Source organism: Candidatus Krumholzibacteriia bacterium, assembly GCA_035649275.1.
Taxonomy (GTDB): domain Bacteria; phylum Krumholzibacteriota; class Krumholzibacteriia.
In genome coordinates this window covers 173,015-274,208 of the sequence record DASRJW010000101.1, presented here as the reverse complement: position 1 = coordinate 274,208, position 101,194 = coordinate 173,015, and the positions used below count along the sequence as shown (strand labels likewise).

The following is a 101,194-nucleotide window of genomic DNA, read 5'->3' as shown; positions in this document are numbered from 1 at the left end:
CCAACCCCGGCGCCCCCGGGCCTAGGCTCGGGAGTATGCGAGCCCATCGGCGGCGTTCCCGGTTCGTTCCCAACTTGTCCCAGGAATCCCGTTGAAACGCGCTGAAACCGGCTCCCCGAACGAAGCTACGTCGAGCGAGCTACCTGCTTGCGTCATCCTCGTTTCCGATTGATTTGACATAGGTTCGGTGGTCGGGGCAGTTCGAGTCATTTTGGCCTTGGACGCTTTAGAAGTCCGCTGCTCTATCCACCTGAGCTACAGCCGCGCCTAAGGACAGGTGGCTACGGCTGTGGAGATTACCGGAGGATAGATGTTACGTCCACGGTAGGGCTGCTAGCTCGAAAGACAGTCCCCTGGCCAGTCCGCCTCGCGAGACGCCCGTTCATCCCTTGCCTCCTTCTATCGCGGCCCGCGCGAACCGCGCGCTTCGCGAACACCGGGTCGAGTCTAGATCTGCACCTGATACGTGTAGATTGCGTGATATCGCCCGCCACGGGCTCGTCATGCGTCCCGCGCTCGACGATACGCCCATGCTCGAGGACGAGAATCTGATCGGCGCGCCGGAGCGTGCTCAGACGGTGGGCGATCACGATCGTCGTCCGGCCGGCCATGAGGCGCCCGAAACTTGCTTGATGTACGCCTCACTTTCGGTGTCGAGGTTCGAAGTGGCTTCATCGAGAATGAGGATACGCAGGTCGGCAAGCAGCGCCCGAGCGATCGACACCCGTTTGAGCTAGCCACCCGAGAGCTTCACGCCGCGCTCACCAATCAGCGTATCCAATCCGTTCTCTAAGCGATCAGTGAATTCCTTGACGTGCGCCGCCGTGACCGCGTCCAGGAGCCTGTCTTTGCTTGCATCGGGGCGTGCGAAGAGGATGTTCTCTGCGATCGTCCCCTCGAATAAGAATTCGTCCTGCAGCACGACGCCCAGATGGTTGCGATAGCTGTCCAGCTTGATCGTGCTCAGGTCGTGTCCATCGATTCGCACGATTCCCTGCGTCGGCATGCGAACCGACGCCACCGCGGTCGTCCTTCCCACAGGTTTCTCATTAAGCCGTTATCAAATATGACGTTATATCGCGCTACGATCCTGGTGGACGAGCTTGACAACAAAAGTTGTCAGTGCTCTAATCGGCGCATGCTCGATCTCGAAGTCATCGAGAACCCGGCCGCTGCGGTGGTGGCACTCGACCCGGTGCGGGCCCGGCTACTAGCCGAGCTCGCCGAACCCGGCTCGGCGGCCTCGCTCGCCCCGCGAGTGGGGCTCGCGCGCCAGAAGGTGAACTATCACCTGCGGGCGCTCGAGGCCCAGGGGCTCATCCGACCGGTCGAGGAGCGGCGGTGGGGAGGCTTGGTCGAGCGACGCCTGCTGGCGACCGCCAGGTCCTACGTCGTGTCACCGGCCGCTCTCGGGGAAGCCGCGAGCGACCCCGCCCGCGCTTCGGATAGGCTTTCGGCCCGCTACCTGATCGCACTCGCCGCCAGGGTGGTGCGCGAGGTCGGCGAGCTCGTTAGACGCTCGCAGGAGAAAGGCAAGCATCTCGCCACGCTTTCGATAGACTCCGAGGTCCGTTTTCGCTCCCCGGCGGAGCGCGCGGAGTTCACGAGCGAACTCACCAGGGCCATCACCCAGCTCGTCGCTCGCTACCACGATGAGTCCGTGCCTGGCGGCAGGGCGCATCGCCTGGTGGTCGTCGCCCATCCACTGCCCGGCAAGACCCGAAAGGACACATCATGCCCGTGAAGAAGCATCCATCCGGAAAGCGTTCCATCGGAGTCGAGACCGAAGTCCCCGGGACTCCGGAGGAGGTCTGGCAGGCCATCGCGACCGGACCCGGAGTCACGTCCTGGTTCGCCCCCTGCCGGATCGAAGGCCGAGAAGGTGGTGCCATCGTTCTCGATTTCGGACCGGGCATGGAATCGAAAGCCACCGTCACCGCCTGGGATCCTCCCCGTCGGTTCGCCGCCGAGAATCCCGGCGGCATGGGTCCCGGCTCGCCGACGATGACAACCGAGTGGACGATCGAGGCGCTATCGGGAGGAGTTTGTCGGGTCCGCGTCGTCCACAGCTGGTTCGCGAGCACGGACGATTGGGACAGTCAGTTCGAGGGCGTCGAGCAAGGCTGGCCCGCGTTCTTCCGCATTCTCAAGCTCTATCTCGTCCACTTCCGAGGTCGATCCTGCTCGCAAATCCAGCTCATGCCCTTCAGCCAGGAGCCCAAGGACAAGGCATGGGCCGCGCTCATGGAGCCGCTGGGTCTCGTGGGTGTTGCGGTCGGGCAGTCGGTCAAGTCGGCTGCCAGCGCGCCCAGCGTGTCTGGCGTGGTCGAGCGGATCGGCGAGAGCGACGACCCGGAAGAGTTGCTGTTGCGGCTCGAGCAGCCGGCGCCTGGCATCGCCCATCTCTTCGCGATGCCCATGGGAGGCCAAACCTGCCTGTCGGTTCGCTTCTACCTGTACGGCGAGCAGGCGCAGGCCGTCGTCGCGCGCGAGGAGCCGGTGTGGCAGGCGTGGCTCCAGCGACTCTTCCCGTCTGCACCCACAGCGACCGAGACGGAAGCGACGAAACCCTGAAGTCCTTTTTCGAAGACCCCCGGCCCCGCGACAGCCCGTGGGCCGGGGGTGGTTCGACCGTGCGCATTCTGGCTCCGGCACACGGTCTTCACCCGAGGTGCTCTGACCAGGCCTCCAACCTGACCAGAGACCCATCCCCTGTTCAGATTTCAATAAGGCGTGACCCCAACGCTTTCCCTGTTGAGCGAATAGATCCGCCAAGATACACTGACGCCGTTCGGAAACTAATACCCGGCGCACGCGGCCTCGGTCGATAAGTGCCGTGTCGAAGGAGGTAGAGTACCGTGAGGTACTGCCTCCGACCCCTCCGATCGTTCATCGCCCTCTTCACCGCCGTAGGCGCCAGCGCCCGCACGTGGTGCCTGAACCTTGTTAGGCGGCGCACGCTCCCTCGATTGAGACACCGATCGATCCACGGGTTGCAGAGCTGCCAATGCTGTCATGTCGCAATCGTCACCTGGTCCCTCGAACTCCCGCCGGCGCCCCAACGCGGCTCATGGCTCTCTATCCGAACCCGGCAAGCGGGCGCGTGGTGATCCCGTTTTCGAGCGGTTACGGCGAGAGGGTGCGGCGCACCGTGTACGACGTGGCCGGGCGCGAGGTGGCCCGCGTCTTCGAAGGCTGGCTGCGACCCGGAACAGGGCAGTGGATCTGGTCGGTCGAGGATGAGCGAAGCAGAATCAAGCTGGCGGCCGGGGTGTATGTGGTTCGGCTCAGGACCGAGCACGGGGTGCAGGCGCGCAAGTTGGTGCTCGTGGAGTGACGTTGGCACGAGGACGATTTCGTAGCCAGACCTTGATGCGCTCGCACAGGAGGTCCTCGCGGGTGACGCCGGGCAGCAGGGTCGCCAGGACGTCGGGGTACCGGGCGAGCACCTGGTCGCCCAATGTGGAGTAGCTCTGTCTCCATTCGAGAACTTCGCAGCCCATCTGGTCGATCACCTGTCGCCATTCCGCTACGGTGAAGCGGTTCAGAGTATCCAGACGCTTGTAGCGCCTTGCAGCGACGCGCTCGCCCTCATGGGTCGCGACAAAACGATCATACTCAGACAGCGTCAGCCTCGCGTGCGCCCAGGGAATATCGACGATGCCGCGCTTGTGACAGCCGCGAACCCAGTAATAGGGATCGATACTCAGATGAATCAGGCCGCCGCCTTTGACCACGCGCACCATCTCTTGCAAAGCCGGCTCGATGGGTCTGATGTGCTCCGTCGCCGAACGGGACATCAAAACATCGAACGTCCCCGTCGCGAAACCAAGGGAGGTGGCGTTCATCCGCGCAAATTGCGTTGTGCCTGGTGGCAATGCACCTGAGGCCTGGCCCATTGTAGCTGCGAGCCTTCGCGCTTGCTCCCCTCTCCCGTTGGGTGTGAACAGGGGTAGTTCGAGGTCGATGCCCACGAGAATTCTCGCCGGCTGCTCGCCGAGCACCAGAACGTTGCTTCCATCACCGCAAGCGACATCGAGTAACGCCACACCGTCCAACGGCACGGACCAGTGGCGGAAGGACTCGAGTAGCCGCTCGGCGCGACTGCGCTTCTTGGTCGCAGCAGCCGCGTATTCAGCTTCGGTCCAAGTCGCGCGCGGGGTCGTGGGCTGACGGTAGTCGAGCAGGAACTGGCGGAAGCCCCCAACTACGCGTAACCGGCTGTCGTCATCCCGGATGAATTCTCTCACGGTGGACTCCCGAGGCGGACTCCCGGAGCACGAGCGCGGCCACTGGCCTCACGGCCCACCTTGAGGCCAGGGCTCTTTCGAGGGCGACAAGGTTTCCGACGCCCGAAGCAGAACGAATCTCGCGAACACAACCATGAACAGGAGGACGCTGAAGATCATCACGATGACGATCCAACGGTCTTTGAAGCTGAGCGGGCTCAGCGACAATGGCCTGAGCGGCGTGACTGTAGCGAAGGCTCGCTTCCGCCGTAGTCGGAGCTCCATGGACTCGTAAGAAAGCATCGATCGGGCCAGAGGTGTCGGCTCTTAAACGGTGCATCCACCGTCTCGCACTGTCTCACCGCAAGGCCGGCGCGACGCTTCGAGACACTTCGAGACAGGGATCCACGCTGGAGCGCCTCCTTGCTGGCGCTGCAAGCCCCTGCCCTAGAGCAAGTTGATACCGGGATGCGGGAATGGCGCCGGCTGTGCGAGCAGCTTCCCTTTGGATGCCTCCGCCCTAGGAGGCAGGCATGCGGAGAACCGCATGGTCCCGGGCGGGCTGGGCTCTCCCAAGGAGTGAGTCGCGATGCCTGGTGTGCTCGTCGTCGAAGATGAACCGGTCGTGCAGCTGCATTTGGCTCGGCTCGTGGTCGATCTGGGTTACGAACTGTGCGGCACGGCTGCGGACGGTGCGGAAGCACTAGCCTGCGCTGCGGTGAGCCTGCCTGACCTCGTGCTCATGGACGTCCGCCTCCCAGGCGGCCTGGACGGTATCGCGACCGCAGGCGAACTGACGGCGCGCCACGGAGCGGCCATTGTCTTCGTGACCGCTCACGCCGACGACGAGACGGTGGCGCGCATCGAGGCCGCCGGTGCTTCGGCCTATGTCATGAAGCCATTCCTGGCCCCCGAGATCCGCGTCGCCCTCTCGACCGCACTGCGTCGGGGCGGGAACGGCAGCGGCGGGAGCAGCAGCGAGTCTGGGCGACGGTTGCAGCCTGATGCCACGCGAGAGCCGCAGCGCGAGGCCACGCGAGCGTTGCAGCGCGAGACCGGCAGGAGGCGGCAGCGAACTTCCTTGGACGGCAGGCGAGTCCTGCTGTACTCGCACGACACGTTCGGGCTGGGGCATCTGCGGCGCTCGCTGAACCTGGCCCGGGCGATGTTGCGCCAAGACCCGCACCTCTCGCTCCTCCTCGCCACCGGCTCGCCGGTGGTGCATGGGTTCGCCGTACCGCCGGGGATGGACTACGTCAAGCTGCCATCGGTACGGAAGATCGCACCATCACGCTACGCCTCACGCTCCCTCGAGCTGCCCGGGGGCGAGATCACGGCATTGCGCCGTGAGATCCTGCTGCGCACCGCCAAGGACTTCGAGCCCGATCTCCTGGTAGTCGACCACGCGCCGACCGGCATGGGCAACGAGATGCTGCCGGCGCTCGAGCAGCTGGAGAGGCGCGACTGCATCCGCGTGCTGGGAATGCGCGACGTCATCGACGATCCGGTGAGCGTTCGCGGCGTCTGGGCACGCGAGGGCACGCAAGCGGTGCTCGCGCGACTCTATGACCAGGTGTTGGTGTACGGCATGCAGGGGGTCTTCGACCCCGTCACGGCCTACGGCTTCGAGCCGGAGGTGGCGGCCAAGACGCGCTTCGTGGGGTTTGTCACGGGCTCCGAGGCCACGGACGGCGAGCGCGAGGCGTCCTTCCTCGAGACCCTGCCGCGACCGCTCGTGGTGGTGACCATCGGCGGCGGCGACGGGGCCAACGAGCTCGTGCACTGCTGGCTCGACATGCTCTCCCGCTTCCGCTCGCGCATCGACTTCTGGAGCGTGGTGCTCACCGGCCCGCTCGTCCCCCCACCGCTTGCCCGGCAGTTCGCCGCCGCCACGCGGCAGCTGCCCGTCACCCTCAGGGACTTCGTGGCGTCCACGCGACCGTACACGAGCCGTTCGGATCTCGTCGTCTGCACCGCCGGCTACAACACGATGACCGAGGTGCTGGCCGTGGCAGCTCGGGCCCTCGTCGTTCCTCGCGTCCTCTATCGCAACGAGCAACTACTACGCGCCGAGCGCCTCGCCGAGCTGGGGCTCGTCGAGCTGCTGCGCCCCGAGCACCTGGATCCCGCCCGGTTGCTGGCCAGCGTCGAGGCCCAGCTCGCCAGCAGCCGCACCCCGCTGCGCGAGGCCCGCACCGCGCGGCTGCTGCGTTTCGATGGCGCCGACCGGGCCGCAGACCATTGTCGAGAGCTCCTCGGCGCTGCCTGCGCCACAACGAGAGGTGGAGCATGATGGAGAGCAGCGCCTGCCTCAAGGTCGCCTACGTCCTCAAGCGCTTCCCGCGCTTCTCGGAGACGTTCATCCTCACCGAGATTCTGGAGCTCGAGCGGCGTGGCGTGGAGGTGGTGGTCTACTCCTGGCTGAAGCCCGGCGAGGGGCGCTTCCACGCCCAGACCTCGCAGCTGCAGGCGAAGGTGCACTATCTCGATGAGCTCGATCCGTACCTCTGGCACGAGTGGCTGACGGCGCAGTGGCCCGTGCTCGGACCACGGGTCGAGCGCTTCTGGGAGATCCTGCGCGATTCCCTCGAGCGCGGCGACTCGGGGCGGCTGCCGGAGATCCTCTGGGGCGCCTGGCTGGGGGCGGAGGTGCTGCGGGAAGGCGTGCAGCACATCCACTCGCACTTCGGCACCATGTCGAGCACCGTGGCGTGGTTCGCGTCGCGGGTCTCCGGCGTGCCGTTCAGCTTCACCGCGCACGCCAAGGACATCTTCGCCTACTCCATGTCCGACCATCGCCTGCGCGAGAAGCTCGCCGCCGCCAGCCGGGTCATCACCGTGACGCGTTTCAACCGGCGTCACCTCCTGCAGCAAGGATCTGGTCTCGATCCTGCCGCCGTGCGCGTCATCTACAACGGCATCGATCTCGACTCCTTCGCCCTGGATCCCGGGCGCGTGCGGCAGTCGAACCTGATCCTGTCGGTGGGACGCCTCATTCCGAAGAAGGGCTTCGACGACCTGCTCGACGCCTGCGCCCTCCTGAAACAGCGGGGAGTCGACTTCCACTGCCTGGTCGTCGGCGAGGGGCCCGACGAACCCACCCTGCTGCAGAAGCGGTTCTTCCTCGGGCTCGAGCGCGAGGTGGAGTTCTGCGGCGCCAAGCCGCAGCACGAGGTGGCGAAACTGATGCAGAGGGCGACGCTCCTCGCCCTCGCCTGCAAGGACGGACCTGAAAACGATCGCGATGCGTTGCCGACCGTGTTGCTCGAGGCGCTCGCTTGCAGCCTGCCGGTGGTGTCGACGGACTTCTCGGGCATCCCGGAAATCGTCGATTCAGGCGTCGACGGCTTGCTCGTGCCGCCCGGGGACGCGGACGCGCTCGCCGATGGGATCGAACGGCTGCTGGCCTCGCCCGAGCTCCGGCTGCGCTTCGCCAAGGCGGGGCGCGACAAGGCGGAGCGCCGATTCGACGTGCGCCACAACGCCGGCGAGCTGCTCGATGTGTTCCTGGACTGCGCCCGGCGTCGGCCCGCGGCGCTGCGGACGAACGAGCGCGGTCGGCGCGTGCTCGTCCTCTGCGCCGACCGCGGCTTGCCCTTCGGCGGCACGAAGGGCGGCTCGGTGCACCTGCAGGAGTTCTCAGAGGCGCTACAGGCGGCAGGTTGGTCGCCCACGCTCGTGGTCGCGGGTCGCGACACGGGGAGTACTCATGTGCCTGAGTATCCGGTCTTGACGCTGCCACGCAGGTCGGGCAATGGCAACGGGGGGACCGAATCCCGCGAAGCACAGGGATTCCACATCCAAGCCGTACAGCGGCTTCTCGGCGACTTGCATCGGACCCGGGGGTTCGACTTCGTCTACGAACGCTACTCGCTCTTCAGCACGGGCGGCCGGATGCTGGCGCAGAAACTCGGCATTCCCCATGTCCTCGAAGTGAACGCGCCCCTCATCGACGAGGCGACGGAGTTCCGCCAACTGGAGGACATCGAGCTGGCGCGGGACGTCGAGCGCTATCTCTTTTCCACCACCGATCACGTGATCGTGGTGTCGAGCGAGTTGCGCGACTACGTGCTCCGGGTCGCGCCGGCGGCCCCGGTGAGCGTGATCCCGAATGGCGTGCGGCTGGAGCCGTTCGAAGCCGGCGAGAGAGCCGATGCCTGGCGGGAGCGTCTGTGGGTCGCCGGCGCCGAAGAGTTCCTCGTCGGCTTCATGGGTCGCGTGCGCCCGTGGCATGGCGTGGAGCTCTTGATCGATGCGGTCGCCGGGCTGGGGCCGGAGGCAGGCGTCTCTCTCTGTGTGGTGGGCGCCGATCGGGAGGTGGGCCCGGGCCTCACGCAGCGGGCAAGGGAGCGCGGCCTGGATGGGCGCTTCCGCTGCCTCGAACCGGTGCCGCACGACGTCGCGCCGCAGGTGCTGCAAGCGATGGACGTCCTGGTGGCGCCGTACCCGCAGCTCGAGCGTTTTTACTTTTCCCCGCTCAAGGTGTTCGAATACATGGCCGCCGGCAAGCCGATCGTCGCTTCGGCGATCGGTCAGGTGCGAAGGATCCTGGTGGACGAACACACCGCGCTCCTCGTGCCGCCCGGCGACTCCCGCGCTCTCGGAGCCGCACTCCTCCGCCTGCAGGCAGATCCCGCGCTCGGGACACGGCTGGGGAGTGCGGCACATGCAGCGGCGCGGGAACACACCTGGGCGAAGCGCATGGAGAGCGTGGGCGCGATTCTCGAGTCCCTGCGCCCCGGTGCTGAAAAGCTGCGCCCAGGCGCGGAATCAGTGAAGCGCGCGGAGACCGGCGCGGGAACCGGTGCAGAGAGACCCGCGGGCACTCCCATGGAGACGTATGCCACGGATCCGCTCTAAGCTGCCACACCTCGACCTCGGCTCCTACGTGCGCATCTGGCGCGAGATGGGCAAGCACCTCTACCCGCACCGCGGCGCTCTGGCGCGGAGCGCGTTGGCGTCCTTCGGCGTCTCCCTCACCGCCTTGCTCGCGCCGTGGCCGCTCAAGATCGTCTTCGATTACGTGCTCGCGCCGCCCAAGGGCGCGCACCCCGAATGGTTCTCGCGCTGGCTCGTCGGGATCGACCCGGGCTGGATCTTGGCGGGGGCCGCGGTGTCGGTGCTGGCGTTCACGGCCATCAACGGCGCTCTCTCCTACACGGCCACCATCCTCTCTCAGGTGACGGGGCACCAGGTCGTGGCGGCGATCCGGGCCCGGCTCTTCGCGCACACCCAGCGCTTGCCGCAGTCGTGGCACGACTACCGGGAGACCGGCGACGTCATGGCGCGACTGACCGGTGACGTCCAGCTCGTGGAGGAGCTGCTGGTGGACAGCGTGGTCACCTTCGCGAGCCAGGCCTTCCTCATGCTGGGCATGCTGGGCATCATGTTCTGGCTCGATCCGCTGCTCGGGCTCGCTTCCATCTCCATCGCGCCGCTCTTCGTGATCGCCGCCTTCAGCTTCTCGGGCCGGATCAAGTCCGCGGCGCGCAAGCAGCGCACCACCTACGGGAAGATCGTCGATTCGATCCAGGAAACGCTCGTTGGAATCGCGCACGTCAAGAGCTTCGGGCAAGAGGAAGCGCGCGAGGAGGTCTTCTCGCGCTCGACGGATCGTGACGTGCGGACGAACATTCGCACCACGCGACTGGAGGCCAAGTATCAGCGCACGGTCGAGATGTTGAACGCGCTGGGCACCTGTCTCGTTCTCGGCCTCGGTGCCATGCGTGTCCGCGACGGCGTCATGACACCCGGCGACCTGCTCATCTACCTCAACTATTTGCGGCGACTCTACCGGCCGCTCCAGCGTGTGGCTCGGGCTTCGACCCGCAGCGCCAAGGCCACCGTGCGCGGGGAAAAGATCCTCGAGGTCTTCGCGCTACCGACCGAGCCGAACGATCCCGCGGAGGAAATCCCCGAGGCGATGGTGCAAGGCGAGGTGCGCTTCGAAAACGTCACCTTCTCGTATCGTGGCGACGCGTCGGTGCTGTACGACGTTTCCTGCTCCATGCCGTCCGGGAAGACGACGCTCGTCCTCGGAGCCACGGGGGCCGGGAAGTCGACGATGGCGAAGCTGCTGCTCCGCTTCTACGAGCCTGCCAGCGGACGGATCCTGCTCGACGGCAAGGGCATCAGGTCTTTCCCGATCTCCCAGCTGCGCCAGCTGGTGACGCCCCTGTCCCAGGACGCCTTCCTCTTCCGCACCACCATCGCCGAGAACATCGCCTTCGGCCGCCGCCATGCGACGCGCGAGGAGATCGAGGCGGCCGCTGCGTTCGTGGGAGCGGACGCCTTCGTCCGCCGCCTGCCGGATGGGTACGACACGCTGGTCGGCGAAGGCGGTCTGACGCTCTCGGGCGGGCAGAGGCAATGGATCACCTTCGCCCGGGCCGCGCTGCGCCAAAGTCCGGTCATGGTCTTCGACGAGCCTGCCACGGGCCTCGACGTCCACGCCGAGGCCGAGACGAAGGGCGTGTTGAAGAAGCTCGGGCGCGGACGTACGATGATCGTGATCACGCACCGCCTGGGTTTCCTGGATCTCGCCGACTGGGTGATTTTCCTCTGCGACGGCCGAGTCAGCGAAGAAGGCACGCTCGAGGAGTCGGTGGAGCGACGCGGCGAGCTCTACGACTACCTGGCCCGGGGGCGGGAACATTTGGCGGCGCTGCGCTGGCTCGAACGTGTGGTGGAGCGGGGTGTCGTCCACGAGGAGCCGGGTATCCTCCGCGAGGAGCAGGGTGTCCTCCACGAGGGAGGGGCGAGGGAGGAGCGGCCGTGATCGCGCCCTTCGAGCCTTGGCGTTTCGACGCCGCTTGCGATCCCGAGGTCCTGCGGCCCAGCCTCGAGCACGGTCTCGAGCGCAACAGCGTCGGCAAGGTGCAGCTCGTCGACCTCGAGGTGCCCCGCGTTTTTCCTCGCCCGCACGGCGGACTCACCTTGCAGCTCAGCGGGCGTGCTCAGCGTGAGGGGGCGTCAGAGCTGGTTCCGGTCGTCCTCGGTGGCCATCTTCTGGGAGCGTTCGAGGGCTGGCCCGAGTACACGACGATACATGACGACAAGGTGCTGCGCTTCGAGAAGCTCCGGCTCGTCGTGCCGCTCTTCCCTTACGACCCAAACTTATGGCGCCTGCCGCAGCTGCTGCGCGAGGACCTGGCGCTAGCGCTGCTGCGCCGCGCTGGCGTGGCAGGGCTCGACGACGCTTCGGCGCTCGTACCCCGATTGCTCGGCTACCGACTCGAGCGCCGTTGCGTCGTCCACCATCGTCCCCTGAGCGGATCGAAGCGCACAGCGGCAGCGGCCCTCGTCACCAAGGCGCTCCGTCCGAGCCGTGTGGCAGCACTCCAGAATGCCGTCCAAACTCTCATCACTGCCGGCGCCGAAGACCTCGCCCCGAAGACCCTGCTCCTCGACCCCAGGCGTGGCCTGTACGTCATGGAGGAGGCACCGGGCCGCTCTCTCCGCGAGCTCGTCTCTCAGGCCGTCCCTCCGCCGTCCGTCATGACCCCGGAGTTCGCCTCGGGATGCGAGGCTGCGGGCCGCGCCCTCGCCCGACTGCACGCCCTCCCGAAGGAAGCTTTCCCGCGGCGGTGTGTCGCCGATGCACTGCGACCGCTCGACGGGCTCGTCGAGCTCGCCCGCCAGTTGCTCCCGCAGTGGTCGGAGGAACTCGGCCGGGCGCGTGACTCCGTCTTCGCCAAAGCACCGTCGGACCTCCAGCTTCGTGATCAGTCCACGGTGCACGGCGACTTCTACGACAAGCAGGTGCTCTACCGTGCCGGGCGTGCCACCGTCCTCGACTGGGACGGACTCGCCTGTGGCGACCCGGCACGGGACCACGGCAACTTCACCGCCCATGTGGCCCTGCGCGCCGAGCAAACGCCAGAATGCGCGGCAGAGATCGAGCGGGGTGCGGTGCGCTTCGATCGCGGCTATGGCAGCAGCTCCTCCGAGTTCGCCGCCCGCGCTCGCTGGTGGGAAGCGGCGACGCTCGTCCGTCTGGTGGCGCTCTACGGCTTGCGGCGACGCTGGCAGCACCTGGTTCCAGCGCTCCTCCGACGCTCCGGGCGCTCGCTGGAATCGTTGTCTGGGGTGGCAATGCTTCTCGCGTTGATGCTCACAGGGATCCCACGCCAGGCTCGGGGACAATCTCCCGAGTACATGAAGATCCAGCCACACGTGGGTCAAGCGCTCGAGATCTCCGGGGCGTGGAGCGATGCTGGACTCTTCGTCGCGAGCGACATCCAAGTGCTGCCCGAACCACGCTCCCCTCAGCTGCGAGGTGCGCTCGAAGCCGTGGACGTGGAGAAACGCACTCTCGTCGTGTACGGCGTGCGCCTGCAGCTCACGGACGGTACCAAAGCGGACAGCACCGAAAGCGCTGGTGCCGCCCTCGCAGCCCTGCAGCCCGGGCAGCGCATCGAGGTGAGCTGCGCCGTGGACGAGCGCGGGACCTGGACCGTTCGCCGTCTGAACACCAGCACGGTCAAGGCGAGCGACAAGATCAAGGGCACGACCACCCGTGCGGCGGTAGACGGGGCCGCGCCCGACACGCTCGAGATCTCGGGGTTGCGCATCCTGCTCACGGCCAAAACCCAGGTGAAGGTACCGCAGCAACAGCAGCAAGAGGTTCGGCGCGAGCGCGACCTCTTTCCCGACCTGGCCCGGCGCGACCGTACGCACGCGACGGCGTCGCTCGCTGGGAACAGGATGCGCTTTCTCGGCGAGTATCGCGGTCACGCGCGCTCGCGCACGGATTACGACCTTTCGCGACGTTACGACTCGGATGCGAGCGAAGGCTCCTCCGAGCTGCGTCTGGGCTTCGCAGGCTACTGGTCCGAGTCGCTGTGGACCTTCGCGCAGATGCAGATCAGCCACGCCACGGCGCTGGATCCGGAAGAGCTGCTGCGCCCTCGCCTCGAAGGCAGACTCACGCAGCTCTACGCGCTGTTCCACACTCGGGGAGCGCATCGTGTCGCCCTGCAGGTCGGCCGCCAGGACTTCGACGAGCCGCGCGAGTGGATCTTCGACGAATACCTGGACGCGGCGCGACTCGTCCTCTACGGGTTCGGCCCCCTCGTGGTCGAGGCAGCATTCATCCGGCCCTACCACCCGATCAATCCCGCCTTCGCCACCTGGTCGGACGGGTTCGCGATGGCGCGCTGGTACTTCAACTCGCAGAACCACGTGGCGGTCTGGGGTCTGGCGCGGAGCGATCGCAACCCGGTCCGTGAGCGCCAGCCCGTGTGGATCGGCGCCCGCTACTTGGGGCAGTGGCGCGGCACGGTGCGACCATGGCTGGACCTAGCGTCGATGCGGGGTGAAGACAAACATCGCACCCTGCGCGCCTGGGCCTTCGATGCCGGCGCCACCTGTGTCGCCACCGGCGTCCGGGGCATGCCTGCACTCACCGTGGGCTATGCCGTGGGCTCGGGCGACGCCTCGACTGCCGACGGTGTCGACGGCAACTTCCGACAGACCGGCTACGAGGACAACTGGTCGCGCTTCGGCGGCCTCGTGTCGCAGAAGATCTATGGCACGCTGCTCGACCCCGAGCTCAGCAACCTCGAGGTCTCGACTCTCGGCGTGGCTGCACGACCGATGCGTGACGCCTCGGTCGAGCTCATCTGGCACCGCTACCGGCAGCAGGCGGCCTACGACAAGCTGCAGGGCAGCAATCTCGTCGATCCACCGGCGCGCCCGAACGGTGCCAGCGCCGATCTTGGCTGGACTGTCGAGGTCGTGGCGGCGGCACCTGCATTGTGGGGGAGGCTGCGCGCCAGCTGGACCACCGCGTTCTTCCGACCTGGCGACGCGTACAACCCGCGCCATGAAGACGCGATCCTGAACCGGCTCGATCTCACTGCTTGGTTCTGAGCCCGAGCTGCGCCGTTCGCTCGCCGGGGGCCTCGCGCTCCTTGGTGGTTCGCTCGCCAGCAGCCGCCGCCTCGAGCTGCTCCAGCCGCCGGTAGAGCGTGGCGCGGCTCATGCCGGCCAGCCGCGCCGCTTGGGCGCGGTTGCCGCCCGTCTTGGCGAGGGCGTCGAGGAGCCGCTGGTCGGTGCGCCGTTCGCGTTCGGCGCGCGTCCAGAGGCTCGCCCCTCCGGAATTCGAGCCCTGCTCCTGATGCGGCGCAAACTCCTGGATCTCCTCAGGCAAGTCCTCCGGCTCGAGCCGGAAGGTGTGACAGGCAAGCACGGCGAAGTCGATGGCGTGGCGCAACTCCCGCACGTTGCCGGGCCAGTCGTACGCCCCGAGGGACCGCTGTGCCGCCTCGCTCACCGAGTCGATGGCCTTCCCTACCACCCGGCGCGCCTGTTCGAGGAACCATTGCGCCAGAAGCGGCACGTCCTCGCGCCGCTCGCGCAGTGCCGGCAAATGCAGGCGCGCCACGCGTAGGCGGTACAAGAGGTCGGCGCGGAATCTGCCGGCGCGCACCTCCGCGCCGAGGTCGTGCTGCGAAGCCACGACGACACGCACGTTCACCGGACGCGAGCGCGTCTCGCCGAGCCGGGTGATCCGGCGTTCCTCGAGCGCGCGGAGGATCGTCCTTTGCAGGCTCGGAGACATGTCGCCGATCTCGTCGAGGAGCAGTGTGCCCCCGTCCGCGGTTTCGAAGAAACCCGGCTGATCGCGGACTGCGCCGGTGAAGGCGCCGCGCCGATGTCCGAACAGCTGGCTCGAGAGCAGCGAGTCCGTGAGTCCCCCGCAGTTGACGGCAACGAAGGGACCCTGTCGCCTCGAGCTGCAGGCGTGGAGTGCCCGTGCCGCGAGCTCTTTCCCCGTTCCCGTCTCGCCTTCCACAAGGACGGTCCAGTCGAGCCGCGCGAGCTCCTGGATCTGTTCGAAGACACGTTGGATGCCGGCGCTCTTGCCCACGAGACCCTGGAAGCCTGACGGCGATGTCGGGCGGGGGGCAGGGCGCGACGGCACAGCGTCGCGCCCGGGTGAACCCTGCCCACAGGGCAGGCTCTGTTCCTGGCGCCGCAGCTCTTCGAGGTGGCCGCGGGCGCTGGCAAGGGCTGCCCCCACGTCGGCGCTCATGACCGGCTTCACCAGATAGCCGAGCGCTCCCACCTCTTCGACCCGCCGCATCGTTTCACGGTCGGAGTACGCGGTGACGAAGATCGCCCGGAGGTCGTGGGTCTCACGCAACTCGCGCGCCAGAGCGACGCCGTCCGAGTCGTCCGCGAGCCGCAGGTCCATGAGGACGAGATCGGGCGTCTTCGCCGCCTTCGCGACACCGGCCATCGCCTCGGCGCGGCAGTCAGCGCTGCCCACGACTTCCCATCCCAGGTCGCGCACGATCTTCTCCAGATGCACGCGCATCAGGACCTCGTCTTCGACGATGAAGAGCCGCCGCGACATCATCACGCCACCGCCTTTTGCATCCTGTCGGTCCTGGGGAAGGTGACGTGCACGCGCGTGCCGGCGTCGCTCTCGATGGCCACCGAGCCTCGCAGCTGTTTCGCGAAGGTCGAGACCAACGTCATGCCCATGTGCCCGGGCTTCCCGCGCTGCGCTCCCGGCAGCATGCCGACACCGTCGTCGGCCACGGTGAGCACGCAGGCATCACCCTGACTGGCCAGCTGTAGCCGCACCTCCCCGGAGCGATCCGCTGGGAAAGCGTGCTTCAGGGCGTTGGAGAGCAGTTCGTTGGCGAGAAGACCGACGGTCATCGCCCGATCGACATCGAACCGCAGGTCCTCGAGATCCAAATGCAGGGAGATGCTCTGGCTGTGGCCGTAGCTGTCCAAGAGGTGCGACGCCAGCTGCCTCAGGTAGTCCCGAGCGTCGATATGCTCGAACTGACCCGCACCGTAGAGAGACTCGTGGACGAGCGCCATGCAGCGGATGCGGTTCTGGCTCACCTCGAGCTTTTCGGTCAGTAGGCGGTCACCGATCGAGCGCGACTGGAGGTCGAGCAGGCTGGAGACCACCTGCAGGTTGTTCTTGACCCGATGGTGAACCTCGCGCAGGAGCATCTCCTTTGCTTCGAGAGAGCGCTGCAAACTCGTTTGAATAGCCCTGAGCATGGCGACGCACTGCATCGAGATCGCGAGCCGTTCGGCCATGGAGTTCAAGGTGCGCCACAGAAGAACGGCGACCAGGAACACGAGCGCGGCGACGGTAATGCTGGTAGCGAGAACGGTATGGCTCGCTTCCACCCTTCGAGCCGTGAGCGCGACCGCGACGACCAGCGCCACGGTCGCCAGGGATCCGAGGAAGATGCACCGACGCAAGCTCAACACTGGCCTCCGCTCGGGTCGAATCTCACCGCAGCAACAGAATCTTGCGCGTCTCCGTTGTGCCCGCTGCCCGCAGGATCACGAAATAGAAGCCCGAAGGAGCCGGCGTGCCGTCCTCCTGCTGGCCTTCCCACTCGCAGGTGAAGGTGGAGACCGGGCGATCACCGTGTTCGAGGCGGCGGACGCGGCGACCGGCAACGTCGTAGACGTCGATGCTCACCGTGGACGGATCCCGCACGCGAACCCCGATCTCGATGGCGCCGGCGAAGGGGTTGGGTGCCAGCGACTGGAAGGAGGCGGAGCGTGGCCCCCTGTCCTCGGGTGCTGGCAACACGAAAGCGACCTCGGTGTCGGCGTTGACGTCGATCCCCGTCAGGGTGACGTTGGTGAACTCGGCGACACCAGTCGTCGTAGGTGGCGTCACCGTCGCATCGTAACGTCCGGGTGAGAGCGCAACGATCGCGACGCCGTCGGCCCCTGATTCCCCGTGGGGTGCGTAGACCTCGGCGCCCGCAGGCGAGGTCAGCAAGCGGAGAACCGCGCCGCCTACCGGTGCGTTCATGGTGTCCGTGACCCTGGCGGTGAGCAGAACGCCGGTTTCGAGGACGATATCCTCCAGTGCGACGTCACCCGCCACCGTCACCGGAGGCAATCGCCGGGCCACGAGACGCGCGCCACGAGGCGGCGCCAGCAACAGCTCGATCTCCCGCCGTGGCAGCGCCAGGTCGAAGGCCCCGGTCGACGCCGTGCTCGTGAACGGCGCACCGACCGCCTCCCCGCTGGGGACGGCGCGCGCCTGAACGGTGACGTCGGCGACGCCCTCCCCCGCCGTGTCGACTAAACGTCCGTTCACGTGCACCCATCCGTGCGCCGGGAGCCCGGCGGTGACCGTCATGTCTTCCGTCACCGGGATGCCGCGCAGAGTGGCGCGGTCGAGGTTTCTACCCGAAGGCGGGTCGAAGCGGAACGAGTACATGTCGGGCCGGAGCGTCAGCTCGACATGACCCTTCGCATCCGTCTTGTTCCGTGGCATGAAGAGTTTTTTCCCGGTGTTCTCCTGGATGACGTCGAGCTCGGCCCCCGCGAGCGGCGCGCCGGTGGAATCGAGGGCGACGGCGGTCACGAGGAACCCGTTCTCCAGAACGCGATCCAGCCTCGTGTCGCCTCCGATCGTGACGCTGTCCATCCGCGCCGCGACCGCTCGGCAACCCGGGGGCGAGACGAAGCGTACTTCGAAGGTGCCCGGCGGCACTGCCGTCTGGTAATCGCCGTTCGCGCCGGTCGACTTGTTCAGCAGCATCACCTTCACGCCATCCTCCCGCCTGCGCAAATCGAGATCGACGCCGCTCCAGGGCCTGCCGCCCGGATCGCTGACATGCCCGTAGAGCAGCACGCCGGGCTCCAGGGCCACGTCGAGGTTTCGGTCCCCCAGGACCGTCATGGCGTCGAGCTGCAGCCCTTGCCAGTGCGCACCGCGCGGGGGAGTGAAACGGAAGCGGTAGAGTCCGTCAGGGACGACCACAGCGTAGGCGCCGGTGGCAGGATCGGTCCTGTCGTTCGGCGTGAACACCCGTCCGCCCGACATGCGGTCCACATCCACATCCACCCCTCCGAGCGGGACGCCATCCGCCGTCCTCACCACACCTGCCACCACCGTGCCCGGATCGAGCACGACATCCAGCTCGAGCCCACGGTCGGGCCTGAGATCAATCGGCGCGAACTCCTTGCCGAGGAGCCTCGAGCCCGGCGGCGGGGCGAACGTCACCGTGTACAGCCCAGGAGGCACGCAGACGCTGTAAAAACCGAAGACATCGGTGCCGTCACCGTGTGTCGTGAGCTTGACCCCAGTGTCGTAGTCGAAGAAGTCCAGGTCTCCCTCGACCACGGGGCGCCCCGCACCGTCGCGCACGAAGCCGGAGAGGCACGACGCCAACGCGCCGGCAGCGAACCCCCCTAACCCGACGGCGAACGCAACGGCGCTCACCGCGCAGGTTCGGCAGCTCTTCCCACCTCGGAATGACATGACCCCGCGCCCCGTTCTCTGCGGGCACGGAAAGGCATGCTGGCCCTCTCCGAGCCGTGGGCCTATGAGCCAGCCCCGGGCCGGCTCGGCATATGTGCATTTTATGAGCCCCTCGGAAGGAGATGAATCGGGCAGACACCTAAATATGTAGTAAGGAAAACGCCCGACTGTCACGACGAGGCGATCTCGCTAGCATGGCGTCAGCACAGGAAGGAAGTCGCATGACCGCCTGCCGGGGGGAGTCGCTCTTGATTCGAGCCGTGGCCTGGACCTCTGCATGCCTGCTCTCTGGCTCCGCAGCAGCTCAGACGCTGGATGGAATCGAGTTTCGCGACACGGCGCAGCAGAGCGAAGTCCTGCTCAAGATGAGTGGGATGCCGACTCCGCGTGTTCTCGAGCTAGCCTCCCCTGCCCGCCTCGTCCTCGACCTCGAGGGGACGAGGAAGGCTCTCCAGGTGAGCCCTCCAGAGTTGACGGAGGGCCCCGTCGCACGGGTGCGTGTCGCGCAGTTCGCCCAGCACCCCGTTCCGATCACGCGGATCGTCGCCGATCTGCGCCGGCCGTGCCGGTACGACCTGCAGTGGGTGGAGGGCGGTCTCGTCCTGGTGCTGACGGACAAGCCAGCTGGCGTTGCAGAGGAACTGGTGGAGAACGCGGATGTCCTGCGGCGCTTCCTCGATGTGTACCAACGCGATCGAGACCCGGATGGGGCGATGGCTCTCCTGGTCGACGGGATCCGCGGGAACAAGATCCGCTTCGACGACACCGAGAATCTGAAGGCGGTTCTGGACGACGTTGCCGAGTACTATGCGTCCCACAACCAGGACGACAAGCAGTTCATGGATCTCGTCACCAGCATGCTGGATGGGGGACGTATTCGACTCATCGTCGATCAGTTCCACGACAAGGCGCTTCGCGAGGCAGTCCCCGAGAAAGGTGCGGCTCGAACCCGGAAAGGAACCGGTGTCGGAGGCTCTTCGGCCCAGTCGGCAGCGGACCGCTATTCGAGCCTGTACGTGCTTGCTGTGGAGGCTGAGCGCCGATGGAGAGCTCCCGCAGCACTCACCATCGACAACCTCGCCTCCAGAGGCCAGGAGTGGAAGCCACTGGCGTATTCCGTCACCTGCAAGAACCGCGCTGGCCGCACCGTAGCCTTGCCCGTCGATCTGATCGTTCAGGTAATTCCTCCCAATGCCGCCAGGCATGACGCCAAGGCGCGCACTCTCGTCCCCATGCGGGTTGGATCCTTCGTACTCCGCGCGAGTACCGCGGACGGGGCGCTCCAAGTGGAGAAGCAGGTAACCATCCAGCCGCAAACGATGCCGGAAGAGCCCATGGCTTCATTGATACCGAGGCGTGGGATCCTGGAAATCGACGAGCGCGCCGAATTCACGGTCACTGCAAACGACGCTCTGCAGCGAAAGGGATGGAGAGTCGAATGGGAACCTCAGGACGTCTTGAGCGGGCTGAAGAACTACGAGGATAGCTCCAAGGCGGTCATCACCATCCACGCCCGTCGAAGTGGTGTCGGCCGACTTCTGGTCACCGGTGGCGGCAAGGAACTGAGCGAGGCCCAGCTCTATGTACCGCCCACGGCACCATCCAAGATTGCGCCGGTGACTCTGACCTTCGCCACGGCCGGGGCCGTCGCTGGCGCGATGGCAGCTGCTGACGATGGAAACTCGGATGCGAAGGTCTGGCTAGCGTATGCGGCAGTGCCAACGCTGGCGCTGAGCGCCGTTATCAACTGGTGGCGGTATCGGGAGCAGGGAGAGACGCGTGAGCGGTTTCTCCGGGAGCAGCCCGCTTTCGAGGGTTCCCCACCGGTGGCTCGGGCCACGACTCCCCGCGAGCGGCCATGATGCCGGCAAGAAGGCCCACCTGCGGCGCCGGGCCGCCACATTAGCTCACTACTCAGGGTACCGCTTGCACCAACAAGACCTCCAGCCGGGTCCGGTGCGAACGGCACCGGACCCCGAGCGCACCGGCCTAGCAGAAGGCCGGTGCGACGGTGAGGATCCGGGAGGAGGCACCGGGCGACAGCAGTTCCAGGGTGGCGAGGAAGCTCTTGTGGGTCATCCCCGACCCGAGGAAGGTCCAGCGCGTCGCCTGGCGCTGCACCGAGCGGAATTCTTCGCGCTCGGCTTCTCCGAGGGTGCGTCGGGCAGCCCGCTCGAACGCGGCCAGGTCGAACTCCACCTGCTGAATGAGCCCGCCGTCGAGCATCCCGCCGATCTCCAGGTAGCCGTCGATGGCGGTCGCGACTTCCTCCGGGCTGCAGGCGGCGCCGATGGCCTCCACCATCAAGGTATCCAGCTTGGCGTGCTGCGCTTCCTCCATCCAGTGGTGCTTCAGGAGGCTCTTGAACTGCGGGTCCAGCTCTCCATCGTCGCGGATGCTGTCGACGTAGTGACGCTGCGTCATCCATTCGATCTGCAGGATGGCGAGCGCCACGGAGAGCGGGTGCTTCGACAGCACGGCCTGCGCGATCGCCTCGGGCGGACCGATGACCTCGCACTCGCTGCCGAATTCGCGCAGGAACTCCTGGCGGAAGCGCCGGAACAACTGGATGTGCTTCGCTTCCTCGGCCGCGAACTGCAGGAAGGCCCGCACCCGCGTATCGTCGGCGTGCAACATCGGCCGGACATGATCGAGGACGTAAGGCACGATGAACTCTTCGACCAGGCCGAAGATATAGAGGTAATCGTGCCCGCGAATCTGGTTCAGGATGCGCTTCTCGGCAGGTGACAGGAAGGCGAGGCCCTGGACACGCGCCAGCGACTCCGGCAAGAACGGCTTGGAGAAATCGAGGCGCTTGTCGCCGCCGATCACGTCTTCCACGCGCCAGTTGACCCGCTCGGAAGCGGCGAGCGCCGCCTCATAGGTGTAGCCCGGCCAGCCCTCGCGGCGCATGCCGCCGGCGGCTGTGGGGCTCGGGTCCAGGGTCATCGTTTCGGGTCGCATGGGGTTTCCCTTCGTGGCGGTCACTTCGTCCGACGGGTCGCTCCCGTCTCTTGAAGAAGGAAACGCTGCCACCGTGTGAGAAACCGTTGGAAGGACCGTGGAGAATGCGGGAAAATGACGGTGGAATCTCCGGAGTCTGCAGCCACGCGCCCTCGTTCCAGGCCCTCTCACCCCATCCATGGCAGGGTCGCCGTGAGGCATTAAGTTGTTGCGGATAAACCTGTTAGGCGATCTTGAAGTGCTCCGCGAGGGCCCCGGAGGAAGCGAGGGGCCGACGTGGAGCTCGTGATCGTTGAGCGTCGCTTCGATACCCCGGTCGATTTCGAGTCGATTCAATCGGTCGAAAGCGCCAGCGCCGGTTGCCTGCAAACGCACCGGGTGACCTTCGTGCAGACGCTCTTCTCGCGCGACCGCAAACGCATGCTCTGTCTGTACGAAGCGCCGGACGCCGAATCCGTCCGGGTTGCCGAACGCAAGGCCGGTGTTCCCTTCGACCACGCCTGGGCCTGCGAACGCATCCGGGAACATGGTGCGGGGCCCCCGCCGACTCGCGGGTACACGTCGTTGCCGAGAGACGCTTCACCGCGCCGATCACGCCGCAGGACGTCCGCAGGATCCAAGCGGCTCGACCTCGTGCTTGGAGGCAAACGACGCCAAGCGCCTCGAGTCCTATCTCTCCCAGGACGGGCTCACGATGATCTGTGTTTTTCTGGCCCCGGACGCGGAATCGCTGCGGCGAGCCGGGCGAATGCTCCAGATCCACGATGAGATCATCTGGTCCGCCACGCTCCACTTGCCTCTGGCTTGAGCCCTCCCAAGTTTCTCTTGCGCGCCTGCCGTACCGGGCTGGTGAAGCGGCGTGATGCCGACTGGGCCGTTTTTGTCCATGACGGCCAGCTTCATTGCGTTCCAGACGAGCCGGAGATGGCGTCAAATTGCAGGTGCCATTCCTTGCTTATTACATTGCAGGCACACCACTTGCACATTGCATGGACGACGCATGGAGTACGAAAGATCAGCGAGTTCCGTCTCGTAAAGTGGTGTCCGTTGGGTGGAGGAGGATGTGATGGATCAGGGGATGAAACGGCTCGTTCGCTCGCTTCTAGCACTCTCCACGGCTACGCTCGTTTCCTCGTGCAAGTCGAAGCAACCCGTCGAGGATGTGGCCCCGGAACCACCGGTGGCGCCGCCGGCTTGCGCGCCCGATGAAATGCTGGTCAAGTTCAAGCCGACGCTCTCTGCACAGCAGGTGGAGGCGTCGCTGGCTGGGGCGGGGTTCCAAAGCCTGGCCTATTTCCCGGCCATCGATGTCCACCTCTGCCGCATCACCTCGCCTGGCGACGCACGGGTGACGGCAGAGCGCTACACCAGCGATCCGGCGGTGGTTTATGCCGAGCCCAACTACATCTACAAGGCTTCGGCGGTGCCGAACGACCCCCGCTTCGCCGAACTCTGGGCGATGCAGAACGCCAATGACGCCGACATCGACGCGGTGGAAGCGTGGGACACGCAGAAAGGGAGTCACGACGTGGTCGTCGCCATCATCGATACGGGCGTCGACTACAACCACGAAGATCTGCACGACAACATGTGGCGGAACCCGGGCGAGACCGGGAAGGGCAAGGAAACGAACGGCAAGGACGACGACGGCAACGGCTTCATCGACGACGTCTTCGGCTGGGACTTCGCCTCGAACGACAACGATCCGATGGACGATAACGCCCACGGCTCGCACGTCGCCGGCACCATCGCCGCCAGCGGCGACAATCAAAAGGGCGTCGTCGGCGTGAACTGGCGCGCCTCCATCATGGCGCTCAAGTTCCTGGATGGCAATGGCAGCGGCGACGCGTCGGACGCCATCGGAGCCATCCTGTACGCAGCCCAGAACGGCGCCCGGGTGCAGAACAACAGCTGGGGTGGCGGCGGGTTCTCGCGGGCCTTGCAGGAGGCCATCGTGTTCGCCCGCGACCACAATGTGCTCTTTGTCGCAGCGGCAGGCAACGAGGGCAGGGACAACGACAATACGCCCAGCTACCCGTCCAACTACGAGGTCGAGAACGTGCTCGCCGTGGCCGCCTCCGATCGCGACGATCGGCTCGCGACCTTCTCGAACGTCGGGCGCAAGACCGTCGACCTGGCCGCTCCGGGCGTCGGCATCCTGAGCACGACGCCGGACAATGGCTACCAGTCCTTCGACGGCACTTCGATGGCCACCCCGCACGTGAGCGGCGTTGCCGCCTTGGTGCTGGCGCAGTATCCCGGGCTCGGGTATCGCGAGGTCATGGTGCGCCTGGCGGGCAGCGTCGAGGTGAAACCCGCGTTCGAGACCAACACCGTGAGCGGCGGGCGGCTGAACGCCCAAGGTGCGCTCTCGACCGAGCCACAGGTGGCATTCGTCAGCCGTTTGGACAATACTTCGAATGTGGACGGACCCTATCACGTGCAGGCGGAAGCCACGGACGATGGCACGATCGCTACCGCCGAGCTAGTCTACCGGGTGAATGCGGGCCCGACGACGATGGTGGGGATGACCTCGCCGGCGCCGGGCGTTTACACCGCCGACATCGCCGGCCAGGCTTTCGGGTCCGTGGTCAGCTACTTCGTCACGGTGAGCGACGATGGAGGGCAGACGCGTCAGAGCCGCACTTTCGAGTTCCAGGTCGCCGCTCCCGAGGGCGGCCAGCCGTGCGGGAACTTCGCGCTGACGCTCCCGGGATCGACATCGAACGGCCGCCAGCTGCTGCTGGGACTCGGCAACCTGGCGATCGTCATCCTCGGTATCCTGGCGCTCAGGAGAACGAGTGTCCAAGCACGTTCACGTGTGGGCAGGCAGGCCCACTGACCTGACGAGTCGCGGGTGCGGTCGTTCGCTTCGGGAGGGCCGCACCCGCGCCGCGATCCGTGTTCACCGCTTCTGGGGCTTGCTCGCCCTCGTCGTGTTCGGCATGACGCCCGGCTGCAAGCCGACGGTGCAAATGGCTTCACTGCCTCTCGAGCTGATCGTCCAGGACACCGGCATGAAGCAGGCCGGCAGCGAACCGCAAGCCCCACCATCGTACCGGCTGTTTCACGATGCTGGCGCCTTTGAGAGCTATTGGCAGAGCACCTACGGCTCCGCTCCCCCTCCGGTCGACTTCGCTCGCGAGTTCGTCCTCTGCGTTCACCAGGGCACGAAACCGACCGGCGGCTACGCCATCGCTGCCCGGGAAGTGCAATTCGACGCTGCGCAGCGTCGACTCGACTGTACCCTCGAGCTCACCGAGCCGGCGCCGGACGCCATGCTCATCCAGGCGCTGACGAGCCCTTACGCCATCTATCGCGTTTCGCTGCCCACCGGCCAGCCGTTGCCCGCGACGAAGGTGGAGATCCGTTTCCAACGCGAGCAAGCGGGCGGGAAGGTGCCGGTCCAGCTGCAGCGCATGCAGTAACTCCGGCGGGCAGGATCTGCTAGGATCCGCCCCACGGCATGCGCATCCCAACCCCCATCCGTTCCCTGGCCACAGCGCTCCTCCTCGTCACCCACCCGGCCGTGGCCCGTGCAGCGCAGCTCGTGGGGCACATCGAGCTCGCGGCGCAAGGAGAAGCCTTGCGTTCGGACGAGGTGCGGCACGCCGTCGTCTACTTCAAGCCCAGCACTCCCGTCGAGGTCCAACCGCTGCCGCGACCGAGCGAGATCAGCATGCGCCGCAAAGAGTTCGTGCCCCGCGTCGCCGCTGTCACCGTGGGCAGCACGGTGCGCTTCCCGAACTTCGATCCCATTTTGCACAACGTGTTTTCGGTCTCGGGCGCCAATGCCTTCGACCTCGGCCTCTACCCCGAAGGCGAGGGCAAGGCAGCCACCTTCCGCAGCCCAGGGCTGGTGCGCGTTTTTTGCAACGTGCACCACGACATGGTGGCGTACATCCTCGTGTTGGACACACCCTACTTCGCGTCGCCAGCCGCGGACGGGACCTTCATACTCGCCGATCTACCCGAGAAGGATGGACTGTTCGTCGTCTGGCACGAGCGCGCGGCGCCGTGGTCGCGCGAGCTCCGACCCAGTGCTTCCGACACGCTCGACGTTCGCCTCGAGGTGAGCAAGCCGCTCGTGCCCCTGCATCCTGACAAGAACGGCAAACCCTATGCAAACGCCACCACCGGCAAAGACTACCGCTGACAGCCGGACCGGGCCGTCCCTCGGGACGCGCATCTTCCTGCTCATGGCGGCGGTGATCGGCGTCTCGATCCTGCTTTCGGTGGTCGTCACCGCCATCGGGGCAGCGCGGGTTTCTCGGCGTGCCGTGTTGCGCGCTCTGAACAACAGCCAGTCGGCACTGACCGCCGTGCAGGAACAGCGCCGGCAGTACCTGCGGGGCCTGGCGCGCAGCCTGGCGCGCGATCCCTACCTGACTGCCTATGCCGCCGAGGCGGAAGGCACCGTCTACGACAGCTCGATCCTGCATCTCCTCGAAGACCGCCGGCAGGAATTCGGCTTCGGTTTCGCCATCGTGCTCGATCCCGAGGGGCGTGTTCTCGCCCGCACCGACCGCCCGGGAGCGGCGCCGGAGAACCTCGCCCAGGCGCCGCTTGTGGCCGCTGCACTGCAGCGGGGAGAGGGCGTGGGCATCTGGCAGGAAAACGGCGCGCTCTACGATGCCGTCGCCTTGCCACTGGCGAAGGAGACGACGCTGTTCGGTTTGTTCGTGATCGGCTTTCCGATCGACGACTCGCAGGCCCTCGAGATGAAGCGCCTGAGCGGCACCGATGTCGTCTATCTGGCCCTCGGGGATGCGGAAGCCGCCGTGGTGGCGAGCACTCTCGACGCGCCGAGCCAGACGCAGCTCCTGGCGGCGCTGCGCCGGAAGGGCCTGGCGGGAGGGTCGTCCCTCGCCGCCCATGGGGGAGCGCCGCTCGAGCTCGATGTCGACGGGCACGACTGGATCGCCCTCGTCCGGCCACTGCAGGCCGAGCCATCGCCGGCGGTCGCGATGGCGCTGGCGCCGCTGGACATCGAGCTGCGTGCGTTCCACCAGATCGAGCAGCTCTTGGTAGGGGCTGGAGTGGTCGCCATGCTCCTCGCGCTCGCTCTCTCGTACGGACTCTCGCGCCGCACCTTGCGCCCCGTGCGGCAGCTGGCGGTTGCCGCTGCGGCGGCGCGCCAGGGCGACTACGATCAGCAAGTCGAGGTGAGCGGCAACGACGAGGTGGCTGAGCTGGCGCAAACGTTCAATACCTTGTTGGCGGATCTGCGCGAGAAGCGCGACATGCAGAGCTATATCGAGTCGCTCTCACGCGCGATGCCCGCGCCTCTCACCGAGGCCGTTCACGGTGCGTCCGCGGAGGGCGCCACCTCCACGGAGCCGGCCCTGCCTGTGGCGGGGTCGTCCTCCCCGAAGCCAACCCAGGCAGCGCACGGCGGCGCGCCAGAGCCCGCGGCGCACGGCAGCGCGCCAGCACCCGCGGTGGCCCCGGCACTGGCGACGGGCAGCGGAGCACGGGACCAGGAGCCATCACCGCCGCCGCCACCGCCACCACCACTCGCCGGGCTACAGCCCGGTACCGTGCTGGGGGGACGCTACGAGATCTTGTCCACCCTCGGCACGGGCGGCATGGGCGTCGTTCTCAAAGCCCATGACCGGCATCTCGACGAGATCATCGCTCTCAAGGTCTTGCGCGCCGAAATCGCCCGGGACCAGGAAATGTTGGAGCGACTGAAGAGCGAGCTCAAGTTGGCGCGCAAGATCACGCATCAGAACGTGCTGCGCACCTTCGACTTCTTGGAGCTGAATGGCATCCCTTGCATCTCGATGGAGTATGTCCACGGGAGCACCCTGCGCTCGCTCCTGGCGCGCTCTGGCCGGCTGCCGTACTCTGCGGGACTGCACCTGGCACGGCAGCTCGGAGCAGGGCTCGCTGCCGCCCACGCACAGGACATCATCCACCGCGACATCAAGCCGGAGAACATCATCTTGCAATCGAACGGTAACGCCAAGCTGATGGACTTCGGTCTGGCGCGTCCCGTGGTGCGGCTGGTGCCGGGGATGACACAGGCCGGTTTCGTGGTGGGTACGCCCCATTACGTGGCCCCCGAGCAGCTGACCGGCGCCAACGTAGACCAGCGTGCCGACATCTACGCGAGCGGCGTGCTGCTCTACGAGGTGTTCACTGGCAGGCGACCGTTCCGCGGCGAAGATCCGTACGAAGTCCTGGCGCAGCAGCTGAAGGCGACTCCCACGCCGCCCCGGGTGCACTGGCCCGAAATCCCGGAAGAACTCGAACGCCTCCTGCTCCGCTGTCTCGAACGCGAGCCGGAGCGGCGCTTCTCCCATGGCGCCGACCTGCTGCGCGCGCTCGAGTCGCTGCGTGACGAGCCGAGACGGCGCCATGGGTGAGAGAAGCCGCCGCTTTGGGATCGTCCTCTGCGCTCTGGGCCCGACTTTTTCCCTCTTCAGTGCGGTGCAGGCGCAAGAGCTGCCTGGGATCGGCGGGCCCGACACGCTGCAGGCGGTCGCGAGCGACCGCTGGCACCAGTGGGGAACGCTCGGAGACCTGCGGGTGCGCGGCGATTTCGTGGACGGACTGCCTGGAGGTCGCGAAGTCCAGCGCGGCCGGTCCTTCCTGCGTTTCGGTGCCGCCGTGACGCCGCTCGCAGCGCTCGAACTCGGGACTGCAGGCGAAGCGGCCCTCGGCAGCGATCACAACTCCGAGAATCGAATCAACAACGACAACGAAACGAGCGACGACTTCAATCTCGATCTCCTCTATGGACGCTGGCGTCCGCGCCCGGAGCTCGAGATCAGCGCGGGTCGCAATGCACTCCCGTTCCTGCTCACGCCCCTCACCTGGGACGACGACCTGCGCCCCGATGGCGGCACCATCGCCGCGCGCTTGCCCAGCGGCGATTTCGATGCCTGGAGGCTCGCAGCGGGCTGGCTCGGCGTGCGCAACCTGGCCGAGAGCTGGGCACGGCTCGCGGCGGTGCAGGCTGGGTTCTCGTGGCGCGATGGTGGGCCACGCGGCGCCGACGCACGGCTGGCTTACCTGTACTGGGATCACGTCGACGCGCTCGTGGCTGACGGGCTGGCGCGCACCAACGCCACGCGCAACGCTCGCTTCGTCTCGGACTTCCGCATCCTCGACCTGCAGCTGCGCTGGCGCGCGCAGCTGGGACCGGTGCCGAGCGTCCTCCACGGCGAGTGGGTCGAGAACCTCGGCGCGGACGCGGCGTCCACGGGTGTGCGCGCCGGGCTCGTGCTCGGTGATGTGGGCGCCCATGGCCATGTCCAGGTGCAGTACTTCTATCATCGTACAGAGCAGGATGCCGTGCTCGCTGCCTTCAACGCCGATGATTGGTGGTTTCACTCGCGCCTGCGTGGGCACCGGGGCAGCGTGAGTCTCGCTCTCGGCCGCCGCACGATCCTCGGCATCTCGGGCTCGCTCGAGCGCCGCGATGATCTCGAAACCTGGACGAAGCGGCTCCTGCTCGACCTGCGTGTCGACCTCTCTTCGTGAGGCGCGCAGTGTGCGTTATACTGAGCGTATGTGGCGTCTGGTGTTCCTCTTGCTGTTGGCCTCCCTGCCCGCTCGTGTGGCATTCGGGCGCGAGACGGAGATGCTGACCTTCCGGAGCTCGCTCTTCGGCAAGTCTCTCGCTCCGACCGACGCACCGGTGGTTCTCGTGTTCAGCCTCTACGATGCTGCCTCGGGAGGCAACGTCATTGCCGGCCCCTTCGGACCGCTCTCGGTCGTGCCGAAGGAAGGCGAGCTGGAAACCACCTTCGGGCCGGTCCCTGCCGCCGCTCGCCGCGGCGGTGCGCTCTGGCTCGAGGTGATCCTGGACGGATCCCCGCTCCCGCGCCTGGAGATGGAGGGGGTCTACTACGACGGCCTCGATGAACACGGGGCGCTGACGGGCGGCCGCACCCTCCTGCCGCGACCCGCAGGCCGACCCGAGGCGCATGCACTGGTGCAAGTCACGACGATCCTCGACAATGGTCCGCCATCCAACCGGATCGATCTGGTTTTCGTGGGGGATGGGTACGTCCTGAACGAGCTCGGCAATTACGAGGTGCATTGTCAAACCGCGCTCAATACTCTGCTCGCGCAGGAACCGTTCGTGACCTACCGCAACCTGTTCAACGCCCACCGAGTCGACGTCGTCTCGAACATGTCGGGAGTGGACAACGATCCGGTGGAGGGAATCGACCGCGATACGGCTCTGGACATGGGCTTCTTTTGCTCAGGGATCGAGCGGCTGCTCTGCGTGGATGTCGCCAAAGCGAAGGATTGCGCAGCCGCGGCCCCAGAAGTGGATCAGCTCCTGGCGGTGGCGAATTCCAGCAAATATGGCGGTGCGGGATACACCGGCAGCGACGTCGCCACCTACTCGGGAGGCAACAGCGCCGCTCCCGAGATCGCCATCCACGAAATGGGGCATAGCCTGGGGGAGCTGGCCGACGAGTACGACTACGGAGACGGGACGACGTACGCAGGGCCGGAGCTCGTCGAGCGCAACGTCAGCATTCTCGATGCCGCAGCGATGGCTGCCGCGGGCACGAAGTGGGCGAGCTGGCTCGGCGATCCAGGCTTCGGGTTCGACGGTCTGGTGAGCACCTTCGAGGGCGCTTACTACACCCAGTACGGGATCTACCGACCCACGATCGCCTCCAAGATGCGCGTCTTGGGGCGCCCGTTCAACTTGCCCTCGTGTGAAGGCCTCATCCTGGACTTTTATCAGGCGATTCGGCCGATCGACGGCTCGACACCCACCGGCACAGCGCTCGTCGATCCGCCTCTCGTCTTCGTCGACCCCATCGACCCCGTGGGCCACGAGCTCGAGATTCAGTGGTTCCTCGATGGCGAGCCAATTGCCGGCGCGGCGCAGGAGAGCCTGCAGGTAGCCGCTTACCACTTCCCTCCGGGCCAGCACGCTCTTTCGGTGCGCGTGACGGATCCGACCCCGCTCGTCCGCGACGAGCCGGCGCGCGAAGCATGGATGACCGAGTCGCGCGCCTGGGACCTACAGATCTCGCCGACCAGCGCCACCGGGGAGTTCGCCGCCGGCCAGGGGCGCGTGTCCTTGCAACTCTGGAGCATACCGAACCCATTCCGTCGCGGGACGGTCCTCCATTACGAGCTCCCCGGTCAGTGCCGGGTCGAGATCACGCTGCACGATGCCGCGGGGCGAAGGGTCGCACTGCTCAGGAACGCAGTGGAGTCGGCTGGCCCCCACGCAGTCTCATTCGACGCCCGCAACCTACCTCACGGTCTCTTCTTTTTCCATCTCGATTCGGCCTGTGGCAGCGTGAGCCGGAAGGCGTTGCTCTTGCGGTGAGATTCTACGGATGGACAACGTCCTCATCGTTGTCGACGACCTCAAGGCTGTTACCGCGTTCTTTGTCGAACTTGGTCTGGAGCTGGAGGGCGAGATGACTGTCGAGGGACGGTGGGTAGACCGCGTCGTCGGGCTCGACGGTGTCCGAAACGATATCGCAATGATGCGGACCCTGGACGGCCACGGCCGGCTTGAGCTAGTCAAGTTCCACAGGCCGACGGCAATCAGCGCTGAGCGGCCCGGAGGGCATCATCGTCGCGCTGGCCGAGCAGATCGGCTGAAGCGTTCGACCTACTTCCGTTCTCGCACGCGGAGGCTTTCGTGTTGGCTACGCTTCGTGAATAGTCAGGGCCAGCAGGATGCAATACCTTCTCATTGATTGACTCCAGACAATAGGCGTGCCATTGTTTCCTTTTGGCGATTCAGCAGTGCAAATCATGGCGGCGAGCGGGTAACGCGAAACACTGCATTCGCTCCGGCACGTCCTGTGCTTCACCCGGACTCTGCCTCGACATTCTGTGCACAATCGCCTTGGAAGGAGCAGCCATGAGCTTCGGCGGTATCCGCGCGCTCATCATGATCGCGGTCCTCGTCCTCCTCATCGTCGGCATGAGTCGATTCGACCTGCCGGGATGGATCATCCCCGTGGGTCTTCTCGCCGCTGGGGCAGTCCTGAAGGCCAAGACGAAGAGCACCTCCTCCCCGAAGAGCGCCTCCTCCCAGTGAGTGGCGCTCCGGTCTCTTCGGCGCAAGCGACGTGAGAGGGCGTCGGCGTCGTGGAGTACGCGCCTTGGCGCCGGCGGCGATGACGCCCCGGCACTACGGATGCAGTGCGCCTACCGATGTCCATTCCTCAGGCCCTGACGGCGGGCTTGACCGCGGCCGTTGCCGGCCTCCCAGGTGTTGCGTCGATCGCCGTTCCGATGCCAGAATGCGCCCCCTCGGGGGCGGGGGGGATTCGTCCAGTTCCAGGCGTCCGCGAGTACCGGAACCGGGAGGCCCTCGCATCGGATCGCTGGCTCTCGAACCCACGATTGTCGCTCGTGCTCTCTGCGGTCTCGCGCTCGCGGCGTGTGTCGCAGCCGCAGCCAGCGAGCCGGCGCACGAGTGTCCCACCATCCTGCAGGTACGGGTCGATCAGATACGCAATAGCGCTCCCGTGCAGATCTCGGGTGAGACGATCGCCTCGGTCGTGGTCCTCCCAGACTTCTACGAGCGCCGTGGCTTCCGGCCGGCCTGGACCGAGGCGCAAACGCGAACGGATCTCCTCGCCGCACTGCGCGGGAGCGCCGGCGACGGTCTCGACCCGCGCGACTATCACGTTGCCGCGCTCGACAAGCTGCTGCACTCGTCGTCGAGCCCGGAGAGCGACGCCGATTTCGACATGCTGGCGACGGACGGCGTCATCCGACTCGCCTACCACCTGCGCTTCGGGAAGGTGGACCAGGCCACCGTCGAGCCGGATTGGAAGTTCCTCCCGGACCTGGAGGCGGCGATCAGCGGACCGCCCGCCTTGGTCCTGGAGCGGATGCTGGACGAGCACCGGGTCGCTGCCGTGCTCGATTCCCTGCGGCCCCAGCATCGGATGTACGGCGCCTTGCGGCGCGCGCTCCAGACGTACCGCGACATCGAGGCCGCGGGCGGCTGGAAGAGCCTGCCCGAAGGCCCGACGCTCCGGCCCGGAGAAGAGGATTCCCGCTTGCCGGCGCTACGCCAGCGCCTTGCGGTCGAAGGCGAGACGACCTCACCGCCCCTCGAGTCCACCGCCGTCTACGACTCGGTGCTCGTCACCGCGGTGCGGAATTTCCAGGAGCGGCACGGACTGAACCCCGACGGTGTCCTTGGCAAGGGCACGCTACTGGCGCTCAACGTACCGGTTGCAATCCGTATCTCCCAGCTGCGTTGCTCCCTGGAGCGCGGCCGCCTGCTCCTGCAGGATCTGCCGGCGCGATTCGTGCTCGTGAACATCCCGGGATTTCGCGTCTATTACGTCGACGAGGGTCGCACTCGGTTCGTGTCGAAGGTCATCGTCGGCAAGGCGTTCACGCAGACACCGATTTTTCGCGCGGAGATGACGTACGTCGTGTTGAACCCTTCTTGGACCATACCGCCGGGGATCATGAAGAGCGATGTCATCCCGGGCATGCGGCGGGACCCGCACTACCTGGAGCGCAAGGGATACCAGGAGGTCGGCGGGCAGATCGTGCAGCCCCCCGGGCCGAACAACCCGCTCGGGCGCCTCAAGCTCATGTTCCCGAACCCGCACTCGGTCTACCTGCACGATACGCCGCAAAGGAATCTGTTTGCCGCCGAGGGGCGCACCTTCAGCCATGGTTGCATCCGCGTCGAGGGCATCGTCGATCTCGCCGTTCTGGTGCTGGACGATTCGGTGAACTGGTCGAAGGAGAAAGTGGAAGCGGCGCTCGCGACCGGCCGCACGCAAAACGTGACGTTGAAGCGCCCCATCCCGGTGCTCCTCACCTACTGGACCGCCGTCGTGGGCCCCGGCGACGACTGGCCGCGCTTCTACGACGACGTGTACGGGCGCGACGCGGCCTTCCTCGCCGCCCTCGACCGTCCGTTCCAGTTCCAGCCCCGCGTCGTGTCGCGCGCCGCCGCCGTTTCAGGAGCGAGGTGAAAGCCCCCATGCGCGAAGCCTGGAAGCAGCGCTGCCATGTCTCCCCGGTTCTCGGCCTCCTGGTGGGGATCGTCATGGCTGGAGGCGCGTTCGCCGCCGAGACGCGGGCCGAGCGCCACACACCGCGCGGCAGTTCCCGGAGCGCCCCGGCTCGTTGGGTCGTCCCGGGACTTTCCGACCGCACGCTGGCGCTGGCGCTGCGTGCCCACACGCGCGCCCGGCTGCGGGGCGAGGTCGTGCGGCCGCTCCTCACCATCATCGATTACTCCCTGCCGTCCACCGAGAAGCGCTTGTGGGTGCTCGACCTCGAGCATCGCCAGGTGCTGTTCCACGAGCTCGTCGCCCATGGCCGGGAGAGTGGCGAGAACGAGGCGCGCGTTTTCTCGAACGACGCCGGCAGCCACCAGTCGTCCCTCGGTGTGTTCCGGACCGGTGTGGAGTACGTGGGCGAGCATGGCATCTCGCTTCGTCTCGAAGGGCTGGAGCCTGGCATCAACGACCGCGCCGAGGAACGCGCTATCGTGCTGCATGGGGCCGCCTACGTGAGCGAACAGTTCGCCGCCCGTTACGGCCGCCTCGGGCGCAGCTTCGGCTGTCCCGTGGTGCGCCCGGAGATCGCGGATAGCCTCATCCACACGATCCGCGACGGAACCCTGCTCTACGCTTCGTACCCCGACTCGAACTATGCGACCCATTCCGTCTACATGACCCCTTGAGTGACCACGGGCACGCGACGTGCTGAACCCGACCTACGGAGACAATGGATCCTGGGGGGGCGCCGCCCGCTCAGGAGTTGCCAGCGAAAGCCCACGATCGAGAAGTCTCCTCCCTGGTCGCGGATGGCCAGGGGATCAACGGATCAGGGAGGAATCATGCGCCGGTATGCGCTGCTCCTGACGTTCGCGCTCTGCTCTTTGTGGTGCCAATCTGCAGTGGCACAGGCGGACATAGGTCTGAAGGGTGCCGGGTTCGCCGTCGGCATCGTGAGCCCCGAGGACATGGACGCCACCTTCGGCGTCGGTGCCTTCCTCGACCTGGGCAGCATCGTGCCCAACCTGCACGTGGAACCACGGGTGGACTACTGGTCCAAGTCGGAGGATTTCTTCAGCGGCTCGGTGTCGGTGCGCGACATCGCGATCGGCGCTCGGGCCAAGTACTACTTCCCGATCCCCAACCCCAAGCTCCGGCCCTTCGCCGGCGGCGGCTTGGCCCTCAACCTCCTGAACGTCGAGGTCGAGACGGTCGATCCGTTCACCGGTGGCACCATGACGGGCGATGACTCGTCGAGCAAGGTCGGCCTCGACCTCGGCGGGGGCTTGGCCACGCCGCTCGGCCCGCGCACGACGTTCTTGACCGAAGTCTGGTACGGCATCGTGAGCGACTTCAGCCACATCACGCTCCGCGTCGGCCTCATGCAAGCCTTTGGTCCGTGATCAGCGCGGATCCTACACGCCGGCGGATCGGGGTTGTCCCGATCCGCCGGTGATGCAACCGGCATTGATCCTCCAGTGACGGGAAACGGCGAGACCCCGGCCGCAGCGAGGCTCCGGCCGGGGTCGCCTTGGCTGCAGGCCCTACGGCGTGGTGACATCCGTAGGTACTTCGTAGAAGCGCAACTGCACGAGCTTGAGCCCGAGGTTGTCGTACTCCCAGTAGTAACCCTGCAGCCGGTTGTCGAACAGGGGGACGCGGTCCACGATGCCGTCGCCGTCGAGGTCGACGAACACGTACAGGAGCTCGCGAGAGTAGTTCTCGAAGGTCTGCTTGCCCTTGTCCCGCACCATGACCATCGAGTAGATGCTGCACCATTCCTCCCCCGTCGTGGGGTCCGTGGCGCAGGTCGACATCGATCCCGAGCCGCCCGGCTTGCCGAGCGCGCGCGCGAACACCGAGTAATCCGTGATGCCGTTGTTGTCTGGATCCGGATTGGGCAGGGTGAAGGAGGCGGTGCCGTCCGTCCCGTTGGCGTCGATCACACCGTACTCGCCTGGGCCCAGGAGGATCCTCGTTCGCCCATCGAGGGTGATGAAGATCCGATGCCCCTCGTTCCCGCTCATGTCGGCAGTTTTCGTCTTCGGCACACCGATCAGGTTCAAGTTGTAATGGGCGCCTGGCGGGGCACCGTTGCCCGTGCCGGCCACCACGGCCTCGGCGGCCGCCCGGGCCTTCTCGAACGCCGCCATGTCGATGGGTTCCTCGGCCGGACCGTTGTTCGTCGGGCTCTGCAGGCAGCCCCACGCAGCAACGAGACCCGTCATCAGTCCGAATAGAGCAAGACTTCCCCGCCTCATCCCCGCACTCCTTCGCGAGAGACCTCATGGTCTCGTTCTTCGGTTCCGTTGATTTGTTGCGGCGGAAAGTGCATCAAACGTACCACGCAGCGACATTGCGGCGAATGGGCCTGCATGATTCGCCGAGGTTCTCCTTCAATTCGCTGCGCAGGAGTACGGATCGTTTCGTCGCGACCCATGAGGAGGCGTCGTGCACCGGTAGCGGGCCCATTCCGCAACGGTGCGCGTGGACTGCAGCGCGAAGGGATTTGCTGAGGTTGTCGTCCTGGGCGCGCCGGAGTAGAATGCTGGCAGACCCCACTTCGGGCGGCCCCGCGCCGGGCCGGAACGAAAAACGCGCGCCCAGGGGGATGGGTCATGAACCACTCTCGACGTTTGTTCTCGCTGTGCATGCTCGCGGCGCTGGCCGTTTCGCCATTGGCAGCCGAAACCACGGACAACGCGAGCTTCGAGTCGGGACCCGATCCGGGCGAGGCCATGACGGTTCCCATCGGGTCCGTCGCCGTCAGCGGCTGGGTGGTGACGCGCAACCCCATCGAATATGTCGGCACGCGCTGGAACGCCGCCGACGGGGTGCGGAGCGTCGCTCTCAACGGGTCGGCGCCGGGCGGCATCGCGCAGACGCTGTCCACGGAGCCCGGCCGGGTGTACACCGTCCACTTCTTCATGGGCGGGGACGCTTTCTCGAACCCCATTCTCAAGCACATGCGCGTCGCGGCGGCCGGCCAGACGCAGGACTACGAATTCAATGCAGAGCACGCGTGGCCCTGGGGGATGGGTTGGCTGGAGAAGACCTTCGTGTTCACCGCGGGCACCACCTCGACGACGCTCGAGTTTTACAGCCTCGACGTCGGTGACACCGGCCCGGTCCTCGACAACGTCACGCTCGAGACGCCGGTCGACGCGCCGCTCCATGGCCGGAACGAAATCAGCCTCGGGGCGCCCACCCCCAACCCGGCGCAACAGGCCTTCTCGCTCGAGCTCGCACTGCCGACGGACACGCCGATACGGCTCAGCGTCTGGGACGTACGCGGGCGTGAGGTGGGCGTGATGGCCACAGGACCCCGTCGTGCCGGGCACACCATCGAGCGGTGGGATGGCATCATCGCGGGTCGGCCTGCTCCCTCCGGGCTCTACATCGTCCGGCTGGAAGCGCCCGGCGTGACCTTGGTGCGGAAGGCCGTGCTCTCGCGCTGAACCCTACGGTGCAGCGGGTTTCTGCAGACTGGTGACCGAGACGGGGATCGGCCCTGCGCTCAGGATCTCGTGCGGCCCGTGCCACGCTTCCACCGTCAGGTTCGTCGTCCCCACTTGCTTGCCAAAAAGATGAAATGCCGTTTGCACCCCAGGATCCTGCGAGGCGCTCGCCACCGTCGTGTCGGCGACGGAAACGATCAAGAAGTTGTCCACGCAAGAGTCAGGAATGACGAAGTGGGTGCTGTCCGGGCTCAGGAAGATCACTTCGATGTCGTGGAGCAAGGCGCTGACGCGTGTCTCGAGTTGGCCCTGGACGGCGCCGTCCCAGGTGTTGGCACGGAGCGTCCCCTGCGTTTCGAGAACCAGGCCACGCGCTTCGACATGGCCGCAGAGCTCGTCGTGGTGCTCATGGTTTTGGGGTGGTAGTGGGTCATCTTCGCAAGAAAAGACCCAGAGGAAACTGGCCAGCAAGCCCAGGAGCAAGCGTCGTCGCGGCAACCCCTCCACACGAATCCGACGGCTGTTGTGCAATGTTGTACCCCCAGATCGAATCGAAATGATACCGGACCGCTGCGAGCGAGACAAGATCCCGCCGCCCGAGTGGGCGCGGATGCTCTTGACCGGCTCTTAACGTTCCGATCCCGCCGGCGGCGCCGTCGCCCCACCGCTCCGGAAAGCCTGCAAACGCTCTAGATTCTGTCGCGCGTCGGTGTAACTGGGGCGGAGGCGCAGCGCCGCCTCGAAGTGCTGCCAGGCCCCATTCAGGTCGCCTACCTGCACGAGCGCCGCCCCCAGGTTGTTGTGCGCTTCGGCGTCCTCTGGATCTTGCTCGAGGCCGATCTCGTAGTGCGCGACGGCCTCCGCGAAGCGCTGCTGCACCTGCAAGAGCAAGGCGAGACCGAGATGGGACGCTCCATCGTCCGGGCGGAGCGCCAGGGCCCGAGCGTAGGCGCTCTGCGCCTCGTCGAGGCGCCCGCCCAGGAGATAAAGGTCCGCGAGCAGGCGGTTCGCCTGCACGTTCTCCGGGTTCGCCCGCAGCGCGTCGTGCAAGAGCGTCTCCATCTCGTCGCGGCGCCCGGCATCGCGCAGCGTCTCCACCCGCCGCAGGAGCGCGCTCGCCACTATGTCCCCCAGGTTGCTCTCGCGTACCGCGGCCGCAGCAGCGAGCGTCGTGTCCGGTAGCGGCGCCGACAGAACCGCGGCCAGGGGCTCGAGACGCGAGCGCAATTGCCCCAGAATCGGTACTTCGTTCATCTGCTGGTCGCTCGCCTTCCGCGTCGCCGAGGCGAGAACCGGACGGTCGTCGTCCAGGAGCGGCGCAGCGGCCACGAGCGACGCCAGACCGCCAGGCCCGCAAAGGAAACCACCGAGAAAAACGGGCGCTTGGTTGAGCCAGTACGCGGGCCCGTCCCAGTAGCTCCAGCTCAGATCGTCGTGGATCGCGGCATCCGAGGCGAGGAGGTCGAGTCGCGCCGGGTCGATCTGGATGCGCTCGGCGTTGGCGCCCACGAGGAGGAGCTCCGAAGTGTTGTACCAGAGAAGGCTCTGCGGAAAGACGGCCAGGAAAGAGGCGACGACGCTCTTGAAGGTATCGGGCGAGAGAAAGGCGAGGGGCACGAATTGCGAGAGGAGGCCCCCGGGCTCCAGTCGGGCCCGGGCGCGCCGGTAGAAGTCGGTGGTGTAGAAGGCCGCCGCGCCAGGGCGGAAGACCTGCCCCACTTCGAGCGCGATGACGTCGTAGCGCTCTCCCGTGTGGGCGATGTAGTTGCGGCCGTCTTCGCGCAGGAGGCGCACGCGCGGGTCGTCCATCCATGTACTCGGGAAGTGCCGCCGCACGAGGTCGAAAACTGCCGGTTCGATGTCGATGCAGCTGAGCTGCTTGGGCCCATAGAGCAAGACGCGCTCCGGCGTCTGGCCCGCGCCCACGCCGACCACGAGCACGCGTTGCGGCCTCGAATGGAGCAGCATGGGGAGATGGGCGGCCATGATCTGGTGCGTCTTGCGATCCTGCCCTTGCCACCAGCGGTCCGCCTCCAGCTGCAAGGCGCGCTGCTTGCGCACCACGGCCAGGTTCGTTTCGAGCCCCTCCTTGTAATCGACGAGAACCTCGCGCGCAGAGAGGAAATCCGCGGGCAGCCGCGTCGGCAACAGGCGCGGGAGCGCCAGCCACAACCCCGTGCAGACCGCGATCGCGAGCAGGCGAACCACGAGGCGGGGGCGGCGATCGAGCACCCACCAGGCGGCGAAGCCGCTCACGAGGGCGACACCCGAGGTGAGGAACATGCTGCGCTGCAAGCCGAGGTGCGGCAGGGTCACGAAACCGACGAGGAGCGCCCCGACGATCCCGCCCAGGGTGTTCACCGCGGTCAGCGTGCCGGTGACGCGGCCCACTTGCAGGGGATCGAGCGCCACCAAGCGCACTGCGATCGGCAAGGAGGCGCCGGAGAGGATGGCGGGGACGAGGGCGAGAGCGAAGCAGGTCCAGGTTTCCGAATGCAGCACCTGCCATGCCCGCGGCGGCAGCAACATGGTCGCCAGCATCACCAGGCCGCCGAGAACCTGCAGGGCTCCGAAGAGTCTGGGGCGTCCGGTGACGCCATTGGAAAGTCTCGACGCCATACAACTGCCGAGAAAGATGCCGAGGAGAACCACGGTCAGGCTGAGAGTGTAGGTGTGTAACGTCGTGCGCACCACGAGCGCGAGGAAGCGCGTCCACAGCACCTCGTACCCCAGGGCGACGAACCCCACGGCGAAGAAGAGCCAGGGCACGACGGAGCGGCGCTGCACTTCGGTCAGCGAAATGCCGTGGCTGCTCGCCGCTGCTCTCTGTCTCGTGCCGGAAGGCTCCCGATTCCGGCCGGCGCTCGGCGACGCCAGGAATGTCGCAGGCGCGCGGGAGACCGCGGCGGTGATTCCCGCCATGAGACTGAGAAAGGCCCCGATCAGGAGGGTGCGATGCAGCCCCAGCGCTGGGATGAGCAGGAAACCGGAGGCGGCGCAGCCAGCAGCAGCACCGAGGGTGTTGAGAGCGTAGAGGAGTCCCACTCCCGCCACGATCCGAGCCTGCCCTTGCACGAACTGCCGGCAAAAAAGCGGCAGCGTGCCCCCCATCAGCACGGTAGGCGGCAGAATCACCACCGCCACCAGAAGAATCCTCGTGATCCAGGTCGAGCCCGCAGCGGCGCGATAGAAGTGGCCGTAGAGCGCCTCGGCGCCAGCGAACGTCGCACTGCTGGCGAGCACCAAAGCAGCGAGCCCGATTTCGAGCCAGCCGTACAGGCGGAGAGGGCGGGCGAGGCGCAGCGAAAGCCGGCCGAAGAGCCAGCTGCCGAGCGCGAGACCGAGAAAGAAGACCGCCACCACCGAGCTCGTGGCGAGCGTCGTCGAGCCGAAGACGAGAGATGCCCGGCGTATCCAGCACACCTCGGCGATGAGACCTGCGGCGCCGGAGAGAAAGAGGCAGGCGAGGAGGGTGGCGCGGCGCATGGCGGGACCTCGACGCTCAACCGCAAATGGGACTCTGATCGGTAGGGCTCCGGCTCGGATCGAGACCCAGGATGACACAGCACATGCCCGGTTGGGGGTCGAGCTTGGCGCTCAAGGCATCGAGGCCGAGGCCGGCGAGCAAGCCCTGCATCAACGCCAGGTTCATCCCGCAGACGAGGTCTCGGTGTTCGCTGGCGATGGCTTCGAAGGGGCAGTTGCGCAGCGCCAGATGACCCCGCGCCTCCCAGCGGGGCTCGAAGCCGCACTGACTCAGCACCTCGGTGGCTTCTTGGAACAGCCGTTCCGAGGTGACGGCCGGGCTCGCACGGGCGCGTGCTTCGACACCCAGCCGTTGGCCCCACCCATGGGCGACGTCATGCACGGCTTGGCGACCGCCCTTGGCCGGCATCCGCTCGAGAGCCTGGAGGAGCAGCTGCGCCGCGAGTTCGTAGCGGCGTTCCGGGAGGCTCAGCTCGAGCTGCTTCGCGGACAGGCGGTAAAGCTTGGCAGGCCGACCCGCACCCGGGCCGGTCCGTCCGGAAATCCGCCGGTAGGTGGTCTCCAGGAGACCTCCCTCGACCAGCTTGTCGAGATGAAATGCCACGAGGGCGCGGGAGACACCCAGGGCCTTCGCCGCCTCGTCCCGGCTCACCTCGCCGCCCCGATTGGAAACGAAGAGGTACAGGTCTCTCCGGAGCGGCTCGTCCAGAACCGCGATCCGGGCTATTTGGTCGGCCAAGGTCTTGGGGTCGAGCACCATATCCTATTCTAAAACAGGAGCCATTGACTAAATAGCCCTCCAGAGGTCGTTTTATTTGATCTGACAAGAATAAAGGTACTTGACCGGCTCTAGGGTTTTCTATAACTTATTTATATTAGTTTTAGAAACCTTCCCAGTTCCCTCGTGGAAGGCAAAGGAGAGAGAAAGGACCGCTGCCCGACGAGGCAGCCCTCGAAGCAGGAGGAATCGTAATGACTGCCGTCACTTCAGGACTCCGTGCCGACTCGCATGCGGAGGCTCAAGCACCCTCCTACCAGGCGTACAGGATCCTGCACTTCGGCTTCACGGTCGCACCGATCCTGGCCGGTCTCGACAAGTTCTTCCATTTGCTCGTCGATTGGGACAAGTACGTGCCTGCCTTCGTCAACGGGCTCACGGGAGGCCATGCCCACCAGCTCATGCTCGCCGTGGGCGTGATCGAGATCGTTGCGGGCATCGGGGTCGCGTTGAAACCGCGTCTCTTCAGCTACGTGGTGGCCGCCTGGCTGTGGGTCATCATCTTGAACCTGCTGCTCATCCCCGGCTACTTCGACATCGCGCTGCGCGACTTCGGTCTCTCGCTGGGGGCGCTCGCCCTGGGAAGGCTCAGCGCGGAGTACAGTGGACGATAGCATCCAGTGACGGGTCTGATCGTGGTCGTTCGCTCGGAGCCGCGGCCGGCGTAGCTCGACTTCGCCACCGCGGCGCCGCTGCTTGCGCCAGCCCGGGAGCGGCGCTAGGTTGAGGCATGCTCGAGCATCTCCTGGCATCGTGGGCACGCAGCTCGCTGCCCACCACCGAGATCCGGCGCACGGCGTATTTCAAGACCCAGAGGGCGTCGCGTGGCTGCTTTGCTCGTGTCGTTGTGGTGGGAGCGCTCCTGGGCCCGACCAGCGCCGCCGCCCGTAACTGGCGCATCGTCCCCGACGGCTCGGGGGACGCACCCACGATCCAGGCCGGCGTCGACTCGGCCAGCGCCGGAGACGTCGTCCTCCTGGCGCCGGGGACCTACAGCTGGACCTCCCAGGCCTCGAACCCGCCGTCGATGCTGCGCCTCGCGCCGGGAGTTTCGTTGCGAGGCGAAGCGGGCGCGGCGGTCACCATCCTCGATGCCGAATCCATGGGGCGCGTCCTCGAGTGCGTCGATGCGGGCCCGGTGGTGATCGAGGACTTGACCCTGCAGAACGGCCTCGCCTCCGAGGCCAATGGCCGCGGCGGTGCCATCGATGCTCGCGGCGCTTCCCTGCCGGCGGTGCGGCGCTGCGTTTTCCGGGCCAATGTCGCGACCGGAGGCTCGGCGCGGGGTGGCGCCATCGCCTGCGTCTGGGCCGGCATCGAGGATTGCGAGTTCGTTGAAAACGTCGCCGCACTGGAAGGCCCGACGAACGGTCACGGTGGTGCCATCGCTTGCACCGATGCAGAGATCGTGCGCTGCACCTTCCGGGGCAATCGAGTCCGAGGCTTCGAGGCCGCAAGCGGCGGCGCCGTGGAAGGGATCTCCCCCCGGATCGTCGACTGCGTCTTCGAGGACAATGAGGCCGCCAGCGCCGGCACCACCATCGGCGGCGCCGTGCGGGCCACGGGAAGCCCGCTCTTGTCACGCTGCGCCTTCCGCCGCAACGTGGTGGACGGACACTACTTCAGCGCCACGGCGGGAGCCGCCTCCATCGGTTCGGGATCGGTGACCGACTGCTTGTTCCTCGACAATGTGGCGAAGTGCGAGCGCGGCCCCGGCCGCGGTGGCGCTCTCGTGGGCGACGAACTCACCGTCCAGGGCAGCGTCTTCGTCGGCAACGCGGCGCTCCGCACCAACCCACAGGGCGCAGGTCAGGGTGGTGCGATCTTCGCTTTCTTCCGCAGCGTCATCGAACACAGCACCTTCGTCGGCAACTCGGGGGGCACGCCGGACGGCGTCGCGTGCCTCGATCTCTCGGAAGGCGGCACGCTGCGCTCGGTGCTCATCACCCACACCACGCTCGGCCAGACCTGCCGCGGTGACGCGACCTGGAGCTGCAGCCTGCTTTTCGACAACGTTTCGGGGAACACGGTCTGCGGCACGGACGCCGGCGGCAACATGAGCGCCGACCCCCTCTTCTGCACCGATCCAAGGACCGCGGGCGATGTGTCCATCCACGCCGATTCCCCCTGCGCTGCGGGCAGCGGCGCGGGAGATTGCGGCGGCATCGGCGCCGGAGTGGTGGCCTGCGCGGCCGAAGCGGTCGAAGCGCGCACCTGGAGCGACATCAAGTCGCTCTACCGCGGGCAGAGCGCACGCTAGCGCGAGAGCTCACCGCCGCATCGTGTGACAGGCACGGAGGCGGTTTGCACCTAGACACCCACCTCGACGTCTTCCCCGGTGACACGCACGCTGTAGCAGGCGACCGCTTCTTCCGCCGGTGGACCCAACACCTCACCGGTGCGGACGTCGAAGCGAGCGCCGTGCAGCGGGCACATGATTTCGTACCCCGACAACTCACCGTCGGCGAGCGGCCCGCCCCGGTGCGTACAGTTGTTGGCGAGGGCGCAGAACTGGCCGCCCACGTTGAACAAGGCAATCTGCTGGCCCTTCACCTCGACCAGGTGGGCCTGACCGGGTTCGATCTCGCTTCTCACTGCGACCTTCACGAATTCGGCCACGATCTTTCCTCCTACTCCCAGAGCACTCCCGTGCGGTCCAGAGCCTTCCCGTGGGGTCGACGAAGATTCAGACCCCGTTCTCGACGGCGACGGCGGCGACATAGCCCGCCTGCGGTGCCGTGACGTTCTGCACCAGCCAGCGGTGGTGCTGGCACGTGACACGAGCGAGAGCCGGTTCGACGCCGACCTCGAGCTGCTCCGGCGGCAGCGCCAGGCCGGTGCCGATGCCCTTCAGGCAGGCCTCTCGTCGCACCCAGCAAGAGAAGAAGGCCTGGCGTCTCGCCGCCGGCGCGAGCGCCGAGAGCGCCGCCCGCTCCCCGGGGGCGAACAGCTGCTCCGCCACCACCCTGCAGTCTACGTCATGCCGCAGCCGTTCGATGTCGAGGCCGACGGCGCCGTGGGTGGTCAAGGCGATCCCCAGCCAAGCTCCGGAACGGGAAGCGCTGAATGCAGGAGCGGCGGCGAGGTCACGGAGGAAAGGTTTCCCCTGGGGCGAATGGCCGAAGCGAAGCCGCGCCGGTTCGATCCCGAGGTGCCGGCCGAGGACCTGGCGCAAGAGGCCGCGCGCGGCGACGTAGCGGTCCCTGTTGTGGCGCCTGGCCTCGCCTGCGGCCCGCTCCTCTGGCGCCAACAGGTCGCGGCAGCGCTCGAGGTGGTGCGGCGATACGTCCAAGCGCGCCCACCAGAGCGACACCTCGACGGCGCCGACCCAAAGCTGTTCTGCCGCGGCAGCGGGTTCGGCTGCGGGCGCGACCGGCGCCCTCATGCCGCGCCCTCCATCGACACGGGCAGCGCCACCGGCTCCTGCGGGGTGCAGAGCTGCGTGGGGAAGCCGACGTACGAGTGGTGCGGCAGCAGGTGCTCGTGCTTCATCACCACGCTGTTCTCCCCCACCTCCGTCCCGGCGCCGATCTCGGCGCCATACATGAGCACGGCCCCGCTCGCGAGGGAACATCCGGCGCCGATGTGAACCGGAGCGATCTTCAGCACCCGGTCCTCGAAACTGTGCGCCTGGAACAGGCAGGCGACGGTGGCGTCGTCGTCGCAGCGCAGCATGTCCGGGTCGACCAACTGGGCAAAGCCGCTGCCGAGAACGACGCGCCTGCCGATGCGAGCTCCCATGGCCCGCAACCACCAGGTCATGCACACGGTGCCTTCGAAGAAGGAGAGAATGCCGTGCGCCCAGTCCGCCCAGGCGACGTAGAGAAGATCCCAGCGCCCACACCAGCACGACCACAACCAGTGCCGTCCCTCGCGCACGCGCCCGAGAAGCGCCCACTTGAGACCGAGCACGAGGGCCGGCGGGATGGCGAGCGCCACCAGCGTGGTGCCCGGCAAGGTGATGAGGGTGAAGACCGTGCGCGGCTGCACCTCGTAGCCGTGCACTACCCGCTTGAACCAGGCGAGGAGAAGGAGCAGCGGCAGCGCCGGTAAGAGTGACCGCGAGATCTCCCAGAACACCCGGGTGGCGTAGCGGTACCAGGCGGGATCGTGGGTCAAGCGCCGGTCGGCGGCGATCACTTCGCGCCGGGGCAACTCGAGCAGCGGGTGACCGAACCACGAGGTTCCTGGCCGGATGCGCTTCGGGTCGGCGCGGGTGCAGACGCCGAGGAGGATGTCCCCGGGCAACCGGCTCCCGGAGGGCACGACGACGTGGTTGCCGAGGAAGGTGTTGTTCCCGAGGACCGTCTCGCCGCAGGACACGGTGCCGCGGTCGAGCCGCGGCGCACCGAGGTAGATGCCATCGGCAAAGAAGGATTCGTCGCCGAGGACGACGAGCTCCGGGACGACTTCCATGATCGAGCTGATCTCGCACTTCCGGCCGACGCGCATGCCGGCGAGACGGAGCCACGCGGGCCAGAACAGCGTTCCGTTCAGCACCTTCCCGGCTGCTTCCACACTGCGGCCCTTGTAGAAAAGGCGCAGGAAGTGGAAACCCCAGCGCGAGTGCACTCCCGCCGGTGTTCGCCCCATGGCGCGGCAGGCGAGGGCGCGAAGCGGCAGGACCAGCGCCGCCCCCAGCATCACCGCCAGGGCGAGAACGACGAGAGTTCCGGGCGCCGGCGCTTGCGGGGCCCAAAGCCAGCGGACGACACCGGCGCCATCGACCTGCCAGTACAGAGCGCAGCCGAGGAGGACGGCGAAGAACGGCAACTGCACGAGCGGCCCGAGGACGAACTCCAGCAAGAGAAGCAAGGCGCCGTGCGCCGCCGGCGACCAATGGCGCTCCTGCGTGGTGAGCGCAGGCGCGGGCCGCGTCCGCGCCACACCGGCGGCCGGGATCCCGTCCCAGGTCTCCCCCGGCGGGATGCTGGAGCCCGCGGGCAGCATGGAAAGCGTGGTGAGACAGCTCTCCTCCCCCATGCTGCTGTACGCCGACAGGCAAGCGCGCGTCTCCACCGTCGCGCCGCTACCGATCGTGATCGGTCCGAGGACGAACTCCTGATCGTGGACGCTCGCGAGCTTGAGCATCGCGTCGCGCCCGAGCGTCACGTCGTCGCCGATCTCGAGCAGGTCCCAGCCACCGGCGCGCAACTCCACCCCGGTGTGGATAGTGACGTTGCGCCCGACCCGCGCTCCCAGGGCGCGCAGGCAGGCGTTCTTCAAGGTCGTTCCCTCCAAGAGCCCCCACGGAACGAGGCTCACCACGCGCTGCACGATCCAGTGCCGCACGTACAGGCTGCCGAGGTAGGGCGTGCGTCCGGCGGTGTAGCGACCGATGAGCAGCTTCTTCGTCCCCACCGCGAGGAGGAACGCCACGGGCAACCAGAGAGCGCGACCGGCGAAGAGCAGCCACGGCAGGGCTAAGCCCAAGAACGCCAGACCGGTGCGCTGGAGAAGCGCCGGGAGCAGGTGCAGCAGGAGAACGAACGCCGCGGCGGCCGCGCCCACTCCGCCCATGAGGATGCAGGTGCACTGAACCACCGAGCCGAGAGCGACCCGGCGGCCGGACCAGCGCCGGCGCGTCACCGGCGCCGTTCTTTGCCGCGCCGTGCTCCCCGGCGCCGCTTTGGCGGCGAGGGCCGCGATGGTCCGCGCTTCGTACAGATCCCGCACGGTGAGACCTGCGGTGCGCTCGTCGGCCCGCAAGGACGAGATCACCTGGGCGGCGATGAGCGAGTTGCCTCCGAGGTCGTGGAAGAAATCGTCGAACACCGAGACGTGACTGGAGAAGCGCAGGTGCTTCGCCATGGCGTCCGCCACCAGCCACTCGAGCTCGCTCCGCGGCGCCGAGCCTTCGCGCCGGCCGCGCCCCTCGTCCTCGAAGCGGATCTCCGGCAGAGCGCGGCGGTCGATCTTGCCGCTCGCCGGCATCCGCGGCAGGTCGTCCACGAACATGTAGTGCACGGGCAGCATGTACTCCGGCAGGCGGCGCGCGAGCCCGGAGCGGAGCGTCTCCACCCCCGGCGGCTTGCCGTTCCGGGAGACCACATAGGCGACGAGACGGCCGTCCTCCTGCAGCTTGCAGGCGGCCGCGGCGATGCCCTCACATTCGGACAGGTGCGATTCGATGGCGCCGAGCTCGACGCGATGACCGCGAATCTGCACCTGCGCGTCGATCCGCCCGAGGTAGAGCAGCGCCCCCGCCGCGTCCCGCTGCACTAGATCCCCGGTGCGATAGATGCGGCCGTATCGCGGGTGGTCGACGAACTTCTCCTGCGTGAGGTCCGGGCGGTGGAGGTAGCCGCGAGCCACGTTCACGCCCTCGATGCAGAGCTCCCCCGTTTCACCTGCACCCACCTCGCGCAGCTCCGCGTCCAAGATCCAGGCGCGGTTGTTCTCCACCGGCGCACCGATCGTGATCGGCAAGCCCTCCCGCACCCGCGCCTGGGTGACGACGACGGCGCACTCCGTCGGTCCGTAGCCGTTGACGAACCTCCGGCCCGGCGCCCAGCGGTTGGCCACGTCGGGTGTCAGCTCCTCGCCGCCGACGTAGATCGTGTGCAAATCCGGCAGGTCCTGCTCCGGCCGCGCCTCCGGACAAGTACGGAGAAGCGTGGGGGCCGGACAGAACATCGTCAGGCGTTCCTTCCGCAGCCAAGGCACGAGGTCCGGGCCCAAGCGGTTCACATCGTCGTCCATGAGGACGAGCGTCGCGCCCACGGCAAAGGCGAGGTAGATCTCCTCCACCGAGGAGTCGTAGGCACAAGACGAAAGTTGCCCGATACGGTCGCGCGGGTTCAGGTCGAAAAAGGCCGCATCCGCCACCATCAGGTTGACGATGCTGCGATGCTCGATCATGACGCCCTTGGGCCAGCCCGTGGTGCCCGAGGTATAGATGACGTAGCAAAGGCTGGTGGGCTGGAGCCAAGCGGGCGTGGGCGGAGCACCGGCCACCGGCGCTCCGGAACCGACTTCCGACCTCGAGGCGGCCGAGCGGCCGCGCCTCGCTGCGGCGGTGTGGCGTCCCTCGTGATCGCGGCCCGCCTCGAGAGCATCGATACAAGCCACCGCATCGATGCATCGCTCCGCCGGGGTAGCCGCGCCTTCCGCCAAGCCTTTCCAGGCTGAAGAGGTCAGCACCGCCACCGCTCGGGAGTCCTCGAGAACGAAGCGGACTCGCTCGGCGGGCAGGTCGGGCTCGATGCAGGTATAGGCGGCGCCGGCTTTGAGGACGGCGAGCTGGGCCACAAAGATGTGGTGCGACACCCGTGGCAGGAGGATGGCGACGACGCACTCCCCCCGGACGAGGGGCCGCAGTCGCGCCGCCAGGCGCTCGGCAGCGGCGTCGATGGCGGCGTAGGTATGCCTGGCGCGGCGGGGGTTCGCCGCCGAGGGCGGGATCTCGATGGCGATCTGCGCGGGGAAGCGGGCGGCGGTACGTTCGAAGATCCGATGCAGGAAAGCGGGCGGTGTCACCCGTGGCGCATCAAGAGGCGGGGCTGGATGGCCAGGCGCGGGCTGCAATCCCTGTTCTTCCCTCCCTCGGGGTCGGCATGGATTCGCCGTGCGGCGGCATGGCCGCGACGTGCACACATGTCCAAGAGCGGTAGAGCGTGCGAACCCGTGGCATCCTATGGGCTCGACCCGTATCTGGGCAAGGAAGTTCTGCGATCGAACAACATCGTGGCGATGATGCCATCCTTCTCGTAAGTGAGCGCGAGCTTCCCTCCCACGAAACCGAACTTCGTCACCCCCGGCAGCAGCGAGAGGAAGCGGCGTTCCACCGCAGCCACGGCCTCCGGGCAGGCCATCCGCGTCCCGGCAGCGGCGCCGACATGGAGATCTCCCGGCTGGTCGCCGTCGATGACCGCGGCGAAGTAGCGGTTGCAGCCGCTGCGGCCGTTGATCTTGCCGTCGCGGTAGACCAAGGTGACCTCGGGCGTCGCCGCCGCGGCCTCGTCCCACGACCACTGGCGCAGCACCCATTCCGGGCCGGCCAGAGTCTCCATCGACAGGCGGCCTGGTGGTGTCGTGGTGGGAACCTCTTGCAACCCCGTGCCGGTCCATTCCCAGGCGCGGGTGACCAGCTCTCCGGGGCAGCACATGGCATCGTCGGCACCGGCCTGCACGAGATCGAGAACGAGGCGCTTGGCTTCGACGCGCCCGGCGCGCAGTTGGACGCGGTCGCCGAGGCGAACGGTAGCGACGTTCACCGCCTCCGACCCCTGCCGCTTCACGACCGCCAGGTGGATGATGTCCCCCGAGCCGCCGCTGCTCACACCGAGGAGCACCACGGCCTCGTCCGCGCCGTCGCCATCGACATCTCCCAGCAGACGAAAGTCACGGAGGAAGTGCACCGCGGGCCGTGACCGCGCACCCCGGCGCAGCGGCTCACCCTCCCAGCTGCCGGAGCTCAAGGTCACCGGTTTGGCGATCCCTTCGAGACCGCGATAGGTGGCATTCTTGAGTTGGGCCAATGTCAAGTTCTCGGAGAAGCCGCGGATGCTCTCCGGCGCTGGCGCTGGGGCCTGCGTTTTCTCTTCGGCTTGCCCGTCCTTTTTGGAGGAGCAGCCGAGCCCGAAAGTGAGCGGCAAGAGGAACACGCCCGCCCAAAGGGACCTCTTCATGAACCGCCCCCTTTGTCTCCGGACGCGCCGACGGAGCATCGTATGGTTAGGCGCCCGCGTCCAGCCCTGTTGCACCTGGACGACCCCATCGGGCAGTAGGCAATGTCGTCCCAGGCTGCGCTATACTGGCCCGCCGGCACTGCGAGACCTGGAGCACCTCTTTCGGAGGGGGGGGACCCATGAAGGACGACCGCCGCAAGCTCGAGGAGACCCTCGCGGCCTTGAAGAAGGAACGCGACGAGCTGGCGCTCAAGATCCACCTCGGCAAGGCCGAGGCGCGCCAGGAGTGGGAAGTATTGGAAAAGAAGTTGGCCGAGCTGCACACCCGCGCCAAGCCGGTGGCCCAAGCCATGGGCGAGACCGCCGAGGGGGTCGGCGCCGGCCTCGAGCTCGCCGCCGAGGAGATCAAGAAGGGCTTCCAGAAGATCCGCTCTCTGACCGCCGGGCGCCGGCCGGCCGGAGAAGACTCCAAGCGCAAGGAGAGTTGATGCAAGCCGCTGTTCGCAAGGTTGCCCCGGCGACGACCCTTGTCTTCGCAGCCGCCCTCGCCGGCTGCTCGACCATCGAATACAATCAGGACTTCGACCCTCAGATCGACTTCTCGAAGTACAAGACCTACATGTGGATGCAGGTCGCCGACCCGGCGCAGCAGCACCCCACGGGGGTGAACGAGCTCCTGGAGAAGCGCTTCATCGCCGCCATCGACGAGAATCTGACGGCCAAAGGCTGCACGAAGACGGAGACGCCTCCGGCCGATTTCGTGGTGAACTTCGTGGCCACGACGCAGAACAAGGTGGACTTCAACTCGTACTACACGGGCTGGGGCTACTACGGCTGGTACGGTGGCACGCAGGTGGAAGCGTATTCCTACACCGAGGGCACCCTGATCATCGACATCTTCGATGCCGCCACCAAGGCGATGGCCTGGCGCGGCACCGCCACGGCGACCATCAATCCGTCGGCGAGCCCGGAGCAGCGCAACGTCCGCATCCAGGAAGCCGTGGCCGGCATCTTCCAGAAGTTCCCCCCGGGGCCGCCGGCCAAATGAGGGCGCGTTTGCTTCGCTTCCCCTGAGTTTCGAGGACCTCAATCCGAATGGAGTAAGTGGACGATGAACTCTCCCACGACTTGGACGCGACGAGCGGGCCTGGCACTGGGGGCCGTCGGGGCGCTCTGGGTCGGCCTCTCCGGCTGCTACCCAGGGGATGCCCCGGTTTCTGACGTCGTCGCAACGGTGCACGACCCGCAAACGAACTTCCGCAGCTACCAGACCTTTTTCCTGCCCAACCGGGTGGCGGACTTCGGGGATCCCAGCGATCCGGGCTACATCGAGATCGACCACTCGAACGACGCCGCCGTCCTGGGGCGCATTCGCAGCAACCTCGTGAGCCGAGGATGGACGGAACAGACCGACAGCACCCAAGCCACAGTCGTGGTCACCGTGGCGGCGCTCGTGGCTCAGAACGTGGACATCTGGGCCTACCCGCCCTACTGGGGCGGCTGGTGGGGTTGGTATCCTGGGTACCCCAGCGGGGGCTGGGGCTGGGGCTATCCCTGCTGCACCACCGTGACCACCTACACGACGGGAACGCTCTTCATCGACATGGTGGATCCGCCGCCGGTCACAGGGCCGCCACCCGACACGGTTCCGGTCATCTGGGCGGCGAGGGCGAACGGGCTGGTCAACAAGAGCAACACATCGGTGTCCCGCATCAATGCGGCCATCGACCAGGCGTTCTCGCAGTCATCGTATCTCGACATCGACTAGTCAGGAGGGCACACTTTGGTTTCCGGAAAGAGAAACAAGGGGAAACTCGTTGCAGTGCTCCTGGCGTCGGTCCTCCTGGCCTCGGCCGCCCATGCCCAGGACTACTGGTTCGGGGTCAGCTACGACACCTCGATGCCCCTCGAGGACACCAAGGAGTTCGCCGGCGACTTCAGCTGGCTCGGGCTCAGCCTCGAGGGACGCAAGATGGTGAACGACAATGCCTCCGTGGGCTTCGTCTTCGCCTGGCACGAGATGGACAAGGAGTTCACCGGCGTAGCGCCGGTCTCGCAGGGAGTGGACGTGTTCGCGGCGCAGAAGCGCTACATCAACTCCTTCCCCATGCTCGTCAACGCCCACTACTACCTCGGGCAGCCGGGCAAGCCGCGCCTGCACGTGGGGCTCGGGCTCGGGGCGTACTTGATCGAGCGCCGGGTGGAGCTGGGTGAGATCTACGTCCTCGACGAAGACACCTGGCACTTCGGCATCGCCCCCGAGGCGGGCATCGCCTGGCGCGTCGGCTGGCAGGCCGCGGGCTTGATCAGCGTCCGGTTCAACTGGGCTTCGCCGGGCGGTGACGACGAAGAGATGTATCTCAACTTCCGGGTCGGTATGGCCTGGATGTGATCCGGGGCGGTACGCGAGCCCCTCACGTTGTGTCACTGTGGCGCTTGCGCCACACAAAAGGTTTCGGAGGAACAAGCATGTTGCGTCGAGTTTGGACTCCGTTTGCCGCACTCCTCGGTGCCGCCGGCGTCGCTGCGCTCCTGCTTCCCGCGGGCGCCCTGGCACAGGAGGAGTGGCTCGAGCTGCTGCGGTCGGACATCAAGACCCAGAAGGTCGAACTCCTCACCGCGGCCATGAAGTTCACCCCGCAGGAAGCCGACATCTTCTGGCCCATCTACCGTCAGTACGAGGTCGAGCTGTCCAAGAACGGCGACGCCCGGATCGCCCTCATCAAGGACTACGCGGCGAACTACGAGACGATGACCGATGTGAAGGCGAAGGAGCTCACCGAGCAGATGTTCAAGGTCGAGGACGAGCGCACGAAGCTGCGCAAGGACTATTTCAAGAAAGTCGAGAAGGCGCTCAACGCCACCGAGGCCGCGCGCTTCATCCAGGTGGAGCGCCAGATCGGTCTGCTGCTCGACACGCAGATCGCCGCCGAGATGCCCCTGGTAGCGAAGCGCGGGAAGTAGGAGCGGCGGCGGGCGGACAGATGGGCCCGGACACATCCGCTCCCGGGCCGCACGACGAGGCCGAGGTCTCTGGAACACCGGGACCTCGGCCTTCTTCTTCCTACATGAGGAGCATGACGCCGGCGCCGACGTCGAACTGGGCGAGGCCGGTGCCGCCGACGGAGGTGTAGCAACCGCCGCTGCCGCAGCCGACGGAGCCTCCGCCGCTGAAGACGGAGAAGGGGAAGCGGCCCTGAATGCGCAGACCGAACCTCTCGTTGGCGTACACCTTGGCGCCGAAGCCGAAGATGATGGAGAACTTCCAGATGTCCTCGCCCAGGTCCTTGGAGGCATAGCGCGTCCCGCCCAAGGTGAGCACGCCGAAGGGGAAGACCTGGCCCCGCCGCTGGCCGTAGAGGCCGCCGATATGCAAGTACTCCACCGAGAGGTCTGCAGTGTTTCTGCCGGTGCCGACGAGATTGGCGGTGTCGAACTCGAGCTCGCTGTCCTGGCGGCTATAGAGGAGTTCGATCTGCGACCCTGGCTGGTAAGGCGTGTTGATGTCGAGGGCGATGCCCCAGATGCCGCTGTCGGACACATCGAGGCGCCCGAGCGTCGGGCCATAGTAGAAGTCCCGGGCGAAGGTCCAGCTGTAGCCTCCGTAGGGTGTGATCTCGAAGCGATGCACGCCCGTAGAGCCGCCGCTGCTGCGCTGCGCCGCCGCCGCGCCTGGCAGCACCGCGAGCATGGCTGCAGCCAGCACCAGTCTCGTCCAGTTCACGTGTGCCTCCTTGATGGGGAGATGCCGGTCGCCGCGATTCTGCCATGCGACGGGGGCGCGGCGCAAACGCATTCCCGCCGTGATCGGCGCCCAGAGCCGAGCTCCGTGACGCGTGCTGCGTATGCCTTTCGCGCTCGATGATATATTCGCCGCATGCACTGGGCCCTACTTTCTCTTGGCCGTCGCGCAGCCCTCCGACCCGTCACGGCCCGGCGCGTCCTCGCCGCCGCTCTCGTCGTTCCCCTGCTCGCGAGCGCCGACGTCGCGCCCGCCGCGACCGCGACCACAGTCGTTCCAGCCGCCAGCTCCGGTCTCGCTGCCACCAGCGCCCCGACGGCAGCCGCCGATTGGGAATCGTACTGGGGTTGGAAGGTAGGGTCGTTCGACATCACTGGGCTCGAGCCGAGCATGAAAGAACAGCTCGAGAAGGGCCTCGCGCTCGCCCGCACGGGTCTGCTGAAGAAGGAGCAGCAGATCTTCTTCCCGGAAAAGCTGGAGGAAGACGTGCAACGCGCGCGTCTCTTCCTGGCGCGGCGTGGCTATCCGCGCGCCACGGTCGCGCCGGAAGTACAGCCCCGGGGCAAGGGCGAAGAGCTCGCGGTCTTGCTGCGCATCGATCCCGGCCCCGCGGTGGTGGCGGCGGCAGTGAGCGCCGACAGCCTGCCGCCGGCGCTCGCCAAGGAGGCAACGAGGATCGCCATCGTCCCGGGTGACGTGCTGGTGGACTCCGAGGTCGAGACCAGCGCCCAAGCCCTCGCCTCCCGCCTGCAGGAGAGGGGCTACGCGCGCGCCCGCGTCGCCTCGCACCTGGAGTGGCTCGACTCGACGCGCGTCCACTTACACTTCGAGGCACATCCGGGGGCGGTGTCCTACTTCGGCGGCGTGCGGATCGAGGGCGCGAGCCCCGACCTCGAGGGCCTGGCGGGAAAAACCACGGGCATCGAGCGGGGCGAGCGCTATGCACCGCAGGCCCTGGACGACGCGCGGGAAAACCTGCGCACTCTGAACCTCTTTCAGCAAACCCGGGTGGAGATCGTGGACACCGCCTCCGACACGGTGGACGTCGTCGTCAGCCTCGTCGAACGCCGCCCCACGTACCTGCAAGCGTCCTTGCGTTACTGGAGCGATGACGAGATCCAGGGCATGGCGCGCTGGACGAACCGGAACCTGTTCGGCGGCGGCAAGGGCGTGTCGGCCGGCGCGTCGATCTCCCCGTTCCTGCAGAAGGCGGATGTCTCCACCTGGTGGCCCGCTCTCACCGGACCGCGCACCACGGGCATCACCACGCTGCGGGCGGAAAGGGAGAGCGAGGATAGCTACACGAGCGTCACCTCCGGCGCCCTCCTGACGCTGCGGTACAACCGCTCCTTCGCCACCCATGTCCTCCTCGGTCTGGATGTCTCCAACGTCCAGGTCACCGAGACGGTGGTGGGCGCGAGCCCCGGGCCGATCCAGGACGGGCTCCTCACCGCACTCCGCTTCGAAGCATCGCGGCGGGCCACGGACGACCCGGTGAGCGCCACCCGTGGCCACTCCGTGGGCTTCTCTTCCGAGTGGGCCCCGGATGACCTCGGCTCGGACAATTCCTATTACCTCGCGGGTGCCGGTGCGACCGTCTACATCCCGATCATGAAGCGCACGCAGGTCGCCTGCCGTGCCCTCTTCGCACTCGGTGCACCCACGGGTTCTTCCGAGGTACTGCTCCCCAACAAGCGCTACTACTCCGGCGGTGCCGCGTCGCACCGCGGCTTCGAGCGCCGCGAGCTCGGCCCGCTGGACGCGAGCGGCGCCCCCTACGGCGGCGAGGCCAAGCTCGAAAGCTCCCTCGAGCTCCGTTTCCCGCTCTTCTGGAGGTTCCGGGCGGCGGCGTTCATCGACGTCGGACAGGTGTGGCCGACGCTGGAGGAGATCGGCTACCGCAGCCTCGAAGTGGCGGTCGGCCCCGGCCTCTGGCTGCAGACGCCCATCGGACCGCTGCGGGGCGACTACGGCATCCGGATCACGGACTACAACCCGACCCAGCCCGAGCGCGTCTTCCACTTCACCATCGGACCGGCTTTCTAGCGGGAGGTAGGTACCATCGATCCGAGAGAGAGCAGAGACGCGTCGCCCCGGAAGCGTCGGCGGGTCCGTCGCGCCGCGGTCGCCGTCGGGGCGAGCACGCTCTGCGTTCTCCTCCTTCTGCTCCTCGGCTTGTTGCTCCCACCCCTCCGAGAGCGGCTGCTCTCGTTCGCTCTCGGGCGTCTGGCTTCGGGCCTCGGCGGGCAAGTGCAGGTGCGGGAAGCGCGCTGGCCCGCCCTCGGGCGGGTCGAGCTCGAAGGCGTGGAGTGGAGCGAGGCCGGAACGATGCTGCTCGCGGTGGAGAAGCTCAGGCTCGATCTCGCGCTCGGGCCGCTTCGGCACGGCGACGTGGACATCGAACAGCTGGCGGTCCTGGGATTGCGGCTCGACCTACCCGCCGTGCAGCGCCACATGAAAGAGCGACCCACCGCCCCCGGCGGAGGCGGGAAACGCAGCTTCCCGCGTCCAGGATCGGTCGCGGGTGTGCCGTCGGTCGGCATCGAGTCGTTGGAGATCGAGGCGCCATGGTTGCGTCTCCGCGCTGGCGAGCCAGGCACAGACGATGGCGCGCGCTCGCTCGTGCTCCGAGCCGCGCTCAATTTCCGCCATGGTGTGGTGCCACGGTTGCAAGTGGAATCCGCTCGTAGCATCGGAGCGCCCGAAAGCTGGAGCTTGGATTCCCTCGCTCTCGACCTCGATCTCGCGCGTGGTACGGCCTCGGGGCGCGGCCGCGGTCATGTCGGGCCGAACTGGCCGCTTCACTTCGCTCTCGACCCCGATGGTGCCGATCGTTTCGTCCTCCGCCTCTCGGAGGGCGAGAGGGAAGGGCCGCCGCAGAGGATGGGGCTCGTAGCCCGGGCGCAGGTCGAGCGCCGCGGTCTCGCCGTCGATTCGCTCGGCTTCACCGCCACGCTGCGGACACCTGGAAGCGCGGAGCTCGCCCGCATTCCCGCACTCGAGCAACGTCTCCATGGCAAACCGGATTTCGGCGGCGCTCTCTTCGAGACGCGCGGGACGCTCGCCTTCTCTCCCCGGGCACTGGTGCGCCTCGACCTCGTCTGCCTCCCAGGAGATCTCCTCACCGCCGGAAGCATGCATTTCGAAGGCGGCGGGGGAAGCTGGGAGGTCCGTTGCGATTCTCTGCAAGCCGTGGATCTGCATCTCCGCGGCAGGCTCCGCAGCGATCCCGATTCGCTCGCGGTCGCGGCACATCTCGATGTCCTGGGTCCTGGCTGGCGCGATTGGCTGACCTCGAGTCGCATCCCGGAAGTCTCGCTTCGCTCCCGCCTCGACTTCGTCCGCCGGCGGCAGGAGACTGCAGCACGGTTCCGCCTTTCTGCGAGCGGCAGCATCGCGGCGCACGCCGTCGACCGCCTGCTCCTGGAAGGGAGACTGGGCCTGCGCCCGGAAGCGGCGTCGGCGCTCCAAATCCAGGTGGCGAGCTACGGCGCCGAAGCCGGTCTCGCCGTCGAGATCCGGCGCGGCGACACGCTCCACGCCCGGCTCTCGCCTCTCGTCGTGGAGACCACCCGCGTCGCCGCGGGGAAACTGAACGCCGGCGACGAGAAGGCAGCGACGCTCGTTTACGTGCCGAAGAGCCGCAGTTTCTCCCTCGCTGGCTTCCAGATCCGTGGCGCCGCGGGGAACCTGGATCTCGAGGCGAGCTACAGCCCGCCCGGGGAGGGTTCGTTCCAGGCCCAGCTCGCCTGGCCGCACTTCCCTGTTCTCCTGGCGCGTCTCGCCCGGCTCGCTCCGGCGCGGGCAGAGTCGTTGCAAGCGCACTGGCGCGAAGAAGGACCCTATCGCCTGCAGTGCGCCGGCGAGGTCCGAGCCGGAAGCACGGCGAGCACAGGGACTTTCGCACTCCCCGGGCCGAGGGCTCTCGCCGCCCTCTGGCCGGCGCTCCGCTGCTGCGACCCGGGCGCGCTCGCCGGGACATTTCATTGGCGCACCGCTTCCGGCGGTCGCTTCGACGTGGAACTCGATGGCGGCGAGAGCGCCTGGCTCGATTCGCTGCACGTGGCCATCGGGGGGACACGCGAGAGCCTGCAGGTCCGCGCTGCCCGCTTGCAAATGCACGCCTTGCATCTCGCGGTCGACGGCGGGATGCAAGGCGAAACGCTGGCCCTGCAAGGGCGCTGGACTCTCCAGGGCAGCACGCTTCTCGAACGTTTCGTCCACCTCGAAGGGGACTCGATCCAGAAGCTGGAGATGCGCGGTCGCGCCCAACTTTCCGGCGCACGAAGCGCACCCGCGCTGGCGGCTGAGCTCGAGGGCAGCTTCGCCGGCCTGGGTCTGCAAGTACCCGCCATCCGGGCGGAGGTGCATCGGGACGAAGCGGGGATTCTCGGCCGTCTCCTTCTGCCGAGCGGTGGCAAGAGCCGCTGGATCGCACTCGACCACCTCGACGCCCGCGTTTCCTCTTCACAGCCGCAACGGTGGCGGCCGGAGCGCGTCGCCCTCCACGCCCGCGGCCCCGGTTTCGAGCTCAAGCAAGCGGCGCGGCTCGGCAGCGAAAAACTCTCTCAGGTGGAGGTCGACACGCTTGCCTTCGTCCTTGCCGGCAAGGATCTCAGAGCGCTGCACCCCTTCCGTTTCTCCCTCGCGGCAGGAAGGCTCGCGCTCCAGGACCTCGAGCTCGCCGGCGCGCTCGGCCGCTTGCAGGCGCATGGCGCGGCCGGACCCGATAGCACGCGCTTCGCTCTGCACCTCCACCTCGCCCTCCCGGACGAGCCGCCGGCTCTCTCCATTCCGCCGACGTTTTGGCCCCGCGGCATTCGCTTCAACCTGCGAGCGACCGCGCTCGATTCGCTCACGGCAACGGGCGAGATCCAGGGCTTGAAGCTGGCCGGCGGCACGGAACCTACCCTCCGCTTCCGCCTCGACTCCGCCTCCGGTCTCGCCCGAGTCGCGGTGCAGCTGGGCGACAGCACCAGCTCCAGCCTCGAGGGCCACGCCACGCTGCCGTCGCGCCTGCAGCTCTATCCGCCCCAGGCAGCGCTCCTTTCCGGTCCGGTCGCCGCGGACTTCCGTTTCGATGCTCTGCCGTTCGGCGTGCACACGAGCCGCAAGCGAGGCCTCTTCGGTCCCGAAGATCTCGGGCGTCTGGGCGGACGGATCGTTCTCGGGGGAACGACGGCGGCGCTGGCGGGCTTCGCCGCCGTCGAGGGCGGCTTCCCGCAATCAGCGAAGCTGTCGTCTTATGTGCTCACGCTTCGTGCCCGCGCCGGACAGGACGCCGCGGTGGACTCGCTCTGGAACGCGGCGCCCCCGACGCTCGACGTCGCACCCCAGGCACCAGAAGACTTCCTCGCCGGGTTCGCCCTTCGCTCCGGAAACCAGGGGCTGGTGCGGGGGAGCGCCGCCGTGCCGCTCCTTTTCTCCCTCCAACGCCCCTTCGTCCGCGCCGCTCCGGCGCGTTCCCTGATGGTGCGGGTGGACTCCGAGTCGGTGCCGCTCGCGGCCCTCAACCCCTTCCTTCCCCGTGGCGCTGCTCTCGACGGTGCGGCCAGGCTGGTGCTGGCTCTCGACGGCGAGGTGCAGAACCCGCGCCTCGAGGGCACGCTGCGCACCAACGAGGTGGAGCTCACCCTCGGGGATGGCTCGCGCCTCGTCTTCGTTACCAACGCCGAGCTCGGCGGCGAGCGTTTGCATCCCGAGCTCCGCGGCGATATCGAGGTGAAGACCGGGCTCGTGAAGGTTCCGGAAGCCGAGCGGCATCTGCACCCGAAGGAGGGAGAAGCGTTGCTCCTCGGCGCCGCCGCCACGGACACGCTCCTGCCTGCGCCCGCTCCGCCGCCCCCGGAACAGACACCTCCGGCCCTGCAGCGCCGGCTCGCTGCCACCACCCTCGACCTGCGCATCCGCGTCCCCAAGGCTTTCTTCGTGCGCGGTCGCGGACTCGACATCGAGGGAGCCGGCGAACTCCAGGTGACGCAGAAGGAAGGCGAGCCCGTCGTCGCCGGCCAGCTGCGGGGCATACGCGGGACGTATTCCATCGCGGGACGGAACCTGAATCTGGATCGCGGTAGCGTCACCTTCTCCGGGAACGCGAAACCCGATCCCGCCCTGGACATCCAGATGTCCACCAGCATTTCAGGGATCAAGATCCGCGTCCTCGTGACCGGCACGGCGGAAAAACCGCTGCTCGTCCTTTCCTCCGACCCGGAGATGAAGCAGACCGACATCATCGCTCTCCTCGCTTTGGGCAAGACCTACGACCAGCTCTCCGACGAGGAGTCGAACGTCATGCGCGAACGGGCGACGGCGATCCTGGTCTCCATGGGCGCGACGGCGCTGCAGGAGAACGTCACCAAGGAATTCGGCATCGATGTCGTGCAGTACAAGAGCAGCACGGGGGCGCCGGGTGCGACGAGCGAGGAGCAGAGCAAGGCCGGCAGCCTCGCCTTCGGCAAATACCTGAGCCCGAAGGTGCTCTTGAGCTACTCCTACTCCCTCGACCGTGCCGTGGATGACGTGGTGAGCCTGGAATACTTCCTCAAGGGGCAGCTGACCGTGGAGACCCTGTACAGCGTCAAAGGTCAGTCCGGCCTCGGCTTCGGCTGGGCGATGGAGTATTGAGCCGCGAAGTTCCCCGGCGCATCGCCTCGAGTCCGGCGGCGCCGCCGCAGGCCACCCTGTACTTTGCGGCGCCTTGCGGGGTGTTGGCGCGTCTCGTGGCCTGGCCTGGAACCTGCTGATCCCGTGCTTGGAGTCGCGAGACAAACCGCGCTCTGGCGTGGGAAGGCCGCATGCTTTCCCTCCACGCCTCGGAGCCGTCCCGTGCCGGGACGCAACGACCGGAGCCGATGCGCCATGCAAACCGAAGTGCAGATGCCGCTGGAAGCGCCGCCAGCAGCGCCGCCCTCTTCGCCCATGAAAAGAGCGCCGCATCCTTTGCGGCGCCGCTACTGGGTGGATTGGAGAACACAGCTCCCGATCACGGCCCTGGCCATGACGGCGACGCTCTTCTCCCTCGTCATGTTCAACTTCACGCTGCACGACCTTTCGGCTTCGCGGCGCGAGTCGATCGTGGAAGCGGTGCCGGAGCTGGCAGAACGCCTCCAGCACGACGACCGCGTCTTCCACAACAACATCGCGCTTTTCTCCGGGATCTTCTTCGCCTGCACCACCTTCGGCATTGTGGTCCTCACCAACCGCAGCGTCGGCCCGATCCGCCGGATCCAGAATCAGCTGCTGCTTGCCGCCCAGGGGGATGTGGAGCAGGATGTGGTGATCCGCCGCCGCGACCATTTCCGCGCCCTGGCGGAAAGCTGCAACACCCTCTTCGGCGCACTGCGCCAGCAACGCCGCCACGATGCCGTCCAGCTCGAGCACCTGGCGGAGATCGCCATGACGGCCGAGGCCCGGGCGCTCGCGGCGAGCCTGCGCGCCATGGCACAGGAGAAGCGAGCGGGAACCACCGCGTGAGCTTAAGCCCCCCGAGGGACGGGCGAAGGTGCGCGGCGAGAACGGGGAGTCCGTGCGGCCCCGGGCGCACTTCCGCCGCGGACTCGCTTCCGCTACCTTCCCGGTGTCGGCGCTTCGGGGGGCCGCGATGACGCGGAAACCGGCGGCGCTGCGGGCGGGTGGTCCCTGGAATGCAACGTCGCCTCTTTCGTCTCGCCACGCCGCTCCTGGCGGCTCCTTGGGCTTTTCTCGCCTGCGGCCAGGACGAGATCCGCGACTACAACGCCCCCAAGGAAGCACCCTCGGCGAACGCCGCACCCGTACAGGCTCCCGACGCCGGGCCCGGCGGCGCGCCCATGGTGGCTCCAGCCAACGGGACGGAAAGCGTGGTCTGGACGCTGCCGGAGGGCTGGCAGGAGAAGCCCGGCGAGGGCATGCGCTTCGCGACCCTCCTCTTGCCCGTAGGCGCCAACGAGCCGCCGTTGGAGATGCGGGTCACCCCTTTGGCTCTGGCGGCGCGTGATCCGCTGGCCAACGTCAACCGCTGGCGCGATCAGATCGGTCTGCCCCCGATCGCTCCCGAGGCGCTGGCCCAAGTGGCTCGTCCGGTGGACGTCGGCGGTAGGACCGCGCACCTCGTCGACATGACCGGCGTGGCCCACGCTGCCGAGCCGGGGCGCCAGATCCTGGCGGCCATCCTGGAAGGCGATGAGCGCGTCTGGTTCTTCCTGGTGATGGACACGCCCGAACGCGCCGGCAAGCAGGCACAAGCCTTCGCCGATTTCATCGGCACCGTGCGTGTGCGTCCTGCGGCCGTCGCCGCTGGCGGACTACCCCCGGGCCACCCGGCGGTCGCCACCGGAGAGCTCCCCTCGGACCACCCACCCACGGGCGGTGGTGCAGGCAACGAATCCGCTGGGCAAGCATCGATGCAAGCCCCTGCACCAGGCAGCGCGCCCGCGGCGGATAGTCCGGTGCAATGGACGACGCCCGCAGGCTGGACCGTCAGCGTCGCGCCCAATCCCTCGCGCCTCGCCACGTTTTCTATTGTCGAGGGCTCGAACAAGGCCGAGGTGACGATCACGCGCTTCCCGGGCGATGTCGGCGGCCTCCTGCCCAACATCAACCGCTGGCGCGGCCAGATCGGCCTCAAGCCGGTGGCGGACGCCTCGCAGCAACCCATGGAGGCGCTGGAAGTAGACGGGGCGCCGTCGCAGCTGCTGGACTTGCAAGGCGCGGGCGAGACCTCGTCACGCATGCTCGTGGTGCTGACGACGCGCGGCGGGTTCACCTACTTCGTCAAGATGACCGGCCCTGGCGCGCTCCTCGGCCGGGAGCGCCAGAACTTCGTCACTTTTGCCCGCAGCCTCCGCTTCGCGCCGGGAACTTCTTGAGGATGGGATCGCCGTGAACGCGACCGTGCGCAACGCTTTCAAGCCCCTCGCCTCGCTCAAGCTCACCGTGGTGCTTCTCGCCTGCGGCATCTTCCTCATCTTCTCCGGCACCTGGGCGCAGATCGACATGGGGATCTGGACCACACTGAAGACGTATTTCCGTGCTTTCTTCGTCTGGATCCCGTTCGCCATCTTCCTGCCCCGACACTGGAACGTGCACGGCGGCATCCCCTTCCCCGGGGGCTGGCTCATCGGTGGGCTGCTCATGCTCAACCTGATCACGGCGCACACCGTGCGCTTCCGCTACACCCGCAAGCGCCTGGGCATCCTCCTCATCCACTTCGGACTCGTGCTCCTCCTCTGCGGCGAGCTGGTGACGGGGATCTTCGCCGACGAGGCGAGGATGAGCATCGACGAGGGGCAGACGGTGAACTACGCCGAGGACACTCGCAACGTCGAGCTCGCCATCATCGATCCTTCCGGCGCGCAAACCGACCACGTGGTCGTCGTTCCCGAGTCGCGGCTGCGCCACCGGGGACGCATCCAGGACGCACGGCTACCCTTCGTGCTGCAGGTCGAGGCCTTCTACCCGAACGCGGAGCTGGTCGACGGCACCGAGCTGACCGCCGCTGGCGCCGGCCTGGGCCCGGTGGCCGATCGCGGCTTCGCCGCCAGCCTCGGGGCCCGCGCCCGGCCGCGCCCGTCGGTGAGCGGCGTCGACCAGGACGAGATCGACCTGCCGGCCGCCTACATCACCGTGCTCGCCGATGGCGAGAGCCGGGGCACCTATCTCGCAGCGCTCTACTTCTCCCTCATGCCGCGCTTCGGGCCGCAGGACGTGGTGGTGGGCGACAAGACCTATCGGATGGCGCTGCGCTACGTGCGGGACTACAAGCCCTACTCGATCTCGCTCCTCGACTTCGAACACGACCGCTACCTGGGGACGGAGACGCCGCGCAACTTCTCCAGCCGCATCCGCCTGGTCGACGCGACCCAGAACGAGGACCGGGAAGTGCTGATCTACATGAACAACCCGCTGCGTTATCGCGGCGAGACCTTCTACCAGGCGAGCTTCAAGCAAGGCGACACCGGCACCGTGCTGCAAGTAGTGCGCAACCCCGGCTGGCTCTTGCCCTATATCGCCTGTACCCTGGGGGCGTTGGGGATGATCGTGCACTTCGGCATGCACCTGAAGCGCTTCCTCCGGAGGACGAGAACGGCATGAAAGTCCCGGCCGCAGCGCGCGCTCTGCCCTGGGTGGGCGTCCTCCTCGCCCTCCTCTACGTCGCTTCCGCCTTCCGCCCGCCGCGGGACGGCGTCATGCCTCTTTCCCGTGCTGCCGGCATGCCCGTCGTGGACCTGGGCCGCACCAAGCCGCTCGACACCTTCGCCCGCTCGACGCTCCTCATCGTCTCCGGCCGCCAGAGCTTCTATCTCGCCGGTACCGACGGCACCTCGGAGCGCAAGGAAGCCAAGGGCCACGAGCGGCGGCCGGCGCTCGCCTGGCTGCTCGACGTCATGGCGCGGCCGGAGCAAGCCCGAGGCTATCGCGTCGTTCGCGTCGATCATCCGGATCTCAAGGCTCTCCTGGGAGCGGAGCGGGAGCGCAAGTACTTCTCGGTCGATGAAATCGTGCAGCACCGGGAAGCATTGGAAGCGCAGATCCAGCGTGCCACCCAGCTGCCCGCCGGAAGTCGCGATCACTATCAGAGAGCGGTCGTCGACCTGGCCCAGAAGCTGACACTGGTTTTCAACGTCGAGGACTGGGCGAACCTCTTGCTCGTGCCGCCCCTCGATCCGGCCGCGCCGGACGCCTGGGGCTCCATCGCTTCCGCCGAGCACCAGGCCCAGGAGCACGGCAACACCTCGCCCGCCACCGCGGCGTGGACGGGCACGCTCCAGGCTTGGCGGAGCCAGGATACCGCGGCCTTCGCCGCCGCGCCCGCTGCCTACATGGAGTGGCTGCGCTCCGCGCCTACCGTGCATGGGAGCCGGATGCGCACCGAGCTCCTCTTCAATCGCTCCGCCCCGTTCCTGCACGCCTTGGGTCTGTACGTCATCGTCTTCATCCTGGCGTCGCTCAGCTGGCTCCGCCTCTCGCGGTCGCTGGCGACGACGGCGCTCTGGGTGCTCGGCGTCGGGCTCGCCATGCATACCTTCGGTCTCGTCGTGCGCACCTATGTTCAAGGGCGCCCGCCGGTCACGAATCTGTACTCGTCGGCCATCTTCGTCGGCTGGGGCGGCGCGGTGCTCGGACTCTTCCTGGAGCGCTTCTACCGCAACGGCGTCGGCGCCGCCACCGCGGCGGGCATGGGCTTCCTCACCCTCCTCGTGGCGCACAACCTTTCTCTCGATGGCGATACCATGACGATGATGCAGGCGGTGCTCGACACCAACTTCTGGCTGGCGACGCACGTGGTGGTCATCACCCTCGGCTACGCCTCGACTTTCCTGGCCGGCTTCCTCGGCATCCTCTACATCCTCCGCGGTGTCTTCACCCGCTCGCTCACCGCGCAGGAGCAGGTGAACCTGCCGCGGATGATCTACGGCATCCTCTGTTTCGCCACCCTCTTCAGCTTCGTCGGCACCATCCTGGGTGGCATCTGGGCCGATCAGTCCTGGGGCCGCTTCTGGGGCTGGGATCCGAAGGAGAACGGCGCCCTACTCATCGTGCTCTGGAACGCCCTCATCTTGCACGCGCGCTGGGGCGGGATGATCCGTCAGCGCGGCCTGGCAGTGATGGCGGTGGCCGGCAACATCGTCACCAGCTGGTCCTGGTTCGGCACCAACATGCTGGGGGTGGGGCTGCACGCCTACGGCTTCATCGATTCGGCGATCTTCTGGATGTTCACCTTCGTCGCCACCCAGCTCGCCATCATCGGCACCGGGTTGGTACCCCTGCATCGCTGGCGGAGCCTGCAGCCGGCGGTAAAGACAGCCACCTCGCCCTCCTCGCCGCAGGGGGCTTCCCAGCGCCCCGGCTCCCGCCGTCCCGCCACGCCCCTCGCCCCTCCTGCACCCGAGTCGCCGCGCTAGGACGATGGCCTGATTCATCCGCTCTTTGTCCTAATCCATTGAATTGATTTAGTGTACGATTTCTCCATGACACCCTTCGATGTCCTGGAGAAACCCCGACCCGAGGCCCCGCGTCGCGTCCTCGTTCTCATGCTCCCTGCGGTTCACGCCCTCGACTTCGCTGGGCCGGTGCAGGCGGTGTACGAAGCGAACGGCTTCGGGGCCCGCTACGAGCTGCACTATGTCGGCGTCGCGAGCGAGGTCCGAAGTGCGCAGGGCTTCGTATTCTCTGCTATCGAGCCTCTGCCCGCCGTCAGCCCGGACGACTGGATCCTCGTCCCTGGAATCGAGTCGACACAGCTCGAGCAGGTCGACGTCCCTGGGGATTGGCTCCGACTCGCGGCCGCACGGTCGCGTCGCCTGAGCTCGATCTGCTCGGGTGCCTTCGTCCTTGCCCGGGCCGGCGTGCTGGAAGGAAGGCTCTGCACGACGCACTGGAAGATCCTGGACAAGCTCGTGGAGTGGAGCCCGACCGCCCGCGTGCTCGACAACCGCCTCTTCGTTCGCGACGGCAACGTGGTGACGAGCGCGGGAGAAGCCTCGGGCATCGACATGACCCTCGCACTCATCCAGGAAGATCATGGGCCGGCGCTCGTCGCCAAGGTGGCGCGCGAGATGGTCGTGTATATGCGGCGCAGCGGCGAAAGCGCGCAGGCGTCGATCTATCTCCAGCATCGCGACCACACCCATCCGGGCGTGCACCGCGTCCAGGACTGGATCGTCGAGCACCCGGAGCGCAAGGCCACGCTGGAGTCCCTGGCCGCCGTGGCGGCGGTCAGCCCGCGGCACCTGACGCGCCTCTTCCGCGAAGCCACCGGGGTCACGCTGACCCGCTTCGCCCACAAGGTGAAGCTGGAAGTGGCCCAATCGCTCCTCGAAAACCAGGGATTGACCCTGGAAGCCATTGCCGGCCGCTGTGGTTACGAGGATGCCCGGCAGCTCCGGCGGCTTTGGAAGCAGCAGCACGGCTCGACGTTGAGCAGCGCACGGCAAAGTCCTCGCAAGCAGATGCAAGCATCGTGAATGAAGTGGCGGTCGCCGGCCGCACCCGGCGCGCCTGAAGGAGGAGAGTCAGATGCACGGCAGAATCCAAGCCGGCGCCTGGATCGCGATCGCAGTGGTCCTCACGAGCGGACGCGGCCCGGTCTCCGCGGACGAGCCCACGAAGAAATACACGCGGAACGTCGCGATCGCCATCTGGAACGGTGCCGAGATCCTCGACTGGGCCGGTCCCAGTGAGGTCTTCGCCGCCGCCGGTCACATGGCGCAGCGGGGCAACGAGCCTGCCTTCAACGTGTACACGGTGTCGAAAACGAAGGATCCGATTGTGAGCCAGGGGTTCATCGACGTGCAGCCCGACTACGCGATGGCAGACGCCCCCAAGCCCGACATCATCGTCTTCCCCGGCGGCGGCGGCAGCTCGGTGCTGAACGACCCCGAGTTCTTCGCCTGGGCGAGCGAGGCGGCCAAGAATGCGGAGGTCGCGCTCTCGGTGTGCACTGGTGCGTTCGTGCTCGGCAAGGCGGGGCTCTTGGACGACAAGGCCGCCACGACTTGGTACGGCGCCATCGATGCGTTCGAGAAGCAGTTCACCAAGACACGGGTGCAACGGGGCGCCCGCCTGGTGGACAACGGCCAGATCGTGACCACGGCGGGCGTCTCCGCGGGAATCGACGGGTCCCTGCACGTCGTGGCGCGCCTGCTCGGGCGGCACGTGGCGGACCGCACGGCTCAGTACATGGAATACCGCTGGACTCCCGAGGCGTACCTCGCGAAGGACTACTCGGTGCTGAACCCGAGCCTCGACGAGCGCGGCCGGCGCCTGCAACAGGCCGACATCTACACGCGGGAAAACAACCCCGCTGCAGCGATCCAGATCTGCGAGCAGCTCGTCCAAGAGGAACCGGGCGACAATACCAGCTGGCTGCAGCTCGGCAACGCTTGCTACTCGAGCAAGCGCTACGACGATGCGGTGAAAGCCTACGCGAAGGCGGCGCGCTCTCCCGACCTCGCGGCCTCGGCCTGGTACAACGCCGCCTGCAGCGCCGGGCTCGAGCAGGACAAGGAGAAGGCGCTGGAGTACTTGGGGAAGGCCTGCGACGCCGGCTTACAACATCGCGAGCACGCGCGGATGGACGAGGATCTGGCGCTGCTACGCGACGATCCGCGCTTCGAGTCGTTGCTAGCCCAGCCCGCTGCCGCCGGCGAGACGGCCAAGCGCTAGTAGGGGGCTCGATCGACGTCTCCCAGGCGAGTTCCACGGCGTGCCCGCCACGTCAGCGTGGCTCTATGTAAACAGCTCGGCATCCATAGCCTCTTGCTTCCATGTGCGAACTTGTCCCTCCGAGAACCCGAGGCGGTGGAGCATCAAGCACTCTCTCCATGTCCGTGGCGATCCCGAGAATCCGAGCTCTTCACTGGCTTTTGACGGATAGAACAGCCTGAGGAGCTTGTCGAGACCCGATGATGGGCCGGAAGAGTCGTGCGTGAGATAGGCGGTGTCTCGGTAGGCACGCCCATAGGCCGAGTCAGGACTACCGGCGGCACCGATGTTCGACGCCAACTGCGCGGCGCGCAGGGCTTCGACTTCCATCTGAAGGTCAAACACCATTCTCACCAGGACGTCGACCCTCGGGTCGGGATCGGGACCTTTCCTTTTCTTTTCCCGAGGTATGAACAACGCACGGACGATCTCGGACCAGGTCATCTCGATCATGTGAACCGCCCCTCCACGAGCGCTGCTCTGAAGGACTGATGTGTCCGGGAACCGCTCACACGAGAGACGCCCGCTCATGGAGCGGCGGATATTTATGCAGACGGTTTTTTGCGTTGCGTCAGGGGGAGCGCCGCCGTGGGGGTGTGCGTCCGTGCGTCGATGTGGCTTCCTGTCCCAGGCCCCCGCTTCCCTTGGAGCCTGGTCACCCCCACGGCTTTGGCTCAATTCGGAGGGGTGCCGCCGCTGCCAAGTCACAGGCCCCGCTACCGGGAGGGAGGAGAAACGGCGGCACCCTGGTTCCGCTCGGGACGTGATACGAGCACAATCATCCATATCCGGTCGGTCGCCGACAATCCGTAGACCTGCGGATTTTTCTCCAGACGGACTAGAGCGCCGGCCTCTCAACCGGCCCAGACCTCCGGCGACTCATCGGTTCCCTGGCGCGACGTTCCGGGTGCGGGCCCGCTCGCGTCCCCTGGCTCCGGCGCCGGACCGATGGCGCTCACGAGACCACGGGAGACGGCGAAACGCACGAGCTCGGCATGGTTCTTCAGGCCCAGCTTCTCCATGACGTGGGCCCGGTGGGACTCCACCGTCCGGGCGTTGATGAAGAGCCGCTTGCCCACCTGAGGGTTGGTGTTGCCCTCGGCGACGAGCTGCAGGACTTCTTTTTCCCGGTTCGTCAGCAGGTCGTAGGGATCCACGTCGCCGTTCGCCGCCTTCTTCTTGTACTCCTCGAGGGTCGACTCGGTGAAGGGCGGACTCAGGTAGCTGCGCCCCGCCATCACCTCGCGCACGGCGTGCACCAGGTCCGCGGCATCGGCTTCCTTGAGGACGTAGCCGGAGGCGCCGTTCTGCAGCGCCCGCAGGACGTAGGCTTGATCTTTGTGCATGGAGAGCACGACGACGCGTGTTCTAGGAAAGCGCTGTCGCACCCGGCGCAGAACTTCGAGGCCGGGCAGGCCGGGCATGGAGAGATCGAGGAGAAGGAGGTCGGGACGCAGCTTCTCCACCTGTGCCATCGTCTCGAGGCCGTCCTTGGCTTCCCCGACCAGCTCGAAATCCGGCTGCTGCGCCAGACAAATTCGCAGCGTCTGCCGCAGGATCCCATGGTCGTCTGCCAGCAGCATCCGCACTTTCATGATCCTTCACCTCCAGGGTTCACGGCCTCCGGGCGCAGCCGTCCGACGACGGGCAACCGCACGCTGATGTAAGTTCCACGCCCGGACTGCGAGTCGAGCAGGAACTCGCCGCCGAGGAGAGTGACGCGCTCGCGCATGCCTGCCAGACCGCTGCCATGCCCGTTGCGGGGCCGGCAGCCGGCCTCGAAGCCGCACCCAGCATCCTCGATCCGCAGGTCCAGGATGGAGCCGTCACAGCTGGCGCGTACATCGACTTCCCGCACGCCGGCATGGCGTGCCACGTTGGTCAGCGCTTCTTGCACGATGCGATAAGCCGCTGTTTCCAGCTCGCAGTCGAAACGTACGTCGAGACCGCGATGCTCGAAACTCACCTGCACGCGAGTCTGCTTCTCGAAGCGCTCGAACATCCAGAGGAGCGTCGCCAGGAGCCCGAGATCGTCGAGCATGGACGGCCGGAGCTCCAGCGACAGGTTGCGGACCCGCTCCATGAGCTCTCCCACCAGGGAGCGCGCCTCCTGCACCACGCTGGCGCTCTCCCCGGGGCACTCGTGCACCGACTGGAGCAGGAAGTTGAGCCCCGTGAGCGCCTGACCGATCTCGTCGTGCAGCTCCCGGGCGATCTTGCGGCGCTCCATCTCTTGCACACCCACCAGATGCGAGGCCCCTTCACGGGCCCTCTGCTGCTCGGCGCGAGCTTCTTCGGCTTCGGTCATATCGAGGAGCACTCCCTGAATCCGCGCCGGCTCCCCAGGTCCCCCGGGAACCAAGACGGCCTCGTCGTGGAACCAGAGCTCGCGGCCGTCGCGCGTCATCAGACGGTAGCGGCAGCGCAGCGGCGCGCTGCCGTCGAGGAAAGCGCGCTGCGCCGCGAGGAAGCGCTCGCGATCCTCCGGATGCACGCGGGCGAGCCAGAACTCCGGGTCCTGGGTCCACTCCTGCAGTGGGTAGCCGAGCTTCGCCTCGATCTGCGGGCTGATGTACAGCGCCTTGCCTGGATCGTCGCGAGCGGTGATGTAGCTGATCACGGGCAGCTTCTCCACCAGAGTGCGGAAACGCGCCTCCGCCTCGGCCAGCTTCATCTCCGCTTCCACCCGTTCGGTGAGATCGCTGACCACGCCGGCCACGCGCTGCACCCGGCCCCAGGCGTCCCGCACCGGGAACAAACGCGCGCGCGCGTGGCGCACCGAGCCGTCGGGGCGCACGATCCGCATCGCCAAGGAGCTACCGAAAGAGAACTCCGTGCTCTCCCCCCTGCAGGTTGCGAGCATGCTGGCGTAGCGCGCCTGGATCTTCGGCCGGTCGTCGGGGTGGAGCCCCTCCAGCCAGGCCGCCATGTTGCCGTAGATTTCGGGCAGCGAACGGCCCCAGAGCTTCTCGTAGGTCGGGCTGGTGTAGAGGACGCGCCCGCTGGTGGGTTCGATGAGGAAGAAAACGTCCTCGATGTTCTCCGCCAGCTGGCGGAAGCGCTCCTCGCTGTCCCGCAGCCCCAGCTCCGCCTTCTTGTGCTTGGTGATGTCCCGGGCCTGCACCGAGAGCGCGACCACACGGTCGTCTCGGACCACGGGCCCGACGACGGAGCCGTACCAGGCTCCCACTTGGGGCGAGTAGGCCTCGTAGTACGAGGGCTCGGCGGTGCGGAGCGTCAGCTCCAGGGCGCTACGGATCGAGGCGTGGTACTCCGGAGCCGTCCAGTCGTAGATGCTCGCCTTGCCGATGAGATCCGCCTCCGACACCCCGGGGGCGGTGCGGTTCACGTACAGGAAGACGGCGTTCGTATCGACGATGGTGACGAAATCGAAGGGGTTGGTGGCGATGGAGCGCCAGCGCTCTTCCGACTCCCGCAGGCGCTCCAGGTCGGCGTCGAGGGCCTGGCGGGCGGCGAGGGCACCCTCGATGTGCTCGCGTAATGCCTTCAGGGCCCGCGCCGCGCTCGGAGCGGAGCTGGCCTGCCCCAGGTCCCGCTCCAGGGCTTCGAGGTGCAGGAGGGAGGGGTCGACGCTCACGCCGCCTCCGTTCGCCTCGGGGTCCACCGGCGTTCGGCGGCCCGAGAGGTCAGGCCACTTTACCACGACTCCTCCTCTGCGAGCGGAACGCATGCCGTGCCTTCGCTCCTCCAGGATCCCTTGATCCTGAACCGGGGTTCCGGACTCCAGCGATCCGGGGCCGGCCCTCTTCCTTGGGTCGGGCCGGCGCTGGCTCCGTTTACCTACTTACTAACGGAAGCGTATTCCGGAGCGAACAAAGGACATGAAAAGAGGCGGTTTTTCCTGGGGAGAGCCGAGGGATTCCGGACGGGAGAGGTGGTCGGGGTGGTCGGATTTGAACCGACGGCCCCCTGCTCCCAAAGCAGGTGCGCTACCAGACTGCGCCACACCCCGACTGGGACGAGAGGCTAGACGGGGGGATGCGATGGGTCAAGCGCACTGGAGTGGAGGCGAGACCTCGGGAGGTCTTGCCTTCCACGCTCGAGGCCGCGCGGCTCGTTCCACTCAACGATAAAGAGCCTTCACCTTCGACCAGGTATGGCTCTCGACCGGGAGGGCCTGCTGGATCGCGGCGCGGAGATGGGCGTCGTCGAAGCGACCCTTCTGACCGTACGCTTCCCCCACGGATGTGTAGCGCACGATTCCCCGGGCGTCGATGACGACATAGTTGTCGTAGTAGATGCCATAGAGGCCGGGGCCTGTGTATTGGAGGTAGCCCGCATTCCGGAGCACCGGGATGGTGTAACCCGTGTACTCGATGAAGCTTTGCACCCCTGCGATGGTCCCGTTCCAGCAGTCCAACGCCAAGGCTTGGAAGCGGGGGCCCTTGAAATCCTGCCAGATACGCTCGACGTCCGAACCGGCCGCCCGACACTGGCTTCAGCCGTAACCGATGAGGGCGAGGAGAACGACATGTCCGGGGTAGTCGGAAAGGGCAATCGAGTTCCCCTGGATGTCCTGGAGGCTGAAATCCGGAGCTGGATCGCCCGGGCCGATGGCACCTGCCTCGAGCGCTATCGCGAGCGTGAGGCCAGCGGCGGACAAACCAATCAATCGTCGCATGAGGGGCGTCCTTTCCAGGGGTCGGTCAGGCGCCGCAGGCGGGTGCTGGCCTGAGGGAGCAATTGCAAAACCTAGGCCCGCGCGGACAATTCTAGCACGATCGCCTCCCGCGCCGCGGCCAGGGCGCGGGCCCGGTGACTGAGGGAATTCTTCGCCGCCAATGAAAGTTCCGCCAAAGTGCGGCGCTCTCCCTCGACCAGGAACACCGAGTCGTAGCCGAAGCCACCCTGACCACGGGCGGCCATGGTGATGCGGCCCTCGATACGGCCTTCGAAGAGCTGGACCCGCGTCACCTCACCCGGCGTGGCAGGGCTGGCAAGGGCGATGCAACAGCGGAAGCGCGCGGTGCGCCGTTCTTCCGGGACGTCGCGGAGCTCGCGCAGAAGCTTGGCGATGTTGTCGGCGAAGGTGCAGCCAGGACCGGCCCAGCGCGCCGAGATGACCCCCGGCGCACCACCCAGCGCGTCGACCTCGAGACCCGTGTCGTCGGCCAAGGTCACGAGACCGGTGCAGGCGCAGAGCTCCCGCGCCTTCTTCGTGGCGTTCGCCTCCAGCGTCGCGCCGTCCTCCACGACCTCCGGACAGTGAGGGAAATCGTCGCAGCTTCGCAGCGTCGCCCGCACCCCCAGAGCCTCCAGGATGGCGGCGACCTCCTCCAGCTTGTGGTGGTTCCGCGTCGAGAGGCAGAGCACCCTCATGCGGGCCTGCCGAGGGCCCGGCGCTGCGCCGCGTGGATCTCGGCGATGCCGTTGCGGGCGCAATCGAGGAGGGCGAGGAGGGAGTCCATGCCGAAGGGTTCTTTTTCGGCGGTGCCCTGCAATTCGATGAAGCGGCCCGCCTCCGCCATGATCACGTTCATGTCCACCGTGGCGGCGACGTCTTCCTCGTAGCAGAGATCGAGGAGCGGTTCACCCTGATGCAGGCCCACACTGACCGCGCCAACGAGCTCGCGCATGGGATGCGCTTGCAGCTCCAGCTGGCTCAAGGCATCGTGCAAGGCCACGCAAGCACCGTTCACCGCCGCCGTACGCGTGCCGCCGTCGGCTTCGATGACGTCGCAGTCCAGGTAGATGGTGCGCTCGCCGACGGCGCGCAGATCGACGACGGCGCGCAGGCTCCGGCCGATGAGGCGCATGATCTCCTGGGTGCGCCCGCCGAGGCGCCCGCGCACGGCTTCCCGCACCGTGCGCGTGTTTGTGCTGCGCGGGAGCATGGCGTATTCCGCCGTCACCCACCCGGTCCCGGAGCCCCGCAGGTGCGGCGGCACGCTCGGCTCGATGCTCGCGGCGCAGAGCACGTGGGTATTCCCCATCTTCACCAGCGCCGAGCCCTCGGCATTGCGCAGGAAACCCCGCTGGATCTCGAGGCTGCGGAGCGCCCTGGGAGCGCGCCCGTCCGGTCGCTGCATGCGTCCTCCCCTGCCGCAGGCGCCTCGCCGCGCCCTCACTGCCAGTCGGACACCTCGATCGGTTTCGAGGTGTCGAAGTGTCCTGCCAGCGTGTCGATGGCCTGGCCGTCCACCAGGATCTGCAGGCGCGTCACCTGCGGGAAGTTGGCGGCCACCGTGCGCACCAGAGCTCCGAGCGTCAGGTACTCCGCCGTGCTGCCGCCAGGATGCCGGTCCACCAGGGCGTGGTTGAAATCGAGGAAGAGGGTGCGCGTCGACTCGGTGTAGTAGGTCTGCAGCAGCCGCGCTTCCTTGGGAAAGACCGAATTGTGGTGCTCCTCCTCTGGGCCGGCCACGAGCGCAGCAATGGCGGCCTCGACGCTCTCCTCCAGGGAGGCGCGCTCGGGGAGCGCGCGGCGCTCGCTCACCAGATTCTGCGCTTCGTCATCGGCGAAATAGAGCTGGAGGGCCTGCTCCGCCTTCCCCGGTTCGGGGCTGCTGGTGCTGGTTTCCTCCCTCTCCGGTTGGAGCGGCCCGTGCGGCCAGAAGAGGAGGACTCCTGCCGCCCCCAAGAGCACGACGACGAAACTCCAGAACAGCAGCCGCCGCTGTCCCGGGCTGCGTCCTCCCCTCTCCCTTTCCTCTTCCCCTTGCATCCCCTGCATCCCCTTTCCTCCCCTCAGCGTTTCGCCGCCTCGCTCTCCGGCTCGTCGACCCACCCCATGCGCTCGCCCTCGGCGGCGGAGCGGTCGCAGAGGCGTTGCACCGCGGCGGCGATGCCGGCGGCGAGTTGCGTCGCGTACTCCGGCGATTGCAACGTGCCTGCCTCGCCGGCGTTGGTCAAGAATCCTACCTCCACCACGACGGCGGGCATAGCGACGCCGCGGAGAAAGGTCAGGTTGGCTTCGCGCGCGCCGCGATTCGGTAGCGACAGGCGTTTCCCGAGCTCCGTTTGTAGCACCTGGGCCAGTTGCTGGCTGCGCGTCGCATAGGGGCCCTGCGCGTTCTGCCAGGGCAGGAAGTTCCCCGCCGCCGCCGTCTGCGCCCGGTTCCCCACGGTGTGGGGACCGACGAAGAGCACTTCGAAGCCACTCGCTCCCGGAGAGAAGGCGCCGTTGCAGTGCAGGCTGACCAGGATGTCGCCGCCACTCTTGTTCGCCAGCTCGGCTCGTCTTTCGTCGGTGATGCTGCGGTCGCTGCTGCGCAGGAGCTCGACGCGGAGCGGTAGCGCCGCTTCGAGCTGCGGCCGCAACCGGTTGGCGAGCTCCAAGGTCAGGTCCTTCTCCACCAGTCCGGAGCCGCGCACGCCGGCGTCGTCGCCGCCATGGCCGGCGTCGAGGAGGAGGACGCTGCAACCGCGGCGAGCCGCGCCTTCGGGACGAAAGCTCTCGCGCTGGGCGGTCTCGGGCAGCTTGAACTCGGGCTGCGGCGTGGGCTCCAGCCCGCGCCGCAACAGGATCACCAGCGTGCGGCCGCCGTCCCGGGTGCTGGCATCGAAGCCGTCCACGTTGGGGTCCAGTTCCAGGTAGAGCAACGCTTCACTGCCGCGTTGCTCGGCGCGCAGGCGGCGGACGAGCGGTGCCGGCGCATCTCCCACCAGAGCCAGCGGGTTCACCACGGCGTCGAAGAGGCGGACGCGCACGAGCTCCTTCGAGGTCGCTTGCACTCGATGCTGGAAGGAGCGAGCCAGATGCAAGCGCACCTCCGTATCCCCCGATACGGTCTCGTAGTCGATGCCGAGCACATCGGCGCCACCACCGCCCACCGTGAGCTGCAGTCGACTGCGATCGAAGTGCCAGCTGGGCCCCGCGGCGGGAGCGAGGACGGTCTCCAGGAATTCGAGCGGCAGGTAGACGCTGCCGGCGCGATAGCGCACTGGCAGGTGGAGCAGCACGTCGTCGTCCCCCACGACGACGAGCCGGGTGTCCACGGTCACTTGCAGCTTCGTCTCGCCGATCTTGATGACGAGCTTGCCGGTCTCGGGCTTCCAGAAGCGCTCCAGGCCCAGGGCCCGCACCACATCGTTGGCAGCCACGTACCATTCGAGGCTCGCAGCTTCCAGACGCTGGAGGCCGAGCTCGGCGGCGGGGCGCCCGTCCTCGAAGCGCACCTGCAGGACTTCGGCCCCGGCCGGGGCCGTCGCCAGGCAGAAGAGGGCGCAAGCCAGCTGCCATCCCCGCTTCATCCCTGCTTCGCCTCCTTCAAGGCGCGATCGACGTCGCGCTTCGCCTCCCGCTGGGCGATGGCGGCGCGCTTGTCGTAGGACTTCTTGCCCTTCACCAAGGCCAGCTCCACCTTGACCCGGCGGTCCTTGAAGTAAACGCGCAGGGGCACGATGGTGAGCCCCTTCTCCCGCGCCTTCAGCCCGTAGCGCAGGATCTCGCGCCGGTGGAGGAGGAGCTTGCGCTCCCGCTCCGGGTCGTGATTGAAGCGGTTCCCCTGCTCGTAGGGGCTGATGTGCGCACCCACCAGGAAGAGCTCGCCATCCCGGAACTCGGCGTAGCTGTCCTTGAGGTTGATCCGCCCGGCCCGGAGCGATTTCACCTCGGTGCCCTGGAGGGCGATGCCGGCCTCGATGCGGTCGAGGATGTGGTAGTCGTAATGGGCCTTGCGGTTGGTGGTGACGATCTTGATGCCGCGTTCGGCCGCCTTGCCGTTCGTATCGCCCACGGCACCCCTCGGTTGTTCTCGCCGGCACCGGCAACGTAGCAGGCCGCGGCGCGGCCGGCAAGCGGCCGAACGGTGCAACCCGAAGCGGCGCTGCGCGATGCGTTGCTGTGTGGGTCGTTGACACCCTTCCCGGGGGTTCCGTAGAATCCGCCGCACGCCCCGGATGCAAGAGGTTCGTTCCTGTCCGGCGCCGTCCGCGGGCCGCGATGTTCCGGGTGCCGAAGTGGTGGAACTGGCAGACGCGCTGCGTTCAGGGCGCAGTGAGGGAAACCTCGTGCGGGTTCGAGTCCCGCCTTCGGCACCAACTCGATCGCCTGCTCTTTCTCCAACATGCCGGCGTGCGTCGGCGATCGCCGTAGCCGCGCTCGGCTCGGGCCTCCTCGGCCGCTGGATCCGATGGAACCACGCTTGAAGAGAGCCCGGCGTCACCCCGAGCTGCCTGCCGCCAAGCTGCGCTGGACCTGTGCGCCGCGCCAGCTCGGTTTCCGCGACACCCGCGCGCTCCCGACCCGGCCGGAGATCTACGGCCAGCCCAAGGCCCTGGCGGCGCTGCGCTTGGGACTCGAGATCCAAAGCCCGGGGTACAACATCTTCGTCGTCGGCCTCACGGGCACGGGCAAGACGACGACGATCTGCCGGCTCTTCGAAGAGCTGCACGTGACCGGCCCGGTGCCGCCCGATCTCTGCTACGTCCACAACTTCGAGCGACCGGAAGAGCCGTGGGCCTTGCAACTTCCCGCCGGCACCGGCCGCATGCTGCGCCAGGACATGCGCGACCTGATGGAGTTCGTCCGGCGCAGCCTGCCGGAAGTCTTCGAAAGCGAGGCCTACCAGACGCGCCACCGGCGGACGTTGGAGGTCTTCAAGGAGCGCGGTCGCGCGGCGTTCAAGGAGTTCGAGGGGCGGGTCGAGAAAGAGGGCTTCCGCATCGTGCAGATCCAGATGGGCGCGCTCACCCACGCGGAGCTGCACGCCTTGGTGGCGGGCGAGCCGCTGCCCATGGAGCGGCTCAAGGACATGGCTGACGAGGGCCGCTTCGGCCGCGACGAGCTCAAGACCCTGCGCGGGAAGTACGAGAAGCTCACGGTCGGTCTGCAGAGCGTCTTGCAGGAGGGGCGGCGCATCGAGAAGGAGCTCGGCGAATCGCTGCGCAAGCTGGACCGTCACTTCGCCACCCTCGTCGTCCGCGACCCGCTCAAGGAACTGCAGGAGAAGTATGCCAAGCTGCCGCGCCTGCTCGCCTATCTCGCCGCGGTGCAGGAGCACATCCTCGATTCCCTCGCCAAGTTCGCCCGCGCCGCGCAGGAAGGTTCGGGCGACGAGGACACCGGCCCGACGCCGCGGCTCCGGGAGTACGAGGTGAACCTGGTGGTGGACCACGCGGAGTCCAAGGGCCCGCCGGTGGTCATCGAGTCGTCGCCGACGCTCCGCAACCTCTTCGGTGGCGTGGACTTCGTGCCGCTCCGCAGCGGCGGTTGGCGCTCGGATTTCACCCGCATCAGCGCCGGCAGCCTGCTGCGGGCGCACGGCGGTTACCTGGTCTTCAACTTGCACGACGTCGGTGAGCCCGGCCTGTGGCCGCTGCTCAAGCGCACGCTCAAGAATCGCAAGGCCGAGATCCATCCTCCCGAGTCGCCCTTGATCGCCGCCTCGGCTCTCAAGCCGGAGCCGGTGACCTTGGACGTCAAGGTGGTGGTCATCGGCGACGTCCTCACCTACAGCATGCTGCACGCCTACGACGACGAGTTCCGCAAGATCTTCAAGGTGAAGGCGGACTTCGACTCTTCCATGCCCAGGACGCGGCGCAGCATGCAACAGTACGCCCGCTTTCTCGCCACCCTGGCGGAGAGCGAGAACCTGCTGCCCTTCGATGGGAGCGGCGTCGCCGGCATTCTGGAATTCGGGGCGCGCTTCGCCGGCCGGCAGGACCGGCTCAGCACCCGCTTCAGCGACATCGCCGATGTGGCGCGGGAGGCGCATTACTGGGCGAAGAAGAACCGGAGCCGCACCATCGGTGTGGCGCACGTGGACCAGGCCCTGCAGCAGCGCGTGCAGCGGGTGAACCTGCTGGAAGAGCGGGTGCAGCGCTCCATCAACGAGGGCGCCCTACTCCTGGACCTGCGGGGCAAGAAGATCGGCCAGTTGAACGGCCTCACCGTGTTCGACCTCGGGGACTACACCTTCGGGCGGCCGTCGCGTCTCACCAGCGAGGTCTCCATGGGGAGGTCGGGAATCATCAACATCGAACGGGAATCGAACCTCTCCGGCTCGACCCACGACAAAGGGATGCTCATCCTGGCGGGGTATCTGCGCGGCAAGTACGCCCAGCAACGGCCGCTCACGCTCTCGGCGAGCATCGCTTTCGAGCAGTCCTACGGTGGCGTGGACGGCGACAGCGCCTCGGCGGCGGAGCTCTTCGCCCTGATTTCCGCCATCGCCCGACTGCCGCTCCGGCAGGATCTGGCGGTGACGGGATCCATCAATCAGAAGGGCGAGATCCAGCCCATCGGCGGCATCAACGAGAAGATCGAAGGTTTCTTCGACACCTGCAAGGCGCGGGGGCTCACCGGCACCCAGGGCGTGATCTTCCCGGGGACGAACGCGCCGGAACTCATGCTGCGCAAGGACGTGGTGGCGGCGGTGCGAGCCGGCAAGTTCCACCTCCATGCGGTGCGCAGCGTCGACCAGGGCCTGGAGATCCTCACTGGTGTCAAGGCCGGACGGCGGACGAAGAGCGGGTACGAACGCGACACGGTGCACGGCATCGTGGACGGCGCCCTCACCGAGCTGGCCGAGGAGATCAAGGAATACGTCGAGGCGAGCGACACCGTGAGCGGGCGGCCCCCGACCCAGGGCCTGGCGGACGACGACGAAGAAGATGGTGACGTGCTGCGGCGGCGCCGGCCGCGGAGGCGCCGGTGAACGTCTTCGAGCGCCGGTTGTTGCAAGTGGTACTGACGCGTCCCACCGCGCCCTTCCGCGAGCATTGGATCCGCGCGGCGCTGGAGCACGCGGCGCGCCGGCTCGGCCTGCGCTCGCGGCGCGATCGCTTCGGCAACCTCTACGTCGGCTACCGTCGCGGCGACGCGCCGCCCATCGCCTTCAGCGCGCACATGGATCACCCGGGATTCGAGGTGCTGAGCGGCGGGCGGCGGGCGCGTGCCGCGCTCCTCGGCGGCGTCGATCCGAAGCACCTGCGCGGCAGCCGCGTGCTCCTCTACCACGACGTCCACTCCCTCCGTGAGGCGGCGCGTCCCCCGGCGCCGGTCCGCGGCCGCATCGCCGCGGTGCACTCGACCTTGCCCGCCGGGGCTCGACGCGCCGAGGTCGAAGTGGAGATCGTCTGCGCCAGCGAGGTCGAGCCGCGTGCCTGGGGACATTTCGATCTTCCCGGCATGGAACTGCATGGTGGCATGCTGCGCTCGAAGGCGCTGGACAATCTCCTTTCCTGCGTCCTCATCCTGGCCACCTGCGCCCGGCTGCAGCGCCGCCGCGCCGTGGCCAACCTGCTCGGTGTCTTCACCCGCGCCGAGGAAGTGGGCTTCGTCGGCGCCGGCGGTGTGCTCCGCAGCAGCGTGCTGTCGCCTGCCCGACCTCTCGTCGTCCTCGAGACCAGCAAAGCGCTTCCCACGGCGCCCATGGGCCGCGGCCCGGTGCTGCGCGTCGGCGACCGCATGTCCTCTTTCGACCCGGAGATGGATCTGTGGCTCTCGGCAAGCGCCGCGGAGCTCGCCGAGGCGGAACCTCGCTTCCTCTTCCAACGCGCTCTCATGACGGGCGGCGCCTGCGAGGCGTCGCTCTTCATCCTGCACGGGCGTCGGGTCGGCGCGCTGGCCATGCCGCTCGGCAACTATCACAACATGACGCCCCGCGGCGGCATCGGCCCGGAGTTCGTGCGCGCCAGCGATTTCGATCAGATGTTGCTGCTGCTCGAGCACCTGGCGACGCATCCGCCGCGCCCGGGTCTGGTGCAGGCGCGCCGGGCCGAGCTCGACGCTCTCTTCGACCGCCTCGGTCCACGCCTGCGCTCAAGCTGAGCCGGCAACGCCCACGACACCAGCCACGGCTCCGGTGCCGCTTGCGGCCTCGCCGTACGCTGCTGCCAACAATTGCATGGGGTGGACGACTCGGACCGCGGCGAGGCGCGGCGTCGACCCGGCGGCGCGCCGCAGGCCGGAGCGGATCTGCAGGATGCAACCGGCGTTGCCCGTGGCCACCGTGTCGGCGCCGCTCGCCGCCACGTGGCGGATCTTCTCCTCCAGGATGGCGCCGGCGAGATCGGGATACAGCACGTTGTAGACGCCGGCGCTGCCGCAGCAGCGATCGGCCTCCGTGAGGGGCACGAGCTCGACGCCGGGGATCGCGGCGAGGACGCGCTTCGGCGCCGCCGAGATGCCGCGGCCGTGCAGCAGATGACACGGCTCGTCGTAGGCCACGCGAGCCGGCACTCGAAGCGGGGGCGCCACGACACCGAGAGCATCGAGGAACTCGCTGATGTCGCGGACACGGGCGGCGAGAGCGCTCGCAGGCGCCGCAAGTGCCGGCTTGTCGCGCGCCAACTCGCCATACTCGGCGAGCGTCGAGCCGCAGCCGGCGGCGTTCACCACCAGAGCGTCCACGTCGGCCCGCGCGAAGGCGGCGAGATTGCGCTCCAGCAGGCGCAAGCCATCGGCCCGATAGCCCAGGTGGAAGTGCAAGGCACCGCAGCAGGTCTGCTCCTGCGGCGTCACCACCTCGCAGCCATTGTGACGGAGCGCCGCGATGGAGGCGGCCTGCACCTCCGGCAGCAGCTCGGGGGCGATGCAGCCGCGCAAGAAGAGCACCCGCGCTCGCCGTTTGCCGTGGGCGGGAAGTACCTCCGGCCAGTCGCGCCGCGCCTGTCGCGGTGGCAGCGAAGGAGCAAGGGCAGCGCGCTCCTGGAGATGCAGGGCGCGGAGAAGACCGCTTCGTTCCGCGAGTCGCACGAGGCCACTCGCCTGAGCGGCACCGAGAAGGTTCGCGACGGTGCGGAGACGCCGCCTTTCCGGGAGCACACGCCGCAAGAGCCAGCGACCGAAGCGCGTTTCGAGCCGCGTCGCACCCGACGCCACGGGTTCGCTCTGCAACTGGGCGCGGAAGTCCTCCATCATGGTGGCGAAGCGGACGCCCGAGGGACAGGCGGTCTCGCAGGCCCGGCAGACGAGGCAGAGATCGAGGTGTTCCCGGAAAGCCGGCGTCAGCGCTTGCCGGCCCTCGTCGTGGGCGCGCATGAGATAGATGCGCCCGCGGGGCGAATCGGCCTCGTTGCCGAGATGCAAGTACGTGGGACAAACGGGTAGGCAGAGGCCGCAGTGCACACAATCTCTGGCGATGTCGTAACGGCTCTTCACGGGGGCTGGCGCGGTGCTGGTCACCTGGCTGCCTCCATCTCGAGCCAGGGCGGCGCGGGCAAAAGGCCCGAGGGATCGAAGACGGATTTGAGACCCGCCTGCAACGCTGGTGCCGGCGGCACGGGGCGGAAACCCTGGCCCACAGCCACCGGCGACCAGAACGAGCGCAAGGTGCAACCCGCCGCTTGCAGACGGTCTCGCAGCTCCGGCAGGCGCGGAGAGAGTTCTACCGGCACTTGCACAGCGACTGTGCCGACGCCGTGGAGACCGAGCGCCGCCACGCCGTCCCCGCAGCAGGAACGGACGACGTCGAGAGCCGGCACCACGGCGGTGGGGAGACCTGCGAGACTCAGGAGCACTTGGCCCGGATCCGGTGTGCCGAACTGCATGAGGCTCCGCCAGCGCGCTTCAGCTTCTGCGTCTCCGGCGATCTGCCCACCCCAGAGCGCAGCGCAGCCACGCGACTGCGCCTCGACCACGGATGCCTGCCCCTCGAAGCGCGCCAGCAGCTCGAGGTCCTTGTCCTCAGCAGCGTTCGTTCCGATTCCAAAGCTGGCGAGGAACGCTTGGGGCCGCAAGGAGCTCCGCTCGGCGGCGACGAGAAGATCCCGGGCTCGCTCCATGGGGACGCGGGCGAGGACCACGGCGGACCGTTCCGGCATGGGGACGAGACGCAGGTTGATCTCGCAGAGCAGCGCGAGAGAACCGAGGGAGCCGAGGTAGATCTTGGCGAGATCGTAGCCGCTCACATTCTTCACCACTTTGCCCCCGGTCTTCGTCGTCCCACCGTCGGCGTGGAGCACCCGGCAGCCGAGCACGGCGTCGCGCCACGTGCCTCGTCCCAGGCGGCCGAGGCCGTTTCGATTCGCGGCGCAGGCGCCGCCCACCGTCGCGGCTCGCCCGGGCCAGGGTGCGGGAGCGAGGCGCTGGCCCGCTTCTCCTGCCTGCGCTGCGAGTGTGTGGAGCGTGACACCGGCCTCGGCGATCAAAGTGAAGTCCACCTTCTCGTGCTCCAGGATCCGGTCCAGTCGCCGGGTGGAGAGGACGAAGTCCACACCGCGCAACGACCCGGCCAGGTGCAGATGCTCCATCGAACCTGCCGGGAGAACGTGGAGACCCTCGCGCGCCGCGAAACGCAAACCTTCCTGCACTTCTGCCGCGCTCGCCGGCGCCAGCACCGGCGTTGCCGACGGCAGCACCCCGGCGAGCGCCGGGAGCGCCGGTTGCCAGGCCTCGACGCTGGCAGCACCGAACACAGAACGCAGGCGCTCCAGGTCGGCTTTCACCGTCTCACCTCCGGAGCGTCGCCGGGATCCGGGAGGAGCATGCGGCCCCGCGCCTCGACGCAAGACTTCGTCGCGGGCAGCACCTTGTCGGGATTGCAGAGACCGCGGGGATTCCACGAGTCCCGCACGCGGCGCATGAGCTCGAGGTCCGCGGCATCGAACATGAGAGGCATGAGATCACGCTTCTCGACGCCGATGCCGTGCTCGCCGCTCAAGGCACCGCCGCACTCGAGGCAGAGCCTCAGGATTTCCTCGCCGGCGGCGAGAACGCGCTGCACCTGTTCCGGGTCGCGCCCGTCGAAGGCGATGTTGGGGTGCAGGTTGCCGTCACCGGCATGGAAGACGTTGGCCAAGGTGATGCCGTACTTCTCGCGCACCCGGTAGATCGCCTCCAACACCCCTTGCAGCTTGTTCCGTGGGACGACGCCGTCCATGACGAGCAGATCGGTGTCGATGCGGCCCATGGCGCCGAAGGCGCCCTTCCGGCCCTGCCACAGGCGCTTGCGCTCGCTTTCTTGCTGCGCTTCCTCCAGCGCCAGCGCACCGCGCTCCCGGCAGATGGCCCCCACCCGCGCTGCCGATGCTTCGACCTCCAAGGCCGGACCATCCAGCTCGACGAGGAGCACGGCATCGGCCTCGCGCGGATAGCCGGCAGCGTACACCGAGGACTCCACCGCTTCGATGGTCAGGTGGTCCAGGATCTCCAGCGCCGCGGGCTCGACGCCGGCGGCGACGATGTCCGCCACCGCAGCACAGGCATCACCCATCCTGCCGTAGGCGGCGAGCAAGGTGCGGACGCTCTCGGGCTTCGGCACCAGACGCACGGTGATCGCGGTGGCGATGCCGAGTGTCCCCTCGCTGCCGACGAACAGTCCCACCAGGTCGTAGCCCGGGGCATCGGGCTCGGGGCCGCCGAGCTGCACCACCTCGCCCGTCGGCAGCACCACCTCGAGGCCGAGGATGTGGCGCGTGGTCATGCCGTGCTTGAAGCAATGGGGTCCGCCGGCGTTCTCCGCCACGTTGCCGCCGATCGTGCACGAAGCCTGGCTCGAAGGATCGGGGGCGTATGCCAATCCAGTGCTCGCCACCGCCTGGCTCAGGTTCAGGTTGACGAGACCCGGCTGGACGACGGCGAAGCGATTGTCGACATCGATGGCGAGGATGCGCCGCATGCGCGACGTCTCCACGATCAGGCAGTGCTCGACCGGCTTGGCGCCGCCGGAGAGACCGGTGCCGGCGCCGCGGGGGACGAAGGGGACGCCATGGCGGGCGCAGCAACGGACGATCTCGGCCACCTCCGCCGTGGTCTCCGGGAAGGCGACGGCGAGCGGGCGGGTCTTGTAGAGGGTGAGCGCGTCGCATTCGTACACCAGGAGGTCTTCCGGACGCTGGTGCAGCCTGGGGCCGAGGTGGCCGTGGAGCTCATGCAAGAAGGCGGTGGTGTCTGCGTTCATGACGGCATCGCGTCGCATTCTACGTTCCCGCTCGGGGCGCGGCAAACGGCGCTGCGGCGGCGACGGAGCGGCGATGCTATCCTGCCCGCATGACGCACCCCGAGCCGCTGGCGACCGCAGCCGCACCGAGAGTCGAGCCGAGCGAGCCCGCTTCGGTCACCGCGGACTTCAAGGATGTGCTGCGGGATGGGCGCTTCCGCCTGCTGCTCCTCGGCAACTTCGTCAGCACCGTCGGCGACTGGCTCGCCTTCATGGCGCTCTTCAGCCTGACCTCGTTCGAGTGGAAGAAGGGCGTGAGCGGCGTCAGCCTTCTCGGCATCGCCTACACCCTGCCCCTGGCGCTCCTCTCCCCCGTGGCCGGCGTCTGGGTGGACCGCTGGGAGCTGCGGCGGGTGCTCGTCTCCACGGCGGCGCTCCGCGCTCTCATGGTGCTGGTCATGGCGGTGTGGCCGCGTTTCTGGGCCACCTGCCTCTTGCTCGCCGTCCACCAGACCGTGGCGGGCTTCTTCAACCCGGCCCAACACAGCGCCCTGGCGCGGCTCGTGCGCCGGGAGCATCTGCTGGTGGCGAACGCGCTCAACACGCAGGGCACGCAGCTGACCAAGATCCTCGGGCCCGGCATCGCCGGCTTGCTCGTGGCCTGGCTCGGCCCGCGCGGCTGCTTCCAGTTCGATGCCGTCATGCTGATGACGGCCGCGCTCCTCCTCACCCGTCTCCCGCGCCTGCCCGGAATCACCGCAGACCGCGCCCCCTTCGCGCGCGAGTTCCGCGCCGGCCTGCATTTCCTCGAGCATGCCGTGCGCCTGCGCGCCGTCATCCTGCTCCTCACCCTCGGCTTGTGCGCCCTCGGCGGTTACATCGCCGTCATGCCCATCTTCGCCCGCGACCGGCTGGAGGCGGGCCCCCGCGTCATGGGTTTCATTGTCTCCGGTCTCGGTGCCGGCGCCGCGCTCGGCGCCTTCGCCGTCACCCACTCGGGGAAACGCTGGGACAAGCTCTGGTCCATCTGCAGCGGCGCCTGCATCGCGGCGCTGTCGCTCTGGCTCGTGTCGCGCACCTTTCATGTCGGCATGGCGCTCGCCGCCTCGGCGACCCTCGGCTTTGGGGCGATCTGCATGCTGGTCCCGGCGTACGCGCTCTTGCAGGAGGAAACGCCGCCCGCTCTCCTCGGGCGCGTTCTCAGCCTCGCCATCGCGGCGTTGTCGTTGGCTCAGGTGCTCGGGATGGCGATCGCTGGCGCCGCGGCCTCGCGACTGGCGCCGGATCATCTGCTCGCCTGGGAGGCCCTGCTCCTTGGCTGCGCTGCCCTCGTCTTTTGCGTCTGGAGCTTGCGGCGACGCGGGCCCCGTCCCGGCGCGGGCCGTGACACGTGCGGATTGCCCTCCACATAGAAGCGCCAGGGCCGTACGGCATCCTCGCCGGCGTAGTCGACCCCGATGCGGGCGCTCTGCCCGATGCGTTCGCCTGGCGCCAAGGTGCCGCCTGCGATCCAGAGATCCGGACCGCAGAGGTCGGCGCCGTTTTGACGACGGGTCACGGAGAGAGCCTGGCACAGCTTCCCTGGACCGCTGAGCAGCGCGGTCAGGCGCTGCACGCCGCGCCGCTCGCGCATGGGCTCGATGCCTCGGACCGGCTCCAGGGCGCGGAGGAGCACGGCCTCGGGGCGGCCCGGAGGTTGGCAGACGACGTTGAGCATGTCGTGGACGCCGTAGACGAAGTACACGTAGGCGTAACCCGGGGGGCCGAACATGACCTCGTTGCGCGCGGTGCGGCCATGCCGGGCATGGCAGGCCTGGTCCTCGGCGCCGACGTAGGCCTCGGTCTCGACGATGCGCCCGGCAAGCATGCTGCCCTCGACGCGGCGACAGAGGATGCAGCCGAGGAGCTCGCGGGCGACGCAGAGGGCGCTGCGGGCGTAGAAAGCGCGTGGCAGGGGAGAAGGTCGGTGCGGTGGCATGGCAGGGCTCCGGTGCAGCGGCGCCACGCATGGTAGCAGAGCTTGACAGCAGGCGAGCCGGTCCAGACGATGGCTATGAGGAGGGCGGCGGCACGGGCGGTGCAACGTCGCCTCCGCCTGCACGGGTATGATGGCTCGCCGGCTCCAGGCCCTCGAGCCGGCACAGAGCGTGGAGCGGTCTCGGGAGGAAGGCGATGGCAGAGCGCGAAGTGCTCGAAGTGGACGTGCTGTTCGTCGGCGCCGGGCCCGCCTGCCTGGCGGGGGCCCTGCACTTGGCGAACCTGGCGCGCCAGCACGACGAGGCCGTGGCGCAGGGCGCGCGCGCCGGGGCGCCGCTCGGCGAGCTCCAGATCGCCGTCATCGAGAAGGCGAGCGAGGTGGGGATGCACTCCCTATCCGGCGCCATCCTGGATCCCCACGCGCTCCGCGAGCTCATGCCCGATTTCGAGGCTCAGGGCTTCCCCGCCGAGAGCCCGGTGACCGAGGACGCGGTCTACTTCCTGACGGCCAAGAAGCACCTCAAGTTCCCGGTGACGCCGCCGCCGTTGCAGAACCACGGCAACTACCTCGTTTCCCTGCACCAGGTCACCCGCTGGCTCGCCAGCAAGGTCGAGGCTGCCGGCGTCAACGTCTTCGCCGGCTTCGCGGGCAGCGAGATCCTCTTCGAAGGCGACCGCGTCGTCGGCGTACGCACCGGGGATCGCGGCGTGGACAAGCAGGGTCAACCCAAGAGCAACTACGAGCCCGGCATCGACATCCGCGCCCGGGTCACGGTGCTCGGCGAGGGCAGCCGCGGCAGCCTGACGAAGGAGCTCATTCCGCGGCTCGGCCTCGATCGCGACTCCCTGCCGCAGCTCTATGCCACGGGCGTCAAAGAGCTGTGGCGGCTGCCAGCGGGAAGGCTGCACCCCGGGCGGGTGCTGCACACCCTCGGCTGGCCGCTGCCGCAGGACCTCTACGGCGGTGGGTTCATCTATCACATGAGCGGCGACATCCTCTCCCTCGGCTTCGTCACCGCCCTCGACTACAAGCACCCCGACACCGATCCGCACCTGCTCTTCCAGAAGTACAAGACCCATCCGTTCATCGCCGCGATGCTGGCCGGCGGCGAGATGGTGGCGTACGGAGCCAAGACCATTTCCGAAGGCGGTTACTACACCATGCCTCGGCTCTACGCCGACGGCGTGCTCCTCGTCGGCGAATGTGCCGCCTACCTCGACGCCATGCGTCTCAAGGGCGTCCACCTGGGGATGAAGTCGGGGATGTTGGCAGCGGAAACCCTCGTCGACGCCCTTAAAGCCGGCGACACCAGCGCGGCGACGCTACGGGGCTATCCGGAGCGCTTCGAGAAGAGCTGGGCCCGTAAGGAGTTGCACCGCGTCCGCAACTTCCGCCAGGGTTACGAACGCGGCCTCGTGCCCGGGCTGATGCACACGGGACTGCAGCTGCTGACCGCCGGCCGCGGTGTCTTCGAGCGCCGCCGTCTCGATCCGGACTACACCCACATGCGCCGTCGCCACGAACTGAACGGGGCCCAGGCCCCGGCACCAGTGCCACTCGACGAGAAGCTCACCTTCAAGAAGCTCACCGACGTCTACCTCTCGGGCACCAACCACGACGAAGATCAGCCCTGCCACCTGCGCATCGCCGACTTCGACATCTGCAACGAGCGCTGCACGGCGGAGTTCGGCAACCCGTGCCAGCACTTCTGTCCGGCCAGCGTCTACGAGATGGTGGAGAAGGAGAACGGCCGCCGCGAGCTGGTGGTCAACTTCACCAACTGCGTGCATTGCAAGACCTGCGACATCATGGACCCGTACCAGATCATCCAGTGGGTTCCCCCCGAGGGCGGCGGCGGTCCCAGCTACGTGAACATGTGACGCCGCCCATGTCCGGCCACCCCACCCACCCACACGACGCCGCGCCCGGCTGGTCGTTCTGCCCGCAGTGCGCCACCCGGCTGGAAACGCGGCTGTTGCGGCCCGGCGAGCCCACGCGCCTCGCCTGCCCGGCCTGCGACTTCATTCTCTTCCTCGATCCCAAGGTCGCGGCGGGCTGCATCCTGGAGATCGACGGACGCATCGTCCTCTTGCGCCGCGCCATTCCGCCCGCCGTCGGCAAGTGGGTGTACCCGGGCGGCTACGTGGACCGCGGCGAGACGGTGCCCGCAGCCGCCGCACGCGAGGCGCTCGAGGAAGTCTGCTTGCAGGTAGAGCCGCGCTCGCTCCTCGGCGTCTACTCTTACGCGGGAAGCCCGATCGTCGTCGTGGTCTATGTAGCGGAAGTCGTCGGTGGCACGCTCGCCGTCGGTGACGAAGCCCTCGAGGTGCGCACCTTCGCCCCGGAAGCGCTGCCGTGGAACGATCTCGCTTTCCCCAGCACCTTCGACGCCCTCGCCGATTACTTGCGCCGCGTGCATGCCATGGAGCCGCCTGCCGACGCCACCGATCCTGCGCCTCCTTGAACTCTCACGCTTCTTCCCCCACGAACTCTTCGCAAACCGCGGGCACGGAAGCTGCTGTGCCGGCCTGCTGGGATCCCGAATCGAGTCGCGACGGACCCCTCGGGGACAGCGACGGAAACGGCCCTCCCAGAGCGGAGAGGCCAGACGCGCTCGCTTCCAGACGCAGGGAGGCGCGGGGATGCGGAGACTCCGTGCACGCATCGGTGCGGGCGCAGCGCTGCACAGCGCCGCGAGCAGCGCCAGCAAGAGCATCGGCTTCGGCTTGCTGCTGCTCTACGGGCACGCTCTCACACCCGCCGACTTCGGCGTCCTCGTTCTCCTGTACCTCACCACTTTCCTCCTCGACGGCATCGCGATCCAAGGTCTGACGGCGCGGATCCTGCGCCAGCACGCTCTCGCCGCCGGCGAGGACGACCCGTCGCGCCGGCGCGTCGTCACCACGGCGTTCGTGCACACGGTGGCGAGCGGCGCGGTGCTTTTCGGCCTCCTCGCCCTCGCTGCCGGCCCGGCGAGCCTGCTCTTCTTCCGCGAGCCGCGTTGGAGCACGCTGCTCCAGCTCATGTGCATCGCCGGCTTCCTCCGCGCCGTGCAGAACGTACCGCGGCAGATGCTGCGGGCCCGCGGCCGGTCGGGCTGGCTCGATGGCCTCCGCCTCGGCGATGCGGTGGCGGCGGCGGTGCTCAACATACTGCTCGTCGTCGGTGCCGGCCTCGGCCTGACCGGCGTCGTCTACGGCGAGGTGCTGCGCGAGGGCGTCGCCACGCTGCTGCTCGTCTTTACCTTGCGTCGCGACCTCTGCCATGCGCCCTCTATGGTGGCGCTGCGTCGCTTGCTGCGCGATGGCTGGCCGCGGCTGCGGCGTGAGCTGCCCAATCTGGTGCTGGCGGCGAACGATCGCTACTTCCTCGCCTTCTCGACTTCGGTCAGCCTGATCGGGACCTACGGTTTCGGACTGCGCCTGGCACAAGCCCTCGGTGACTTCGTCGTGCAACCACTCCTCGGCCTCGTCCCGGGTCTCCATGCGCCGGACGGAGCTGCCGAAGGCAGGCGCGAAGTCTTCGGCCGTTTCTTGACCTACTTCGTGGCCCTGGCCGGCCTCGTAGCTCTCGCCATCGCCGTGTTCGCCCCCTCCCTGCTGCGCATCGTCTGCCAGCCGGACTACGAGGGCACGGCGTGGATCCTGCCGCTCCTCCTCATGGCCTTGGCTATCGGGGGGGTGCAAAAGCTGTTGCTGGTGTGCCTGCGTCTCGAGGGTCGTCCGGCGCCGCCGGTGCAGCGCGCCACCTTCGCCGCCGCCGTTCTCAGCCTCACCGGCAATGCCTTGCTGGTACCGAAGCACGGCGCCCTCGGCGCCGCCTTCACCGCCGTCCTCGCCCAGTCGCTGCTCTGCGCCATGGTGCTGGTGGCGGCGCGCCGCAGCCAGTTGCTGCGCTTCGAGCCCGGCCGTCTGACCAAGGTCGCCGCCGCTCTCTTCTCCAGCTTCTACATCGCCGGTTTCGTGATGCCCGACGATCTGGTGGGACAGATCGCCGCGGCCTGGGCGATGGTGCTGCTCTACCCTGCGCTGCTCGGCGTCTTCGGCTTCTACACCGTGGCGGAGGTCGAGCGCCTGCGCGACCTGTTCAACCACCGTATCGGCAAAGCGGCATCCAAACCCGCTGACCGCAAGGATTTCCCCTTCCCTGCCGTGACCGAAGCCGCGGACGACGCCGAGCTCGTCGGCGCCGGCGCCGAACGCCAGCGTTCCTGAGCTGACGCCCCTCCTGCCAACCACTGCTGCACTCTCCCAGTTCGCTCGGCCGTTTGACTGGGGCGAACCGGAGCGCGCGCCGCGCCGCACGTGCTATTCTTCCCCACGAAGTCGAACCTCGCCGAGTTGGCCCGTTCCCCATAGCGGGGCGGGCGTGTCTCCCCTCGAGAGTGCGGGAATCCATGAGGAGGAAGAGAGATGCCGGTCAAACCCATTCCTGACGGCTTTCACACCTTGACACCCCATCTGGTCATGAAGGATGCAAGCAAGGCGATCGATTTCTACAAGAAGGCTTTCGGTGCCGAGGAGATCGCTCGCATGCCGGGGCCGGGCGGCAAGATCATGCACGCCATGATCCGGATCGGCGGCTCGTTTCTGATGCTCAACGACGAATTCCCCGACATGGGCGCAAGCGGTCCCGAGAGCATCGGGGGCTCGCCGGTCACGATCCACATCTACGCGGACAACGTGGACAAGCTCTGGGAGAAGGCCCTGGCGGCCGGGGCCACCGTGGCGATGCCGCTCGGCAACATGTTCTGGGGTGACCGCTACGGGTCGCTGGTCGACCCATTCGGCCACCGCTGGTCGCTGGCCACCCACATCGAGGATGTTCCGCCCGCGGAGATGGCAAAGCGGGTGGCGGCGGAATTCGGGAAGTAGGCGAGGGCGGGAGGACAGCTTACGCCGTCGCGACGAGGCTGGCGACGGTTTCCACGTGGGGCGTGTGTGGGAACATGTCGACGGGTTGCACGCGTTGCAGCCGGTAGTCGCCATCGACGCAGAGAAGCTGGAGATCCCGCGCCAGAGTGCTCGGGTTGCAGGAAACATAGAGAAGGAGTGGCGCGCGCAGGCGCCGCAGGCCCTGCACGACGTCGGGGTGCAGCCCCGCCCGGGGCGGGTCGGCGATGATGCGTTGCGGGGCGCGCTCCCCTGTCGCACTGCGCAGGAACTGGCGCACGTCCGCCGCCACGAAGCGGCAATTGTCGATGCCGTTGAGGCGAGCGTTGCGCTCCGCGTCGGCGACGGCGCTCTCCACCTGCTCGATGCCCGTTACCCGGCGCGCCCTACCCGCCAGGGAGAGCGCGATGGCGCCGGTACCGGCGTAGAGATCCAGCACTTCCTCCTCGCCCCGCAGCTCGGCCCACTCCGCCACCAGGGCGAAGAGGCGCTCTGCCTGCTCCGGGTTCGGCTGGAAGAAGGACGCCGCGCTGATCTGGAAGCGCAGGCCCCCGAGGACGTCTTCGATCACGCCGGGACCGTGCAGGATCTCCTCCTGTTCGCCGGTCGCAATCATGGCGCGTCCGCTGTTGATGGTGCGGACGATGCTTACCACGGTGGGGAATTCGGCAGTGAGCGCCGCCACGATCTGCTGCCGGTTCGGCAACGTGCCGGCAGCGGTGACCAGGTTCACCAGCATCTGTCCGGTGCGCTTGCCCTCGCGCACCACCAGATGGCGCCAAAAACCCACGTGCCGCCGGCTGTGGTAGGCAGGCAGACCCGAGCTCGCCGCCAGCTCCCGCACCCGCGCCACGATGCGGTTCGAGGTTTCCGACATGAGATAGCAGGCGTCCAGATCGAAGACGCGGTCGAAATGTCCCGCCGTGTGCAGACCCAGCACGATGCGACCGTCGGGCCCGTCGAAGAAGCCGAACTCCATCTTGTTGCGGTAGAAGAAGGGGTGCGGCGCGGCGACAGCGAGCGGCACCTCCAGGTCGCGGAAGCCGCCGAGGCGCGTCAGGGCGTCCTGCACCAGCTGCGTCTTGGCGCGTCGCTGCGCTTCGTACTCCAGCTCCTGCCAGCTGCAGCCGCCGCAGACATCCAGATGGCTGCAGCGACCTGGGCCGCGTTCGGGGGCGGGGCGCAGGACTTCCACGGTGCGCGCCTGGACGAAGTTGCTCTTCACCCGGCGTACCTGGGCGCGGACGCGCTCTCCCGGGAGCGCCTTCTCGACGAAGACGACCAGGCCGTCGTGACGGGCCACACCGTGACCCTCGGCGGACACGCGTTCCACCTCGACATCGAGCTCTTGTCCGCGGCGGATTTGCATCGAACGAAGCCTAGCACAGGCGGCCGGCGACGAGCCGGCCGCCCTCTACCGAAGCAGAATCAGGTCGACTTCTTCTTGAGCTCGACGGGGAACTCGATGGTGACCTCATCGCCGAGCAGGGTGCCGCCCTTGTCGAGGGTCTTGTTCCAGCTGACGCCGAAGTCCTGGCGGTTGATCTTGGTCGTGGCGTTGAAGCCGCCGCGCTTGCCCATGGGCGTGTCGCCGAAGCCGAGCGCCTCGAGCTCGATGACGACGGGCTTGGTGACGCCACGGATGGTGAGATCACCGGTGACCTTGAAGTGACCTTCGCTCGCACCTTTCTCGAACTTCGTGCTCTTGAAGGTCACGGTCGGGAACTTCTCCACATCGAAGAAGTCAGCACTCCGCAGGTGGTTGTCCCGTTGCGTGTTGCCCGTGTTGATGCTGGTTGCTTGGATGCTGAGCTCCACCGTCGACTTGGTCGGGTCCGCTTCGTCCCAAGACACCGTGCCGGTGAAGTCTTCGAAGCGCCCCGGGACCTGGGTGAAGAAGTGCCGCACTTTGAAGCCCGGCGACGAGTGGGCTTTGTCCAAGTCGTAGACCTCCGGCGCCGCCAGGGCGACCGACTGCAGCGCCAGGCACGTCAGGGCGACGAGCGCTGCGAGCAACTTGCGTGCGTGCATGCGAACCAAGCTCCTTTCTCAGTGCGGAGGCTGTCCTACCCTTGCTCCGGCTCGCCCCCTCCCGGGGCGGGCCGCTTCCACCTGCATCCCCGCTTCAACACCGGTGGCCCTGCAGGGATTCCCGGAGGACTGCCCGTGGTCTGGCCTGGGGCCTAAGGGGTCACACGGTAGCAGGGCGCGGGCAGCGGAATCCAGCCGGTGCGGGGAGACGAGAGGACGAGGCGCGGTTCTGGGGGCGGGCGCGGGGTCTGGGGTCAGGCGGGAGCGCCCAGGTCAGGTGCGGGGGCGGAGGCGTACCACTTCCGGGAGACGGGCGGCGGCTTGCAACAGCCCGGTCGGCGGCGCGGGGGGCTTCAGCTCATGGTGCAGGCGCGCCGCGGGCGGGCCCTCCAGAGTCTCATGGGGTGTGATCGCTTCCTGGGGCCCGGTCCAAGCGAGGTCGAGGAGCGCCGCACCGGCCAGGGAAGCAGGTGCCTCGGCATGGCGCCAGAGTCCGAGCACTCCAGTCATGGCGCCGACGAAGACAGGGCCGCAAAACTCGTCGAAAACATCGCGCGAGGTGTCCTCGCAGACGTTGTGCCGGCCGAGGCGCAACGGATCGTCACCGGGCCGGTTCTCCCGCGGCTCGAGGGTGAAGGCGATCTCGACGCCGGCGTCGCGGGCCCAGCGCGTCACGTCCTCGTCGGTGGCGCCGGCGGGATAAGCGAAAGCGACCACCGGGGTCTCGGCACCGCCGGACACGCCTTGGAGACTCTCCTGCAGCTCGCGCCGCGCCTCGGCGGCGGACATGTGAATGAGCGTCGTGTGCGTGCGCCCGTGGGCGCCGACGCTCATGCCGGCAGCGCGCAGCTCGCGCACCTCGGTCCAGCTCAGAGCCTCCGACGCCTGTTTCGACAAACCGGAATCGGGCAGGAGGCGTTTCAGGAGAGCGCGGCGTTCCTGCACCGGGAGCCGCGCCACGAACTGCAGGGCTTGCTGCAGGCGCTCGCCCCAAGGCTTCGCCGCCTCCAGGATCGCTGCCAGCGGCGGCGGCAACAACGAGTGCAGCCGAGCCCGTTTCGCTTCACCCTTCTCCCAGTCGTGGCAGGCTTGCGCCAGCCGGTCGAACCAGAAGCTGCGGCGATCGCCCACGAAGCCGAGGCTGATGAAGAAGGCCGCCGGCACGCGCAGCTTGCGGAGGATCGGCAGGGCATGCTCGTAGTTGTCGCGATAGCCGTCATCGAAGGTGACGAGAGCCACGTGCCGGTGCACGCGCTTCTTCCCGGTCACGATCTCCTGGAATTCCTCCAGGGAAACGAAGCGGTAGAAGGGCCGGAGCGCCCGCAGTTGCTTGGCGAAAGTTTCGGTGGAGACGTAACGCTCCGGCATCTCCCAGTGCGACGCTCCCTCCGGCGGCGTGACCCGGTGATAGGCGAGGACGAGGAGCCGCGGGCGCTGGAAGAGCCGGAACAGGAAAAGAAGCCCGCTGCCCACGAGGAAGCCGGCCCAGAGCGTGGGAAGGAGTCGCTCCCAGCGTGTGCGGCGGGACTTCTTCGGCATCCTTGCCTCCGCGGCTCAAGCGTGCCGGTTGTGACGCTCGAGCAAATGCGCCCAGTACCGGTGCAGGAAGGTGAGCGCCACCGTGCGCGGCGCCTCGTCGGTGACGAACTCGACCGCCCCCTGGGTCCGCAACAGCCGCCGCAAGCCGTGATCGACCGCCTCGAACTCGGGGCGCTGGAGCTTCGGCTCCCGCGAGGCGGCGAGCTCGTAGGACGGCGACAAGTAGAGGATGCCGTCGGGCGCCGGGATGTGACGGCTGACGAAGTTGCGCCAGGCCTTGCCATGGGTGTAGGGCACGCGGCCGTGGCGGAAGGCGAGGTCGAAGATCCAGCCGTCGGAGACGACGAGCGGGCTCCGGCAGCGACCCACGTGCATGGCGTAACGCAAGCGGAGCGAAGCCAAGAGCAGCATATGGAAGGTGAAGGTGCGCACGCGATGGCTCGCGACGGCGAGGAGCAGGGGCAGCTTCTGCGGCGGCTTCGGGCCCAGCCACTGGAGCTCCGCTTCGCTGAGCTGCATCTGCCGACCCCGGCGTGCCGCGAGCAAGCGGCGCGGGTTGATGACCGGTGGGGCCAGGGCGTGGAGCAGTCGCCGGCCGAGGACGCCACCTTCCCAGCAGGACATGGAGACGTAGTGCGCCGCGAGCGGCGTCTTCGCCAGCTTCTCCTGGAGCGTACGCGCCAGCTCCGACTTGCCGGCGTGCGGCGGTCCCACCAGCGCCAGGACGACCGGATGCCGACGCAGGTGGAGATTCTCCCTCTTCCAGGCGCGCCAGGCACTGGCTGCGATTCCGGGCTGGCGCAGCACCGTGGCCCAGAGCTGCAGGCGGAAGCGCCGCCAGCGCCGCGGTTCGCGGAGCAAGGCGTCGAGCTCGGGAAGCGCCGCTTCCACCAGAGGCCGGAGGCCCAGGCGTTCGGTCTGCGCGGCGAGGCGCGCCGCATCCAAGCGATCCCGGCGCCAGCGCACCAGCTCGGCACGCTCGCCCTCGCTGCATTTCCGGCCGTCGAGCGCGGCGCCGAGCAACACCTGGAGGAAGAGGTCCTCTTGAGCGAGGCGCGGCGTCACCCCGCGCATCTCGCGCCGCGAGAGTGCCAGCGCCACATCCAGCACCGGCACGCCGCGCTGCACCAGGTCGCGGTGCAAGGTGACGGCGACAAAGCGATCCACCTCGAAGTTGAGGAACGTCCAGGCACCGGGCCGCGCCGGATCCGGGCGCATCTCGCGGCAACCGCTGCGCCGCAGCGCGGCGGCGGCGATCTCGATCTCCCCCGGTTCCACCAGGGCGTGGATGTGGTTCACCAGGTGGAGCGTCTCCACGTCCGCGTGGAGGAGAGCGAAGGCCACGCGGGACTCGCGCAGGCAACGCACTGCTTCGGCGGCGAACTGGCCCGCCACTGCCCGTTTCCCCGGCGCCGTGGCCGCCTCCGCCGCCCGTGCCACCTGGTGCATGCCGCCTTCGCTCATGGCTTTTCCCGCCTCCTCCCGGTCAGATTCGGCGCGCTCTGGAGCAGTTCCGGTGCAATTCCTGCCCGCCGTTCGGATTCCCTACGCCGGGTCCGTCCGGCAAACCGCTGTCGCTCCGAGCCTCGCCACGACGGTCGCGCCGCAGCGATCTGGACCGGAGCTAAGCATGCACGGGCTGCGCCAAATCCAGCGCTGCGGTAACGGCTTCCTCTGGAACGAAGCAGAGGCCAGACGGCGCTCTAGTCCTGGGCCACGAGCATGGCCCGACGGAGCTCGTCGGCGCGCGCGGAGAGACCGAGGAGTTCCAGAACGGCGAGAGAGAACTCGAGCGCCGTTCCCGGACCGCGGCTGGTGAGGATGGAGCCGTCGCGCACGACACGGCGGTGGTCGTCGTAGAGGGCGCCGCCGGCACGCAAGGCCTCGGCGACACTGGGATGGCTGGTGGCGGCACGGCCGCGAAGCCAGCCGGCGCCGGCGAGAAGACGCGGTGCGGCGCAGATGGCTGCGAGGGGCTGCCCCGACGCCGCACGGCGGGCGAGGAGTGCGGCGAGCGCCGCATCCTCGCCGAGATGGGTGACGCCGGGCTCGCCGCCCGGGAGCACGACGAGATCGAAGTCTTGCTCGGCGACGGTGGCGAGAGACGCCTCGGCGCGCACCGCGATGCCATGGGCACCCTCGACCAGGCCGGGGCCGCTCGCCGCCGCCAGCACCACCTGGACGCCGGCGCGGCGGAGCACGTCCACGATGCTGACCGCTTCGATCTCTTCGAATCCCGGTGCCAACGGCACGAGAACGCGTGGCATGGCCGACCTCGGTGGCTCAGACTTTCTTGTGACGCAGGTCGTCGGCTTTCTTCATCAGGTGGGCCAGGCTGGTCTTGTACATCTGGTAGATCTGCGGCTCGCCGCTCTTCTGCGCGTACATCTTGCCGCCCTCCGCCTCGACGAAGACGATGGTGTGCGAGCCGCTGTCGGTGTCGACCTGGAGCCGGAAGTCGGGCTTGGTGAAGTCCACCTTCGCCGCTTCTTCGGGGCCGACGAAGCTCACGGTGGACAGCTTGGACGCCCCGCGCAACACCTGCGCCATCGCCAGCGAATCCGCCGCCTCCGGGGCCGAGCCCGCCGCGGCCACGGTCCACACCGTGTCGCGCTTGGCCAGGGCCACTTGAGTCTTCTCCTTCGGATAGTCGAGCAGCAACCGCACGATGTCTGCCTGATCCAGCTCGAGAATGGCCTTGTCGCGCCAGTCGTCGAGCCGCTTGTTGAACTGGTAGGTGAGGATGCCGTCGGCCCGGTAGACGTCGTCGGCGCCTTCGCGGCGCACGTAGGTGTGGGAGAAATCCGGGCTCGACTTGCCGACGATGAGATCCAGGACGTTCTTGCCCCCCTCCTCCACCTGCACCCGCGTGCCCATGGAGTCCACCTGGAATTTGCTGCGGTTGGCCGGGTTGTTGGAGACCACGTCGACGAGGGCCAGCGAGTCGATCGCCTGCAGGGCGCCGCTCACCACCGTATCGCTGGCGCGGTAGTCCCCTGGCTTGGTGATCCTCCAGGCGCCGGCGACGCGCTCGATCTCGACCGGCGTCTCGCCGTGCTTGGCGATGCGGAGCTTGGTCACCCGATCGGCGGCGAGAGCGAGGGTCTGGGCCGGGGCCGACGCCACCACGCGGCCGTGCTGCAGGCGCTGGATGCCCCAGACCGCGAGCAACGCGACAAGCACGGCACCGAGAGTCACGAGTCTGCGCATGCTGCCTCCGTCGGCGTGCCCCGCCAAGAACCCCTAGACCTCGACGCGGCGCCGCCGTCGCAGCTGCCAGACGGCGATGCCGAGGACGATGACCAGGACAGGACTGCCGAGCATGTTGGCGTACTTGACGACGCGCTTCGTGGCCTCCGACACCGACTTGAGCGGCCGGTCGGTGACCTCCCGCGAGCGGATGCCGATGAGGTCCTCGTCCTGCACCAGCCAGTCGACGAGGTTCTGGAAGAAGAGGAGGTTGTCCCGGTCGTTGCCGCCCTTGTCGTCGACGAAGAACTCCCCGTCCCCCACCACCACGATGCGGTTCTCCGGCGATGTAGGCAGGGTGGGCTCATTGAGGGCTGGCGCCGCGCCGCTGTCCGCCGGCACCGGCTTGTCCTTGAAATAGCTGGTGAAGGGCCCATACACCGCCGCCGCCAGCACCTGCTGGCCGCGGCTGAAGTCCTCCGGCCTCCAGCGCGTGGTCGGGTTGATGTTGTAGGCCTGCTCCTGCACCCCGCTCTTGGGAGAGGAGAAGATGAGCGGCTCGCAGCGCAAACCATGGGCCCGCGCCACGCTGGTGTCGATGCTGCTGGCGTAGTAGACGCCGACGCGCTCCAGGTCCTTGACCATGACGTTGCCGCGGTTGAAGTCCCGGAGGTTGGGGATGAACGGGTAGGGCACCTGGCTCATCATGCGGAACATGCCCTCTTGCTGCGTGATCGTGAGCAGACCGGGATTCTGCATGTCGCCGACCAGGTTGTCGTTCACCCGCACGCCGTACGCCGCGAGCCAGTCGTCCAAGTCGAGCCGCACCGGCATGGCACGCTGGGTCTGCAGGTCCGCGTCCACCTTGTCGATCAGGAAAGCCACCTTGCCGCCGCGCATGATGAACTGGTCGATGGCGTACTTCTCCCACGGCGAGAAGGGCGAGCGCGGTGACGCCACCAAGAGCACCTGGACGTCGGCGGCCACGCGCTGGCCGCCGGCGAGCTCCACCGGGCGCAACTGGTACTGCTTCTGGAAGACCTGCTGCACCGTGTTCAGCTGCTGCAGGCCCGGTTCCTGGTGACCGCCGAGAAAGCCCACCACCGGCAGCTGTCCGGTGGGGTTGGTGAGCTTCTTGATCGTGGTGGTGATCTCGTACTCCAAGCCCACCGGGTTCTCCACCACCGGGATGGTCTCCTGCCGGTCCTGGTAGAGAAAGACGAGTCCCATGTACGCCCGCTTGGCGGCGAACTGGTCGTGCTCGACCACCTGCACCTGCACCGGCGGGATGCGGTGCTTCTGCGCTTCCTCTTCCAGCTTGGCGTCGCTGCCCGGATCGACGAACTCGAAGCGGAAGCGCCCCTTGCCGTAGGCGCGGTACTCCTCCAGCTTGTCCTGCACGTACTTGGCATTCGCGTTGTAAGGCGCCGGCAGGTTCTTGCTGAAGTACGCCTTGACCAAGAAGGTGTCGTCCAGCTGGCCGACGATGCGCTTGCTCGCCGCGTCCAGGCTGAAGATGTTGCCCTCGGTCAGGTCGATCCGGCCGAAGAAGTTCGACGACACCACGTTGGTGACGACGAGAATCGCCACCAGGAGCACCGCCGTGGCCACGCCGAACACCGAGCCTCTCTTGCCCTGCACGCGTTCCTCCCCCTACAGCCGGCGGTGCAGCGCCCGCGCCGAGAAGTAGAGACCGATGATGATCAAGCTGGCGTAGTACACCAGATCGCGGCTGTCGAGGACGCCGCGGGCGATGTTGTTGAAGTGGTATTCGGCGCTCAGGTACTCGAAGACGCTGGCCAGCGCCGTGGGCAGGAAGATGAGCACCTTGTCCACCAGGGACAGCACGAAGATGACCAGGAAGCTGACGATGAAGGCCACGATCTGGTTTTCCGTCAGGCTCGACGCCAGGATGCCGATGGCGAGGTAGCCCGCCCCCAAGAGGAGGAGGCCGATGTAGCCCGCGAAGGTGGCGCCATTGTCGGCTTTGCCGAGGACAGCGATGGTGAAGGCGTTGGTGGCGGTGAGCCCGATGGCGACGGCGAGCAGCACCAGGGACGCCAGGTACTTGCCCAGGATCACTTCGATGTCCGAGATCGGCATGGTGACCAGCAGCTCGAAGGTCCCGGTCTTTTTCTCTTCCGAGAGCAGGCGCATGGTGATGGCCGGCACCAAGAAGGTGAAGACGAAGGGGATGATGGTGAAGATGTTGCGCATGCTCGCCTGGCCCACCACGAACAAGCTGGTGGAGAAGAACCAGCCGCAGATTCCCAGGAAGACGCTGAGCACGATGTAAGCGACTGGGGAAGCGAAGTAGGAGCGGAGCTCCTTCTTCAGGATGGGCATCACGTTGGTCATGGACGCGCCGTCCGCCTCCTCGAGAGCGAAGCCTCGACCTCAGGTCGACAAGGTGAGCTCGCGGAAGACATCCTCGAAGCTCCGGGTTTCCCGCCGCATCTCCAGCAGGCTCCAGCCCTGTTCCACGGCGGTGCGGAAGATGCGCTCGCGCACGTCGCTGCCCCGGGCCGCCTCGATGCGGAGCCGCACCCGCCCGTTCTCCTTGGCGAGGACGTGCACCGCCTCTACCTGCGCCACCTGCTCCAGCGTGCGGCGCACGTCGCCGTCGGCCCGCACCTCGAGATAGAGCTGTTCCCGCCCCGAGGCCGAGAGCGACAGGTCTTCCTTGGAGCCGTCGAACTTGATCTTGCCGTGGTCGATGATCAGCACCCGATCGCAGAGGACCTCCACTTCCTGGAGGATGTGGGTGGAGAAGATCACCGTCTTTTGCCGGCCCAGCTCTTTGATCAGGTCGCGGATCTCGTGGATCTGGTTGGGATCGAGGCCGCGGGTGGGTTCGTCCAGGACCAGGATCTCCGGATCGTGCAGGATCGCTTGTGCCAGCCCGACGCGCTGCCGGTAGCCGCTGGAGAGCTGGCCCACGTTCTTCTGCACCACTTCGTCCAGACCACAGACGTCGACGGCGTGGCGCACCTTCTCCCGCACCTGGGCCTGCGGCACGCGCCGCACGGCGGCGATGAAGCGCAGGTAGTCGACGACGTT

General features: G+C 67.5%; 77 protein-coding genes, 2 tRNA genes and 4 pseudogenes (1 of these 83 only partly in view). 44 read left to right on the top strand and 39 right to left on the bottom strand.

Annotation, left to right across the window (positions count from 1 at the left end; translation table 11 throughout):
- Positions 1-447: 447 nt before the first annotated feature.
- Positions 448-994 (bottom strand): annotated as a pseudogene (locus VFE28_11050) (ATP-binding cassette domain-containing protein).
- Positions 995-1,138: 144 nt separating this feature from the next.
- On the opposite strand from VFE28_11050, the gene VFE28_11045 reads away from it, so the two are divergent.
- From VFE28_11045 to VFE28_11035, 3 genes are all read left to right on the top strand, one after another.
- On the top strand, positions 1,139-1,744 hold the full coding sequence (locus tag VFE28_11045; protein HZM16529.1) for a helix-turn-helix domain-containing protein: 606 nt from the start codon (positions 1,139-1,141) through the stop codon (positions 1,742-1,744).
- Positions 1,735-2,574 (top strand): SRPBCC domain-containing protein, encoded by an 840-nt coding sequence (locus tag VFE28_11040; GenBank protein ID HZM16528.1) that lies wholly within the window; start codon positions 1,735-1,737, stop codon positions 2,572-2,574. Before VFE28_11045 ends, VFE28_11040 begins: the two co-directional genes overlap by 10 nt.
- 496 nt (positions 2,575-3,070) lie before the next feature.
- Positions 3,071-3,337, top strand: a complete 267-nt coding sequence (locus VFE28_11035; protein ID HZM16527.1) for a T9SS type A sorting domain-containing protein — start codon at positions 3,071-3,073, stop codon at positions 3,335-3,337.
- Here VFE28_11035 and VFE28_11030 read toward each other — a convergent pair.
- Positions 3,288-4,250, bottom strand: a complete 963-nt coding sequence (locus VFE28_11030) for a class I SAM-dependent methyltransferase (protein ID HZM16526.1) — start codon at positions 4,248-4,250, stop codon at positions 3,288-3,290. The two genes, VFE28_11035 and VFE28_11030, sit on opposite strands and share 50 nt — an antisense overlap.
- 568 nt (positions 4,251-4,818) lie before the next feature.
- On the opposite strand from VFE28_11030, the pseudogene VFE28_11025 reads away from it, so the two are divergent.
- From VFE28_11025 to VFE28_11005, 5 genes and pseudogenes are all read left to right on the top strand, one after another.
- Positions 4,819-5,145, top strand: a pseudogene (locus VFE28_11025) (response regulator).
- 879 nt (positions 5,146-6,024) lie between these two features.
- A complete protein-coding gene (locus VFE28_11020) occupies positions 6,025-6,522 on the top strand; it encodes a glycosyltransferase (GenBank protein HZM16525.1) in 498 nt (165 codons plus the stop codon).
- The gene (locus VFE28_11015) at positions 6,519-9,089 is read left to right on the top strand and encodes a glycosyltransferase family 4 protein (GenBank protein HZM16524.1); all 2,571 of its coding nucleotides are present in this window, start codon (positions 6,519-6,521) and stop codon (positions 9,087-9,089) included. Before VFE28_11020 ends, VFE28_11015 begins: the two co-directional genes overlap by 4 nt.
- Positions 9,070-11,007, top strand: coding sequence for an ABC transporter ATP-binding protein (locus VFE28_11010; protein HZM16523.1), 1,938 nt, complete (start codon positions 9,070-9,072; stop codon positions 11,005-11,007). Before VFE28_11015 ends, VFE28_11010 begins: the two co-directional genes overlap by 20 nt.
- Positions 11,004-14,102 carry an alginate export family protein gene (locus tag VFE28_11005; GenBank protein ID HZM16522.1) on the top strand — a complete coding sequence of 1,033 codons (3,099 nt, stop codon included), beginning with the start codon at positions 11,004-11,006 and terminating at the stop codon, positions 14,100-14,102. Before VFE28_11010 ends, VFE28_11005 begins: the two co-directional genes overlap by 4 nt.
- On the opposite strand, the gene VFE28_11000 is transcribed toward VFE28_11005, so the two are convergent.
- From VFE28_11000 to VFE28_10990, 3 genes are read right to left on the bottom strand one after another with little or no spacing between them, the layout of a single operon-like run.
- Complete coding sequence (locus VFE28_11000) at positions 14,086-15,594, bottom strand: sigma-54 dependent transcriptional regulator (protein ID HZM16521.1); 1,509 nt, start codon at positions 15,592-15,594, stop codon at positions 14,086-14,088. The genes VFE28_11005 and VFE28_11000 overlap by 17 nt on opposite strands.
- Entirely contained in the window at positions 15,594-16,472 is an 879-nt protein-coding gene (locus VFE28_10995) for a sensor histidine kinase (GenBank protein ID HZM16520.1), read from the bottom strand. The genes VFE28_11000 and VFE28_10995 overlap by 1 nt, the downstream gene beginning before the upstream one ends.
- 25 nt (positions 16,473-16,497) lie before the next feature.
- The gene (locus VFE28_10990) at positions 16,498-18,456 is read right to left on the bottom strand and encodes a FlgD immunoglobulin-like domain containing protein (GenBank protein HZM16519.1); all 1,959 of its coding nucleotides are present in this window, start codon (positions 18,454-18,456) and stop codon (positions 16,498-16,500) included.
- 299 nt (positions 18,457-18,755) lie between these two features.
- Here VFE28_10990 and VFE28_10985 point away from each other — a divergent pair, with 299 nt between their 5' ends.
- Positions 18,756-20,357: an AMIN domain-containing protein gene (locus VFE28_10985; GenBank protein HZM16518.1), complete on the top strand. Its 1,602-nt coding sequence runs from the start codon at positions 18,756-18,758 to the stop codon at positions 20,355-20,357.
- 127 nt (positions 20,358-20,484) lie between these two features.
- On the opposite strand, the gene VFE28_10980 is transcribed toward VFE28_10985, so the two are convergent.
- On the bottom strand, positions 20,485-21,459 hold the full coding sequence (locus VFE28_10980; GenBank protein ID HZM16517.1) for a hypothetical protein: 975 nt from the start codon (positions 21,457-21,459) through the stop codon (positions 20,485-20,487).
- Positions 21,460-22,537: 1,078 nt separating this feature from the next.
- On the opposite strand from VFE28_10980, the gene VFE28_10975 reads away from it, so the two are divergent.
- The 11 genes and pseudogenes from VFE28_10975 to VFE28_10925 all read left to right on the top strand — a co-directional run bounded on the left by VFE28_10975 (position 22,538) and on the right by VFE28_10925 (position 34,843).
- The gene (locus VFE28_10975; protein ID HZM16516.1) at positions 22,538-24,301 is read left to right on the top strand and encodes a S8 family peptidase; all 1,764 of its coding nucleotides are present in this window, start codon (positions 22,538-22,540) and stop codon (positions 24,299-24,301) included.
- 133 nt (positions 24,302-24,434) lie between these two features.
- The gene (locus VFE28_10970; GenBank protein ID HZM16515.1) at positions 24,435-24,887 is read left to right on the top strand and encodes a protease complex subunit PrcB family protein; all 453 of its coding nucleotides are present in this window, start codon (positions 24,435-24,437) and stop codon (positions 24,885-24,887) included.
- Positions 24,888-24,925: 38 nt separating this feature from the next.
- Positions 24,926-25,615: a hypothetical protein gene (locus VFE28_10965; GenBank protein ID HZM16514.1), complete on the top strand. Its 690-nt coding sequence runs from the start codon at positions 24,926-24,928 to the stop codon at positions 25,613-25,615.
- Positions 25,581-27,830, top strand: a complete 2,250-nt coding sequence (locus VFE28_10960) for a protein kinase (protein ID HZM16513.1) — start codon at positions 25,581-25,583, stop codon at positions 27,828-27,830. Before VFE28_10965 ends, VFE28_10960 begins: the two co-directional genes overlap by 35 nt.
- The gene (locus tag VFE28_10955) at positions 27,823-28,950 is read left to right on the top strand and encodes a hypothetical protein (protein HZM16512.1); all 1,128 of its coding nucleotides are present in this window, start codon (positions 27,823-27,825) and stop codon (positions 28,948-28,950) included. Before VFE28_10960 ends, VFE28_10955 begins: the two co-directional genes overlap by 8 nt.
- Positions 28,951-29,050: 100 nt before the next feature.
- The gene (locus VFE28_10950) at positions 29,051-30,772 is read left to right on the top strand and encodes a M64 family metallopeptidase (protein ID HZM16511.1); all 1,722 of its coding nucleotides are present in this window, start codon (positions 29,051-29,053) and stop codon (positions 30,770-30,772) included.
- Positions 30,773-30,782: 10 nt separating this feature from the next.
- A pseudogene (locus tag VFE28_10945) lies at positions 30,783-31,007 on the top strand (VOC family protein).
- A gap of 311 nt (positions 31,008-31,318) precedes the next feature.
- On the top strand, positions 31,319-31,498 hold the full coding sequence (locus VFE28_10940; protein HZM16510.1) for a hypothetical protein: 180 nt from the start codon (positions 31,319-31,321) through the stop codon (positions 31,496-31,498).
- A gap of 466 nt (positions 31,499-31,964) precedes the next feature.
- Positions 31,965-33,410 carry a L,D-transpeptidase family protein gene (locus tag VFE28_10935; protein ID HZM16509.1) on the top strand — a complete coding sequence of 482 codons (1,446 nt, stop codon included), beginning with the start codon at positions 31,965-31,967 and terminating at the stop codon, positions 33,408-33,410.
- 8 nt (positions 33,411-33,418) lie between these two features.
- Positions 33,419-34,126: a murein L,D-transpeptidase catalytic domain family protein gene (locus tag VFE28_10930; GenBank protein HZM16508.1), complete on the top strand. Its 708-nt coding sequence runs from the start codon at positions 33,419-33,421 to the stop codon at positions 34,124-34,126.
- 156 nt (positions 34,127-34,282) lie between these two features.
- Complete coding sequence (locus VFE28_10925; GenBank protein ID HZM16507.1) at positions 34,283-34,843, top strand: outer membrane beta-barrel protein; 561 nt, start codon at positions 34,283-34,285, stop codon at positions 34,841-34,843.
- 141 nt (positions 34,844-34,984) lie between these two features.
- Here the strand turns inward: VFE28_10925 and VFE28_10920 are convergent, their stop codons facing one another.
- A complete protein-coding gene (locus VFE28_10920; protein HZM16506.1) occupies positions 34,985-35,701 on the bottom strand; it encodes a hypothetical protein in 717 nt (238 codons plus the stop codon).
- A 390-nt stretch (positions 35,702-36,091) separates the two neighbouring features.
- On the opposite strand from VFE28_10920, the gene VFE28_10915 reads away from it, so the two are divergent.
- Complete coding sequence (locus VFE28_10915; protein ID HZM16505.1) at positions 36,092-36,898, top strand: choice-of-anchor C family protein; 807 nt, start codon at positions 36,092-36,094, stop codon at positions 36,896-36,898.
- Positions 36,899-36,901: 3 nt separating this feature from the next.
- Here VFE28_10915 and VFE28_10910 read toward each other — a convergent pair whose 3' ends face one another.
- The 3 genes from VFE28_10910 to VFE28_10900 form a co-directional block, all read right to left on the bottom strand.
- Positions 36,902-37,396 carry a hypothetical protein gene (locus tag VFE28_10910; protein HZM16504.1) on the bottom strand — a complete coding sequence of 165 codons (495 nt, stop codon included), beginning with the start codon at positions 37,394-37,396 and terminating at the stop codon, positions 36,902-36,904.
- A 129-nt stretch (positions 37,397-37,525) separates the two neighbouring features.
- The gene (locus tag VFE28_10905) at positions 37,526-40,384 is read right to left on the bottom strand and encodes a fused MFS/spermidine synthase (GenBank protein ID HZM16503.1); all 2,859 of its coding nucleotides are present in this window, start codon (positions 40,382-40,384) and stop codon (positions 37,526-37,528) included.
- Between the two features lie 16 nt (positions 40,385-40,400).
- On the bottom strand, positions 40,401-41,144 hold the full coding sequence (locus VFE28_10900; GenBank protein ID HZM16502.1) for a helix-turn-helix domain-containing protein: 744 nt from the start codon (positions 41,142-41,144) through the stop codon (positions 40,401-40,403).
- 212 nt (positions 41,145-41,356) lie between these two features.
- On the opposite strand from VFE28_10900, the gene VFE28_10895 reads away from it, so the two are divergent.
- Together VFE28_10895 and VFE28_10890 are read left to right on the top strand one after the other, a co-directional pair.
- Positions 41,357-41,776 (top strand): hypothetical protein, encoded by a 420-nt coding sequence (locus VFE28_10895; GenBank protein ID HZM16501.1) that lies wholly within the window; start codon positions 41,357-41,359, stop codon positions 41,774-41,776.
- 116 nt (positions 41,777-41,892) lie between these two features.
- Positions 41,893-43,422, top strand: coding sequence for a hypothetical protein (locus VFE28_10890; GenBank protein ID HZM16500.1), 1,530 nt, complete (start codon positions 41,893-41,895; stop codon positions 43,420-43,422).
- A gap of 50 nt (positions 43,423-43,472) precedes the next feature.
- Here VFE28_10890 and VFE28_10885 read toward each other — a convergent pair whose 3' ends face one another.
- The 4 genes from VFE28_10885 to VFE28_10870 all read right to left on the bottom strand — a co-directional run bounded on the left by VFE28_10885 (position 43,473) and on the right by VFE28_10870 (position 49,792).
- Positions 43,473-43,781 (bottom strand): non-heme iron oxygenase ferredoxin subunit, encoded by a 309-nt coding sequence (locus tag VFE28_10885; protein HZM16499.1) that lies wholly within the window; start codon positions 43,779-43,781, stop codon positions 43,473-43,475.
- A gap of 67 nt (positions 43,782-43,848) precedes the next feature.
- Positions 43,849-44,547, bottom strand: a complete 699-nt coding sequence (locus VFE28_10880; GenBank protein ID HZM16498.1) for a 4'-phosphopantetheinyl transferase superfamily protein — start codon at positions 44,545-44,547, stop codon at positions 43,849-43,851.
- Entirely contained in the window at positions 44,544-48,641 is a 4,098-nt protein-coding gene (locus tag VFE28_10875; GenBank protein HZM16497.1) for an amino acid adenylation domain-containing protein, read from the bottom strand. The genes VFE28_10880 and VFE28_10875 overlap by 4 nt, the downstream gene beginning before the upstream one ends.
- A gap of 155 nt (positions 48,642-48,796) precedes the next feature.
- A complete protein-coding gene (locus tag VFE28_10870) occupies positions 48,797-49,792 on the bottom strand; it encodes an META domain-containing protein (protein HZM16496.1) in 996 nt (331 codons plus the stop codon).
- A gap of 179 nt (positions 49,793-49,971) precedes the next feature.
- On the opposite strand from VFE28_10870, the gene VFE28_10865 reads away from it, so the two are divergent.
- The 5 genes from VFE28_10865 (at position 49,972) to VFE28_10845 (ending at position 52,756) form a co-directional block, all read left to right on the top strand.
- Positions 49,972-50,280, top strand: coding sequence for a hypothetical protein (locus tag VFE28_10865; protein HZM16495.1), 309 nt, complete (start codon positions 49,972-49,974; stop codon positions 50,278-50,280).
- Positions 50,280-50,840 (top strand): DUF4136 domain-containing protein, encoded by a 561-nt coding sequence (locus VFE28_10860; GenBank protein ID HZM16494.1) that lies wholly within the window; start codon positions 50,280-50,282, stop codon positions 50,838-50,840. Before VFE28_10865 ends, VFE28_10860 begins: the two co-directional genes overlap by 1 nt.
- 63 nt (positions 50,841-50,903) lie before the next feature.
- Entirely contained in the window at positions 50,904-51,560 is a 657-nt protein-coding gene (locus VFE28_10855; GenBank protein ID HZM16493.1) for a DUF4136 domain-containing protein, read from the top strand.
- A gap of 54 nt (positions 51,561-51,614) precedes the next feature.
- The gene (locus tag VFE28_10850) at positions 51,615-52,184 is read left to right on the top strand and encodes a hypothetical protein (protein ID HZM16492.1); all 570 of its coding nucleotides are present in this window, start codon (positions 51,615-51,617) and stop codon (positions 52,182-52,184) included.
- Between the two features lie 77 nt (positions 52,185-52,261).
- A complete protein-coding gene (locus tag VFE28_10845) occupies positions 52,262-52,756 on the top strand; it encodes a hypothetical protein (protein HZM16491.1) in 495 nt (164 codons plus the stop codon).
- A 100-nt stretch (positions 52,757-52,856) separates the two neighbouring features.
- Here VFE28_10845 and VFE28_10840 read toward each other — a convergent pair whose 3' ends face one another.
- Positions 52,857-53,516 (bottom strand): hypothetical protein, encoded by a 660-nt coding sequence (locus tag VFE28_10840; GenBank protein ID HZM16490.1) that lies wholly within the window; start codon positions 53,514-53,516, stop codon positions 52,857-52,859.
- A gap of 153 nt (positions 53,517-53,669) precedes the next feature.
- On the opposite strand from VFE28_10840, the gene VFE28_10835 reads away from it, so the two are divergent.
- The 8 genes from VFE28_10835 to VFE28_10800 all read left to right on the top strand — a co-directional run bounded on the left by VFE28_10835 (position 53,670) and on the right by VFE28_10800 (position 67,679).
- Positions 53,670-55,580 carry a BamA/TamA family outer membrane protein gene (locus VFE28_10835; protein ID HZM16489.1) on the top strand — a complete coding sequence of 637 codons (1,911 nt, stop codon included), beginning with the start codon at positions 53,670-53,672 and terminating at the stop codon, positions 55,578-55,580.
- Positions 55,581-55,709: 129 nt separating this feature from the next.
- A complete protein-coding gene (locus VFE28_10830; protein ID HZM16488.1) occupies positions 55,710-60,158 on the top strand; it encodes a translocation/assembly module TamB domain-containing protein in 4,449 nt (1,482 codons plus the stop codon).
- Positions 60,159-60,392: 234 nt separating this feature from the next.
- On the top strand, positions 60,393-61,007 hold the full coding sequence (locus VFE28_10825) for a hypothetical protein (GenBank protein HZM16487.1): 615 nt from the start codon (positions 60,393-60,395) through the stop codon (positions 61,005-61,007).
- 170 nt (positions 61,008-61,177) lie between these two features.
- A complete protein-coding gene (locus VFE28_10820) occupies positions 61,178-62,380 on the top strand; it encodes a hypothetical protein (protein HZM16486.1) in 1,203 nt (400 codons plus the stop codon).
- A 13-nt stretch (positions 62,381-62,393) separates the two neighbouring features.
- Entirely contained in the window at positions 62,394-63,605 is a 1,212-nt protein-coding gene (locus tag VFE28_10815; protein ID HZM16485.1) for a cytochrome c biogenesis protein ResB, read from the top strand.
- Complete coding sequence (gene ccsA, locus VFE28_10810; GenBank protein HZM16484.1) at positions 63,602-65,416, top strand: cytochrome c biogenesis protein CcsA; 1,815 nt, start codon at positions 63,602-63,604, stop codon at positions 65,414-65,416. The genes VFE28_10815 and ccsA overlap by 4 nt, the downstream gene beginning before the upstream one ends.
- Positions 65,417-65,482: 66 nt before the next feature.
- Positions 65,483-66,478, top strand: a complete 996-nt coding sequence (locus VFE28_10805; protein HZM16483.1) for a DJ-1/PfpI family protein — start codon at positions 65,483-65,485, stop codon at positions 66,476-66,478.
- A 52-nt stretch (positions 66,479-66,530) separates the two neighbouring features.
- Positions 66,531-67,679 carry a DJ-1/PfpI family protein gene (locus VFE28_10800; protein HZM16482.1) on the top strand — a complete coding sequence of 383 codons (1,149 nt, stop codon included), beginning with the start codon at positions 66,531-66,533 and terminating at the stop codon, positions 67,677-67,679.
- Between the two features lie 63 nt (positions 67,680-67,742).
- Here the strand turns inward: VFE28_10800 and VFE28_10795 are convergent, their stop codons facing one another.
- From VFE28_10795 to smpB, 11 genes are all read right to left on the bottom strand, one after another.
- Positions 67,743-68,171, bottom strand: coding sequence for a hypothetical protein (locus VFE28_10795; protein HZM16481.1), 429 nt, complete (start codon positions 68,169-68,171; stop codon positions 67,743-67,745).
- Positions 68,172-68,572: 401 nt separating this feature from the next.
- Entirely contained in the window at positions 68,573-69,313 is a 741-nt protein-coding gene (locus VFE28_10790; GenBank protein ID HZM16480.1) for a response regulator transcription factor, read from the bottom strand.
- On the bottom strand, positions 69,310-71,316 hold the full coding sequence (locus tag VFE28_10785; protein ID HZM16479.1) for a PAS domain S-box protein: 2,007 nt from the start codon (positions 71,314-71,316) through the stop codon (positions 69,310-69,312). Before VFE28_10785 ends, VFE28_10790 begins: the two co-directional genes overlap by 4 nt.
- A gap of 298 nt (positions 71,317-71,614) precedes the next feature.
- Positions 71,615-71,691 (bottom strand) — tRNA-Pro (locus VFE28_10780).
- A gap of 111 nt (positions 71,692-71,802) precedes the next feature.
- Complete coding sequence (locus VFE28_10775; GenBank protein HZM16478.1) at positions 71,803-72,069, bottom strand: hypothetical protein; 267 nt, start codon at positions 72,067-72,069, stop codon at positions 71,803-71,805.
- Positions 72,070-72,177: 108 nt separating this feature from the next.
- Complete coding sequence (locus VFE28_10770) at positions 72,178-72,360, bottom strand: redoxin domain-containing protein (GenBank protein ID HZM16477.1); 183 nt, start codon at positions 72,358-72,360, stop codon at positions 72,178-72,180.
- 71 nt (positions 72,361-72,431) lie between these two features.
- A complete protein-coding gene (gene rdgB, locus VFE28_10765; protein ID HZM16476.1) occupies positions 72,432-73,058 on the bottom strand; it encodes an RdgB/HAM1 family non-canonical purine NTP pyrophosphatase in 627 nt (208 codons plus the stop codon).
- A complete protein-coding gene (rph, locus tag VFE28_10760) occupies positions 73,055-73,768 on the bottom strand; it encodes a ribonuclease PH (protein HZM16475.1) in 714 nt (237 codons plus the stop codon). Before rph ends, rdgB begins: the two co-directional genes overlap by 4 nt.
- A 35-nt stretch (positions 73,769-73,803) precedes the next feature.
- Complete coding sequence (locus VFE28_10755) at positions 73,804-74,412, bottom strand: GerMN domain-containing protein (GenBank protein ID HZM16474.1); 609 nt, start codon at positions 74,410-74,412, stop codon at positions 73,804-73,806.
- A 14-nt stretch (positions 74,413-74,426) separates the two neighbouring features.
- Positions 74,427-75,932, bottom strand: a complete 1,506-nt coding sequence (locus VFE28_10750) for an N-acetylmuramoyl-L-alanine amidase (protein ID HZM16473.1) — start codon at positions 75,930-75,932, stop codon at positions 74,427-74,429.
- Positions 75,929-76,417, bottom strand: a complete 489-nt coding sequence (gene smpB, locus VFE28_10745) for an SsrA-binding protein SmpB (GenBank protein HZM16472.1) — start codon at positions 76,415-76,417, stop codon at positions 75,929-75,931. The genes VFE28_10750 and smpB overlap by 4 nt, the downstream gene beginning before the upstream one ends.
- A gap of 217 nt (positions 76,418-76,634) precedes the next feature.
- Between smpB and VFE28_10740 the strand changes: the two genes are divergently transcribed.
- From VFE28_10740 to VFE28_10730, 3 genes are all read left to right on the top strand, one after another.
- Positions 76,635-76,721, top strand: a tRNA-Leu gene (locus tag VFE28_10740).
- A gap of 104 nt (positions 76,722-76,825) precedes the next feature.
- On the top strand, positions 76,826-79,339 hold the full coding sequence (locus tag VFE28_10735; GenBank protein HZM16471.1) for an ATP-binding protein: 2,514 nt from the start codon (positions 76,826-76,828) through the stop codon (positions 79,337-79,339).
- Positions 79,336-80,454: a hypothetical protein gene (locus tag VFE28_10730; GenBank protein HZM16470.1), complete on the top strand. Its 1,119-nt coding sequence runs from the start codon at positions 79,336-79,338 to the stop codon at positions 80,452-80,454. Before VFE28_10735 ends, VFE28_10730 begins: the two co-directional genes overlap by 4 nt.
- Here the strand turns inward: VFE28_10730 and VFE28_10725 are convergent.
- The 3 genes from VFE28_10725 to VFE28_10715 are packed head-to-tail and all read right to left on the bottom strand — an operon-like array spanning position 80,446 to position 84,526.
- The gene (locus VFE28_10725; GenBank protein HZM16469.1) at positions 80,446-81,810 is read right to left on the bottom strand and encodes a heterodisulfide reductase-related iron-sulfur binding cluster; all 1,365 of its coding nucleotides are present in this window, start codon (positions 81,808-81,810) and stop codon (positions 80,446-80,448) included. The two genes, VFE28_10730 and VFE28_10725, sit on opposite strands and share 9 nt — an antisense overlap.
- Positions 81,807-83,072 carry an FAD-binding oxidoreductase gene (locus tag VFE28_10720; GenBank protein HZM16468.1) on the bottom strand — a complete coding sequence of 422 codons (1,266 nt, stop codon included), beginning with the start codon at positions 83,070-83,072 and terminating at the stop codon, positions 81,807-81,809. Before VFE28_10720 ends, VFE28_10725 begins: the two co-directional genes overlap by 4 nt.
- The gene (locus tag VFE28_10715; GenBank protein HZM16467.1) at positions 83,069-84,526 is read right to left on the bottom strand and encodes an FAD-linked oxidase C-terminal domain-containing protein; all 1,458 of its coding nucleotides are present in this window, start codon (positions 84,524-84,526) and stop codon (positions 83,069-83,071) included. Before VFE28_10715 ends, VFE28_10720 begins: the two co-directional genes overlap by 4 nt.
- Positions 84,527-84,615: 89 nt before the next feature.
- Here VFE28_10715 and VFE28_10710 point away from each other — a divergent pair.
- Positions 84,616-85,800, top strand: a pseudogene (locus VFE28_10710) (MFS transporter).
- Here VFE28_10710 and VFE28_10705 read toward each other — a convergent pair.
- Positions 85,791-86,483 carry a DNA-3-methyladenine glycosylase gene (locus tag VFE28_10705; GenBank protein ID HZM16466.1) on the bottom strand — a complete coding sequence of 231 codons (693 nt, stop codon included), beginning with the start codon at positions 86,481-86,483 and terminating at the stop codon, positions 85,791-85,793. The pseudogene VFE28_10710 and the gene VFE28_10705 overlap by 10 nt on opposite strands.
- Before the next feature lie 194 nt (positions 86,484-86,677).
- Here VFE28_10705 and VFE28_10700 point away from each other — a divergent pair, with 194 nt between their 5' ends.
- From VFE28_10700 to VFE28_10685, 4 genes are all read left to right on the top strand, one after another.
- Positions 86,678-88,363, top strand: a complete 1,686-nt coding sequence (locus VFE28_10700) for an electron transfer flavoprotein-ubiquinone oxidoreductase (protein ID HZM16465.1) — start codon at positions 86,678-86,680, stop codon at positions 88,361-88,363.
- 8 nt (positions 88,364-88,371) lie between these two features.
- Positions 88,372-88,947 carry an NUDIX hydrolase gene (locus VFE28_10695; GenBank protein ID HZM16464.1) on the top strand — a complete coding sequence of 192 codons (576 nt, stop codon included), beginning with the start codon at positions 88,372-88,374 and terminating at the stop codon, positions 88,945-88,947.
- A gap of 178 nt (positions 88,948-89,125) precedes the next feature.
- Entirely contained in the window at positions 89,126-90,697 is a 1,572-nt protein-coding gene (locus VFE28_10690) for a lipopolysaccharide biosynthesis protein (protein ID HZM16463.1), read from the top strand.
- Positions 90,698-90,895: 198 nt separating this feature from the next.
- Positions 90,896-91,357, top strand: a complete 462-nt coding sequence (locus VFE28_10685; protein HZM16462.1) for a VOC family protein — start codon at positions 90,896-90,898, stop codon at positions 91,355-91,357.
- A gap of 19 nt (positions 91,358-91,376) precedes the next feature.
- On the opposite strand, the gene rlmD is transcribed toward VFE28_10685, so the two are convergent.
- The 9 genes from rlmD to VFE28_10640 form a co-directional block, all read right to left on the bottom strand.
- Positions 91,377-92,744 carry a 23S rRNA (uracil(1939)-C(5))-methyltransferase RlmD gene (rlmD, locus tag VFE28_10680; GenBank protein HZM16461.1) on the bottom strand — a complete coding sequence of 456 codons (1,368 nt, stop codon included), beginning with the start codon at positions 92,742-92,744 and terminating at the stop codon, positions 91,377-91,379.
- Between the two features lie 59 nt (positions 92,745-92,803).
- Positions 92,804-93,406: a YceI family protein gene (locus VFE28_10675; protein HZM16460.1), complete on the bottom strand. Its 603-nt coding sequence runs from the start codon at positions 93,404-93,406 to the stop codon at positions 92,804-92,806.
- 273 nt (positions 93,407-93,679) lie between these two features.
- On the bottom strand, positions 93,680-94,945 hold the full coding sequence (locus VFE28_10670) for a polysaccharide deacetylase family protein (GenBank protein HZM16459.1): 1,266 nt from the start codon (positions 94,943-94,945) through the stop codon (positions 93,680-93,682).
- 15 nt (positions 94,946-94,960) lie between these two features.
- Positions 94,961-96,409: a hypothetical protein gene (locus VFE28_10665; GenBank protein HZM16458.1), complete on the bottom strand. Its 1,449-nt coding sequence runs from the start codon at positions 96,407-96,409 to the stop codon at positions 94,961-94,963.
- A 239-nt stretch (positions 96,410-96,648) separates the two neighbouring features.
- A complete protein-coding gene (locus VFE28_10660; protein ID HZM16457.1) occupies positions 96,649-97,212 on the bottom strand; it encodes a DJ-1 family glyoxalase III in 564 nt (187 codons plus the stop codon).
- 16 nt (positions 97,213-97,228) lie between these two features.
- Positions 97,229-98,155 (bottom strand): DUF4340 domain-containing protein, encoded by a 927-nt coding sequence (locus VFE28_10655; GenBank protein HZM16456.1) that lies wholly within the window; start codon positions 98,153-98,155, stop codon positions 97,229-97,231.
- A gap of 33 nt (positions 98,156-98,188) precedes the next feature.
- A complete protein-coding gene (locus tag VFE28_10650; GenBank protein HZM16455.1) occupies positions 98,189-99,775 on the bottom strand; it encodes a Gldg family protein in 1,587 nt (528 codons plus the stop codon).
- Between the two features lie 12 nt (positions 99,776-99,787).
- Positions 99,788-100,492: an ABC transporter permease gene (locus VFE28_10645; protein ID HZM16454.1), complete on the bottom strand. Its 705-nt coding sequence runs from the start codon at positions 100,490-100,492 to the stop codon at positions 99,788-99,790.
- 39 nt (positions 100,493-100,531) lie between these two features.
- A protein-coding gene (locus VFE28_10640; protein HZM16453.1) for an ATP-binding cassette domain-containing protein crosses the window boundary here: on the bottom strand, positions 100,532-101,194 show its 3' portion. It continues 267 nt past the right edge of the window; the window shows 663 of its 930 coding nt (coding positions 268-930); the start codon falls outside the window, past its right edge; the stop codon is at positions 100,532-100,534.

Coding starts and splice junctions, on each gene's coding strand:
- VFE28_10670 (HZM16459.1), bottom strand. CDS start 94,945: ATGCCGAAGAAGTCCCGCCGCACACGCTGGGAGCGACTCCTTCCCACG.
- VFE28_10870 (HZM16496.1), bottom strand. CDS start 49,792: ATGAAGAGGTCCCTTTGGGCGGGCGTGTTCCTCTTGCCGCTCACTTTC.
- rdgB (HZM16476.1), bottom strand. CDS start 73,058: ATGAGGGTGCTCTGCCTCTCGACGCGGAACCACCACAAGCTGGAGGAG.
- VFE28_10930 (HZM16508.1), top strand. CDS start 33,419: ATGCGCGAAGCCTGGAAGCAGCGCTGCCATGTCTCCCCGGTTCTCGGC.
- VFE28_10820 (HZM16486.1), top strand. CDS start 61,178: ATGCAACGTCGCCTCTTTCGTCTCGCCACGCCGCTCCTGGCGGCTCCT.
- VFE28_10965 (HZM16514.1), top strand. CDS start 24,926: ATGCGCATCCCAACCCCCATCCGTTCCCTGGCCACAGCGCTCCTCCTC.
- VFE28_10955 (HZM16512.1), top strand. CDS start 27,823: ATGGGTGAGAGAAGCCGCCGCTTTGGGATCGTCCTCTGCGCTCTGGGC.
- VFE28_11000 (HZM16521.1), bottom strand. CDS start 15,594: ATGATGTCGCGGCGGCTCTTCATCGTCGAAGACGAGGTCCTGATGCGC.
- rph (HZM16475.1), bottom strand. CDS start 73,768: ATGCAGCGACCGGACGGGCGCGCTCCCAGGGCGCTCCGCAGCCTCGAG.
- VFE28_10980 (HZM16517.1), bottom strand. CDS start 21,459: ATGCGACCCGAAACGATGACCCTGGACCCGAGCCCCACAGCCGCCGGC.
- VFE28_10865 (HZM16495.1), top strand. CDS start 49,972: ATGAAGGACGACCGCCGCAAGCTCGAGGAGACCCTCGCGGCCTTGAAG.
- VFE28_10905 (HZM16503.1), bottom strand. CDS start 40,384: ATGCGCCGCGCCACCCTCCTCGCCTGCCTCTTTCTCTCCGGCGCCGCA.
- VFE28_10690 (HZM16463.1), top strand. CDS start 89,126: ATGCGGAGACTCCGTGCACGCATCGGTGCGGGCGCAGCGCTGCACAGC.
- VFE28_10750 (HZM16473.1), bottom strand. CDS start 75,932: ATGAAGCGGGGATGGCAGCTGGCTTGCGCCCTCTTCTGCCTGGCGACG.
- VFE28_10685 (HZM16462.1), top strand. CDS start 90,896: ATGCCGGTCAAACCCATTCCTGACGGCTTTCACACCTTGACACCCCAT.
- VFE28_10970 (HZM16515.1), top strand. CDS start 24,435: ATGGCTTCACTGCCTCTCGAGCTGATCGTCCAGGACACCGGCATGAAG.
- VFE28_10795 (HZM16481.1), bottom strand. CDS start 68,171: ATGATCGAGATGACCTGGTCCGAGATCGTCCGTGCGTTGTTCATACCT.
- VFE28_11010 (HZM16523.1), top strand. CDS start 9,070: ATGCCACGGATCCGCTCTAAGCTGCCACACCTCGACCTCGGCTCCTAC.
- VFE28_11020 (HZM16525.1), top strand. CDS start 6,025: ATGCTCTCCCGCTTCCGCTCGCGCATCGACTTCTGGAGCGTGGTGCTC.
- rlmD (HZM16461.1), bottom strand. CDS start 92,744: ATGCAAATCCGCCGCGGACAAGAGCTCGATGTCGAGGTGGAACGCGTG.
- VFE28_10695 (HZM16464.1), top strand. CDS start 88,372: ATGTCCGGCCACCCCACCCACCCACACGACGCCGCGCCCGGCTGGTCG.
- VFE28_10855 (HZM16493.1), top strand. CDS start 50,904: ATGAACTCTCCCACGACTTGGACGCGACGAGCGGGCCTGGCACTGGGG.
- VFE28_10800 (HZM16482.1), top strand. CDS start 66,531: ATGCACGGCAGAATCCAAGCCGGCGCCTGGATCGCGATCGCAGTGGTC.
- VFE28_10755 (HZM16474.1), bottom strand. CDS start 74,412: ATGCAGGGGATGCAAGGGGAAGAGGAAAGGGAGAGGGGAGGACGCAGC.
- VFE28_10960 (HZM16513.1), top strand. CDS start 25,581: ATGCAAACGCCACCACCGGCAAAGACTACCGCTGACAGCCGGACCGGG.
- VFE28_11040 (HZM16528.1), top strand. CDS start 1,735: ATGCCCGTGAAGAAGCATCCATCCGGAAAGCGTTCCATCGGAGTCGAG.
- VFE28_10675 (HZM16460.1), bottom strand. CDS start 93,406: ATGCACGCACGCAAGTTGCTCGCAGCGCTCGTCGCCCTGACGTGCCTG.
- VFE28_10700 (HZM16465.1), top strand. CDS start 86,678: ATGGCAGAGCGCGAAGTGCTCGAAGTGGACGTGCTGTTCGTCGGCGCC.
- VFE28_10890 (HZM16500.1), top strand. CDS start 41,893: ATGCTCGAGCATCTCCTGGCATCGTGGGCACGCAGCTCGCTGCCCACC.
- VFE28_10880 (HZM16498.1), bottom strand. CDS start 44,547: ATGAGGGCGCCGGTCGCGCCCGCAGCCGAACCCGCTGCCGCGGCAGAA.
- VFE28_11035 (HZM16527.1), top strand. CDS start 3,071: ATGGCTCTCTATCCGAACCCGGCAAGCGGGCGCGTGGTGATCCCGTTT.
- VFE28_10940 (HZM16510.1), top strand. CDS start 31,319: ATGAGCTTCGGCGGTATCCGCGCGCTCATCATGATCGCGGTCCTCGTC.
- VFE28_10860 (HZM16494.1), top strand. CDS start 50,280: ATGCAAGCCGCTGTTCGCAAGGTTGCCCCGGCGACGACCCTTGTCTTC.
- VFE28_10665 (HZM16458.1), bottom strand. CDS start 96,409: ATGAGCGAAGGCGGCATGCACCAGGTGGCACGGGCGGCGGAGGCGGCC.
- VFE28_10770 (HZM16477.1), bottom strand. CDS start 72,360: ATGCGACGATTGATTGGTTTGTCCGCCGCTGGCCTCACGCTCGCGATA.
- VFE28_11045 (HZM16529.1), top strand. CDS start 1,139: ATGCTCGATCTCGAAGTCATCGAGAACCCGGCCGCTGCGGTGGTGGCA.
- VFE28_10925 (HZM16507.1), top strand. CDS start 34,283: ATGCGCCGGTATGCGCTGCTCCTGACGTTCGCGCTCTGCTCTTTGTGG.
- VFE28_10655 (HZM16456.1), bottom strand. CDS start 98,155: ATGCGCAGACTCGTGACTCTCGGTGCCGTGCTTGTCGCGTTGCTCGCG.
- VFE28_10660 (HZM16457.1), bottom strand. CDS start 97,212: ATGCCACGCGTTCTCGTGCCGTTGGCACCGGGATTCGAAGAGATCGAA.
- VFE28_10790 (HZM16480.1), bottom strand. CDS start 69,313: ATGAAAGTGCGGATGCTGCTGGCAGACGACCATGGGATCCTGCGGCAG.
- VFE28_11015 (HZM16524.1), top strand. CDS start 6,519: ATGATGGAGAGCAGCGCCTGCCTCAAGGTCGCCTACGTCCTCAAGCGC.
- VFE28_10900 (HZM16502.1), bottom strand. CDS start 41,144: ATGGTGCTCGACCCCAAGACCTTGGCCGACCAAATAGCCCGGATCGCG.
- VFE28_10950 (HZM16511.1), top strand. CDS start 29,051: ATGCTGACCTTCCGGAGCTCGCTCTTCGGCAAGTCTCTCGCTCCGACC.
- VFE28_10825 (HZM16487.1), top strand. CDS start 60,393: ATGCAAACCGAAGTGCAGATGCCGCTGGAAGCGCCGCCAGCAGCGCCG.
- VFE28_10845 (HZM16491.1), top strand. CDS start 52,262: ATGTTGCGTCGAGTTTGGACTCCGTTTGCCGCACTCCTCGGTGCCGCC.
- VFE28_10715 (HZM16467.1), bottom strand. CDS start 84,526: ATGAACGCAGACACCACCGCCTTCTTGCATGAGCTCCACGGCCACCTC.
- VFE28_10920 (HZM16506.1), bottom strand. CDS start 35,701: ATGAGGCGGGGAAGTCTTGCTCTATTCGGACTGATGACGGGTCTCGTT.
- VFE28_10915 (HZM16505.1), top strand. CDS start 36,092: ATGCTCGCGGCGCTGGCCGTTTCGCCATTGGCAGCCGAAACCACGGAC.
- VFE28_10805 (HZM16483.1), top strand. CDS start 65,483: ATGACACCCTTCGATGTCCTGGAGAAACCCCGACCCGAGGCCCCGCGT.
- VFE28_10705 (HZM16466.1), bottom strand. CDS start 86,483: ATGCCACCGCACCGACCTTCTCCCCTGCCACGCGCTTTCTACGCCCGC.
- VFE28_10895 (HZM16501.1), top strand. CDS start 41,357: ATGACTGCCGTCACTTCAGGACTCCGTGCCGACTCGCATGCGGAGGCT.
- VFE28_10975 (HZM16516.1), top strand. CDS start 22,538: ATGAAACGGCTCGTTCGCTCGCTTCTAGCACTCTCCACGGCTACGCTC.
- ccsA (HZM16484.1), top strand. CDS start 63,602: ATGAAAGTCCCGGCCGCAGCGCGCGCTCTGCCCTGGGTGGGCGTCCTC.
- VFE28_10645 (HZM16454.1), bottom strand. CDS start 100,492: ATGACCAACGTGATGCCCATCCTGAAGAAGGAGCTCCGCTCCTACTTC.
- VFE28_10835 (HZM16489.1), top strand. CDS start 53,670: ATGCACTGGGCCCTACTTTCTCTTGGCCGTCGCGCAGCCCTCCGACCC.